The sequence below is a fragment of the Dankookia rubra genome (assembly GCF_004355005.1).
In the GTDB taxonomy this organism is placed as follows: domain Bacteria; phylum Pseudomonadota; class Alphaproteobacteria; order Acetobacterales; family Acetobacteraceae; genus Paracraurococcus; species Paracraurococcus ruber_A.
The window spans coordinates 55361-167725 of record NZ_SMSJ01000003.1 but is presented as its reverse complement, the minus strand read 5'-3'; the positions used below and the strand labels follow the sequence as shown (position 1 = coordinate 167725).

Below are 112365 nucleotides of genomic sequence, written 5' to 3'. Positions count from 1 at the left end.
CTCGAATACGCCATCGGCTATGCCGCGCGCGGCGCGCATGTGGTGCCGCGGGTCTCGGCGACGCTCGAGACGGTGCGGCCGTTGTTCGAATCCGCCTGGCCGAGCAGCGCCGCGCTCTGGCTGCGCGACGGCGGGCCGAAGCCGGGCCGGCTCTACACCAACCCGGAACTCGCCGAAACCTATGCCCGGGTGGTGCGCGAGGCCGAGGCGGCCGGCTCCGACCGCGTCACGCAGATCGATGCGGCGCGGGATGCCTGGTACGGCGGCTTCGTCGCCGAGGCGATCGACCGCTTCGGCCGCAGCTTCGAGGCGCTTGACACCTCCGGCCGCCGGCATGCCGCGCTGCTGACGGCCGACGACATGGCCGGCTGGCGGGCCGGCATCGAGACGCCGCTGACGCACGACTACCGCGGCCACACCGTGCTGAAATGCGGCCCCTGGAGCCAGGGGCCGGCGATGCTGCAGACCCTGGCGCTGCTGGAAGGCTTCGACATCGCCGCCATGGACCCGGTGGGCGCCGAGTTCGTCCATACGGTCGTGGAGGCGATGAAGCTCTCCTACGCCGACCGCGAGGCCTATTACGGCGACCCCGACTTCACCGACGTGCCGATGACGGCGCTGCTGTCCGACGCCTATGCCGCCGAGCGCCGCCGGCTGATCGGTGCGCAGGCCAACAACGACTGGCGCCCGGGCTCGCCCGAGGGCCGCACGCCGCGCACCGACTACCCGGCGGCGCTGCGCCGCGCGCGCGACATGGCGGCGGCGGCCGGCACCGGGGAGCCGACAGTCTCCCGCCTCGGCGCCTCGGGCGGCGACACCTGCCATATCGACGTGATCGACAAGTGGGGCAATTTCGTCAGCGCGACGCCCTCTGCCGGCTGGCTGCAATCCTCGCCGGCGATCCCCGGGCTCGGCTTCTGCCTCGGGTCGCGCTGCCAGATGTTCTGGCTGGACGAGACGCTGCCGAACGGCCTACAGCCCGGCAAGCGGCCGCGTACCACGCTTTCGCCCAGCATGGTGCTGCGCGACGGCAAGCCCTGGATGAGCTTCGGCACCCCGGGCGGCGAGCAGCAGGACCAGTGGCAGCCGATCATGCTGATGCGGATGGTGGACCACCGCTTCAACATCCAGCAGGCGATCGACCTGCCGAGCTTCCATTCGGAGCACTGGATCAGCAGCTTCTGGCCCCGCGGCGCCCGCCCCGGCAAGGTGGTGGTCGAGGGCCGCTTCGCACCGGAGGTGCTCTCGGACCTCACTGCTCGCGGCCATGCGGCGGAGATGGGCGGCGAGTGGTCGGAAGGCCGGCTGACCGGGGCGCGGCTGGAGCCGGACGGGCAGATCTTCGCCGGGGCCAATCCCCGCGGCATGCAGGGCTACGCGGTGGGGCGGTAGGGTTGGGGAGGGAAACAGGTGTTCCCTCCCCAAACCCCTCCCTTCCCTTTTGTGGGTCGGGCGTCGCCGCGCGGCGGTGCAAGACTCCCAGAAATAGATGAGGGGTCCGGGCAGAATACCTTCTCCCCGGCCTTCCTTCAGACGGGCAGCGCTGCCGCGCCGGGCCGCCGCGCCGCCAGCAACCTCCGCATCTCCTCCAGCCGCCCGGCGCCGAGATAGGCCTTGAGCAGGGTCGCCTCCACCAGGTCGACCTGCGCCCGGCTGCCGCCGATCCGCTCGCGCTCCGGCAGCACCGGCAGGAGGGCCTCGATCGCCGCGTCGAAATCCTGCCGCACCATGGCGGCGAAGCCGCGGCCGAGCGCGGTGATCGCCGGGCCGGCGGGGTAGCGCCCGGCGGCGGTCATCGCCGCCATGGCCTCGGCCCGGGCCGCCAGCCCCTCACCGTCGCCGAGCACCGCCTGGGTCAGCGCCACGTGCCAGTCGGCCAGCGGCATCCCCGGCCGCGGCGCGACCGCCGCGGCAAAGGCATGCAGCGCCCGCCAGCGGTCGGGGTCGCGCGGCTGGCCGGCGAGTTCGGCGCGCCACAGGAAGGACGCGCCGTCGGTCAGCTTGAGCCGGGCCGGCGCGTGGTATTCCTCGGCGGCGAAGGCTTCCGCGTAGAGGCGGAAGCCTTCCTCGGCATTGCCGCCCTGCAATTCGCTCAGCGCGAGGTGCCAGTGCAGGTGGCCATGCAGCCGTCCGGCCCTGGGATAGCCTGGCAGCCAGCCGCGCAGGAAGGCGACGGCGCCGGCATGGTCGCCCGTTTGGTAGTGCAGGTGGCCGATGCTGTGGGCGATGTAGCCGTTGCGTGGATTGCCGGCCTGGGAGCGTTCGAGGATCGGCCGCGCCCGGGCCACCTGCCCCACCTCGGACAGCGCCATGCCGTGATGCGCGCCGAACCACCAGTCGTCGCCATAATGCGGCGCCAGGCCGTCGAGCAGGTCGGCCAGGTCCTGCTCCCGCCCGGCCAGGCCGGAGAGGCCGATCAGCCCGGTCTGGTTGGCGGTGGTGCTCAGCACCAGAGCGTCGCAGGGCCATTCCGCCAGATGCGTCCGCACCGCGGCGAGCGCCGCCTGCGGCTGGCCTTCCAGCATCTGCCGGAAGACCCGGGCCTGGGAGGCGGCGCGCGGCGGCAGGGCGGCGGAAGCGGCGGCATCGAGCGCGGCCCGGGTGCCGGCGGCGTCCTCGGCCATCTGGAAGGCCCGGGCGCGGGCCATCCGGGCCAGGCCGAAGCCCGGATCGGCGGCGATGGCATCCTCGAACAGCGCCTCGGCGCCGGGATACATGCTGAGCAGCCGTTCGCAGCCGGCGACATAGGCGTCCCGCGCCGCGGCGGAGCCGGTGTCGAGGGCCAGGCCGTAGCGGTCGGTCAGCATGCGCGGCTTTCCCGTCCGGGGGCGAAAGGCCAGCGGGGCCGCGGCCGGGCCGACAAGGGCCGGAGACCAGCAATAGGATTATTTTCTGGAAATTCTGTCCGCCACCGGATAGGCTCGGCGGCAGAACCGCGGCAGCGAGGCGCCATGCCCGATTTCCCCCGTATCACCCCGGCCCGTCCTGCGAAGCCCCCCAGCGCCGGCCGCGGCGAGCGTTCGACGTTTGCCCGAAAGCCGCAGGTATCGGCCGCGGCCTGGGGCTTTGTCCGAAAACCATCATCCCGCGGCCTGGCCGGCTCATTTGTCCGAAAACCGCATCGACGGCGGCCCGACCGCGCTATGCCTTCGCGGCCTGCGCGCGAAGCTGGGCGATGGTGCTGCGGTTGGTCACCTGCTCAGGGTTGGTCCGTACCTCGATCACCGCCGGCTTGCCGCTGGCCACCGCCCGCCTGAAGGCCGGGACCAGCTGGTCGGTCGCCTCGACGATCTCGCCATGGCCGCCGAAGCTCTCGATGAACTTGGCGAAGTCGGGGTTGGTCAGCGCGGTCGCCGAGACCCGGGCGGGGTAGTGCTTCTCCTGGTGCATGCGGATGGTGCCGTACATGCCGTTGTTGAAGACCAGGACGATCGGGTTGACCTTATGGTGGAAGGCGGTGGCGATCTCCTGCCCCGTCATCAGGAAGCCGCCGTCGCCGACGAAGGAGACCACCGTGCGCTCGGGGAAAACGATCTTGGCGCCGATCGCCGCCGGCACCGAATAGCCCATGGCGCCGTTGGTCGGGCCGAGGAAGTCCTGGCCCTCGCGCACATGCATGAAGCGCTGCGGCCAGGTGGCGAAGTTGCCGGCATCGGTGGTGAAGATGGTGTCGGGCGGCAGGATCGCCTCGAGCTCCTGCAGCGCCACGGCGAGGTTCAGCGGGCCGTCATAGCTCGGCGGCTTGGCCTGTGCCTCGCGCGCCGCGCGCAGCTCGGCGCGCCAGCCGGACCAGGCGGGCTTCGCCACCGGCGGGGTGGCCTTCGCCAAGGCGGCGAAGGCATTGAGGTCGGCGGTGATGCCGAGCGCCGGGCGATAGACCCGGCCGATCTCGGCCTGGTCGGGGTAGATATGAATGATCGGCTTGGCGCCTGCCATGTCGAAGAGGGTGTAGCCCTGGCTCACCGTCTCGCCGATCCGGGTGCCGATGGCGATGAAGAGGTCGCTCTCCTGCGCCCGCTTCACCAGCGCCGCATCGGCGCCGACGCCGAGATCGCCGACGTAGTTGGGATGGCTGCCGTCGAACAGCCCCATCCGGCGGAAGGAGACCGCGACGGGCAGGTCGTTGGCGACGAGGAATTCCTTGATGTCCGCCCGGCCCTGCTGCGACCAGCCGGCGCCGCCGCCGAGCACCACCAGCGGCCGCTCGGCGCGGGCCAGCATGCCCATCATGCGGGTGAGCGCATCCGGCGCCGGATGCGGCGGCAGCACCTCGGCCGGCGGCAGGTCGGGGACGGTGGCCAGGTGCTTCTGCATCTCCTCGGAGATCGCCACCACCACCGGGCCGGGCCGGCCGCTGGTCGCCACGTCGAAGGCATGCGCCATCAGCTCGGGGATGCGCGCCGCGTCGTCGATCTGCGTCACCCACTTGGCGAGGGGGGCGAACATCTTGCGGTAGTCGACCTCCTGGAAGGACTCGCGGTCGGTTTCTTCGAAGGGGATCTGGCCGATGATGAGGACCAGCGGCGTGCTGTCCTGGAAGGCGACATGGACGCCGATCGCCGCGTGGCAGGCGCCGGGACCGCGGGTAACGAGGGCGACGCCCGGCTTGCCCGTCAGCTTGCCATAGGCCTCGGCCATGTGGACGGCGCCGGCCTCGAACCGGCAGGTCACCAGCTCGATCCGGTTGCGCTGGGCATAGAGGCCGTCGAGCAGGTCGAGGTAGCTCTCGCCCGGCACGCAGAAGGCATGGGTCACCCCCTGCGCCACCAGCGCATCGGCCAGGATATGCCCGCCGAGCCGTGCCTCGCGCCCTGCCGCCTGCGTCATTCGCGTCGTCCCCGTGTTGTCGTCATTGGTCGCGGCGGACCATACAAGCGGCCCGCCGGGCCGTCACCCCGCGCCGAGGGCGCCGCTTTCGGTCCCGGCGTAGAGCTGCCGGAGCTCCCGCTTCAGCAGCTTGCCCGCGGTGTTCTTCGGCAGGCTCTCGGCCAGGATGATGCGCTTCGGCACCTTGTAGGCGGCCAGGTGCTCGCGCGCATGGGCCAGCAGCGCGGCCTCGATCTCGGCCGGCGCCTCGCCGCGGAGGACGACGACGGCGGCCACCGCCTCGATCCATTTCGGGTCGGGCACCGCGATGACGGCGACCTCGGCGACGGCGGGATGGGTGAAGAGGGCCTCCTCCACCTCGCGGCTCGCCACCAGCACGCCGCCGGTGTTGATCAGGTCCTTGGTGCGGTCGACGATCGCCAGGTAGCCTTCCGCATCGATCGTGGCGACGTCGCCGCTGTGGAACCAGCCGCCCTCGAAGGCGCGCGCGGTCTCCTCCGGCATGTCCCAGTAACCGAGGAGGAGTTGCGGGGAGCGGTGCACCACCTCGCCGCGCTCGCCGGGCGCCACGTCGCGCATCTCGGCATCCACCACGCGGGTCTCGACATTCAGCACGGCGCGGCCGACCGAGCCGGGGCGGGCCTCGTGCTCCTCCGGCCGCAGCACGGTCGCCAGCGGGGCGATCTCGCTCTGGCCGTAGCAGTTGAAGGGCCGCGCGCCGGGCAGCCGGGCACGCAGCTCCTGCAGCACCGGGACCGGCATGATCGAGGCGCCGTAATAGATGTTGCGCAGGCTCGACAGGTCGCGGCGGGCGAAGTCGGGGTGCTGCAGCAGGGTGATCCAGAGCGTCGGCGGGGCGAAGAAGCTGGTGATCCGCTCCGCCTCGACCAGCTCCAGCACCAGGGCCGGGTTCGGCGCCTCCAGCAGGATGGTGAAGGCGCCGTTCAGCAGCTGCGGCATGGTGAAGCAGTGCATCTGCGCGGTGTGGTAGAGCGGCAGAGCGGCCAGTGCCCGGTCGTCGCGGCGCATCTCGAGTTCGACCGTCACGCTGGCATATTCGGCCAGGATGGCGCGGTGCGTCATCATCGCGCCCTTCGGCTGGCCGGTGGTGCCCGAGGTATATTGCAGCTGGACGAGGCCGGTGTCCTCGACGCCCGCGCCCACCTCCGGGTCGCCCGGCTGGCCCCAGCGCGGGTCCGTGGCGGCGGCCAGGATGTCGTGCCGCCCGTCCCCCGCATCGAGCGTACCGCGCAGCAGCGCGCCGCCGGCGGCATCCGCCACCTGGCGCAGCGCCGGCTGGACAAAGATGGCGGCGGCGCCGCATTGCCGCAGGATGTAGTCGAGCTCCGGCGTGGTCAGGGCGAAGTTGGCCGGGACATGCACCAGCCCGGCCCGGGCGCAGCCGAGCCAGAGCAGCAGGAAGCCGTCCGAGTTCTTGCCGAAGGCGACGACGCGGTCGCCAGGCGCCAGGCCGCTGTCGAGCAGCATGCGGGCCACCCGGTCGGCAGCCAGGTCCAGCGCGGCGAAGCTCCAGCGCCGGTCGCCGAAGCGGAGCGCCGGGCGGTCGCGGAACCGGGCGCCTGCCCGCCGGACCGCATCGCCGATGGTGTTGCGCCGTGCCCGCGCGCCGATCTCAGCCATGGATGCCTCCCCGTTTTCCGGCATCCTATCCGGCGGGGGGGGCGGCGGAAATCACCCCGCCGCGGGGACTTTCACGCAGCGGGCCATCCGCCCGGGCACCGGGCGGCGCGGCGCCGGGCCGATCTCGGTCGAGCAGGCCGGCTCGGCCTCGGCGCAGCGCGGCTGGAAGGGGCAGGTGGTGGGCGCCGTCTCCAGGCTCGGCGGCGCGCCGGGGATGGTGGTGAGCCGCTTGCCGCGCATGCCGGGATGCACCGTGGCGCCCAGCAGGCCGCGCGGATAGGGGTGCAGCGGGCCGCGCATCAGCGCCTCGACCGGGCCTTCCTCGACCACCTTGCCGGCATACATGACGGCGACGCGGTCGGCGATCTCGCCGGCCACGCCGAGGTCGTGGGTGACGAAGATGACGCCCATGCCCATCTGCTCCTGGAGCCGGCGCAGCAGCAGCAGGACCTGGATCTGCACGGTTGCATCCAACGCCGTGGTCGGCTCGTCGGCCAGCAGCAGCTTCGGCTTGCAGGCCAGCGCCACCGCGATCATCGCCCGCTGCCGGAGGCCGCCCGAGAGCTCGTGCGGATAGGCCGCGAGGCGCCGCTTGGCCGAGGGGATCTGGACGAGTTCCAGCAGCTCGAGCGCCCGGGCATCGGCGGCGGAGCGGGAGATCCCCTCGTGCCGCTGCACCGTCTCGGCGATCTGCCGGCCCACCGTGAAGACCGGATCGAGCGCGGTCATCGGCTCCTGGAAGATCATCGCCACGTCGCCGCCGCGGAAATCCTGCAGCTGGCCCTCGTTCATCGCCATGACATCGCGGCCGCCGACCTCGATGCGGCCTGTGACCTGGGCGAAGCGCGGCAGCAGTCGCATCAGGGCGCGCATCGTCACCGACTTGCCGGAGCCGGACTCGCCGAGGATGCAGAGCACCTCGCCGGCGGCGAGGTCGACATCGACGCCGTTGACCGCGTTGACGGTGCGGTCGCGGGTGACGAAGCGGACGCCGACGTCGCGCATCTTCACGAGCGGCACCACGGTAGACGCCACGGCCGAACGTTCCAGGACTTCGCTCATTGGCATGTCTCCGACAGGACGCTCATGCCGCCAGCCTCCCCGCCCTGCTGTGCCCGCTGCCGGGCGCCGCCATGTGGCAGGCGGCGAGATGTCCCTCGCCAAGGTCGGCGGCGATCGGCTTGCGGTCGGCGCAGACCGCCTCGGCATGCGGGCAGCGGGTACGGAAGCGGCAGCCGGAAGGCGGGTTGATCGGGTTCGGCGGATCGCCGGTCAGCGGCGGCTCCATCCGCCGCTTGCCGGGATCCATCGCCGGCCGGCTGGCCAGCAGGGCCTGGGTGTAGGGATGCGCCGGACGGTCGTAGATGGCGTCGACCGGCCCCATCTCGGCGACCTCGCCGAGATACATCACCAGCACCCGGTCGGAGATGTACTGCACGACGTTCAGGTCGTGGCTGATGAAGAGGTAGGTGAGGCCGAACTTCTCCTTCAGGTCGACCAGCAGGTTCAGCACCTGCGCCTCGACGCTTTTGTCGAGGGCCGAGACCGGCTCGTCCAGCAGCACCAGGCGCGGCTGCAGGGCAAGGGCCCGGGCGATGTTGACCCGCTGCCGCTGGCCGCCGGAGAGCTCGTGCGGGTAGCGGCGGGCGAAGGTCGCCGGGGCGAGGCCGACAGCAGCCAGCATCTCGCGCGCCCTGGCGCGGGCCTCGGCGTCGGAGACGCCATGCACCTTGGGGGCGAAGGCGATGCTGTCCTCGATCGGCAGCCGGGGATTGAGCGAGGCGTAGCTGTCCTGGAAGACCATCTGCACCTGGCGGCGGTAGTCCTTCAACGACATGCCGCCGGTCTGGGCATGCTCGCCGACGCCCTCGCCGTCAAAGACCAGGTGCCCGGCATCCGGCGCCATCAGCTGCATCAGCAGCCGGGCGGTGGTGGATTTGCCGCAGCCGCTCTCGCCGACGATTCCCAGCGTCTCGCCCTTGCGGACGGCGAAGGAGACGCCGTCCACCGCGCGGACGGTGGCCACAGTCGCGCCGAAGATGCCGCCCTTGATGGGAAAATGCTTCTGCAGGTCCTGGACGAGCAGCAGGGGCTGGGCCGGTCCGCCGCGATCCGCAGTGGTGCTTGGGGCAATGCTCATGGGGTACGATGCAGCAAAACGCGTGCCACTGGCGAAGCGGAGGCGGCCGGAGCCGCCGGGGGCGCCTGCCTGCTTGCTGGGCAGTGCCGCTTCCCCGCCGCCCGCCCGCACGCCATCTTCCGGCCCGGTGGATCGGTCGCCGCGACCCGGGCGACCTTTGTGATGCCTCCGGCGCCCGCCCGTCTCATTCATCAGCCTGCACGACGGCCACCGCCGGATCGCATCGCCGCAGGCATCGCGCTGCGCCTTGGCTATTGCGCAACTCGGGACCTACAGGATCGCATACATGCACGGCCATAGCTCGCCGATGCCACGCCAGCACAGATCGGACGCTGCGGCCGAAGCCAGAGCGGCGCGGCATGGCCTCGACGGCAGGCGCATCTCCGTCGTCGCCACCTTCGCCCCCGCTGCCGTCACAGCCCTGCCCCAGGCTTATGGCGAAAGCACGACGAAGCGACTGTGACGGCCGGGAGCGCCTGGCGTGGTAGTGCTCAGACCATTGACAAACTCACGCCAACCGGGTGTGCGATCGTCCACGCAGCCTCATTCTAGCACACCGACGACCCGAACAAGATCTTGGTCTCGGGAGAAGCATGCGGGTCTTTGCCTATCACCCGTTCGAGCGGCAAGGATATCTCACACTCGAAAAACTGGTCCCAGGACATGAGGACCGTTCCACCAAGCTGCCTTTCGATACTGGCACCGATCATGCGCGAGCCGAAGCCGCGCTGCACCGGCTTCTCTGTCACTGGCGGACCACCATGCTCGCGCCATCGAAGGTGAAGGTGATCGCCTGCGATGCGCCAGGTGACAGCGACCGCTCCGCCCATGACGGAGAAGGCCCCGTATTTGGCCGCGTTGGTCGCCAGTTCATGCATGACCATGGCAATCGGCTGGGCGGCGGTCGCGGTCACCGCGACGGCGGGGCCGATCAAGGACGCCGCGTGTTTGTAGGGCGCGAATTCAGCCTCAAGGAGTTCCTTCAGTTCAGTCGCGCGCCAGCCATGTTTGGCCAATACGGAATGAGCGCGCGCGAGAGCATCCACCCGGCCCTGTACGGCGTGCTTGAATGTCCGCGCATTATCGCCCGGCGTTAAGCGAACCAGCGACTGAACGACTGCAAGAGCATTCTTGGCCCGGTGATCGACTTCGCGCACCAAAAGCATCTGTCTATGCTCTCGATCGCGCAACGCTTCGTCGGCGCGGGTCATGGCTTTGCTCAGATCGGCGAACTCGGCCACTGTGGCTCCGGCCCTGATGGCCGAGGAAGGGTCAGGCGAGGCTTCCAGGGAGGCTTTTGTTTTGTCCGAGGCGAGGGCGCTCGCCTGCTGGGTCAGCATGTCCACGTCCACGAGAAGCCGCCTGCCGATCCGGCCTGCGCACACGAACGCCACGACGATCACAATCCCACCACCGAGGGCAATAACCAGCACGGGCAGTTGGACCGCTACGGACGATCCAAATGCCGGCTCGCCCACAACCGTTAGCCACCTATCTCCAACGCTGGACCGCTTGAACGCAATCGCTACTTGGCCGCGCGTGATGCTGGATGGTCCCTGCACGAAGCCGGAAGTTTCGCGTTCCGCCGCTCGCAGCAACCAATCGCTTGCATGCGCGGCTGAGCCATGGTGCTGCGGCGGGAAATCGGCAACGATCGTGCCGCTTGGGTCCGAAACCGCCGCGAAACGTGCGGCCTGCAGGCTTTGGTCTGCGAGTACACGGGAAAGCCTGCCAGGTGATACGGGTGTTCCCAGGATCGCAATCACTTGGCCGCTTCGTTGAACTGGCACCAGCACTGGAACAACGAGCGCTTGGCCCAGTGGCTCTTGGCTCAAGTGACCTACCACCGGTTGTCCCGTTTGAATAACACGATCTATGGCGTCTCGCATGTGTGCCGCCGGCAGCGGGCCAGCGAAGGGGCGGTCTGTATGGAGGATGTAGTGCCCGTTCCGGCCGATCAATGTCACCGGCGTGCCCAATATGGCGCTGGCTCTGATCATCCGTTGATAGAAGCCGGCCAAGCCAGCGAACTCGCCGTCTTCGTTTAAGTCAAGCAACGGGTTGGTAGCCAGGGTCTCCAGCGAGTTCAAATGCCCTTCGAGAACACGGTCTACCGCAGATGCAGCTGCCCGGGCCGCGCTGGTAAGCCGGTCTTCGAACGCTTGGTGATATGCTGATAAGGCCAAGCCAACGGCTACCGCGGAAACGGTCAGGGTGGGAAGAAGCGCGAACGCCATGAGGGCTGCTAAGTGGTAGCCGAGCCTGTGAGACCTTTCGGGCGATGACAGCGACGTTGCGCTGTGTGATTTGAGTACACCCACTTCACTCGCCCACCTAAGTCGGACTAGCCGAAAGGATGAACCGGCATTCAACCCGGGTCCAGGGATAACGGATCCATGCTATTGCGGTTGAGCATCCAATCACCGATCGAAGGTTTGTTAGGAACCGGCTGGGCGTGGGCAGAGGGCTAACAATGCAAAAGGCAAACGGATCCAGCTTTGCGACGCCTTGACCTCTCCCCTGGGTGGCGGAAATTTTGCAAGTGGCCGTCAAGAAAGGAAATTTATGCGAGCGATCTTCGTGATGATCAAGTGCGAGATGGGTCAGGCCTATCGCGTGGCACGCGAGATGGCGGACAGCATTGAGGCGCTGTCGGAGATGCACTCCACCTCGGGCCAGTACGACCTGATGGGCAAGTTCTACCTCGAGCCGGAACAGGATATCGGCCTGTTCGTGGTGGAGATGCTGCAAACCGTGCCCGGGGTGAAGGACACCTACACGATCCAGACCTTCAACGCCTTCTCCGGCGCGAAGGGCTAGCGCCTCGGTTTCGCCACGGACGCCGCGCTTCCGCCGCGGCGGCACCACAGGCGCGCCTCGCGGCGCCGGCATGCTGGGAGTCACAGGAGGTTCCCCGCCATGTCTTCCCGCCTGCTCACCGCCGCTGGCCTGTCCGCCGCACTGCTGCTGGGCGGCTGCCAGAACCCCAATGGCACGACCGACTGGGGCAGCACGCTGCTGCTCGGCGCCGGCATCGGCACCGCCGCGGCGCTGATCGCCGGCGCGGCCTCGGACCACCCGAAGCCGCACCGATACGCCGGCGGTTACGGTGGTGGCCGGCCCGGTTATGCCCTGCCTTATGGCAGCGGCTACAGCGGCGCCGGATACGGCAGCGCCGGTTACGGCCGCGGCTATGGCCGCGGCTGGTAGCCTCAGCCGAAGCCGAGGAAGCCGTCCATACTGCTGATCGGCGGCGCCGCCCGCAGCGCCGCCAGGTCCGGCACCGGCCGCGCCAGCGCGGGATCGCCCGCGAATGCCTCCTCCAGCGCCGCGGCCACGGCCAGGACGAAGGCGTCGCCGCCGCGCGGGCCGACGATCTGCAGGCCGAAGGGCATGCCCCTGGCGTCACGCCCGACCGGCAGGCAGACCGCCGGATGGCCGGCAAGCGTCACGTAATACGCCAGCGCCAGCCAGTGGACGTAGCTCCTCGTTGGCTGGCCATCGATCTCGGTGGGGTAGAGCTCGCGCCAGGGGCGCGGGCTGACGGTGATGGCCGGCGTGATCAGCACGTCGTGCCGCACGAAGAAGTCCTGGAAGCGGCGGTACAGCCGGGTTTGCGCGGTCGCCGCCCGGGCATAGTCCTCGAGGCTGTAGCGCAGCCCCTCCTCGACATTGCCCTGAACATTCGGGCCGACATCCTGCGGACGGGTCCGCACCTTCTCCAGATGCGTGCCGAGGAAGGCTGCGGCGCGCAGTACCTGGAAAGCGTCGTCCGCCCCGCCGCAATCGGGATGCGCCTCGGCACTGTCGCGGAACAGCGGCGCGGCTGCGGCGGCCACGCTGCGAAAAGCGTCGCGCACCACGCGCTCGACCGGCGCCTCGCCGAAATCCTCGGAAACCGCAAGCCGCAGTGAGGCGAGGTCTAGCCGCCGCAGCGGGTGGAACAGCGCCGCCTCCCCGCGCACCGGGCGGGCGTGCAACGAGTAGGCCAGGGGGTCACGGGCGTCATCGGACGCCATGGCCGAGAGCAGCAGCGCGGTGTCCGGCACGGTGCGTGCCATTGGGCCGAGCACGCCGAGGTTGGACCAGCCATGCAGCCGCTTCTCGGACGGCACCAGCCCGGCGCTCGGGCGGAAGCCGACGATGCCGCAGAAGGCCGCGGGGTTGCGCAGCGAGCCGCCCATGTCGGAGCCGGAGCAGAGCGGCGCCATGCCGGTCGCCAGCGCCACGGCCGATCCGCCGGAGGACCCTGCGGCCGAGCGCGCCGGATCGAAGGGATTGCCGGTCGCGCCATAGACCGCGTTGCGGGTATTGGCGCCGGCGCCGAATTCCGGCGTGTTGGTCTTGCCGATGACGATGCCGCCGGCGGCGCGGATGCTCGCCACCATGCCGCAATCCTGCGCGGGCACCTGGTCTTGGAAGATCGGGCTGCCATAGGTGGTGCGCAGCCCGGCGGTATCCTCCAGGTCCTTGATGCCGACCGGCAGGCCATGCAGCGGCGGCAGGTCGTCGCCGCGCATCACCGCCGCCTCGGCCGCCTGCGCCGCCTTGCGTGCCGCCGCCTCGTCCATCGCTACCATGGCATTGACCGCCGGGTTCACCGCGGCGACGCGGGAGAGGCAACTGTCCAGCAGTTCGACCGGCGACAGCGCCTTGCGGCCGATCAGCCGGCGTGCCTCCAGGGCGGTCAGGTCGCAAGGTTCGGTCACGCGGCAAGTTCCTTGTCGTAGAGGGCGAGCATGGGGGCGTCGAAGCAGGCGAAAGCGACCTCCGCCGGGCCGTGTTCGGCGAGCGACTGCCTTACCGTGGCGACGGCGATCGGTGCGGCCAGCGCCGGCGGGAAGCGGTAGACACCCGTGGAGATGGCGGGAAAGGCGATGGAGCGGCCGCCGACCTGGCGCAGCAGCGCCATGGCATGGCGATAGCAGCCGGCGAGCAGGTCAGGCTCGCCCGCCCCGCCGCCTTGCCAGACCGGGCCGACGGCGTGGATGACGTGGCGCGCCCGCAGACGGAAGCCGGGGGTGATCCGCGCCTCCCCGGTCGGGCAGCCGCCGAGCGCCAGGCTGGCGGCCAGCAACGCCGGCCCGGCCGCGCGGTGGATCGCACCATCGACCCCGCCGCCGCCGCGGAGCGCGGCATTGGCGGCAGTGACGATGGCGTCGACGTCGAGGATGGTGATGTCGGCCAGCAGCGCCCGCATCAGAAGCCGAGGGCGAGGCCGTCCTTGCGTGGGTCGCTGCCGCCGACGAAATGGCCGGCCCTGCGGTCGATGAAGATCGCTTGGCCGCCGCCATGCGGCTTGTCGACCAGCTTCACCTCGTGCCCGAGGCGGGAGAGCCGGTCGATGACCGGGCCGGGAATGCCGCGCTCCAGTTCCACCGGCCCGCCGCCCGGCCCGGGGAAGAGGCGCGGGCAGTCGATCGCCTCCTGCACGTCGAGGCCGAATTCGAAGTGGTTGGACAGGAACAGCGTCTGCCCCATCGGCTGGAAATGCCCGCCCATGACGCCGTAGGGCATGATCGCCTCGCCGTCCTTCATCACCATCCCCGGGATGATGGTGTGCAGCGGCCGCTTGTTCGGCGCGATGCAGTTCACATGGCCGTCCTGCAGCCGGAAGCCGAAGCCGCGGTTGTGCAGCATGACGCCCGACTTCTCCGCCAGGATGCCGGAGCCGAAGGACTGGAACAGGCTGTTGATGAAGGAGCAGGCGTTGCCGTCAGCGTCCACCACGCAGAGGTAGACGGTGTCCTTGTGCCGGGCCAGGTCGCTCTCGCCGGCCGGCGGCATGGCCGGCATCACCCGGTCGTCGCGGATCAGGCCGCGCAGCGCCGCGAGATAGGCCGGGTCGGTCAGCTTCGCCACCGGGACATCCACCTGGGACGGGTCGGCGAGGAAGGCGTCGCGGTCGCGGTAGACCAGCCGGGCCGCCTCGATGTGGCGGTGGTAGCGCTCGGCGCTCATCGGCCCCTGCTCCGGCGTCTCGAAACCCTCGAGGATGCCGAGCAGCTGGAGGACATGCAGGCCGCTGCCGTTCGGCGGGCATTGGTAGACCTGCATGCCGCGCCAGGATGCCTTGATAGGCTCGACGAACTCGGCCATGCGCAGGGCATTGGCGAAGTCTTCTTCCGTGTGCAGGCCGCCGAGGGCGCGCAGCGTCGCCACCATATCGGCGGCGATCTCGCCCTCGTAGAAGGCACGCGCCCCCTTGGCCGCGATGGCCCGCAGCGTCCGGCCCAGCTCCGGCTGGACGAAGCGGTGGCCGATGCCGGGCGCCATGCCGTCCACCAGGAAGCGGCGGGCGGAGGCGGCGTTGCCGCGCAGCTTGTCGGCGGCGTCGTGCCAGTCGAGCGCGACCCTCGCATGCACCGGCCAGCCCTCCTCGGCGCAGCGGATCGCGGGGGCAAGCAGCTCGCCCAGCGGCTTACGGCCATGGGCGCTGTTCAGCAGCTCCCAGGCCGAGATCGCGCCGGGGATGGTGACGACATGCGGGTCGGTATTGACCAGCTTGCTGACCTGGCGGCTCCGCAGCGCCTCCGGCGTCGAGGCCGAGGGGGCCCGGCCGCTGCCGTTGATCGCCACCACGCGGCCGGTGCCGGCCGGGGCATAGAGGCAGAAGCAATCGCCGCCGATCCCGGTGCTCTGCGGCTCCACCACCGCCAGCACTGCGGCGGCGGCGATGGCGCCGTCCAGCGCATTGCCGCCCTGCCGCAGGACTTCCAGGGCCGTGAAGGTGGCGATCGGCATGGAGGTGGCTGCCATGCCGGCGGTGCCGTAGACGGCGCTGCGGCCGGGGGCGTGGAAGTCGCGCTTCATCGGGTGGTCCGTTCTTGCTTATGGCGGTATCCGGAGATGCCGGCGGCCTTCCGGGGGAAGCTTGCGTCTCGCATGACCTCCGCCCGGCGGCAACCCGGCCCTTCCCTGGCAACCCCCCGAAGGGCTATGCCAGGGGAATGGCGGACGTGATCAGCTACGGCGACTTCGAAAAAGTCGACATCCGGGTCGGCACCATCGTCGATGCCCAGCCCTTCCCCGAGGCGCGCAAGCCGGCGGTCAAGCTCTGGGTCGATTTCGGCGCCCCGCTCGGGGTCAGGCAGTCCTCGGCGCAGATCACGGTCCATTATCCCTGCGACCGGCTGATCGGCCGGCAGGTCATGGCGGTGGTGAACTTCCCGCCGCGGCAGATCGGCCCCTTCACCTCGGAGGTGCTGGTGCTCGGCGTGCCGGACGAGAACGGGGCAGTGGTGCTGGTCAAGCCCGACCTGAAGGTGCCTGACGGGGGAAAGCTGTTCTGAGCATGTCCAATCGCTACTACACCGTCAGCTGGGACCAGCTGCACCGCGACAGCAAGGCGCTGGCCTGGCGGCTGAACGACCGAGGTCCCTGGCGAGGCATCGTCGCGATCACCCGCGGCGGGCTGATCCCGGCGGCGATCGTGGCGCGCGAGCTGGAAGCCCGGCTGATCGAGACCGTCTCGGTCGTCACCTACAACGAGGAAGAGCGCGGCCTGCCGCAGGTCGTCAAGCCGCCGGCCGCGGCCGGCGACGGCGAGGGCTGGCTGCTGGTCGATGACCTGGTGGATACCGGGACCACCGCCAAGGTGGTCCGCGCGCTGCTGCCGAAGGCGCATTTCGCCACGGTCTATGCCAAGCCGAAGGGCCGGCCGCTGGTCGACACCTTCATCACCGAGGTCAGCCAGGACACCTGGATCCTCTTTCCCTGGGATACCGAGGCGCAGTTCATCGCCCCGATCGCCCGGAGCGCGGCGGCGAGGTGAGCCGGGGGCGGAGCTGGCGCTAGGTGGTGCCGGCCACCACCACCGTCTCCTCCCGGATCGCCAGCACCTTGTCGACGCGGCGGCCGTCCATGTCGACGATCTCGAAGCGCCAGCCGGCCCAGACGATCCGGTCACCCTCGCGCGGCACCCGCCGCAGCAGCGCCAGCATCAGCCCCGCCACCGTGTGGTAGCTGCCCTGGTAGGGCAGCTGCGGCAGGTCGAGCTGCGCCCGCAACTCGTCGCTCGGCATCATCCCGTCCAGCAGAAGGCTGCCATCGGCGCGCTGGATCGTCTCGCCCGGCTGCTCCGGCGCATCCGCCGGGCCGAGCTCGCCGACGATGGCCTCCAGCAGGTCCGAGGTGGTGACCACCCCCTCGAAGCTCCCGTATTCGTCGAGCACCACGGCGATGCCAACGGGGTCGTGCCGCATCCGCTCCAACGCGTCGATCGCCGGCAGGCTGTCCGGCAGCACCAGCGGCTGGCGTTGGGCATTGGGAATCGAGAGCGGCGCGCCCTCCAGCATCTGGTCCAGCAGGTCCTTCGTCGCCACCACGCCGACCACGTTGTCGATCCGCCGGTCGGCGACGACGAAGCGCGTCACGGTATGCGCCCGGAGCGTCGCCGCCAGATCCTGCGGGGAGGCATTGCGGTCGATCCAGGCGACGTCATTGCGCGGCGTCATCAGCGCGCGCACCGGCTTGTCGGCCAGCCGCAGCACGCGCTCGATCATGTGGCGCTCCTCGTGCTCCAGCGCGCCGGCCTGGGCGCCCTCGGCGACCACGGCCTTCACCTCCTCCTCCGTCACCGACTGGTCCTGCGGCATATGCGCCCCGAACATGCGCAGCACGAGCGAGGAGGAGCGCGAGAGCACCCAGACGACGGGCGCGGTATAGCGCGCCAGCCAGGCCATCGGCCGGGCGACGGCAACAGCGAAGCGTTCCGGGTCGCGCAGCGCCAGCTGCTTCGGCACCAACTCGCCGAGGATCAGGTTGGCATAGGCGATCGCCACCACCACCAGGACGAAGCCGGCCTCGTTGGCGAAGGGGGCGAGGCCGGGGATGCGCGCCAGCGCCTCGCCCAGCGGCCCGGCCAGCTGGGCGCCGCCAAAGACGCCGGCCAGGATGCCGACCAGGCTGATCCCGACCTGCACCGTCGGCAGGAAGCGCTGCGGGTCCTCGGCCAACGAGAGGGCCGCAGCGGCGCCGGGGCTGCCGCGCCGCTCCATCGCCATCAGCCGGCCGCGGCGGGCGGAGACGATCGCCAGCTCGCTCATGGCGAAGACGCCGTTCAGCACCACCAGCAGCAGGATCACCCCGATCTCGAACCAGATACCCATGCCCATCCCCGCTCCAGCGCGGGTTCTACGCCGGCAGGCGGTGCGGCGGTAGCGGCGGCGGGGTTGCACGCCGGCACGATCCGACGATCTCATCGGGCATGGACCAACCCCTGCCCCGCCCCACGCTCTGGCTCGGCCTCGCCGGGCTGCTGCCCTTCCTCGGCTCCGCCCTGCTCGCCTGGACGGCGCCTGCGGAATGGCGCGGCGTCGCGCTTTATGCACTGGCCGCCTATGGCGCGGTGATCCTCAGCTTCCTCGGCGCGGTGCACTGGGGGCTGGCGCTCCGCGCACCGGCGACGGAGGCAGCGGCGACGGCGCCGCGGCTCGGGCTCGGCGTGCTGCCCTCCCTGGTCGGCTGGGTGGCGCTGCTGCTGCCGCCGCTGCCGGGGCTGTCGTTGCTGGCGCTCGGCATCCTCGGCACCGCGGCGGTGGAGACGGCGGCGGCCGGGCGCGGACTGGTGCCGCCGGCCTACCTGCAGCTGCGCTGGATCCTGAGTCTCGGCGCCGCGCTCAGCCTGGCGGCCGGCGCCGCGGCGCCGCCGGTCTGACGGCGGCCATCGCCTGACAGCCATGTGCATTGGTCCTTCCGGCTGGGACGTTTACAAAAAATTAGACAATGCCTGGAGCGCCGCAGCATGACCGAGACAACCGCCAGCCTTCTCGCCTTTCCCGCGCGCGAGGATGACCGGCTGCGCCTGGCGCTCCGCAACCTCGTCGCCGCGCTGGAGGCCCAACGCATCGCGGTCGCCGCGCTGCGCGGCGAATTGTCGGACCTGGCCAGCAGCATGCAGGGGCTGGACACCAGCCTCGCGACATATCGGGCGGAGCTGGACACCACCGCCGCAACCCTGCACACGGCTGGCGACGAGGCGCGGCGGCTGGAGCGGACGGCCGAGGATTGGCTTTCCGCCACGCGGGTCTGATCGGCCAGGTCTGATCACGGGGGCCCTGGCCCCGCGCCGCCCCTGGCCGCAGGATGCGGGCGCCGAGGGAGGCTAGCCATGACCCATCCGCTCATTCCCGAATTGCGCCGGGCCCGCGTTGTGCCGGTGGTCCGCACCTCCACCGCCGCCCTCGCCGCCACCGCCTGCGACTGGCTGCGGGAGGCGGGGATGACCATCCTCGAGATCACCCTGACCATCCCGGATGCCCTGCCGCTGATCCGCGAGATGGCGGCGCAGCCCGGCCTGCTGGTCGGCGCCGGCACGGTGCCGGATGCACGGATGGCGGAGGCCTGCCTGGAAGCCGGGGCGAAGTTCCTGGTGACGCCCTGGACCGACCCCGCGGTGATAGCGGTGGCGAAGCAGGCCGGCGCCTGCGCCATGCCGGGCGCCATGACGCCGACCGAGATCCGCGCCGCGCTCGCCGCCGGGGCCGACGTGGTGAAGATCTTTCCGGCAAGCTCGGCCGGCGGTCCGGCGCACATCAAAGCCGTCCGCGCGGTCTTCCCGGAAGCGGTCTTCTGCCCGACCGGCGGCGTCGATGCCGCCAATGCGCCCGCCTATCTCGCCGCCGGCGCCGCCTTCGTAGGCATCGGCGGCAAGCTGGTCGACGAGGCGCGGATCGCCGCCGGCGACAAGGCGGCGATCCAGCGCGCGGCGCGCGACGCGCTCGGCCTGATGCAGGCGTGACGCCGATGCCGGACCTGCTCTGCATGGGCGAGCCGATGCTCGAGCTGAATCGCCAGGCGCCCGGGCCCGACGGCCGCGCGCTATACCTGGAAGGCCATGGCGGCGACACCAGCAATGCCGCCATCTGCGCCGCGCGGCAGGGCGCGAGCGTCGGCTACGTCACCGCCATCGGCCAGGACCGGCCGGGCGACAGCTTCATGCAGCTATGGGCGCAGGAGGGGGTGGATACCGCCACGGTCGTCCGCAATGCGGAGGCCCCGACGGCGCTCTACGTCGTCACCCATGACGCAGGCGGCCATGCCTTCACCTTCTACCGCAGCAACAGCGCCGCCAGCCGCTACGCCCCGCGCGACGTGCCCGAGGACGCGATCCGCGCCGCCCGCATCCTGCATGTCTCCGGCATCAGCCAGGCGATCTCGACCAGCGCCTGCGACGCGGTCTTCCATGCCATCGCGGTGGCCAAGGCGGCGGGGGTGAAGGTCTCCTACGACACCAACCTCCGCCTGGCGCTCTGGCCGCAGGCGCGGGCCGCGGCGGTGATCCATGCGGCGATCGCCGCCGCGGACATCGCACTGCCCTCGCTCGATGATGCGCGGGTGCTGACCGGGCTGCAGGCGCCGGAGGCGATCGCCGACTTCTACCTCCGCCTCGGCTGCCCGATCGTGCTGCTGAAGCAGGGCAAGGACGGCGTGCTGGTCGCCACCCCCGAAGGCGGCCGGACGCTGATCCCACCCTGCCGGGTGAAGGCCGTGGATGCGACCGGCGCCGGGGACGCCTTCGCCGGGGCGCTGCTGGCGCGGCTGCTGGCGGGCGATGCGCCGGTCGAGGCGGCGACCTATGCGAATGCATGCGCCGCCTTGTCGACCACCGGCTATGGTGCGGTGGCGCCCCTGCCCCGGCCGGACGCGGTGCGGGCCCTCCTGCGGGGGACGGTCGGATAGCCGCCGCGTTTACTCCGGCGGTCCGGAAGCGGTATCGGTCGAGTATGCGCCATGGCTCCCTGCTTCCGCTGCTCTTGCTCCTTGCCTGCGCCGGGGATCCGCAGCCGGCCGAGCCGGTCCCCGACCTGGCGGAACTGACCAGCAAGGCGCCCGAGATCGGCGGCCTGGTGCGGGCGGCGCAACTCTGCGGCCTGGTGGTGTCGCAGCCGGCGCAGGAACGCGCGGCCCGGATCGAGGAAGCGGCGCTGGAGGTGCGACGCCGTGACGGCGGCACCCAGGCTCGCGATGCCTTCCTGCGCAGCCTGGCACCGCCGCATTTCGACCCGAAGCAGCGCGGCCGCGACCGCGCCGCCTGGTGCACGGAACAGGGTCCGGCCGTGCGGCGGATGGACGGCATGCTGAACAGCCCGGAGGGCACCGCCCTGGTGCAGCGGGCCGAGGCCGCGCGGGCCAGCCTGCACTGAGGCTGGTCGCCCCAAGCCAGGCGCCGCGGGAAGGTGCTCCGCCGATCCACTAAAGCGGTCTGCGTTCGCCTTGGCTCACGGCAACCGCTCTAGCCGCTTGTTTTTGCGAGCCAATCTACCCGATCAGGTGAGTCCACCAGATCGGGATCGGCCCTAGCGATTGGCCCCCGGGCGCAGCCGCAGCCCGGGCCGCAGGTTGGTGAAGGGCAACACCGCCGGGTCCGCCACGACCGGCCCGGGTGCCGCGACCACGGTGACCGCCTTCGCGATCGGCTGGAAATGCGCCCGGAAATGCACGCTCGACTTCAGCGCCAGGATATTCTGCGCCGCCGGATCGACGCCGATATGGGTGAACAGCGACTGGTCCAGCGCCTGCATCTTCCGCGTGACCACGATCACGCGGACGCCGGAGGAGACGCGGATCAGCGCGGTCGGGCCGAGATCGACCGGATTGCCTTTCGACATCGGCCCGGTGCCGGTGAAGCGGCCGTCGGTCAGCGCCTCGACCACCGCGGTGACGGCCAGCGGCGCGCCGTCGCTCCGGCCGCCGAGCGAGAGCGAAAGCGTCGCCCCCACCCCCGCCGCATGGCAGGCGGCCGCACTCTCGGCATCGTTGATCAGGCCAAGCACGGCACCCTGCGCATCCTGCCGGATCAGCTCGGCCAGCAGGCCGGTGGTGTCGCCATGGCCGCCGCCGCCCGGATTGTCCTGGGTATCCGCCATGACGACCGGCTTCGATGCGCCGCGCGCCAGGACGATCGCCTGCGCCACGCCTTCCGCCGCCGGGGCGACGCCGCCGGCGAAGTCGGGCTCATGCGCGTCGAGATAGGCCTTCAGACCGCCGACCGCGGCATCGGCCGCCTCCTGCGTCTCGGCATAGCCGGCGATGGCGACGCCGCAGCCGGGAAAGTCGGCATAGGGGAAGCCGAAGCAGAAGGCGAGCTCGGCGCAGCCATGCAGGGCCTCAAGCCGGGCGCGTTCCTCCAGCACCAGCGACATCGGCGGCACCAGGGTGCATTGCATGGTCAGCGGGATCAGGAAGTCGATCTCGGCGAAGGCGCGCGCCCAAGGGGGCATGCCCTGGCGGCCGCGGCGGATGCGTTCCAGCAGCAGCCGGGTCGCCTGCGCGCCAGCCGGCTTCATGTCGACATGCGGGTAGGTGCGGTAGGGCACCAGCGCATCCGACAACGCGACCATCTGCCGCGTCTTGTTGGCATGCGGGTCGAGACTGACGGTCAGCGGCAGGTCCGGCCCGACCACGGCGCGGACCCGACGCAGCAGCTCGCCCTCGGCGTCGTCGAAGCCGACCGCGACCATCGCGCCGTGCAGCTCTAGGTAGATGCCGTCGAGCGGCCCCGCCTCGAGCGCATCCGACAGCGCCGCGACCAGCAGCGCGGCGATGCGCTCGAAAGCCTCGGCCGTCACCGGACCGGCCGGGTTGGCAAAGCACCAGGTCAGCGGGACGATGGTGGCACCCGTCGCCTCCAGCACCTCGATCGCGCCGGCGCAGGGGACGGAGGTCGGGCGCATGGTCTCGACCAGGGTCGCCGGGCGCTGAAGGCCGGGAAAGCCGCCGGGGTGGAGGAATTCGCGCCAGCCGGTCGGCAGCGGGGCGAAGGAATGGCTCTCGTGCTGGAAGCCGCCGATGGCGATGCGCATGGGATCAGGCCTTCGCGTTTGCCGTGGCGATCGCCGCATCGGCCAGCACCTGCAGCCCGGCTTCCGCCCATTCCAGGGTGATGCTTTCGGCCTCGTTGTGGCTCAGTCCGCCATGGCAGGGTGTGAAGATCATCACCGTCGGCACCTTCCGCGCCATGTAGACCGCGTCATGGCCGATCGCCGTCGGCATCTCCCGCCAGCGCAGCCCGCGCGCCGTGGCCGAGGCTCGCGCGCGTTCCACCAGCGTCGAGTCGAAAGGCGTGTGCGGCGAGTACCAGAAGGGCGTCACCGTCGCCGTCACCCGGCGCGCCGCGGCGATCTCCGCCGCCCGCGCCGCCAGTGCATCGCCCATGCGCGCCAGCGCATCGGGGTCGCTGTGGCGGAAGTCGACGCTGAAGAAGACCCGGCTGGGCGCGACGTTGCGGCTCGATGGGTAGACCTCGACCACGCCGACCGTGCCGCGGCCGGGCTCGCCGGAGGGCGCCAGGGTCGCCAGGGCGATCTCCTCGACCGCGGCGATCAGCGGCGCCGCGGCCATCATCGCATCGCGCCGGCCCGCCATGGGCGACCCGCCATGCGCATCCTCACCCTCCACCACCACCTCGAACCAGTGCTGCGCCAGCGCATGGGTAACCACGCCGACATTGAGCCCGGCATCCTCGAGCAGCTTGCCCTGCTCGATATGCAGCTCAAGATAGGCGGCGCAGGTCTGCAGCTCGGCCGGGTCGGCCTCTCCTTGCCAGCCGATGCGCTGCAGCTCCTCGCCGAAGACCGCGCCGGCCTGGTCGCGCTTGGCCAGCACCTCCGCCTCGGTGAAGATGCCCATGGCGGCGCCGCTGCCCATCATGGGCGGGGAGAAGCGCGCGCCTTCCTCATTGGTCCAGTTGATCAGCAGCAGCGGCGCCTCGGTCTCGGCGCCGGCCTCGTGCAGCGCGCGCATGACCTCGAGCCCCGCCAGCACGCCGAGCACGCCGTCGAACTTGCCGCCCGTGGGCTGGGTATCCAGGTGGCTGCCGATGGCGACCGGGGCGCGGCCGGGGTCCCTGCCCTCCCGCCGGAAGACCATGTTGCCGAGCCGGTCGACGCTCAGGGTCAGGCCGCAGGCCTCGCCCCAGCGCCGGAGCAACGCACGGCCCTCGGCGTCGACGTCGGTCAGGGTCTGGCGGTTGCTGCCGCCCTTCGGCGTGCCGCCGACCTTCGCCATCTCCATCAGGCTGTCCCAGAGCCGGGTGCCCGACAGCGGCAGGTTGCTCGCGCTCATCGCCTCAGACCTTCTCCACCCCGCACCACTCGGCCATGGTCAGGGCGATGGTGCGGGTGATGCCATGCATGCTGTCCAGGCCGACATTCTCGTCGATGCCGTGGATGTCGACCGCGTCCGGGCCGAAGCAGGCGACCGGCGTGCCCTGGTACAGCGCGAAGAACCGGCCATCGGTCAGCCCGGTCGCGGGGTAGTCGCGCAGGCTCCCGCCGGTGACGTCGGTATAGCTGCGGCGGGCGAGTTGCACGATCGCGGCTTCGGTGTCGAAGACGCAAGGGTCGGCCATGAAGCCCTTGAACTCCAGCTTGACCTGCGCACCGCGCAGCCGCTCGTGCTGCTTCGCCTGCTCGACGATGCGCTCGACATCCGCCCGCGTCTGCGCTGCGGTATAGCCCATCATGACGCCGATCCGCAGGCCGATGCGGCAGCGGGTGGCGACCGACGAATTCCACTCGCCGCCCTCGATGGTGCCGAGGTTGACGTTGACCGGGTGGTTCACCCCGCGGAAGGCCGGGTGGATGCGCGACCCGTCGTTCATCTCGCGCTCGTAGGCCTTGAGGGCTTCGCCGATGATCTGCGCCGCCTCGATCGCGTTCAGCCCGGCCTGCATGTCGCGCACATGCGCCGGCCGGCCAGACACGGTCACCCAGGCCCAGACCACGCCGACCTCGGCGGTGTAGAGCGCATCGAGGCCAGGGCCGGGTTCCGGGATGATCACCGCATCGGACTTCGGCATCGCCAGCATGCAGGCCAGCGCGCCGTTGCCGCTGCATTCCTCCTCGATCACCGACTGCATCTGCACCTCGGCCGCCGGCTGCAGCCCGGCGAGCTGAATCGCCTTGAAGGCGGTGAGGTAGCTGACGATCCCGGCCTTCATGTCGCCGGCGCCCCGGCCATACATGCGGCCATCGCGGATGGCGGGCTCGTAGGGCGGGGTCTCCCACATGTCCGCAGCGCCTTCCGGCACCACGTCGACATGGCCCTGCAGCACCAGGCTTCGGCCGGTGGACGCCCGCGGCCGATGCACCGCGACGACGTTGTCGCGGCCGGCATAGCTGATCAGCGGCGGCGAGAAGCCGGGATGCCCGGCCAACTGCTCCGGCAGGGTCGGCACGCGGCGGGGTTCCAGCCCCAGCCCGGCATAGAGCCGGGCCATTTCCTCCAACGCCGAATGCTCCTGGCCCAGCACCGAGGGGCAGCGCACCAGCCCTGCCAGCGTGGTCACCGACCAGTCCCGCAGCGCATCGACCGCTTCGAGGATGGCGCGACGGGCACCGGGATCGAGGCTTTGGGTCATGCGGGCTCCGTGTTGCGGCGCGGCAGTGCAGCCCAGCGGCCGTGGCATGTCCAGCCATGCGGCGCATGGACAAGGGGCTCGGCGCTGCTAGCCTGAGCGCCATGCGCGCCTTCCATCACCCCGACCAGGCCCGGCATACGCCGCGCTTCTTCCTGACCCGCGGCGAGGTCCGCCCGAATTTCGAGGTACCGGAACGCGCCGCCTCGCTGCTGGCGGGGCTGCAGGCGCTGGGCATCGTGCCGGATGTCGCGGCGCCGGCCGGGCGGGCCGCGCTGACCCGGGTCCACACGCCCGACTATGTCGAATACCTCGCCACCGCCGCAGCCGCCTGGGCCGATCTGCCCAGTGGCGGGCCGGAGGTCGTGGCCAACATCCATCCCGCGCCCGAGATGCTGGCGCATGGCGCCCGGGCCGGCAACCACATCATCGGCCAGGCCGGCTGGTACAGCGCCGACGCCGCCTGCCCGATCGGCCCCGGGACCTGGGAGGCGACGCTCTCCGCCGCCGGCGTCGCCCTGGCCGCCGCGGCCGAGGCGGCGGCCGGCCGCAGCGCCTACGCGCTCTGCCGCCCGCCCGGCCACCACGCCTATGCCGCCCGGGCCGGCGGCCATTGTTACGTCAACAACGCCGCCCTGGCGGTCGAGGCGCTGCGGGCCGCCGGGGCACCGCGGGTCGCCACCCTCGACATCGACAGCCATCACGGCAACGGCACCCAGGGCATCTTCTGGGAGCGGGAGGACGTGCTGACCGTCTCCGTCCATGGCGACCCGACGCGCTACTATCCCTGGTATGTCGGCCATGCCGAGGAACGCGGCGCCGGCGCCGGCGCCGGCTGCAACCTCAACCTGCCGCTTGCCATCGGCAGCGGCGATGCGCCCTGGCTGGAGGCCGTGGCCCGTGGTGTCCAGGTGGCGCGCGACTTCGGGGCGGAGGCGTTGGTCGTCTCGCTCGGCTTCGATGCCTCCGAGCACGAGCCGCTGAACGCGCTGAGCGTGACGGCGGACGGCTTCGCCCGGGCCGGCGCTCTGATCGCCGGCCTCGGCCTGCCGAGCGCGCTGATCCAGGAAGGCGGCTACAACATCGACCTGCTCGGCAGCCTGTTGCAGCGGTTTCTGACCGGCTGGAGCGAGGCATGAGCGACATCCACGCGGCCACCCTCTGTCTCGACACCCATGTCGACATCCGCTGGCCGGATCCGCCGGACCCGCTGACGGAAGGTCCGATGCGGGTCGACTTCCCGAAGATGACGCGCGGCGGGCTGAACGCGGCGATCTTCATCGCCTATGTCGGCCAGGGCAAGCGCGACGCGGCGGGGCATGCGGCCGCCGCCGAACGCGCCGAGGCCATGCTGCGGCATATCCGCGCCCGTGCCGACGGCGCGGCGCACCACTTCTGCGCCACGGCCGACGAGTTGGAAGCCTGCTTCGCCGCCGGCGCCCTGGCGGTGATGTCGGCGGTCGAGAACGGCTATTCTATGGGCCATGACCTGGGCGCGCCGGCGCGCTGGAAGGCACTCGGCGCCTGCTACCTGACCCTGACGCATGACGGGCACAACGACCTGTCGGACAGCGCCCGGCCGCGACCGCAGCTGGGTGACGCGCCGGCGGAACATGGCGGGCTCTCGCCGCTCGGCCGCGCTGCGATCGGCGCGCTGAACCGGGCGGGGATGCTGGTCGATGTCAGCCATGTCTCGAAGCAGGGCATGCTGCAGGCGGCCGAGGTGTCGCGCACCCCGGTCGTCGCCACGCATACCGCCTGCCGCGCGCTCTGCGACCATCCGCGCGGCATCGACGACGAGCAGCTTGATGCGCTGCGGCGGGTCGGCGGCCTGGCGCAGATCACCGCGGTGCCGGCCTTCCTGCGGAAGGTGCCGGACGGCCAGCGCAACCCGGCAAGCGTCGAGGACATGGCCGACCATGTCGACCATGCGGTGAACCGCATCGGCGTCGAGCATGTCGGCGTCTCCTCCGACTTCGACGGCGGCGGCGCGGTGGAAGGCTGGCAGAATGCGGCCGAGACGCCGGGGCTGAGCGCGGCCCTGCTGCGGCGCGGCTACGGTCCGCGGGAGCTGAGGCTGCTCTGGTCGGGCAACTTCATCCGGCTGCTGCGCCAGGCGGAGGCCGCGGCCGGTTAGGTTACCTCAGTTCATTTTGTTATTGCATTGTGTTGTTGCGCGGCCATGGCCCGACCGCCATGGTCAGTCGCATGACGATCGCCCGAGTCGCCAGCTTCGCCTTCGCCGGCATCGATGCCCAGCCGGTCGAGGTGCAGGTGCAGATCGCCGCCGGCCTGCCGGCTTTCCTGGTTGTCGGCCTTCCCGACAAGGCGGTCGGCGAGAGCCGGGAACGGGTGCGCGCGGCACTGGCCGGCCTCGGCCTGTCCCTTCCGCCGAAGCGCGTGCTGGTGAACCTGGCGCCGGCCGACATCACCAAGGAAGGCAGCCATTTCGACCTGCCCATCGCGCTTGCGGTGCTGGCCGCGATGGATGTCCTGCCGCGCGAGGAGCTGGCCGGCTATGCCGCGCTTGGAGAACTCGCCCTGGACGGCGGGATCAACCCGGTAGCCGGGGTGCTGCCCGCGGCGCTCGCGGCGTCCGAGCGCGACCTTGGCCTGATCTGCCCGGCGGCCCAGGGGAGCGAGGCCGCCTGGGCCGGGCGAATCGAGGTGCTGGCCGCGCCCGACCTGCTCGCGCTGATGAACCACTTCCGCGGGACCCAGGTGCTGACGCCGCCGGAGCCGCCGGCGGCGGACAGCACGCCCTGGCAGGGACCGTGCTTGTCCGAGGTGAAGGGGCAGGAAAGCGCCAAGCGCGCGCTCGAGGTCGCGGCTGCTGGCGGGCACAACCTGCTGATGATCGGCCCACCGGGCGCCGGCAAGTCGATGCTCGCGGCCCGGCTGCCTGGTCTGCTGCCCGACCTGACTTCGAAGGAGGCTTTGGAGGTCAGCTTGGTGCATTCCATCGCCGGCCTGCTGCGCGGCGGCCGGTTGGTCACCCGCCCGCCCTTCCGCGAGCCGCACCACTCCGCCAGCCAGGCGGCGCTGACGGGGGGCGGCAACCGCGCCAAGCCGGGCGAGATCAGTTTGGCCCATAACGGCGTGCTGTTTCTCGACGAATGGCCGGAATTCCCCCGTCCGGCGCTGGAGGCGCTGCGCCAGCCAATGGAGACCGGCCGCGCCAGCATCAGCCGCGCCAACCACCACGTCACCTACCCCGCGCGCTTCCAGTGCATCGCCGCGATGAACCCCTGCCGCTGTGGCTACCTCGGTGACGCCCCGCGCGAATGCGGCCGGGCGCCCCGCTGCGGCGAGGACTACCAGATGCGCCTCTCCGGCCCGCTGCTCGACCGCATGGACCTGGCGATCGAGGTCATGCCGGTGCCCCCGGCCGAGCTGGCCCGCGCTCCGGTCGGCGAGACGACAATGGCGGTCGCCACCCGCATCCGCGCGGCGCGCGAGCGGCAGCGCGCGCGCTACGGCCCGGATGGCCCCCGCTGCAATGCCGTCGCCGAGGGCGCTGTGCTGGACCGCACGCTGCTGGCCGATGCCCCGGCACGCCTGCTGGCGGAACAGGCGGCGGACCGGCTGCGGCTTTCGGCGCGCGGCTATACCCGGACCCTGCGCGTCGCGCGTACCATCGCCGACCTGGCCGGCAGCGAGGCCGTGCAGCGAGCCCATGTGGCCGAGGCGCTGGCCTTCCGCCACCGCGGCGGCGCCCGCATCCAGGCGGCCTAGCCGCGCCTCCCCGCCCGCCGCTACAAAGGTCGGACATTCGAGGGGAGCGCGATGATCCGATTGGTCCTGCTGCTCCTGCTCCTCGCCGTGCCTGCGCGCGCGCAACGCCAGATGATCGCCGTGGCCCATCCGCTGGCGGCCGAGGCTGGCTCGGCCATGCTGCGCGCCGGTGGCAATGCCATCGATGCCGCCATCGCCGCCCAGGCGATGCTGGCGGTGGTGGAACCGCAGGCCTCCGGCCTCGCCGGCGGTGCCCTGCTGCTGCACTGGGACGCCGCAGCCCGGCGCCTCGCCGCCTGGGACGGGCGGGAGACGGCGCCGGCCGCCGCGCCGCCCGGGCTTTTCCTGCGCGACGGGCAGCCAATGCCCTTCCTCGACGCGGCGGTCGGCGGCCGTGCCGTCGGCGTGCCCGGTGCGATGCGGATGCTGGAAGCCGCGCACAAGGACCAGGGCCGGCTGCCCTGGGCACAGCTTTTCGCCCCGGCCATCGCCGTCGCCGACGCCGGCTTCCCCATCTCCGCCCGGCTTTCGGCGCAGATCGCCGCCGATGCCGACAGGCTGGGACGCGACCCGCAGGCCCGCGCGCTGCTGCTGCCCGGTGGCAGGCCGCTCGCCGCCGGCGCGCCGCTGCGCAACCCGGCCCTGGCCGCGACGCTGCGCGCCGTCGCCGAACAGGGCGCCGATGCGCTACACCTCGGCCCGATCGCCGCCGATATTGCCACCGCCGTGCGGGCGCATGCCAATCCCGGCTTCATGACCACGGACGACCTGGCCGGCTATGCGCCACGGCTGCGGGAGGCGGTCTGCGCGCCCTACCGGACCTGGACCCTGTGCGGATTTCCGCCGCCTTCCTCCGGCGGCGTGGCGGTGCTGCAGATCATGGCGCTGCTCGGCCACCAGGACATGGCCTCGCTCGACCCGCGTGGCACGCCGTCCGAGGCACGCGTGCTCGATGCCGCGCATCTGCTGGGCGAGGCCGGGCGCATCGCCTTCGCCGACCGCAACCGCTATCTTGCCGATGGCGATCAGGTGGCGGTGCCGCTGCGCGGCCTGCTCGACCCGGCCTACCTGACGCTCAGGGCGCAGCTGATCGACCGCGACCGCGCCCTGGCTGGACCCCGCGCCGGCAACCCGCCCTGGTCCGCCGGCGCCCCGCTGGCCGCGCAACCGCCGCAGCCGGAGAACGGCACCAGCCATCTGTCGATCGTCGATGCCGCCGGCAATGTCGTGGCGATGACCACCACCATCGAGGACGTCTTCGGCGCCCGGCTAATGGTGCGCGGGATGCTGCTGAACAACGAGCTGACCGACTTCTCCTTCCTACCGGAGATCGACGGCAGGCCGGTGGCAAACCGGGTGGCGCCAGGCAAGCGGCCGCGCTCCTCGATGTCGCCCACCATCGTCTTCGGCGCAGATGGCCTGCCGGCAGCGGTGGTCGGCTCGGCTGGCGGTTTCCGCATCATCGGCCATGTGGCGCAGACGCTGGTGGCGATGCTGGATTGGGGGATGGACCCGCAACCCGCGGTCGCGCTGCCCAGGATCGGCGCGGCGAACGAGCGGATCGAGCTCGAGGCCGGCACCTCTGCCGCGGGTTTGGCCCCGGCGCTGCAGGCGCGCGGCTTCCCGGTGGAGGTCCGCACCATGACCAGCGGGCTGCACGCCATCCGGATGCTGCGCGAGGCCGGCGGACTGCGCCTGAAGGGCGGTGCGGATCCCCGGCGGGATGGCGTGGCGCTGGGCGAATAGCGCGGATCGCGGGGGGGGGCGCGCACGATCACGCGTCGATTCGCCGCGGCACAACGGCCCCTGCGGCTCGGCATGCGGTTCTGAAACCGGCGCCGCTGCCGGTCACATCCGCGCATGGGTTGGATTTTACGGTCGCCAATCTGCGCGACCGATGTTGAAGCCTGTCAGCCGTACCTGCAGGAGCCCGCCATGCGCCGCCTCGCCATCCTTGCCGCCGCCTTGACCCTGCCTTGCGCCGCCTTCGCCCAAGAAACCAAGGAGATCGGTCATGTGAATACCGCGCTGACCAACCTCGGCCTGACCCGCAGCCATCAGATCGTCATCGAGCGGTTCGACGATCCGAAGATTGAAGGCGTGTCCTGCTACATCGCCCAGGCCCGCACCGGCGGGGTCAGCGGCATGGTCGGGCTGGCCGAGGACCCGGCGCGCTTCGCGCTGTCCTGCACCCAGACCGGGGCGGTGAAGGTGAGCGACGCCGCCCGCCGCAGCGCAAAGGGCGAGCGGGTCTACGAGAGCGCCACCAGCTTGTTCTTCAAGGAGACGCGGGTGCACCGCTTCCTCGACGAAGAACGCAACGTGGTGGTCTACATGGCCTGGTCGACCAAGCTGGTGGACGGCTCGCCCTACAATGCGATGGCGGTCGTGCCGATGCGCTGATCGGCGCCGGCCGGCGCCGGGGGCGGGTCGCGCCGCTCCTCCACCGCATGACAGGCGACCACGGTATCGCCTTGCGTCATGGGGGCTAGCAGCGCCGGCATCGCCGCCTTGCACCGGGCATCGGCCAGCGGGCAGCGCGGGTGGAAGGGGCAGCCGGAAGGAGGGCTGATCGGGCTCGGCACCTCCCCGCCGACGGGGATCCGCTGCCGCCCGGTCATCTCAAGGTCCGGGATTGCCTCCATCAGCGCCCGTGTATACGGGTGCCTCGGCGCGGTGAAGAGCGTCTCCGCCGGGGCGAGCTCGACGAGCCGGCCGAGATACATCACGCCGATCCGGTCGCTGATCTGCCGCACCACCGCCAAGTTGTGGCTGATGAACAGGTAAGTCAGCCCCAGCCGCTGCTGCAGGTCCTTCATCAGGTTAAGGATCTGCGCCTGGACCGAGACGTCGAGCGCGCTTGTCGGCTCGTCACAGACCAGGAAGTCGGGGTTGGAGGAAAGCGCGCGGGCGATCGAGATACGCTGGCGCTGGCCGCCGCTGAATTCGTGCGGGAACTTCTCGCCATCCAGCGGCGAGAGGCCGACCTGGGTCAGCAAATGACCGACGCGCTCGCGCAGCGCCGCGGCTCCTTCCGCCATGCCGAAGGCGCGGATAGGCTCGGCGACGATGTCCTGCACGCGCCAGCGAGGGTTGAGAGAAGCATAGGGATCTTGGAAGATCATCTGCATCCGCCGCCGGGTCTCGGCATCGGCGCGGGCTTTCTCCAGTTCGATCCCCTCGAACAGTACGCGACCGCGGGTCGGGCGATAGAGGCCGACGACCAGGCGGGCGACGGTCGACTTGCCGCAGCCGCTCTCGCCGACGAGGGAGAGCGTGGTGCCCTTCGGGATCTCGAAGGAGACGCCGTCGACGGCCTTCAGGGTGCGGCGGCCCTCCCGCGACAGCAGCCGCTGCAGCAGCGGGCGGGAGACGTCGAAGTAGCGCGCCAAGTCCTCGGCGACGAGCACGGGCGTCTCAGACATGGCGCATCACCTCCGGTGCCTGCTTTTCGGAGGCGGGGTCGTAGAGCCAGCAGGCTGCCCGCGTGCTGCCGGTCTCGAGCAGTTCGGGCCGCTCGATCCTGCAGCGGGCGAAGACATGCGCGCAGCGCGGGTTGAAGGCACAGCCCTGCGGGATGGCGGAGAGCCTGGGCATGGAACCCTCGATGCCGGCGAGGTGGTCGACCTTCCGGTCGAGCGGCGGAATGGAGGCCATGAGGCCGGCGGAATAGGGGTGCTTGGCCGACTTCACCACGCTGCGGACCGGGCCGATCTCGGCGATGCGGCCGGCATACATGACGGCAACGCGATCGGCGGTCTCGGCGATGACGCCCATGTCGTGCGTGACCAGCATCATCGCCGTTCGCTTCTCCCGCGCCAGGGTCTTCAGCAGGGCTATGATCTGCGCCTGGATGGAGACGTCGAGCGCGGTGGTCGGCTCGTCTGCCACGATCAGCTTGGGCTCGGCGCAGAGGGCGAGCGAGATGACCACGCGCTGGCGCATACCGCCCGAGAACTCGTGCGGGTAGCTGTCGACACGCTGCGCCGCGGCCGGGATGCCGACCATCTCCAGCCAGCCGATGGCGCGCTGCCGGGCTTCCTTGTCGGAAAGCGGCAAATGGGTTTGCATCGTCTCGATCAGCTGGCGCCCCACCGTGTACAGCGGGTTGAGCGTGGTCAGCGGGTCCTGAAAGATGGCGCCGATCTCGCGGCCGCGGATGCGGCGCATCTGCTCATAGGGCAGGTTGTCGATGCGCTTGCCGCTTAGCAAAATCTGCCCGCCGGCGATGCGGCCGGGGGGTTCCAGCAGGCCGATGATCGCGGCGCCGGTCATCGACTTGCCGGCGCCGGATTCACCGACCACGCCCAGCACCTCGCCCGGGGCAATGTCGAAGGAGACGCCGTCGAGCGCCGTCAGCGTGCCGCGGCGCGTCGGGAATTCCACCCGCAGGTCGCGGACTTCGAGGATCGGGGGCATCAGCGGAGCCTCGGGTTCAGCGCGTCGCGCAGCCAGTCGCCCAGCAGGTTCACCGACAGCACCATGCAGATCAGCGCAATGCCCGGGAAGATGGTGATCCACCACTCGCCGCTGAACAAGAAGTCGTTGCCGATCCGGATGAGGGTGCCGAGCGAAGGCTGGGTCGGCGGCACGCCGACGCCAAGGAAGGAGAGCGTCGCCTCCGCCAGGATGGCGAAGCCGAGATTGAGCGTGGCGATGACCAGCACCGGCCCGATCACGTTTGGCAGCACATGGGTCAGCATGATCCTGACCTGGGAGATGCCGATGATCCGCGCCGCCAGGACGTATTCCTTGTTGCGCTCGACCAGGGTCGATCCCCGGACGGTGCGGGCGAATTGCGGCCAGGCGCTGATGCCGATGGCGAAGATCACGACGAAGAGCGCGATCTGGTCATGCACCTCCCGCGGCACCGCGGCGCGGACTACGCCGTCCACCAGCAGGGCAATGAGGATGGAGGGGAAGGTCAGCTGGATATCCGCGATGCGCATCAGCAGGCTGTCCGCCGTGCCGCCGAGGTAGCCGGCCAGCAGGCCGACCGCGACGCCCACCAGGGTCGAGAAGACTACCGCGCAGACGCCCACGAGCAGCGAGATGCGCGCGCCGTACATGATGGCCGAGAGCACGTCGCGGCCCTGGTCGTCGGTGCCGAGCCCAAAGAGGGGGTCGCCGTCCTCCGCCCAGGCCGGCGGCTTGAAGGCATCTCCGAGGTTCAGCGTGGCGAGGTCGAAGGGATTGTGCGGCGCGATCCAGGGCGCCAGCAGCGCACCGAGGATGCAGACCAGCGCCACGAGGGCCGAGGCCACCGTGACCGGCGAGCGCTTGAAGGACCACCAGAGGTCGCTGTCGAAGGCGCGGGCAAGGGCCGAGGCCATCTCAGTGCCCCCCGGCCGCGCCGCGCCCGACCCGCAGCCGCGGGTCGACAAGGAAATAAAGCAGGTCGACCACCAGGTTGATCCCGACGAAGACCAGCGCGATCAGCATGAGGTAGGCCGCCATGACCGGGATATCGGCGGCGCCGACCGACTGGATGAAGAGCAGCCCCATGCCGGGCCACTGGAACACCGTCTCCGTCACGATGGCAAAGGCGATGATGCCGCCGAGTTGCAGCCCGGCGATGGTGATGACCGGCACCAGCGTGTTCTTCAGCGCATGGCCGAAATTGATCGCGCGGTTGCCAAGGCCCCGCGCCCGGGCGAACTTGATGTAGTCGGTTCGCAGCACCTCCAGCATCTCCGACCGCACGAGCCGCATGATGAGGGTGAGCTGGAACAGGCCGAGGGTGATGGCCGGCAGGATCAGCGCCTTGAGGCCCGACCAGGTCAGGAATCCGGTGCTCCACCAGCCGAACTGCACCACCTCGCCGCGGCCGAAGCTCGGCAGCCAGCCGAGCCAGACGGAGAAGATCAGGATCAGCAGGATGCCGATCAGGAAGGGCGGCAGCGAGACGCCGACCAGGCTGAAGGTCAGGAAGGCGCGGCTGAGCCAGGAATTGCGGTAAAGGCCAGTATAGACGCCCATCGCCACGCCGACGACCAGCGCGATGCTGGCGGCGCAGATGGCAAGCTCCAGCGTGGCCGGCGCGCGTTCGCCGATCAGCTGCGCCACCGGGCGGGAGAGCCGGTAGGAGAGGCCGAACTCGCCCTGCGCCGCATTGCCGATGAAGGTAGAGAACTGCATGAGGAAGGACTGGTCGAGGCCGAGGTCCTTGATCAGCTGGGTGCGCTGCGCTTCGGTAAAGTCCTGGCCAAGCATGATCGAGACCGGGTCGCCGACATAGGCGAACATGGCGAAGCTGATCAGCGCCACGACCAGCATGACCGGGATGGCCTGCAGGATGCGCGACAGGATGAAGGCGAACATTCAGGCCCGTACCCGGACCGCGGCCGCCGCACCAACCCTGGATAACCGGGGCATGTCTCGCTCCTTCATCAATTCACCACAGCCCAGCGGAAATAGGGCTGGTTGTTGGCCATGTGCGGGATCTGGACGTTGGACCGCATTGCCCAGGGGATCATTTGGTGGTGCAGCGGAATATGCGGCACGTCCTCGCGGTAGAGCTTCAGCGCCTCCGTGATCGCCGCCTGCCGCGCTTCCCCGGTATCGGTCTTCATGCGTTGCACCAGCGCGTCCATCCGCGGGTTGGAATAGCGCCCGTAATTCCAGATGCCGTCGCCCTGGTCGCCGTTGCGGAATGCCAGCAGCGACTGGAAGGAATAGAGCGCATCGAGCGTCGGCACGCCCCAGCCCAGCAGGTAGACCGAGGTGTCATCCTTCTGGATCTGCGCGAAGAAGGGCGCCAGCGGCTGCGATTTCACCGCGGTCCTTACCCCGACGCGCGACCACATCGCGGCGATGTTCTGGCAGATCTGCTCGTCGTTGATGTAGCGGTTGTTCGGGCAGTCGAGCGTTACGCTGAAGCCCTGGGGATAGCCCGCCTGCTCCAGCAGCGCCTTGGCGCGGGCAGCATCGAAGGGCAGCCGCACGTCCTCCGCCTTGACATAGCCGTTGACCTGCTCGGGGAAGAGCGTGCCGGTCACCACGGACTGACCGCGCATTGTGGTGCGGTGGATAGCCTGGACGTCGATCGCTTGATAGAGCGCCTGGCGAACGCGCAGGTCCTTGAAGGGGTTCTTGCCCTTCACGTCGCCGTAGAGCAGCTCGTCCCGGTTCACGTCCATCGCCAGAAAGATGGACCGTACCTCCGGCCCCTCGATCACCTTCACCCCTGGCGCGGCGCGCAGCCGGTTCAGGTCCTGCAGCGGCGGGTCCATGACGAAATCCACCTCGCCCGAGAGCAGCGCGGCGATCCGCGTGGCGTCGGAGGCGATGGGACGGTAGACGATCTCGGTGACGTTGCCGGCATTGCCTTCGACGCCCCAGCCCCACCAGGCCTCGTTCCTCGCCAGCACGGTGCGGACGTCGGGCTCGCGCGAGGCGAGCCGGTAGGCGCCGGTGCCGTTGGTGTTGCGGGTGGTGTGCATCTCCTCCCGCGCCCGGGTGTTCTGCGGCCGGGTGGCGTTGTGCTTTTCCGACCAACTCTTCGACACGATGAAGATGCTGGCCAGCTTGTTCGACAGGATCGGGTCGGGACGCTTCAGGATGATGTCGACCGTGCGCTCGTCCACCGCAACGGCGTGGTCCACTGTGTCCACGTAGATGCCGAAGTTGCTGGTCGGCTGCAGTGCCCGCTGGACGGAGAAGGCGACGTCCTCGGCTGTCAGTGCCTCGCCTTCGTGGAACTTGACCCCTTGGCGCAGGGTGAAGCGCCAGCGGGTCGGCTCCTCCTGGCGCCATTCGGTTGCCAGGCCCGGAGCAAGCGAGAGGTCCTGGTTGCGCTTCAGCAGCGGGTCGTAGACCTGCTGCAGCACCATCGTCACCGTGCCGACGTTCTGGCTGTGCGGATCCATGGTGTTCGGGTCGCCGCTCGCGGCCCAGCGAACGCTCTTCGCCTGCACGGCGCCCGCCCCCAATGCCAGTAACGCCAATGCCGCGGCGGTCCGGAGGACCGCCCTTGCCTTCACCCGCATCGCCCTGCCTCCGTCCCGGCCCGGTAATCCCGAGTCTCGCGCTCGACCTATAATCGCGGGCGCGGGCCGCCGGAAGGGTCTCAGCCCGGACCTTTCGCCGGGGTAGCCGCCTCGTCCGCCCAATCCTTGAGCAATGTGAACCCTACGGCGAGCAGCACCGGGCCGAGGAAAAGCCCGAGAAAGCCGAAGGCGAAGACCCCGCCCAGCGCCCCGAGCAGGGTCAGCAGCAGCGGCAGGTCGGCGCCGCGGGCTATCAGCCATGGGCGGATGACGTTGTCGGCGCTGCTGATGCCGAAGGCGCCATAGAGGCCGAGGAAGATTGCCCAGCCGGTCTGCCCCTGGGCGAACAGCCAGAGCGTCGCGGGGATCCAGACCAGCGGCGCTCCGACCGGCATGATCGAGATGCAGCCGGCGATCACTGCCAGGAGCGCCGGCCGCGGCACCCCGGTCAGCCAGAGGCCGAACCAGGTCATCAGCCCCTGCACCACGGCGGTGCCGAGCAGCCCATAGACCACGCCGCGGGTGACGCCGCCGATCAGCTCGACGATATGCTGGGTCCGGGCACCGGCCAGCCGGGCCAATGCCGCCTCGGCCCGCTGCGCGATTGCCGGGCCGTCGCGGTAGAGAAAGAAAGCCAGGAGGATGGCGAGCAGCACCTCCGCCAGGCCCGACAGCACCGCCAGCAGCACCCCGAGTGCGCCCTGCGCAAGGGTGGCGGCATAAGGGCTGATCAGGTCGGCCAGGCCGGAAAAGCCGAAATCCACCCCGGCCAGGTGGTCCTGCAGGCTCGGGCCGATCAGCGGCAGCCGGCCCAGCCAGTCGCCGAGGCCCGGCATCCCCTGGGTCAGAAAGGTCTCGACCGATGCGCGCAGCCCGTCGATCTCCTCCCGCTTCGTGGGCGTGGCGAAGACCAGTGGAACGCCGATCAGCAGGAATTCCGCCAGCACCATCAGCAGCGCGGCGAAGCCGGGCGAGAGCCGCAGCCGCTCCCGCAGCATCCGGAAGGCGGGCCAGGTCGAATAAACCAGGATGGCGGCCCAGAGCAGCGCCGAAAGAAACGGCCGCAAAACCAGGAGGCAGCCGAAGCCCAGGGCCAGCGCCGCGAGCATCCCGAGAATCCGGACCGGGTTGCCAGTGTCAGGCTGCATCATCCGCCTCCGATTCGAGCGCCACGCTGTACCATCGGACGATACCCGGCGCATCCGCGGCAGTAGCCAGCCCGTCGCCGCGCCGTTAGCTTCCGCAGCCTAATCGGGGGGAGTCACCGCGCCATGCCGCGCTTCGCCGCCAACCTGTCCATGATGTTCAACGAGGCTCCCTTCCTGGACCGCTTCGCCCGTGCCCGGGCGGCCGGCTTCCAGGCAGTGGAGTTCCTCTTCCCGTACGACTTCCCGGCCGCCGAAATCGCCACCCGGCTGAAGGACAACGAGCTGCAGCAGGTGCTGTTCAACGCCCCGCCCGGAGACTGGGCGAAGGGCGAGCGTGGCCAGGCCGCCCTGCCCGGCCGCAGCGCCGAGTTCCGCGATGGCGTGAAGAAGGCGCTGGACTATGCCGCGGCCCTCTCCTGCCCGCGGCTGCACCTGATGGCGGGGCTGACGCCTGCTGGCGTGCCGCGCGACACCCTGCTGGCCACCTATGCCGCGAACCTGGCCTGGGCCGCCGAGGAATGCGGCAAGGCGGGCGTCAAGCCGGTGATCGAGCCGATCAACCACCGCGACATCCCGGGCTTTTTCCTCAACACCATGGCCGAGGGCGCGGCGATCATCGAGGCGATAGGACCGGAGCGGATCGGGCTGCAGTTCGACCTTTACCACTGCCAGATCACCGAGGGCGACATTGTCAAACGGGTGGAGAAGCACCTGCCCATCATCGCCCACATGCAGGTCGCGGATAATCCGGGCCGCAACGAGCCCGGCACCGGCGAGGTCAATTGGCCCTTCGTCTTCCGGAAGATCGACGAGTTCGGCTTCCGCGGCTGGATCGGCTGCGAATACCGGCCCGCGGGCGAGACAGAGGCGGGTCTCAGCTGGTTCGCGCCGTATCGGTGATGCGCCGCGCGGCGCGTGGCTGGTTGCGCACCTGGCTTCGCTCCGCCCATCCGAAGCGCTTCGCGGCGCGGCCGCCCGCGGCAGGGCTGCGTGCCTTCCGGCACTCCGACCGGCGGACGGCCATCCTCCACATCCAACAGATCGAAGGAATGCAGGCATGAAGATCGGCTTCATCGGCCTCGGCATCATGGGCAAGCCCATGGCCGGCCACCTGAAGGCAGCAGGCCACGACATCATCGTACCGGAGCGGAAGAGTCTCGATGCCGAGGCGCGCGCTGCCTTCGCCGTCGTCGCCGACCCCGCCGCGGTCGCCGCGGCGGCCGAGGTCATCATTCTGATGGTCCCCGACACCCCCGATGTCGAGGCCGTGCTGTTCGGCGCCGGCGGCGTCGCCGCCGGGCTGTCGAAGGGCAAGCTGGTGATCGACATGTCTTCGATCAGCCCCACCGCGACCAAGGAGTTCGCCGCCAAGGTCAATTCCCTGGGCTGCGACTACATCGACGCCCCTGTCTCGGGCGGCGAGGTCGGCGCCAAGGCGGCGAGCCTGACCATCATGGTCGGCGCCGAGCCGGCCGCCTTCGAGCGCGCCCGGCCGCTCCTCGAGGCGATGGGCAAGAACATAACCCTGGTCGGCCCAAACGGCGCTGGGCAGACCACCAAAGTTGCCAACCAGATCATCGTCGCGTTGACGATCGAGGCCGTGGGTGAAGCTCTCGTTTTTGCGAGTAAGGCGGGTGCCGATCCCGTCAAGGTGCGCCAAGCGCTGATGGGCGGCCTGGCCACCTCACGCATCCTGGAATTGCATGGCGAGCGTATGGTCAAGCGGACCTTCAATCCGGGCTTCCGCATTGCGCTGCACCAGAAGGACCTGAACTTGGCCCTTCAGTCGGCGAAGGAGCTTGGAGTCGCGCTGCCGAACACGGCCTCTACACAGCAGCTCTTTTCCGCTTCGGTTGCCGCGGGGAATGGCGGCCTGGATCACTCCGGCTTGGTGAAGGCCCTGGAAGCCATGGCGGCGCACCCGGTTGCGCCGGACGCCTAAGGCTGACGCAACACGCGAGCGGCGGGGTACAGTGCCCCGCCCGCCGTGAAACCTGCCTACGAGGCTTGCCTTGAGCGCGAAAAGCGCGCAAGTTTTTTGGACGAGTACCGGCAGCGGGGGCATTTCCAGAATACGCCGCGTGCCGGACAGCCATGGCGGGCCGGAGATCGGGATGCGTTTCGCAGACATCGGGCAGCAACTGCGTGCCTACCGGCTCGAATCCGGCTTGCGGGCCGAGGAGATTGCCGCGCGGCTCGGCGTCTCGCGCGCCGCGCTTTATCGTTACGAAAAAGGCGAGGTCATCAAGCTGGATACCATCCGGCGGCTGGCCGAGTTGCTGAAGATTTCGCCGCTCTCCTTGCTCGGGATCGGCATCGACTACTTCTCCCGCCCCCTCGCCTTCCAGGAGCGCCTGCGCCAGCTCGAGGAGGAGGCCGACCAGATCCTGGTCTTCGGCGGCAGCGTCTGCTTCCAGGTTGCCTCGGATGCCTATGAGGCGGCGCTGAACGAGGCCTGGGCCGAGGCCGCGGAGGCGGGCGGCGATCCGATCCAGGGCCGCGGCCAGGCCGAACAGGCGCTCTCCATCCTGTCGATGCGCCGGAAGCTGTATCAGCAGCGTCGTCCCAGCATCATCGCCATCCTGTCCGAGGCCGCCCTGCGCCGCTCGCTCGAGGATGGGATCGCCGGCAGCCTGGCGACCTCCGAGCGGGGCCGCGCTCGCGGCCGGGCCGCCGCGGCCGCAGAAATCGAGAACCTGGCCAATCTGATGGAAGCCGTGCCGATCGGCCTGCAGATCGGCTTGAAGGAAGGCCCCGAGCCGACCGGCGGCTTCATCGTGCTGCGGGGGCGGGAGCGGGCGCACGTGGTCACCAGCCCCTTCCCCCCGGATACCAGCCCGGCGGTGGGCGCCGGCGTCGCCATGATCACCGCGGCGGACGAGGCCGTCAGCCTGCACCAGCGGGTGGCCGAATCCGCTTGGCGCGACGCCTTGAAGGGCGGCGTGGCGGCGAGCCGGCTGCGAGCGCTGCTGCACGATGCCAGCCCGACCGAGGCCGCGGCCTGAAAGCTGCAGCGATTCGCGTTCTGGCCTGGCCGCGGCAAGGCTGCGGCGCGCGGCGGCCCAACTGTTGAACGCCTGGGAACGCGCGCGCGCCTGCGACCTGCCCGGCATCGGGTTGCGTGACTGACCCGGATGCCAATCCGACGCAACCTAGTCGTGAGACCTGATGCATGCGTCCGGGCGGTCTTCGCGTCGCGCGATCCGCATCAGCCATTCAGAAGCCGGTCGACGTCGGCTTGGGCCAGGTCAGGCCCGGCCTGGGCAGGCTCGGCAACCGTGGTCGCGAGCGCCCTTACCTCCACCACCGCCTGTGCGGAGGCGGTGCCGGCCGGAATGATGCCTTGCAGCATCGTCTCCACCTGCTGCAGGTGCTGGATGGCCCGGCGGATCCGTTGGCCTGTCACGTCCTGGAAGCTGCAGGCCTCGAAGATCGAACTGACCCGGGCAGAGAGCGCCCGCAGCGCGGCCTTATCCTGTGCGCCGCCCTCGATCCAGTCCTGGATCGCCTCGGCCGCCTCCATGATCGTAGTGGCGGCGGCCTCGGTCGCCTGCACCACTGCCTCCAGCTCGATCCCGCTGTTGCGGGTGCTGGCGGCGGGAATGGCGACCAGCCCGGCGACCTGCTCATGAATTCGCGCGAGCTGGCCGGACAGGTTGGTTTCCGAATAGTCCACCAGCTGGACCGTGGCATGCACCTCGGCGCTCAGCTCGGCGATTCGGCGGTCGATGAAGCGCCGCAGGTCGTCGAACTGCGCGGCGATCTCGGCGGCGGGGGGCGCGGTCTGCATGGCTTTTCCTAGCCGGGCTCTCCTTTCGGCCTGGTGAATGCGCGCGGCTGATTGAGTGGCCGGGCCGGCTGCTCTAGGACCACGCCTCCACGGAGCCGAGGCGGCATGGCGGTCAGCATCGATCTCGGGTTGCGCGACAACGGCCAGCCGGCGCTGCTGGACCTTGAAGAACTGCTGGCGACCCGCCTTCTGGTGCAGGGCAATTCCGGCTGCGGCAAGTCGCACCTGCTGCGCCGCCTGCTGGAACGCAGCGCGCCCTTCGTGCAACAGGCGGTCATCGACCCTGAGGGCGACTTCACCTCGCTGGCCGATCGCTTCGGCCATTTGGTGATCGACGCCGCCGAGCAGACCGAGCAGGGTCTGGTCCTGGCCGGGGAACGGGTGCGGCAGCACCGTGTCTCGGTCGTGCTGAACCTGGAAGGCGTCGATGTCGAGGGGCAGATGCGCCGCGCCGCGGCCTTCCTCGACGGCATCTTCGCTGTCGAGCGCCAGTTCTGGACGCCCATGTTGGTGGTGGTGGACGAGGCCCAGCTCTTTGCCCCCGGCGGCGGGGTCGAGGTGGCGGAGGAGGCGCGGCGCGGCTCGCTCGCCGCCATGACCGACCTGATGTGCCGCGGCCGCAAGCGCGGCCTGGCCGGCATCATCGCCACGCAGCGCTTGGCCAAGCTGGCCAAGAACGTCGCGGCCGAGGCGTCCAACTTCCTCATGGGCCGTACCTTCCTCGACATCGACATGGCCCGCGCCGCCGACCTGCTGGGCATGGAGAAGCGCCAGGCGGAGATGTTCCGCGACCTTGAGCGCGGGCGCTTCATGGCGCTCGGCCCGGCCCTCGCGCGTCGCCCGCTCGCGGTTCGGGTCGGCGCGGTCGAGACCGAGAGCCGCGGCGCCGGCCCGGGGCTCATGCCGCTGCCCGAAACCCCGCGGGAGGAGGCGCATGCGCTCATCCTGAAAGCGGCTCCTGCCGAGGCGCCACGGCCGCGCCGGTTACCGGCCGCGCCGCCGCCCGACCTGCTGGCGCAGCTCGCCGCCGCCCGTCCGGCCGCCCCCGCCGCCCTGCCGCCCCCCTCGGCCGAGGAGGAAGCCGGCCGCCGCCGCGCGCAGCTCGGCGTGCTGCGCACCATCATGGCGGATCCGCAGGCGGCCTTCCGCCCGGTGCTGGCGCTGCACCAGGACTACCAGCTGCGCTGCCGGATCGAGATGCTGCCGGGCCGCCCGCTGGACCTGCCGGCCTTCCGCCGGCTGCTGACCCTGGTGCTGGCCGGCGTGACCGAATCGCTGGAGGCGCGGCCGGAATGGCCCCTCGCGCTCGAACACGCCGCGGCGCTGCCGGAGGACCGCCAGGGCGCCTACCTGCTGCTGGCCCGCGCGGCGATCGAGGGCGCCCCCTGCCCCTCCGACTTGGCGATCGCCCGGGTGCTCGGCAGCGTCTCGCGCGGGCGCGGGCGCTCGGCGTTGGAGTTTATCGAGAAGCAGGGGGCGATCGCCTGCCGGCCGGACGCGGCGTCGCGGCGGATCGTCACGATCATCGGCCCGGGCTGGGAGACGGCGCCCGGCGACCCAGAAGCCGCAGCAGCGTAAGCAGGATCGAGGAGAAGGTGTTCTCCCCGAGCCCACCATCCATTTTTCCGGCTCGACGCAGGGACTCAGTAGGGCGTGCGATCCGGCTTCGCCAGCCAGGCGGCGAAGGGCTGCTTGCCCTCTTCGGCCAGCAGCGGCCGGGTCGGCACCATGCGCGCCTCAAGCGGGGCGGTCACCTCGCGGTACAGCAACTCGTCGTCGAAGCCGGCCGCCGCGGCGTCCCAGCGGGTGCCGGCGAACCAGGCACCGTCCAGCCGCGCCCAATGGATCGAGGCAAGGCACATCGGGCAAGGCTCGCAGCTTGAATAGAGCGTCAGCCCGCGCAGGTCGAAGCGGCCGAGCGAGGCGCAGGCACGGCGGATCGCCGTGACCTCGGCATGCGCTGTCGGATCGAGGTCGACGGTGACCCGGTTGCTGCCTTCCGCCACCACCTCCTCCCCGCGCGCGATGACCGCACCGAAGGGCCCGCCGCCGGCGGCGACCGAGTCGCAGGCCAGCGCGATGGCACGCCGCATATGGCGCAGGGCAACGGGGTCGGCTCCGGTCATGCGACAACCTTGTTCTGGGGATGTGCGGCGCCGGCGGCCTCGCAACGAAGCCCACCGGCGCCGCGGCGCTTCCGCTACGCCTCCTCGCGGATCTCGCGGAACAGCTCCTTGGCGACCAGCAGCGCCTCCCGCACCGAGGGCAGGCCGACATAGCCTCCCATATGCAGCAGCGCCTCGCTCAGCTCGTCCTCGGTCCAGCCCATGTTGCGCGCCATCCGCAAGTGGATCTTCAACTCGGGCCAGGCATGCGTCGCGGTGTCCGAGACGACGCAGATCAGCGCCCGCGTCTTCAGGTCGAGGCCGGGCCGGGTCCAGAGCATCCCGAAAACGGCCTCGGTGGCGTAGTCACCGAATTTTTCCATCATCGGGTCGTCATAGACGGTCTTCGCCATCTGCTCGACGGCACGGTCGCCGATCAGCTTCTGACGAACCGCGCGACCCTTGGCGTAGTTCGGTCCCTTGTCCATGGCGTCTGTCTCCTCCCTGTGTGGATGGGCCGGGAAAGGCTAAGCCAGCCGGATCAGACACGCACCCGTTCGGGAGCCACCATCTGGAGGGCGCCCGGCCAGATCACCTCCGCCGGCGTCACCTCGCGGCCCAGCTTGCCCATGCCGCGGAGCTGGTCGATCGCCAGCTGGATGTTGCCGACCGACTCCGGCGTCAGGTTCATCCGGAAGCCGACCTTGGTCATCAGCTCGGCGACAAAGGCGCGATCCTGGCGCAGGAAACGCGCCACCTGTTGTGCGGCCTGGTCCTTGTGGCCCTCGATGAACTCGGTCGCTTGGACCAGCGCGCGCATCAGCCGCGCGGTCGCCTCCTGGTTAGCCCGCGCCCAGGCCTTGTTCATGTAGACGAAGTTGCGGACGATCTGGATCGGCTCGTTGTTCACCAGGACCTTCGTGCCCGGGATCGCCTTCATCGCCCGGGTGGGCCATGGCTCCCAGACCGCGAAGGCGTCAATGTTGCCGCGCTCCAGCGCAGCGACCATCTCCGGCGCCTCGACATTGACGATGGTATAATCGGCCGGGTTGAGCTTCAGCTTGTCGACGACCGAGAGCCAGAAGGTCTCGCTGCCGGTGCCGCGGGCGACGCCGACCATCTTGCCCTTCAGCCCATCCATGCTGTCGATGTTCCGACCCAGCACGCTGATCCAGCGCAGCAGCGCCGTGCCCTCCGCCACCGCCACCACGTTCGGGTCGCGGACATGGGCGGAGACGCCGGCCTGTTCGGCGCCATAGGCGGCGTTCACCTGGTCGCCGATCAGGAAGGCCACCATGGCGCTGCCGGAGGGCCCTGTATTGACCGTCACGTCGAGTCCGTTCCTCTCGAAGAAACCACCTTCCTTGCCGACATAGAAGGGCGAGAATGAAGGATCGACTCCGGTGGCGATAGTCAGCTTGATGCTGCCCTGGGCACGGACAGGCAGGGTGGCGAGCAGGGCGGGCGTGGCGAGCAGGCTGCGGCGAAGCATGGTCCTGGTATCCCCTACATGGTCGGGTTGTAGCGCCCGGCGAAGGCTTGGATCGCGAGCCGGAAGGCACGGTCCACCGAAAAGCCGAGCAGGCCGAGGGTGACGAGCGCCACGAAGATGTCCTCCACCTGCATGAACAGGCGGGCGTCCCAGAGCATCTTGCCGAGCCCGTCATTGGAGGCGACCAGCTCGGCCGCGACGATGGTGACGAAGGCATTGGCCATCGCCAGTCGCATCCCCGTCAGCATTAAGGGCAGCGTGGCCGGCAGGACGACCAGCGCGAAAACCTGCAGGCGCGACGCGCCGAGGCATTGCGCCGCGCGGATCTTGTCCCGCGCCACCGCCCCCACCCCCGCCGCGGTGGCGATGATGACGACGAAAACGGTGGTATAGGCGATCAGGAAGACCTTGCTCTCCTCCCCGATGCCGAACCAGATTACCGAAACGGTGATCATGGCGACCGCCGGGATGAAGCGGAAGAACTCGGTCCAGGGCTCGAGGACGGCGCGGACCGGGCCGAAGCTGCCGATCGCCAGGCCTACGGGGATGCCGACCGCGCTGCCAATGAGGAAGCCCTGGCCGATGCGGCGCAGGCTGGCCAGCACGGCTTCCTGCAGCAGCCCATCCTCCACCAGTACCACGGCACGTTCGAGGACCGGCCCCGGTGGCGGGAACAGTGCCGAGCGCGCCAGCCAGGTGGCGGCGACATGCCACACCAGGAACAGCAGCGCGAAGCCGCCGAGATAGCCCAGCACGGTGAAGGCGCGGTCGCGGATCCTGCCCCCGCTCATGCAAGGATCTCCGCATGGATCAGTGCATGCACCTGCCGGAAGGCAGCCATGAAGCCGTCCGAGGTGCGGTCGCGGGGAAAAGGCAGGTCCACCGGCACCACGGCCTTGAGCGTCCCGCCCGGCCCGCGCGTCATCACCGCGACGCGCGTCGAGAGCGCCACGGCTTCCTCGATGTCATGGGTGATGAAGAGCACGGTCTTCTGCGTGTCCGCCCAGATTCGCGTCAGTTCCGCCTGCAGCGCCGCCCGGGTCATCGCATCCAGCGCGCCGAATGGCTCATCCATCAGCAGGATACGCGGATCGGCGGCGAGCGCCCGGGCGATCTGGATGCGCTGCTTCATTCCGCCCGAAAGCTCGGCCGGGTGCTTGGCCCCCTGCCCGCCCAGGCCCACCATCCCGAGGAAATGCGCCGCCCGCTCCCGGCGCTGCCGCCGCCCCAGGCCGCGCAGGCGCAACCCGAAGGCGATGTTGTCCAGCGCGGATAACCAGTCATACAGGCTGTCATGTCCCTGGAAGACTACCCCACGCTCCGCCCCCGGGCCGCGCACCGGGGCGCCGTCCAGCAGGATGCGCCCGGCGCTCGGCGCCTCGAACCCTGCCACCATGTTGAGCACGGTGGTCTTGCCGCAGCCGGAGGTGCCGAGCAGGCAGACGAACTCGCCCTCCGCTAGGTCGAGCGAAAAGCCCCTCACCGCCTCCCAGGCGCCGGTGCGTCCGCGGAAGGTCTTGCCAACCTTGTCCAGTACGACCAGCGACACCCATACGATCCCCCGATTTGCCGACCCGGGTATGCAATGGCCCTGCCACGCCGACAATCCTCGCCCGCGGCGGCTTCACGCGCCGCGCCGGTAGGGCTACGAATAGCACCCTACGCATCGACGGGAGAGGGAACGCCACAATGGGCATGCTGGACGGTAAGGTCGCGGTCGTCACCGGTTCGGGCGGCGGCATCGGGCGCGAGATCGCGCTGCACATGGCGCAGGCCGGCGCCAAGGTCATCATCAACGACATCGGCGCCTCGTTGACCGGTGAGGGCCAGTCGGCCACCCCGGCGCAGCAGACCAAGGCGATCATCGAGCAGCGCGGCGGCCAGGCCGAGATCAACACCGACAGCGTCTCCTCTTGGGAGAGCGCCGGCAAGATCGTCCAGTCGGCGATGGACCATTTCGGCCGCATCGACATCGTCGTGAACAACGCCGGCATCCTGCGCGACCAGATCTTCCACCGCATGACGGCGGAGGAATGGGATGCGGTCATCGGCGTCCACCTGAACGGATCCTTCTACGTCTCCCGACATGCGGCGACGCATTTCCGCAAGCAGGAGAGCGGGTCCTATGTCCACATCACCTCGACCTCCGGCCTGATCGGCAATTTCGGGCAGGCCAACTATTCCGCGGCGAAGCTCGGCATTGCCGCGCTGTCGAAGTCGATCGCGCTCGACATGAAACGCTACAACGTCCGCTCCAACTGCCTCGCCCCCTTCGCCTGGTCGCGCATGACGTCGTCCATCCCGGCGGAGACGCCGGAGCAGAAGGCGCGAGTCGAGAAGATCATGCGCATGGGTCCTGAGAAGAACGCACCGCTTGCGGTGTTCCTCGCCTCGGACGCGGCCAAGGAGGTTAACGGCCAGATCTTCGGCCCGCGGATGAACGAGCTTTTCCTGTTCAGCCAGAACCGGCCGATCCGCGGCATCCACAGCAGCGAGGGCTGGACGCCGGAAAGCCTGGCGGAGCACGCGCTGCCCGCGCTGAAGGGCTTCTTCGTGCCGCTGGAGCGGTCGGGCGAGGTCTTCTCCTGGGATCCGCTGTAAGTCGCAAGAACCGGGGGAGAGAGGGCACCTCTCTCTCCCGGACCCCCTGTCACGCTTTCTGTGAGTCCGCTGTCCATGCACCCGCTTCATCGCGCGCTCTTCCAGCCGCGACGCATCGCGCTCATCGGCGCATCCGCCGATCGCACGCGGCTGACGGCGCGGGCGCAGCTTTATCTCCGCAAGCACGGCTATGCCGGTGAGATCCTGCCGGTGCATGCCCGTGAAAACGAGGTGCTGGGCGTGCGGGCCTACCCGACCGTCACCGACATCCCGGGCGAGGTCGACTTCGCCTATATCCTGCTCAACACGCCGCATGTCGAAGGCGTGATCGAGGCGGTCGCCGCCAAGGGGATCGGCGCCGCCGGCGTGCTGGCTGACGGCTTCGCCGAGGCCGGGCCGAACGGCGCGGCACTGCAGGCCCGGCTTGTCGCCACGGCGCAGCGTGCGGGCCTCCGCATCCTCGGCCCGAACTCCATGGGCATGGTCAACCTCAACGACCGCATCGCCTGCACGGTGAATGCGGCGCTGGAGGCAGAGACGCTGCCGGCCGGCCGCATCGCGCTCGTCAGCCAGTCCGGCTCCATGATGGGCGCCATCATGTCGCGCGGCGCGGCACGCGGCATCGGCTTCTCCCACATCATCGGCACCGGGAACGAGGCCGACCTCTCGGCCGGCGAGATCGGCGGGCTGCTGGTCGACGACCCGCAGGTCGATGCCATCCTGCTGTTCCTCGAGGCCATCCGCCAGCCGCAGCACTATGCCGACCTCGCCCGCCGCGCGCATGCCGCGGGCAAGCCGGTCATCGCCTACAAGCTCGGCCGCTCCCCATATGGCGCCGAGCTCGCCACCAGCCATACCGGCGCGCTGGCCGGCTCCGACGCCGCGGCAGAGGCCTTCTTCAAGGCGCTTGGCATCCTGCGCGTCACCAGCCTCGAATCGATGATCGAGCTGCCGGCGCTGGTCATCGGCCGCAAGCCGCCCGGACGCAGCCAGCGCGCCGTCAGCGTCACGACCACGACCGGCGGCGGCGGCGCCATGGCGGTCGATTGCCTCGGCGTCGCCGGGATCGAGGCCCGCGCGCCGGATGCCGCCGCCGCGGCGAAGCTGGATGCCGCCGGCATCCACCACCATGGGCGGCTGCTGGACCTGACCCTGGCTGGCGCGAAGCCTGAGCGCGTGGCTGCCGCCATCGACGCGCTGCAGGCCGCCGAGGACACCGACCTCGTGCTCTCGGTCATCGGCTCCTCCGCCCAGTTCAAGCCGCAGGACGCGGTCGCCGGCATCCTCCGCGCACGCGACGCCGGCGGTGCCAAGCCGATCGCCGCCTTCCTGGTACCGCAGGCCGATGCTTCCCTGCGCCTGTTGGCGGAAGCCGGCATCCCCGCCTTCCGCACGCCGGAAGTCGCCGCCGACTGCATCCGCGCCTGGTCGGAATGGCGCGCGCCGCGCCCTGGTACGGCGTTCCCGGTCATCGACCAAGCCTTTCCGGCTGCCCCGGACGAGGCCGATGCGCGGCGGCTGTTCGCCGCCCTGGGCCTGGCCAGCGCCTTCGCCGTGCTGCGCACGCCGCAGGATGCGGCGAAGGACGTCGCCTTCCCGGTGGCACTGAAGATCCTCTCGCCCGACCTGGCCCACAAGACCGAGGTGGGCGGCGTCAAGCTCGGCATCGCCGATGCCGGAGCGTTGCGCCAGGAAGCCGCCGCCATGCAGGGCCGCGTCGCCCGGATGGCGCCCGCGGCGAAGCTGACCGGCTTCCTGGTGCAGCCGATGGCGAAAGGCCTGGGGGAAGCAATCATCGGCTTTCGCCGCGACCCGGAGGTCGGCCCGGTGGTCCTGCTCGGGACCGGCGGCATCACCGCCGAGCTGTTCCGCGACGTCACGCTGCGCCTGGCGCCGGTGGACGAGGCGGAAGCCAGGACGATGATCGCGGAGGTGAAGGGCATGCGCCTGCTTGGCGGCTGGCGCGGGCTGCCGCGCGGCGATCTGCAGGCGCTGGCGCGTGCCGTCGTCGCAGTCTCGCGTCTTGCCGCGCGCAGTGATATCTCCGAAGCGGAGATCAACCCGCTGATCATCCACGCCGAGTCCGAAGGCGTGACGGTTGCGGATGCCTGGGTGGTACGCGCGCACAACGGTTGACGCCGCGCGTGTTGTCCCGGTGTTCTTGCGGGACCACAGGAAACCATTCCATGTCCGCCAGCATTATCCCGACCATGCCCTACCGCGACGCCGCGGCGGCGATCGACTGGCTGTGCCGCGCCTTCGGCTTCAGCCGGCACGCGGTCTATCCGGACGGGGCTGGCGGCGTCGCCCACGCGCAGCTGATCTTCGGCAATGGCATGATCATGCTGGGCACCGCCGCCGAGGAGGGCAGCGGGTCCATCCAGTACCCGCCGGCGGGGCATGTGACGCAGAGCGCCTATGTGGTGGTGAAGGATGCGGACGCACACCATGCCCGCGCCCGCCGGGAGGGCGCCGAGATCGTTGCGCCCCTGAAGGACGAGGCGCATGGCGGACGTGGCTATTCCTGCCGCGACCTCGAAGGACACCTCTGGCACTTCGGCACCTACGACCCCTGGGCGAAGGCCTAGTTCCGGGGCATGCTGCCCGGGACATGTCAGAGAACGATCCAGCAGCGCTGATCCGCGGCCGCTACGGCGTGAAGCCGGACGCACCGCTGCCCTTCACCCCGACCGCCGAGGTGCCAACCGGCCTCGCCGCCATTCTCGACCGCCGCGTGACGCGACGCTACGCGCCCGACCCGGTGCCCGAAGCGCTGCTGCAGACCGTGCTGGCTGGCGCCCAATCGGCGCCCAGCAAGTCCGACCTGCAGCAGTATTCCATCATTGTCCTGCAGGACGCGGCCAAGATCGCCCGCATCGCCGACTGGATCGGCGGCATGGACTGGATCAAGCAGGCGCCGGTCTTCCTGCTCTTTTGCGGCGACATCCGGCGCGCGCGGCGGGTCTGCGAGCTGCATGGCCGTACCCATGCGAATGACAACGTCGATACCTTCGTCAACGCCACGGCAGATGCGGCGCTCGCCCTCGGCTTCACGGTGATGGCGGCGGAAGCGGCAGGGCTCGGCACCTGCCCGATCTCCTATGTGCGGAACCATGTGGAGAAGATTGCGCCGCTCTGCGGCCTGCCGCCCGGCGTCTATCCGGTGGCCGGGCTGACGCTGGGCTTCCCGGCAGGCGCGCGCAACTGGCTCTCGCCCCGCCTGCCGCAGCGACTGGTGGTACACCGCGAAACCTACGACGACAACGGGCTGGAAGCGGCGCTGCCCGGCTATGACGCCGCTCGCCCGCCGGCCAAGCCGCGCTACCCGGAAATCCACGGGGCAAAGCCCGAAGGCTGCGGCTGGTCGGAGAATGCCGCGCGGCAGACTTCGGTGCCCGAACGGTTCGGGCTGCGGACCTGGCTGAAGCTGCGGGGCCTGGCGCTTGACTGATGCGGCGCATCCGCGCGAGGCGCCGGGCGAGGACAATCCCGGCGGCACGGCGGAGATCAGGCGCGCCGCGACCCGCAGCGTCACCCCGCGCCATGCCGCGAGCCTCATCCTCTGGCGCCAGGGCCCGCAGGGACCGGAAGTGCTGATGGGCCTGCGCCATGCCAGCCATCGCTTCATGCCGAACGTGCTGGTATTCCCGGGCGGCCGGGTCGATCGCGCCGACCACCGCGCCAAGGCCTTGTCCGAGTTGCCGGACTTCACCCGCGCCTGCCTGGAACGCCAGGCGCCGCCGTCGCTCGCCCGTGCCATCGGCATTGCCGCGGCGCGCGAGCTCGAGGAGGAGACCGGGTTGGTGCTCGGCAGGCAGGACGGCAAGCGGCTGCTGCCCGACCTGGCGGCGGTCGAATATCTTTGCCGCGCGGTGACGCCGCCCAACCGCTTCCGCCGCTTCAACGCCCGCTTCCTGATCGCTCCGGCCGAAGCGGCGCATGGCACCCTGCGTGGCTCGGGCGAACTGGAGGAACTGCGCTACTTCGGCTTCGAGGACGCCTTCCGGCACAAGATCGCCAGCATCACCGCCAAGGTGCTGGCGGAGTTCCGCAGCTGGCTGACGATGACGCCGGAGCAACGGCAAGTGCGGGAGCTGGTCTGCTTCCGCGGGATGGACAACCGGACGGTGGAGCGCTGAGTCGGCGGCTCAGGCCACCAGCCAAGTCCCGCCGACGCTCGACCGCACCACGCCCTCGCGCTCCAGCTTCAACAGATGTGCCAGCAGGCTGCGCCCCGCCGCCGGGACGAGCTTCGGGTCGAGCGGGCCGTAGACTGGCGCAACCAGGTCTTCAACCGGCGCCATGACCGCCGCGGTCAGCGCCTCTAGCACCTTCGCCTCGCGCTCCAGCCGGTGCGTCCGCAGCGCCTGCATGAAAGGCTTGGGGTCACGGATTGCCGGACCATGGCCCGGCAGCAGCGTGGCGTCGTCACGGGCGATCAGGCGGTCGAGGCTGGCCATGTAGTCCGTCATGTCGCCATCCGGCGGGCTGACGACGCTGGTGGACCAGCCCATGACATGGTCGGCGCTGAACAGCACGCCGTTGCCCTCCATGGCGAAGCACAGGTGGTTCGCGCAATGCCCCGGCGTATGCAGCGCGGTCAGGCGCCAGCCCTCGCCCTCGACCACGCCACCCTCGGGCACCATCACCTCCGGGCGGAAGCCGTGGTCGCCACCTTCCCCGCCCTGGTCGGGCGGAGTGACGTGCGGGCCGAAGCCATGGGTGCGGGACCCGGTTGCAGCGACCAGCGCCGTCGCGCCGGGAGAATGGTCGCGGTGGGTATGGGTAACGATCACATGCGTCACCGTCTCGCCCTGCGTCGCAGCCAGGATCGCCGACAGATGCGCAGCGTTCTCCGGCCCCGGGTCCATCACCGCGACGCGGCCGCGGCCGATGATGTAGGTGTTGGTCCCGCGGAAGGTGAAGGCGGAGGGGTTGTTGCAGACCAGCCGCCGCACGCCGGGCGCGGTCTCCTCCACCGCGCCGTGCGGCAGTGGATCGTCGCGCAGGAAGGCTATGGCCATTGCTCACTCCCCTTTGGGCTGGCCACGCCGGACCAACTCCCGGTGCAGGATGTACAGCCCCGCCGCCACGATCAAGCCGGACCCCGCCAGCATCGCTACCCCCGGCAGGTCGCCGAAGGCCAGCCAGCCCAGCCCGATCGACCAGAGCAGCGCCGAATAGGAATAGGGCGCGATCGCCGAGACCTGCGCACTGGCCCAGGCCTCGGTCAGCAGCCATTGCGCGCAACCGCCGACCAGGCCGACCAGGATCAGCAGGCCGAGGTCGCCCCAGCCGGGCGTGACCCAGACGAAGGGTAGCAGCAGAGCCGCATAAGCGCCCATCAGCAGCGATTGCCAGAGCGTGATGGTGGAGGAACTTTCGGTCGAGGAAAGCTGCCGCACCAACATCGTGGTCACCGCCGAGAACATGCCCTGCGCCACGCCCGCCGCGGTACCGAGCAGCAGCGCCGGCGGCATCGTGCCGAAGCCGACGCCCTGGCCCGCGGCGATCAACAGCACGCCGCAGAAGCCGAGCACCACCGCGGACCAGCGATGGATGCCGACCTTCTCGCCGAGGAAGGGGATGGCGAGGATCGTCACGAAGAGCGGCTGGGTGTAGCCTAGCGCCGTCTGCTCCGCGAGCGGCAGCACCGATAGCGCGTAGAAGCCGAGCGTCTGCGCCGCGATACCTGTGCTGGCGCGCAACGCATGGCCGCCGAAGCGGCGCGTCCGCAGGCTCGCCCCGCCCGAGCGGGCGCAGATCGCCAGAATCACCGGCAGGGCGAAGGCGCTGCGGAAGAACATCAGCTCGATGACCGGGATGTGGTCGGCCAGATGCTTCACGATGACGCCCATAGCGGTGAACAGCGCATGCGCCGCCAGCATGCAGAGCGCCCCGCGGCGCAGGTCGTGCCGCAGCGCCATCAGGCCGCGCTTCTGCCGAGCGGCGCCACTGCCGCTACCGGCGCTACCGCGAGCGCCGCACGTTCCTGCGCACGTCGCACCCGCTCCCGGTGCACGTTGTAAAGCCCGGCCGAGATCACCACCGCGGCGCCACCCAAGGTCGTCCAGGCCGGCACCTCGCCCCAGATCAGAAAGCCGAGCCCGATGCCCCAGAGCAGCGGGGTATATTCGAAGGGCGCAATGGCGGAGACCGGCGCCAGCGCGTAGCCGCGACCGAACAGGATCTGCGCCATGGCATTCAGCCCGGCGAAGCAGGCCAGCACTGTCACCACCCACAACTCTGGCAGGAGAGGCGGCGGGCCACCGGTCGGCCACATCGCCGGCCAGGCCAGCATTGCCGCGCCGACCGGCGCCTGCGCCGCCAGCACCCAGAAGGCCATGCTGTCCGGCGTGTCGGTGCGGGTCAGGATGCGGGTCCAGATCCGGGTCAGCGCCATGATGGCGGTCGCCACCAGCAGCATTCCCGATTCCCAGCGCCAGAGCTCGCCGCCCGGTTGCAGCATGAACAGCACGCCGGCGCAGCCGACAGCTGTGCTGCACCAGCGCCGCCAGCCGACCTTCTCTCCCAGCAGCGGAATGGCCAGCAGGGTCATCAGCAGCGGCGACGCCGCGGCGACCGCATAGCTGTCGGCGAGCGTCACACCGAGCGACCAAGCCAGGTACCAGGCAGCCGAGACGCTGGCCTGCAGCAGACTGCGGATCGCCAGCAGCCGCCGGTTCACCGCCCGCAGAGCCCTGCCGCGCGACAGCAGCAGCACCGCCCCGCCGCCGAGCAGCCCGCGCCAGATCATGGCGGCGGCCGGCCCGATCTCGGGCAGCACCCATTTCACCGTAGCATCCGCAAGCGCGATCACCGCGTAGCCCAGCGCGACGATGGTGAGGCCGCGGACCGCATCCTCTCCGCTCGGCACCGCAGCAGAGGGACCGGCGAGGGTCATGGGCCTGTCGCGCATCGGCGCCGTCCGGCTTGGTGTTGACGCATCAATCCTCGCGACGCAGCAGCCGGTAGCCCTCGGTCTGCGCCGCGGGGCGGTAGCGGCGAAGCGTCTCGGCAAAGAGCGGATGCCGGCCGAAATACTCCAGCACGTCGAAGGGCCGGCCGCAGACCGGGATGCCCGGCAAGGTGGACACCAGGATGGCGGCCGGTGGCGCCCGGCTGAAATCCTCTGCCACCGTGCGGTAGACGAAGAACTCCGCGCGCGACATCTCCCAGGTCTCGCGGTAGCGGGAGCCGCCGGCGGGACAGTCGCGGTAGACGCCTTGCAGCAGCCAGAGATTCATCGTCCGCAGGGTGGATTGTGCCCGGGTGTAATTCAAAGCCGGGAAGACCGGGAAGATGTCGGGCGAGAGCACCAGCAGCCGCTCGCCATAGGCTTCCCGCTTCAGCAGCGCGGTGACCTCGCCGCCGCGGGACCAGGACCAGGTGACCTCGCGCCAGGGCGCCTCCGCCCCGGCGAAGCCGTGGATGCCGAGGCCGAAGGCGGCAATCGCGGCAAGGACCGGCGCCGCGCGGACCGCGCGCGGCCCGGGCAGCGCGCGGTCCAGCCAACGGGCTGCCAGCACCACCGCCAGCAGCCCGGCCAGCAGCCGCACCGGCAAAGCGTGGTAGGACCAGCCCTTGTGCTGCACCACGGCCGAGACGCCGGCACCCAGCGCCGCGACCGCGATCACCTTCGGCAGCGTCCCCCAGCCTGGCCGTGCCGAGACCAGGGCCAGCGGCACGAGTAGCATCAGCGCCGTGCCGAGCCGCTCGGTCAGAATCACCTGCCACCAGGCGAAGCCGCCGAGGTCGAGGTAGTAGTCCCAGACCAGCGGCATGACCTGGCCGAGATAATCCGGGAAGATGAGCGGCAGGCTGGCGAGATAGGCCAGCCAGAAGCCTGCCATGGCCCAGGGCACCGGGTCCCGCAACGCCCGCCCCGGGCCGCGATGCAGCAGCACCAATGCCTCGACCAGACCGGGGACGGCGAGGAAATGCGGCTTCAGTCCAAAGCCGATGGCAGCCAGCAGCGCTGCACCCAGGGTCAGGCCGAGACCGGTTCCCACCCCGTCAATCCGCCGCGCCGCCAGGAACAGGTAGGGCAGCGCCGCAACCGCCATCAGGTGCTCGCGCTGGCCGAAATCGTAGCCGGCCGCAAGGGCCAGCAGCGGCAGCGCGACCCCGAGGCAGGCGGCCTCGACCGGCGCCGCGCCCGGGCGGGCAAGTCGAAGGGCCATCGAGGCCGACAGCGCACAGAAGCCGAGCAGGCAGACCAGTAGCCCCTGCACCGCGTCCAGCGGCGTCCATGCGCCGATCGCGGCGGGCAAAAGATTGAGCACGAAGATCAGCGGCGGGTTGACGTCGATGAGGTCGGCATAGAGCCGCTCCCCGGCCAGCATGCGCTCGGCGAAATTGAGCACCGCTGCCACGTCGTGGTTCAGGGGCGGCGACAACGCAACCAGCAGGAAGGCCGCCGCCGGCACGAGCGCCACCAATCGCGCCCTGGACGGGGCAAGACCGCGGCAGCGCGGCAGCGCGGCGGCCGGGGTGCCATGGCCGGGGGAGCCGCCAAGGCGGCCTTCGAAATCGGGTCGGGTCATTGCGCTCGGCCTAGCCTTGGACCCGGCGATGCAAGACTGCAATCCGATTGCTGCAACATTGCGGCCCGTGGCAGGGTACCGGCACGGTGAATTCCTCCCGCAAGGGTGTAGAGCCCGGCTTCAACTCGCGCTCTTGTTGCGGTGCCGCGCCTTGTTATTGCAGGCGCGAGCGTGTCAGAACCGCGGCGTGGAACTCGCTGAATACGACCTCATGGATGCGGTCGAGGATGGCATGTGGTGGTACCGCGCCCTGCATGCCCAGGTCCTCGATGCGCTCGACAGTGTTCGCCCGGGTGACGGGCGGCTGCTCGATGCCGGCTGCGGCACCGGGGGCTTCCTCGCGCGGCTGCGGCAGGAAAGGCCGGACCAGCCGGCCGCGGGGCTGGAATACAATCCCGCCGCGGCGGCGCGGGCGGCAGCCAAGTCGGGCGTGCCGGTGGTGGCCGGAACGATCAATGCGATGCCTTTCGCAGATGTCAGCTTCTCGGTAGTCGTCAGCCTCGACGTGCTGAGCCATGGCGCGGTCGATCCGGAACCGGCGTTGGCCGAGATGCTGCGGGTGCTGCGTCCCGGCGGGGTACTGATCGTCAACCTGCCGGCCTTCGAATGGCTGCGCTCCACCCACGACATCCGCGTGCAGAATGCCAGGCGCTTCACCCGGACGACCGCCGCGGCGATGCTGGCCGGGGCGGGCCTGACACAGGTAAGGCCGCATTACTGGAACAGCCTGCTGCTGCCGATGATGGTGCTGCATCGCAAGGTTCTGGCCCGCTCGCCCGAACGTCGCTCGGATGTGGCCCAGTTTCCGCCGTGGCTCGACAACAGCCTGCATGCCGTGACGCGGCTGGAGCGCAGCCTCCTCGCTAGCGGCTTCCCTTTCCCCGCTGGTGGTTCGGTGCTCGCCACCGCACTCCGCCCCTGAGATGAGGACCTTCATGTCGCCGATGATCCCGGATCTCGCTGCGCATCCCGTCGGGCTCAGCATCGTCGTGCCGGTCTACCGCGGCGCCACGACGATCGGCCGGCTGGTCGATGCCCTGTCCTTGCTCAAGCCTGTCGGCGGTCTGGAGATCGTGCTGGTGAACGACGGCAGCCCGGACAATTCCGGCGATGTCTGCCGGACGATCGCCGCCACCGCCAGCCTTCCGGTCACCTACCTCGAGCACGCGCGGAACTTCGGCGAGCACAACGCGGTCATGACCGGCCTGCGGCACGCCCGCGGCGCCTATGTCATCACCATGGATGACGACCTGCAGAATCCGCCGGAGGAGGTGGTAAAGCTCTACAACCACGCCCGGCTCGGCGGCTGGGACGTGGTCTACACCCGCTACGCGGAAAAGAAGCACGAGGGCTGGCGCAACCTCGGCAGCCGCTTCGCCAACAAGGTCGCCGACGCGCTGCTCGACAAGCCCAAGGGGCTGTATCTCTCCTCCTTCCGCTGCATGAGCGCCATGGTGGTGCGCGAGGTCGCCCGCTACCGCGGCCCCTATCCCTATATCGACGGGTTGATCATGCAGGTTACCCAGCGGATCGACAGCATCGAAGTGATGCACCTCGCCCGGGCCGAGGGCCGCTCGAACTACACGATCAAGCGGCTGATCTCGCTCTGGAGCAACCTCGCGACCAACTTCTCGGTCCTGCCGCTCCGCCTTGCCACCTTCGCCGGTGTTGCCATGGGCATCCTGGGCCTTCTGGCCGCGCTCATGGTGGTCTTCGAGGCGATGATCACCGGCACACCCTCCGGCTGGGCGTCTTCGATGACCACGACGCTCCTGGTGGCCGGCGTGCAGTTCCTCATCCTCGGCGTGCTCGGCGAATATGTCGGCCGCGCCTTCCTCTCGGCTAACGGCAAGCCGCAGGGCGTGGTGCGCGAGATGATCGCGCCGAACCCCGACCGCACCCCGGCCCGCTCGCCGGAGGACGCGCTGCAGTGACGATCTATTGGCTGTCACTGGTGGCGGCGATCCTCACCTCGCTGGGCGGTCAGGTGCTGCTGAAGGCCGGCGCCATCGGCGAAGGCGGCTTCCTCACCCAGGTCTTCCGGCCGGCCACCATTATCGGGCTGATCGCCTACGGCGGCGCGGCCTTCCTCTACATCATCGCGCTGCGCCGAATCCCGATGAGCGTGGCCCTGCCCTGCACTGCCGCGAGCTATGTCGCGGTGGCAGTCATCGGCCACTTCATGTTCGGCGAGCATCTCTCGACCCAAAAGGTCGCGGCGATCGGGTTGATCTGCGGCGGCGTGCTCATCCTGGCCACCGCCTGACCTGGTCGCGGCAGCTAGAGCGAGAGCCGCGTCTCCATCACGTCCTCCTCCTCCGGCGACCGCTTCGCGCTGAAGCCGAGCCGCCTGACGAAGGCCAGCATCGGCGCGTTATCGGCCAGCACATGGCCCATGATTTCCCGCACCCCGTTGGCGCGGCCCCATTCGAACAGCCGCTCCATCATGTGCCGCCCCAGCCCCTGCCCCTTCATGCTGCGGGAGACGACGACGGCGAACTCGGCGTGGGTCGGCTCCGCCGGATCGCGGATCAGGCGGGAAACGGCCAGCGTTTCGTCCCGCCCATCGGCCCGGCGGCGGGAGGCGACGAAGGCGATCTCCCGGTCGTAGTCGATCTGCGTCAGCCGCGCGGTCAGCGTTGGCGACAGCTCCTTCAGCGGGGAGAAGAACCGCCAGCGGACGTCCTCCGGCGCCAGGGTGTGGAAGAACTCGCCATGCGTCTCGGCATCCTCGGGCCGGACCGGGCGGATCGTCAGCACCTCACCCGCTCTCGTCCGCCAGGGACGGGTCAACTCCGCCGGATAGGGCGGGATGGCCAGGACGCCGCATTCCCCTTCCGGCCGCATCACCAGATGCGCGTCGGCGGCCAGCACGCCGGTGCTGTCGGCAAACAGTGGGTTCAGCGTCAGCGCCTCGATCTCGGGGAAGTCGACCGCGATCTGCGACAGGCGCACCAGCACATCGGCGACCGCCCCCTGGTTCACCGGCGGATGGTCGCGGAAGCCGCCCATCACGCGGGCGGTGCGGGAGCGGGAGATCAGCTGGTTGGCCAGGGCCAGATTCAGCGGCGGCAGGTCATGCGCCTCGTCCTCCGCCAGGTCGGCCGCGGTGCCGCCCTGGCCGAAGCCGATCCAGGGGCCGAACATGGCATCGTCGCCCAGCCGCAGACGCAGCTCCAGCGCCCGCGCCGCCTGCCGCTGCACCAGGAAGCCCTCGATCCGCGCCTCCGGCAGCTTTGCCCTGACCCGGGCGAGCATCGCCTTGGCCTCTGCCTTCACGGCGCCAGCGGTGGACAGGCCGACGACAACGCCGCCGACCTCGCTCTTGTGCCGCAGGTCTGGGCTGAGGATTTTCAGCACCGCGGGGAAGCCCAGCATGGCGGCCGCATCAGCGGCCTCCTGCGGCCCCGCGGCGCGGCGGCCCGGCACGGTCGGCACGCCATAGGCGGCCAGCACGCCGAGCGCCTCCTCCTCGGTCAGCGTGCGCCGGTACTCCGCCCGCGCGCCCTCGAGAATACGGCGGACGCTGGTGCGGTCCGGCGCCAGGTCGAGCACCTCGCGCGACGGCAGCTCGGCCGCAGCGGCGCGGTTGCGACGGTCGCGCGCCAGATGCAGGGCACCCCGCACCGCGGCTTCCGGCGTTGCGAAGACCGCGAGCCCCGACTTCGCCATTGCCTGGCGCTGCCGCCCAGCGGTGGCTTGGCCGCACCAACTGACCAGCACCGGGGCGGCACGCTGGCCGCCGGTGCGGGCGGCTGCGATCATCGCCTCGGCGGCGACGTCCCCGGCTTCCTCCGCCGCCGGAGCATGCAGCGCCACCACGGAATCGACTTCCGGCAGGGCGGCCAGCATCGCCGTGGCCTCGGCCAGTCGGGGTCCCGACGCGGGGCCGAGCGAGAGCGGGCTGCCCGCGTGCCAACCCTCGGGCAGCAGCATGGCGAAGGCGGCCAAGGACTCGGGCGAGAACTGCGCCAGCCTGCCGCCACCGCTGAGCACCGCATCGGCGGCCAGGTGCCCCATGCCGATGCCGTTGGTGACGATCGCCACCCGATCGCCGCGCAGCGCATCCGGCCCGCCGCCAAGCCGCGGCCTGACCCGCGCCAAGGTCTCGGCGGCCGAGAGGAAGTCCTCGAGCCCCGAGACGCGCAGCACCCCGGCGCGCCGCAGGGCCGCTTCCATGACGCAATCTCCGATTCCCGAGGCGTCGGCGCTGCGGCCGCCGGCGCGGATCGCCACCACCGGCCGGGTGCGCGCCACAGCGCGGGCGGCGGAGACGAAGGCGCGGCGGTTGCGGATGCGCCGGAGGTCGAGCAGCACCGCGTTGGTGCCCACGTCCCGCGCCAGCCAGTCGAGCGCCATGGCGAAGCCGATGGTGGCATTGCCGCCGATGCCGATGACATGGCTGAAGCCGACCGCCTCGGCCGCCGCCCAGTCGAGCACGACCCGGGCGAGCGCGGCGGATTGCGTCACCAGGGCGAGCTTGCCGGGCGCCGGCGCGATATGCGCGAGCGAGGCATTCAGCCCGATCGCTGGGACGCAAAGCCCGAAGCTGCCCTGGCCGAGCGCCTTCACGCCGGTCCGGGCGGAGATGGCGGCGAGGTCGGGCGCGGCGCCCGGGACCACGGCAGCGAGGCAGCCGCGCTCCGCCAGCGCCGCCATGGCCACTTCCAGCCGGTCGGGGGGGAGGCAGAGCACGGCGAGGTCGGGCGCGTCGGGCAGTTCCTCGACGCTCGCAGCCGCGGCCATGCCGTCGACCGCCATGCCGATCACCCGCAGCTTCCCCTGGAAGCCGCCGCCGGTCAGGTTGCGGGCGATGGTCGCGGTTTCCGGTTGGCCGGGATCGGCCAGCAGCACGACGCTGCGGGGGCGGAACATGGCGGCGGCGCGGAAGCTCGCGGAGCCGCGGACGGAGATCATGGCGGGCATGGTGCAGTGCAACATTGCCCCTGCGACAGGCGTTGCGCAAGCGGCGCAGCGTGACATTTCAGGCCTTGCAGCGCCAGCCGGGGCCGCCTCCACTGCTGCATGAGGCAGGAGACGAGCATGGCGGACCCGCGACTGGACCCGGAGATGGCGGCCTTCAACGCGATGATGGAGGCGCGCGCCGCCGCCCTGCCGCCGATTCGCCTGCAACACCCCTTCGACGAGCCCCGGGCGCTGACCGAGGCGTTGAACCTGCCGCTGGCCGAGGGCGGGCCGGCGATGGCTGAAAGCGCCGACCGCTGGATTCCGGCGCGTGGCCGCCGGGTGCAGTGCCGGGTGCATCGACCGGACCTGCCGGGCCCCCTGCCGATCCTGCTCTATTTGCATGGGGGCGGCTGGGTCTGGAACAGCATCGACACGCATGACCGGCTGATGCGCGAATATGCCGCCGCGGCGGGCTGCATCGTGGTCGGGCCGGATTATGCGTTGAGCCCGGAGGCCGTCTTCCCGCAGGCGCTCGAGGAATGCGAGGCCGTGCTGCGCTGGGTCGCCGCCGGTGGCCTCGCCTCGGACGCGGATCCGGGCCGCATCGTGATCGGCGGCGACTCCGCGGGCGCCAACCTGGCGGCGGGTCTTGCCCTTTGGTTGCGCGATGGTCCCGCTCCGCTGCCGCTGCGCGGCCTGCTGCTGAACTACGGCGTCTTCGATTCGCGGCTCGACACGCCGAGCTATGCGGAATTCGCCACCGGCTACGGCCTGACGCGGGAGCGGATGGAGTTCTACTGGCGGGCCTATGCGCCGCGCGCGATGGACCGGGCCAGCCCCTTCACCGCCCCGCTGCGGGCCAACCTGGCAGGGCTACCGCCCTGCCTGCTGCACATTGCCGAGCTGGACGTGCTGGCCTCCGAGAACCATGCCATGGCGGCGAAGCTGAACGATGCCGGGGTGGCAGTGGAAAGCCGGCTGATTGCGGGGACGGTGCATGGCTTCCTCCGCGCCCTCAACCATCTCGGCCAAGCGCGGACCGCAGTGGCGGCAGCGGGGGAGTGGCTGCAGGCCCGCTTCGCCTGAGAAGCCCAAGCGGCATCTCCGGGCATTCGGACAATATCCAACCTGTGCTGCGTTCCAGCGCGCGCGATACCCGAATAAAACGGTGAGCCTGAGGCCAAATCCTCCCTGCGTCTTTCTTTGGGAATCTGGCGAATTCACGGCAGCGACGGCAATCCTACGGCATTCACCAAGGGACGGCCGGCTCAAGCCAGGCCGCCATGGCATGCGGGAGAACACGCAACATGGTCGAACAACGAGCGTCGGAGCGCCGGCAGGAACGCGCCCAGCTGAAGCGTGGGCTCGACCCCGCCGATCGGCATGATGAAGTGCCCAGCCGCAAGGGCGGCTATGACCGGATGGCGGCGGCACCGTGGTCGGTCGAGGCTGCCACCATGACTGCAGGCAGCGCCGCGGCCGAGGAGATCGGCGCCAGCGTCGCCCGGCTGATGCAGGAAACCACCCGCGGGCTGCACGCCGCGATGATGCTGCCCGTCGCGCCGGGCGCCGGCTTGGCCGAAATGCAGGACGCCTTTGCAACGCTGGTCATGGGCGTGGTGCAGAACAACATCCGCCTCACGCAGGAGATGCTGCGGATCTACGGCCCGCAGGAAAATGCCCCCTTGGTGCAGAGATCCATGCGGCACTGGATGGATACCGTCGTGGAAAGCCAAGCGGCGGTGCTGCGGATGCTGCGGCCGTCCAGCGAAGCGCCGCCGGGCAGCGCCGAGCCGCGGCGCGGCACGCATGCCTGACGGCGTTCCGCGACCGCTTCAGCCGGGCCGCGCCATGAACCGGGCGCCCGCGCCGTAGCTTGCCAGCGCCGCGGCATCGCCGACCGCCGCATCACGGAAGCCCTGGCGCGCCCAGTACCCAGCGGTACCGGGGATGGCGACCAGCGTCGCCCGGGGCAGCGGCGAGGCCGCCAACAGCGCACGCAGCACCGTCGCAGCATGGCCGCCGCCGCGCGCCGCGGGATCGAGCGCGATGTCGTGGATGTGCCAGACGCCTGGTCGTGGCGGCAGGGCGCCGAGCACTGCGCCGAGCGGCGGCGGCGCCGTCCCGGTCCAGGGATGGGTGATGGCATAGCCGAGCAGCCTCGTATCCGCTGCCAGCACCCGGCAGCCGGCGGGAGCCAGGGCCAGCCGCTCGGCGAACACCACCGGGGACTCCGGGTAGTCCGGATGCAGCCGGTCGGCCAGGACCTGCACCGCCGACAGGTCGGCCTCGGTCATCGGGCGCCAGGCCGGGGTCATCTCGCTCTCTCCGCTGCAGGGTGCGGATAGCGCGGAACGGCGACGCATGCGAGCCTGCGCCGCATGAGCATCCGGCCCGGTCCGCGCAACCTGATCACCGATGTCGAGGGCATCCTCGTCGGCAATGCCGAGGACCACCGCATCCGCACCGGCGTCACTGTGATCTACCCGGAGGCGCGCTGCCCTGCCGCCGCCGATGTGCGCGGCGGCGCGCCAGGCACTTGGAACATCCAGGCGATGGACGCCACCAGCCTGCGGAATGAGGTCGATGCGATCGTCCTGTCGGGCGGGTCGATGTACGGACTGGATGCCGGCGGCGGCGTGGTGGCGGCGCTCGGCGCCCGCGGCCGGGGAATCGGCTTCGGCGGCGCGGTCATCCCGGTGGTGCCCGGCGCCATCCTGTTCGACCTCGCCAACGGCGGTGAGAAGGACTGGGGCGAGGCGCCGCCCTATGCCGCGCTGGGCCGCGCCGCGTTGGGCGCCGTCGCGCCGCACTTCGCGCTCGGCAATGCCGGGGCCGGACTCGGCGCACGCTCGAATGCGCTGAAGGGCGGGCTCGGCAGTGCCAGCACGCTGACCGGCGACGGGCTGCAGGTCGGCGCGCTGGTCGCGGTCAACAGCTTCGGCAGCGCGGTGATGCCAGGGACCGACCGGTTCTGGGCCGGGCCGCTCGAGATGGGCGAGGAGTTCGGTGGCCTCGGCCCGCCGACGACGCGCTGGCGCGGCGAGCCGGAGATGCCGCTGCCGCCCGGCTTCGCGGTGAACCCGATGGCCAATACCACGATTGCCGTGGTGGCCTGCAACGTCGCGCTCAGAAAGGGCGAGCTGCAGCGGCTCGCGATCATGGCGCAGGACGGCCTGGCCCGGGCCATCCGGCCGATCCACACGCCTTTCGACGGCGACACCGTCTTCGCCATGAGCACGGGCAGGCTGCCGCTGACCGATCCGGCGATGCTGGCGCGGCTCGGCCATCTGGCGGCGGACACTCTGGCCCGGGCGGTGGCGCGCGGCGTCTACCATGCTGCCAGCCTCGGCGACCGGCAGGGCTGGCGGGAACGCTTCGGTCGATGACCGCCGGCTGGGGCGCTCAGCCCCCGGCCAGGGACCGCTTCGCCACCTCGGCCAGGAAGCCGCTCGCCGCTGGCAGGATCGCATCGTTGAAATCGTAGTTAGGGTTGTGCAGTTCGCAGGCGCCCTCGCCTGGCCCGTTGCCGATCCAGACGAAGGCGCCGGGCACCTCCGCCAGGAACCAGGAGAAATCCTCCCCGGTCATCGCCGCCGCCAAGTCGCGCCGCACCGCCGTCACCGCGCCCGCCGCCGCCGCGGCCATGTCACGCTCGGCCGGGTGGTTGGTGGTCACCGGCACGCCGACCTTGAAGTCGACCTCCGCCTGCAGCCCGAAGGCGGCGGCGATGCCCTTGGCGACGCGCCGCATCCCCGCCTCGATCGCCGCGCCGGTCTCGTCCGAAAGCCAGCGCGCCGTGCCGCGCAGCACCGCGCGGTTGGCGATCTGGTTCTGCGCCGAGCCGGCTTCGGCCACGGTCACGCTGACCACGCCGGCCTGCATGGGATCGACGTTGCGGGCCACGATCGACTGCAGCGCGACGATGCAGTGCCCCGCGCCCAGCATCGGGTCGCGCGTCAGGTGCGGCAGCGCGGCATGGCCGGCATGGCCCTCGAAGGCGATCTCGAAACGGGCGCCCGCGGCCATCACCGCGCGCTCGTGTACCGCCACGGTCCCGGCCTCCAGCCCCGGCCAATTGTGCCAGCCGAAGATGCGTTCCATTGGAAAGCGGGAAAACAGGCCGTCGGCGATCATCGCCCGGGCGCCGCCGCCGCCCTCTTCCGCCGGCTGGAAGACCAGTTGTACCGTGCCGGCCCAACCCTTGTCCGCGGTCAGCAGCGCCGCGGCACCGAGGAGCGCAGTGGTGTGGCCGTCATGGCCGCAAGCATGCATCACCCCGGGGATTGTGGAGCGATGCGGCAGGTCTGGGTTCAGTTCCTGGATCGGCAGCGCGTCCATGTCACCGCGCAGCCCGACCGAGCGATTGCCGCCGCGGCGGATGGTGCCGACCACGCCATGGCCGCCGACGCCTTCGGTGACCTCCACCCCCAACTCCCGCAACCGGGCGGCGACAAAGGCGGCCGTCTCCCCCTCATGCAAAGTGAGGCCCGGATGGGCATGCAGATGCCGCCGCCAGGCGGTCAGGTTTTTGGCAAGGGCTTGATCCATGGCAGAGTCCTAGCCTGGGCCCATCTGCAGTTCCATCCCCGCGGGGAACCACCTCCCAGGAAAATACTTCCGCACCCGTGCCAGCCCGCCTCCGCCGCCTCCTGCTGCCCTTCCTGCTGCTCGCCGGCCTTGCCCTGGCACAGGAACCGCCGCCGGACCCCGACACCCTCCCCTACAAGGTGGAGATCGCGCCGACCGGTGACGGAAGGCTGGATGCAGCGCTGGCGGCGGTGTCGCAGCTCGTCGCCTTACAGGATTCGGCGCCGACCAGCGCTGGCGGCGTGCTCGGCCGCGCCGATGGCGATCGCGAAAGGCTGCAGCGCGCCCTGCAATCGGAGGGCTTTTGGGCCGGCACCACGCGGATCGAGATGGCCGGCGCCGCGGTGGGCGATCCGGGCATGCTGGAACGCCTGGAAGCTTCCAGGGCGCGGCCGTTGCCGGTGCGGATCGTGGTGGACAAGCGCCAGCCTTACCACATCGCGCGGATCGGCCTACGCGCCCAGGCGCCGGTGGAACAGCCCGCGGTGGACCAGGCAGCCGCGACGCCCTTCGGCCTGGCGGTCGGCGACCCGGCCCGGGCGGAGCCCGTGCTGTCCGCCGAACGCACCCTGCTCGACCGGCTGCTGAATGCCGGCCACCCGCTGGCCAGCATGGTCCGGCGCGAGACCACGGTCGACCACGACCGCAAGACCATGGACGTCGCCTGGACCTTCGCGCCTGGCCCGGTCGCCAGCTTCGCCACGCCGGACGTTGACGGCATGGTGCAGGTGGACCGCAGCTTCCTGCGCGCCCAGGCCTCGCGTCTCGAGGGCCAGCGCTACAGCCCTGAGGCGCTGGAGAAGGAACGCCAGGCGCTGATGGCGCTCGGTGCCTTCGGCTCGGTCCGCGCCCGGGCGGCGGAGCGGCTGGACGAGGCCGGGCGGTTGCCGGTGACCTTCACGGTGGCCGAGCGTGCCCGCCGGGCCCTCGGTGTGAACCTGGCTTACGAGACCAACTACGGCCCCAGCATCCGGGTCTATTGGGAGCACCGGAACCTCTTCGGCCGGGCCGAGCGGCTGCGGCTGGAAGCCGAGGTGGCGCGGCTCGGCACCAATGGCGGACTCGGTCAGTCCACCTACCGGATCGGCGGCACCTACCGCGATCCCTCGGTCTTCGGCCTTTATCTCGGCCCGGACTGGAGCTTCATCGGCAGCCTGTTCGGGTTGCGGGAGAGGCTGGAGGCCTATGACCGGGACGCCATCACCTTCTCGGCGCTCATGGAGCGGCGCTTTTCCGAACGGCTGAGCGCCAATCTCGGACCGGTGCTGGATTTCGGCAGCATCGGGCCGCCCGGGGGCACGCTGACGCCCTACCAGATCCTCGGCTTCCAGCTCGGCGGGCGATATGATGGCACGGACAGCCTGCTCGATCCGGCACGCGGCTATCGAGTGAGCGGCACCCTCACGCCGTCATGGTCCTTCCGCGATTCGGCGGCCTTCGCACCGCTGCGGGTCACCGGCAGTACCTATTGGGACGTGCTGGGCGACCGCCGCAGCATCCTTGCGGTGCGCGGCACCTTCGGGTCCCTGCTGGGGGCCGAGCAGGCCGATGTCCCGCGGCACCAGCGCTTCTATGCCGGCGGCGGCGGCTCGGTCCGCGGCTACGACTACCAATCGATCGGCCCGCGCGACCAGTTCAACCGCCCGAGCGGCGGCGCCAGCCTGATGGAGGCCAGCCTGGAACTGCGGCAGCGGGTCTGGGGAGATTTCGGCGCGGTGGCCTTCGTCGATGCCGGCTCGGTCGGAACCGGCTCGACGCCGGATACCTCGAACCTGCGGGTCGGGGCGGGTGCGGGTCTGCGCTACTACACCCCGATCGGCCCGGTGCGGGTGGATGTCGCGCTGCCGCTGGTGAAGCAGCGGGACAACTCGGCCTTCGGCCTTTATGTCGGCATTGGCCAATCTTTCTGATGGTTACGGGATTCTGATGCGGCGCGGTCTCAAATGGATGCTGGGCATCCTGCTCGCGCTGATCGCCCTGCCGCTGCTGGCGCTGGGCGCGGCGCTGGCCTGGATCAATACGGAAGGCGGGCGGGCAACGGTCGCGCGGCTCGCCGCCGCCCAGGTGCCGGGGCTGGCGATCGAGGGGCTGAGCGGCCCGATCCCTGGCCGCATCGGCGCGGCGCGGATCACCCTGGCCGACGAGGACGGCATCTGGCTGACGGTCGAGGAGGCCCGGATCGGCCTCGACCTGATGGCCCTGGCCGGCGGCACCCTGCGGATCGAGCGCCTGGAAGCGGCGCGCATCGCGCTGCCCAGGCTGCCGGCCGGCAACGACACGCCGGCCCCGCCCGAGCCACCCTCGGGGAAGGTCCTGCCGCAACTGCCGTCGCTGCCGATCGCGGTCGCGCTCGACCATCTCGGCATCGGCCGATTGGAACTCGGCGCACCCATCCTGCAGCAAGACGCGGCCTTTTCGGTGGAAGGCAATGCGGCACTGGCCGCCGGCGCCCTGCGGGCGGCACTCGATCTGAAGCGGCTGGATGCGGCGGGCGGTGCGGATCTCGCGCTTTCGCTGGCCCCCGCGGAGGACCGGCTCACCGCGAAGTTGACGCTGCGGGAAGCGCCGGGCGGCATTATTCCCGAGTTGTCAGGCCTCAAAGAGCAACCCTTCACCTTGTCCCTCAGCCTCGATGGACCGGCGGGGGGTGCCGCGCTCAATCTCGATGCCGCACTCGGCCCCGACGTGAAGGTCGCCACACAAGGCATTGTTCGTGCAGCACCTGACGGTGCGCTTGGCGCGACTTTGAAGGGGGAGGCCCGAGCGCCTGCCTTTCTGCCGCCCGAGGCTGCGCCCCTCGCCACGCCGGCCACCTTCGCACTCGATGCAGATCTCGGCGCCGACAAGCGGCTGGCGCTGCGCGACCTCACGCTGACGGTGCCGGCCGGGCGGCTCACCGCTGCCGGCACCATCGATCTCGGGACCGAGGCACTCGACCTCAAGGCGTCGCTCGCCCTGGCCGAGTCCGGCCGCTTCGGCGCGCTGCTGCCAGCGGGAATCGCCTGGCAGGCGGTGGATGCGCAGGCGGCGGTCGGCGGCACCATGGGAAAGCCAGCGCTCGAGCTCACCATGGTGCCGCAGGCGCTGAATACGCCGGTCGCCCAGGCCGATGCGGTGCTCGGCCCGGCGCCTCGTCTCACCCTGAAGGCGGCGCTACCCGGGCCGAGCCTCGACGCGGTGCTCGATGCTGCCGAGGGCAGGCTGACCGCGGTTGGCTCGCTGGCCGAGCCGATCGCGCTTGATGCCCGGCTGTCCCTGCCGCGCCTCGCCGTGCTCGGGGCTGGATCGGAGGGCGCGCTGGAAGCCCGCGTGCACGCGAGCGGCAAGCTGGCCGACCCTGATCTCCTGGTCACCGCCTCATCCGGTCGCATAGAAGCGGCCGGGCACGTGCTGGAATCCTTGGCAATCGATGCCCGCATCGCCACCCCGGCCTCCGCCCCGCGCGGGACCGCGACGCTGGACGGCAGGCTGGACGGCATGCCGCTCGCCCTTGCCTTCCGCGGTCAGCCGGAGGGCAGCGCCGTGCGGGTGGAGCAGGGCGAGGCCCGGCTCGGTCCGGCGCGGCTCGCCGTCACCGGCCTGCTGGAGCCCGCCGGCCCAACCTTCGATGGTACCGCGAAGCTTGAGGCGGCCGACCTCGCCCCGCTCGGCAAGCTGGGCGGCGTCACTGGCCTGTCCGGGCGCTTGGCGCTGGACGCGACGCTGACCCCGAAAGATGGCCAGCAAGGGTTCGAGGCGAAGCTTGACGCCCCGAAGCTCGGCTTCAACGGCACCGAGGGCAGCCTGCAGGCGGCCGCTGCCGGCACCCCCGCCGCGATCGACTGGACCATCCAAGGCCGTGCCACCGAGGGCAGCCTCGGCGGCCGCGGCAGGGTGGCGCAGGAGAACGGCGGTTGGCGCCTCGACCTCGCGGCGCTGGAGGCGCAGGCGACGGGTGAGGCGGTCCGGCTGGCCGCGCCGACGCGGGTCACCTTGGGCGGCGATGGCGGGATCGACCTCGCCCCGACAGCGCTCGCCATCGCCCGTGGCGGAAGAGTGGAAGCGCGCGGCAAATGGGGGCCGGAGCGGGCCGACATCACCGCCACCATCGCCGCCCTGCCGTTGGCCCTGGCCGAACGTTTCGCCCCGGACGTCAAGCCGCAGGGCACGCTCTCGGCCGATATCGGCGCGACTGGCCCTGTGGCCAAGCCCGAGATCAAGGTCACCTTGAACGGCACCAGCCTCGGCGCCGGGGCGGCTTGGGCACAGGGCCTGCCCGCGCTGACCCTGCGCGCCGAGGGCAGCCTGGTCGGCGAGGCGGCGCAGCTCCGCGCCGACCTGGACGCCGGGCCGGCCGGGCGGATCGACGTGACGGCGCGATTGCCGAACGGCTTCGGGCCGCAGGGGCCGCTGACCGCCACGGTCGATGGCGGGCTGAACCTGGCGCCGCTCGCCAGCCCCTTCCTTGCCGCGGGCGCCGACCGGGTCAACGGGCGTCTGGCGCTGGCGCTGCGGGTGGACGGCACGGTCGGCACGCCGCGGCTCGGCGGCCGCGCGACCCTTTCGGGCGCCGAATACCGCAACACCGTCTACGGCATCCGGGTCTTCGACCTGAACGGCACCATCTCCGGCGACGGCACCCGGCTGGTGATCGACCGCATCGCCGGGCGCACCGCCGGCAACGGCACCATCGTGCTGCAGGGCAGCCTGGATGCCGGCGCGCCGGGCTTTCCGGCCGATTTGACGCTGACCTCGCGCAATGCCCGCCCGGTAGTCTCCGATCTCGTCACCGCCACGCTCAACACGGATATCCGGGTCCAGGGGCCGGTCACCGGCGGCGGCACCGTGTCCGGCACCGTCCGCATCCAGCAGGCGGAGATCCGCATCCCGACCACCCTGCCGGCCAGCGTCCCGACCCTGGCGAATGTCCGCCAGACCGGCCGCCTGCCGCCTGGCGTCATCCCCGCCGCGCCGGCGCGCCCACCGGCGCCGCCGGCACCGCCCCTGAACCTCGCGGTCACCATCAGCGCGCCGCAAAGCATCTATGTGCGGGGCCGCGGCGTCGACGTGGAGCTGGGCGGTGAGGTGAAAATCGGCGGCACGGTCGCGGCGCCAGTGCCCAATGGCACCCTCAACCTTCGCCGCGGCACGCTGAACCTGATCGGCCGGCAGCTCACCTTCCAGAAGGGCAACATCGGCTTCGAGCCCGGCTCGCTGATGCCGACACTGGACCTCAATGCGCAGGCGACTTCGGGCAGCACCACAATCACGGTCTCGGTGCAGGGCTCCCCGAACGCGCCCAAGGTCACCTTCAGCTCCACCCCCGAATTGCCGCAGGACGAGGTGCTGGCGCGGCTACTGTTCGACCGCTCGACCAGCAACCTCTCGCCGTTCGAGATCGCGCAGATCGCCGGGGCGGTGGCACAGATGACCGGCATCGGCGGCGGCGCGGCCAACCCGCTTGACAAGGTGCGCGGGCTGCTCGGGCTGGACCGGCTGGGGGTGAGCGCTGGCGGCCAGCAATCCGGCACCGGCAGCAGCCAGGCGGGCGGCCAGACCGGACCGACGGTGGAGGCCGGGCGCTATGTCGCACCGGGCGTCTTTCTTGGCGTCCGCCAGGGGACGCAGGGCGGCCAGACCGGCGTCGGCGTGCAGGTGGAGATCACCCCGCGCCTGAAGCTCGAAGGCCAGACCGCCACCGGCCCGGCCGGCGACCGGCTCGGGCTCTCCTACGAGTTCGAGTATTGAGGCCGACCAAGCATAGCCTTCCGCGATGCCCGGGCCCGACATCATCGACGCGCTCGACGCTTGGCTGGGCCGTCAATGCGGGGTCATCCCGGCGGCGCTCGCGCGCAAGCGGGCCCTCATGGCGGCCGACCCCTCCGCCTTCCTGCGCGGCACCGCCTTCCGCTTCGCCGCGCAATTCGCGGCACTCCTGCCGAAGCTGGCGACGACCTTCCCCGTGGCGGTCCGCGGCGACCCACATCTGGCGGATTTCCGTACTTGGCGGGATGCCGAAGACCCGCCGGCCTCCCGCTGGTTTGGGGCGTCAACGACCCGGATGAGGCGGCCACCCTGCCCTTCGCCGCCGACCTCGTCTGACTGGCGACAAGCGCCCTGGTGGCCCGCGCCGACCACCCCCCCCAAAATCTCGCGACATCGCCGCATGGTGCGGCGGCAGGGTGGTGCGAGAGGCCAAATCGCGGGGCGCCTCCGCCTGCCTGCGGGCCGGCATTCCCGAAGCTGCCTCGCTCTATCTGGCGGCCTTCGCCAAAGGACCCGTCCGCACACCGGCCCCTGGTTCCGGCTGCAGCCGGGGCTGGTCATCCGCTCGCTGGCGCCCGACAGCCGCAAGCTGGACGCGCCGGGCGGCGACGCGAGCGCCCTGCTGACGCTGCTGGACGCGTTGGGCGGCGAAATCGGCCATCTGCATGCCTCGACGGCAGCCGGCGGCGGCGCCGTGCTCGGGACCTGCGAAACCTCGTAGCCGGACTGGCTGCACGGCGTCGCCGCAGCGATGGCGGCACCGGTGCAAGCAGACCAAAGCAGTGTTGGCCAAGCCTCCGCACAAGGGATCGTGAAAGCCACTACCTTATGAACCGGGCGTTTCCTGTTGGGCTGATTATAACGTGGCTTATATTCAGCCGCGTGAGAGACGAGCCATGCCCGACCTGCACGAACCGAACCTTCTTATCCTGCTGAACGACGTGGCTCGTCTGATCCGCACTCAGGCCGATCGCCGCGCCCGCGCCCATGGGATGACGCGGGCACAATGGATGATCCTGGTCCGACTGCGCCGCTGCGGCGGGATGACCCAGCGGGAATTGGCCGAAATCCTGGAGGTCGAGCCGATCACCGTCGGTCGTTTGGTCGACCGGCTGGCCGCCCGAAACCTGGTCGAGCGCCGCGCCGATCCCGCCGACCGTCGGGTCTGGCGGCTGCACCTGACCCCAGCCGCCGACCCGGTCCTGGCCGAGATCGACCAGGTTCGCATCGCCTTCGATGCCGAAGCCACCGCCGGCTTGGCGCCAGAGCGCCGCCAGGCGGTGGTCGAGGCGCTGCTGCTGATGAAATCCAACCTGCTGGCCGCCGGCGAAGCCGGTGCCGCCGCCTGAGAGAGCGACAGACCACCATGCCCGAGGGTTCGATCCGCACCGAGCGCCCTGCCAGTGCCGAGACGACGACGCCGCCCGATGCCCCGCCGCGGCACCGCCGCTGGCTGCGTCCCGTCCTGATGCTCGGCGGCGTGTTGGCTGTGGTCGCCGGCGCCGGCGCCTTCTGGCTGCATGGCGGCCGCTATGCCGGCACCGACGATGCCTATGTGCAGGCCGACAAGCTTCTGCTTGCGACCGACGTTTCCGGCATCGTCCGCAGCATCGCGGTGCATGAGGGCGATGTGGTGAAGGTCGGCCAGGTGCTGGTGGTGCTGGACCCCGCTCCGTTCCAGTACGCGGTGCAGCAGGCCGAGGCGCAGCTGCTGCAGACCGCGCTGAACCTGCATGCCATGCAGGCCGACTACCGACGCATCCAGCGCGACATCGCGGCGCAGGAAGCGGCGGTGCAGCTGGCCCAGGCGACCTACGACCGGGCGGCGCAAATCGTGAACAGCGGCGCCGTGACCCGTGCCACCTTCGACCAGGCCCGCTTCGGCCTGCAGCAGGCGCAGCAGCAGCTGGAATCGCTGCGTGTGCAGGCGCAGGTCCAGTTGGCGAAGCTGGGCGGCGAGGCGGATGCGCCTGTCGAGCAGCACCCTGACTGGCGCGCCGCCCAGGCCCGCTTGGAGGAGGCGAAGCGGCAGCTAGACCACGCCACGATGCGGGCGCCCTTCGCCGGCATCGTCACCCAGGTCTCCTCCCTGCAGCCAGGCCAGTATCTCGGCGCCGCGACCCCGGCCTTCGCGTTGGTTTCCGACCAGCGGATCTGGGTGGATGCGCTGCCGAAGGAGACCGACCTGACCCATGTGAAGCCCGGCGACAAGGCAACGGTGACCGTCGACACCTATCCCGGCGTCACCTTCGAAGCTTCCGTCGAGAGCATCAGTCCGGCCTCCGGCTCCACCTTCAGCGTGCTGCCGGCGCAGAATGCCTCGGGCAATTGGGTGAAGGTGGTGCAGCGGATCCCGGTGCGCATCCGCGTCGAGCAGCCGGACGATGGCCCGAAGCTGCGCGCGGGGATGAGCGCCGAGGTCTCGATCGACACCGGGCATGAGCGGCATCTGTCGGACCTGATCGGCGGCTGAGATGGCCAATCCCGCGGAGGCCGTCCCGCACCGCGGCCTGATCACCGTCTGCGCCATGGTGGCAACGCTGATGCAGGCGCTGGACGGCACCATCGCCAATGTCGCCCTGCCCTACATGCAGGGCGGGCTGGCGGCGACGGCTGACCAGATCACCTGGGTGTTGACCAGCTACATCACCGCCGCCGCCATCCTGACGGCACCGGTCGGCTTCCTCGTCGCCCGCTTCGGCCGGCGGGCGGTCTTTCTCGGCTCGGTGGGCGGCTTCACGCTGGCATCCGTGCTGTGTGGCGCGGCGCAGTCACTCGAGCAGATGGTGGTGTTCCGCCTGCTGCAGGGTGCCTTCGGCGCCGCGCTGGTGCCGCTCAGCCAGTCCACCATGCTCGACATTTACCCGCCGGAGCAGCGTGGCCAGGCCATGGCGATCTGGGGCATGGGCGTGATGGTGGGACCGATTCTCGGACCGACGCTTGGCGGCTACCTGACCGAGAGCTGGAACTGGCGCTGGGTATTCTATGTCAACCTGCCCTTCGGCGTGCTCGCCTTCCTCGGCCTCATGTTCTTCCTGCCGAAAGGCGGCGCGGCGCCGGGCCGGCGCTTCGACTGGCTGGGCTTCGGCGTGCTGGCGCTCGGCGTCGGCGCGCTGCAGGTCATGCTCGACCGCGGCGAGTTGAAGAATTGGTTCGGCTCGACCGAGATCCTGATCGAGGCGACGCTGGCGGCGCTCGGCCTTTATCTCTTCCTCGTGCACATGGCGTTGGCGGAGCGGCCCTTCATCCCGCCACGCATCTTCCGCGACCGGAATTTCGCAGCCGGGCTTGGCATCATGTTCGCGGTTGGCGCCATTCTCTTCGCCACCTCGGCGCTGCTGGCGCCTTATTTGCAGACGTTGGCCGACTACCCGGTCTTCACCGCCGGCCTGGCGATGGCGCCGCGTGGCCTCGGCACCATGGCCGCGATGTTCCTCGCGGGGCGGATGTCCAGCCGCTTCGACCCCCGCAAGGTCATGGCCTTCGGCATCCTGGTGCTGGCCTGGACGCTCTGGGACATGGTGCACTGGACGCCCGACATCCCGATGCACTGGCTGATGCTGGTGACGGTGCTGCAGGGCTTCGGGCTCGGCTTCGTCTTCATCCCGCTGAACCTCGTCGCCTTCGCCACGCTCGACCCGGCATTGCGCACGGATGGCACCGCGCTGATCAGCCTGCTGCGCAACCTCGGCTCGGCGATCGGCATCTCGGTCATGGCGGCGCTGCTGACGCGCAACACGCAGATCATGCACGCTTCGCTGGCCGAGCACGTCACGCCGCTGAACCGGCTGTTCGAGTTGCCCTGGGTCCAGCGCTTCTGGGACCCGTCCACCACCCAGGGCGCGGCGATGCTGAATGCCGAGGTGACCCGGCAGTCGAGCATCGTGGCCTATGGCAACGACTTCTACCTGTTGATGATGCTGGCCTTGGCGATGCTGGTGCTGCTGCCGCTGATGCGGCGCCCGCCGCGGGCAGCGGCCGCCGATCCGGTGCATGCGGCGATGGATTGAGCGCCGCGGCCGAAGTCCGGCCTATTCCGCCGCGGCGGCGTCCAACACCTTCTCCCAGGCCGGATTGACCAGCGGACTGCGCGCGCCGAGCCTGGCGCGCGCCGCGGCGTATTCGCGGCGGAAGCGCTCGACCAGCACGCCGGCGGGCTGAACCTGCTTCACCGCGCCGATGCCCTGGCCGGAGCCCCAGATGTCTTTCCAGCGCTTCTTGCGGTCGGAACTGAAGTCCATCGCGGTCGGGTCGGAGACCGGAAGGTTGTCCGGGTCCAGCCCGGCCTTTTTCAGGGATGGCTTCAGGTAGTTGCCGTGCACGCCGGTGATCAGGTTCGTGTAGACGATGTCCTCGGCCCCGCTGTCGACGATCATCTGCTGCTGGTCGGGCTGCGCCCGGGCTTCCTGCGTGGCGATGAAGGCGCTGCCGATGTAGGCGAAGTCGGCGCCGAGCGATTCCGCCGCCAGAATGCTGCGGCCATGCCCGATGGCGCCGGACAGCGCGATCGGCCCGTCGAACCATTCCCGCGTCTCCTGCAGGAAGCCGAAGGGCGACAGCGCGCCGGCATGGCCGCCCGCCCCGGCCGAGACCAGCACCAGGCCGTCCGCGCCCTTGTCGATGGCGCTGTGGGCGAAGCGCTGGTTGATCACGTCGTGCAGGATATAGCCGCCGTAGGAATGGACGGCTTGGTTCACCTCCGGCCGTGCGCCGAGACTGCTGATGATCAGCGGCACCTTCTGCTTCACGCAGATGGCCAGGTCGTGTTCCAACCGGTCATTCGACTTGTGCACGATGAGGTTGATGGCGAAGGGCGCTGCCGGCCGGTCCGGATGCCGCGCGTCGTGCGCCGCCAGGCGTTCCTTGATCTCGACGACCCATTCCTCGAACTGCTCGGCGGGCCGGGCATTCAACGAGGGCATCGAGCCAATGACGCCCGCGGTGCATTGCGCCACCACCAGGTCGGGCACGGAGATGATGAAGAGCGGCGAGCCGATGACGGGCAGCGAGAGCCGGCCCTTCACCATATCCAGCAGCGACATAGGGCGGCGTCCTTCTAACGCTTGGGCTTCAGCACATTGGCCATGATGGCCTGGGTCTCCGGCGCGCGCAGGCGCTCGGCCAGGATCTCGCGCTCTTCCTCCATCCGCGCGATCAGCGGCGGCATGTCGGGGCGCAGCAGTTGCTTGGTCAGCCGCATCGCCTCCTGCGGCTTGGCGGCCAGCGCCTGCGCGGTGGCCGTCGCGTTCGGCAGCAGCTCGGCACGGTCGAGGATCCGGTTGACGAAGCCCATCCGCTCCGCCGCCGCGGCGTCGAAGAACTCGCCGAGCAGCATGAGCTCGGCCGCCTTGTGCTTGCCGACCAGCCAGGGGACAAGCCGTGAGGCGCCGAGCTCCGGCACAAGGCCGAGATCGACGAATGGCAGCCGGAAGCGCGCTTCCGGCGCGGCATAGACGATGTCGGCATGCAGCAGCATGGTGCAGCCGATGCCGATCGCCAGGCCATGCACCGCGGCGACCACCGGCTTCTCGAAATTCGCCAGCCCGAAGTAGAAGCGATGGCTGGGGCCGGGCGCGTCGGGATTCTCGGCCGGCCGGGGCTTCTGGAAATCGCCGATGTCGTTGCCAGCGCAGAAGACCTCCGCCGTGCCGGTCAGCAGCAGGCAGCGGATGGCCGGATCGGCGGCGCTGCGCTCGATCGCCTCCGCCAGGCCGAGATACATGTCGCGGGTCAGCGCGTTCTTTTTCTCGGGCCGATGCATGGCGACGGTGCAGACGCCATCGGCCACCGAGACGCGGATATGCTCGGACATGGTTATCCTCCTCTGGCCCCCATTAGCGGGGCGCGGCGGGGCCGGCGTCAAGCGCGGCCCATTCCCGGCCGCCCCGGGCCGTGGCAGCCTGCCGGCAAGAATACGGGAGGCAAACATGCGGCGCATCATGCTCGGGCGGCGGCCCATTCTGGCGCTCGGCGCATCCGGGCTGACCGCGCCGGCGCTGGCCCAGGCGCGGCCGATCACCCTGGTGGTCCCCTTCCCGCCCGGCGGCTCGACCGACCTCATGGGCCGGCTCCTGGCGGAGCGCATGCAGGCGGCACTGGGCCAGCCGGTTCTGGTCGAGAACCGGCCCGGCGCGGCGACGGTGGTTGGCGCGGAATCGGTGGCGCGGGCGGCGCCGGACGGCTTCACCGCCATCGTCAATTCCGGCACGACGCTGACCCTGAACCCGCTGCTGATGCGCCGGCTCTCCTACAAGCTGGAGGATTTCGCGCCGGTCTCGCTGCTTTCGATCCTGCCCTTCGCCTTCCTGCTGCAGAACCGCCTGCCGGCGACCGTCCCCGAATTCGTGGCGCTAGCGAAATCGAAGCCCGGCCAGCTGAACTACGGTACCAACGGGCCGTCGAGCTTCAACAACATCGCTGCGGTCCTGGTCGCCGACCGGCTCGGCATCCGCATGCAGGATGTGACTTACAGGGGCGATGCGCAGCAGCTGAACGACTTCATGGCCGGCACGCTGGACCTGCTGGTGGTGGGCGGGGCGAGCGCCATCCAGCCGCACCGCAACGGCCAGGGCCGCCTGCTCGCCTGGACCGGCGACCGGCGGATGCCGGTCACGCCCGACATCCCAACCTTCACCGAATTCGCCCCCGACACCGTGGCCCAGACCTATTTCGGCTTGGCGGTGCCGGCAAAGACGCCGCGGGCGGCGATCGACCGGCTGTCTCAGGCGGCAGCGGCGGCACTGCAGGAGCAGGGCTTCCGCGACCGGCTGCTGGGTGAGGGGCAGTTCGCGCTCGGCACCGGGCCGGAGGAATATGAAGCCTTCCTCAAGGCCGAGGCAGCGCGCTGGGCGCCGGTGCTGCAGAAGATGAACCTGCAGATCGACTGAGCGGTCCGGTCGCGCCGGATCACGCCATCGGCGGCGCCTCACCCCTCACCTGCGTGCGGTGCATCACCCGTCGCGCCGCCGCGTCGAAGGGGTCGCGGCGATGCATGGTGCAGCGGTTGTCCCAGAGCACCAGGTCGCCGACCCGCCAGGCGTTCTTCCAGCAGAGCGCCGGCTTCGTCGCGTAGGACCACAGCTCGTCGAGCAGCGCCTCGCTCTCGCCCAGGCCGAGGCCATCGATATAGGCCATCCGCCGCCGCCCCAGATACAGCATGGAACGCCCGGTCGCGGGGTGCCGGCAGACCAGCGGGTGCAGGTGCCCCGGCGCGGTGCGCGGGTCGTCGGTCGGCGTCACTCCGGCGCGGACGAAGCCGCCGCTGTTGTAGGTGCCGTCATGCTTCACCATCAGCCCCTGCGCCCGCGCCCGCAGCGCCGGCGGCAGGCTCTCATAGGCCGCATACATGCTAGCGAAATGAGTATCGCCGCCCGCGGGCGGGATCTCCAGCGCATAGAGCATCGAGGCCTTGGGTGGCCGCGGCAGGTAGGACATGTCGGTGTGCCAGACCGCCTCCCCGTTCCCGAGGCTGCCGATCGGCTTGCCGGCATCGTCGACCACGTTGGAGACGATGTAGAGTTCAGGCCGCCCGGCGACGATGCTCTGCCCATGCTCCTGCACCGGCGCGTGGTCGAGCGCGCCGAAGCGGCGGCTGAAGGCGATGAGTTCGTCCGGCGTCAAGCTTTGCCCGCGGAACAGCAGCACCGCATGGACGTGCCAGGCATCGAGGATCGCGGCGAACTCAGCTTCCCCCAGCGCACGGAGGTCGACGCCGCGGACCTCGGCGCCGAGCGCGGCGCCTGTCGGCATCACCTCCAGCCCGCTCGCGGGTCCGGTCTGAGCGAAGATCGCTGCACCCGACATGGGATTGTCCCTTTCTTGGCCGTGTATTTCGATCGTACCACCGCGCTTGCGGCGGGGGAAAGCGGGGCTTTGACCGGGCCGCGCGCCTCCCGCACCCTCGTTGGGGAGGACATCCGGGCATGGCGACACGCAGGGCATGGATGGTGCTGGGGGCCGCGGCGCTGACGGCAGGGGCCGCACGCGCACAGGACGGGCCGGTAACGCTGCTAGTGCCCTATACGCCCGGCACCGGGCCGGACCTGCTGGCGCGGCTGCTCTCGCCGCCGCTGCAGCAGGCGCTCGGCCAGGCGATGGTGGTCGAGAACCGCGCCGGCGCCTCCGGCAACATCGGCACGCAGGCGGTGGCACGGGCGGCGCCGGATGGGCGGACCCTGGTGCTGCAGGCCAATACTTTCGTGATGAATCCCAGCCTGTTCCGCCAGGTGCCCTACGACCCGGTGGGCAGCTTCACCCCCATCGTCCGCATCAGTCGCGGCGACCTGGTGCTGGCGGTGAACCCCGAGGTCGCGGCAGACGACGCGCAGGGCTTCGCCGCGCTCGCCCGGCGGCAGGTGCTGGACTATGCCAGCCCTGGCATCGGCACGCCGCAGCACCTCGGCATGGCGCTGTTCGGGCTGGAGGCGCAGGCTAGGCTGAATCACGTGCCCTATCGCGGCAGCGCCCCGGCGATCCAAGACCTGATCGGCCGCCGCGTCGCCGCCATGGTGCTGCCGCTGCATACCGCCCTGCCGCTGGCCGAGGCGAAGCAGGTCCGCCTGCTGGCAATCGGCAGCCCCGCCCGCGCCGCTGCCGCGCCCGGGGTGCCGACCATGGCGGAAGCAGGCTTTCCCGGCGTCGAAGTAGATCTCTGGTATGGGCTGCTCGGCCCCGCCGGCCTGCCGGCGCCATGGGTCGCACGGCTGAACGCGGCCGTGAACGCCTGGGTGGCGCTGGCCACGACCCAGGACCAGCTTCGCGCCCAGGGCATGCAGCCGGTCGGCGGGTCACCGGCGGAATTCGCCGCCACCATCGCCGTCGATCTGGCACGCTGGGCCGAAGTGATCCGCGCCGCCGGCATCCACGCGGACTAGCCTCGCTTCCCTTCGACACCAGGGCCGCTTAGAAAAATGATGGTTGAAGGAAAACGTCACATCATGTCGGGCCGAACCCTTGTCGACGCTCCCGCCGCCCGCGCCGAGGCGATGCGCGGCCGCATCGAGGAGGTCGCGGAGCAGCTGTTCCGCAGCATGGGTTACCAGAAGACCGCGGTGGCCGACATCGCCCGCGAGCTCGGCATGTCGCCGGCCAATGTCTACCGCTTCTACCCCTCCAAGAGCGCGATCAACGAGGCGATCGCGCAGCGTACCCTCGGCGCCATGCTGGCGGAGATCGACTCGATCGCCAACGGGCCCGGCGCCGCAACAACCCGGCTGCGCCGCGTGCTCAGCCAACTGTTTGAACAGAAGATCGAAGTCTTTTTCCAGGAACGGCGGCTGCACGACATGGTCTCCGCCGCCATGGATGAGCATTGGAACGTGATCGAGCGCCACCTGGCCGAGGTTCAGGCCGCCATCGCGCGGATTTTGGCGGATGGGATGGCGGCCGGAGAGTTCGATTCTTGCGATCCCGTTAAGGAAGCGCAAACGATTTTGCATACGATGGTGCCCTGGAACCACCCGGCGCTTGTCGCGAGTTGCATTGCGCGCAAGGGCCAGACAGTGGAGGAGCTTCGCGCCCAGGTTGCCGACATGACCGAGTTCGTGCTGCGCGCCCTGAGGCCGTGAGGGGTGCATCCTGACGATTATTGCCTTTCGTCAGATCGCACTCATACTGAGCTCCGGCCACCCCCGGAGACCGCCATGCGTCGCGTCATCCTGCTCGCCCTCCTAGCCTTTGGCGGCTGCAAGGCCGAAAGCGCTTCGGTTCCTGACGGCCGCACCGACATGCCACGGCCGGTCCAGGTGGCCGAGATCCACCTGGCGCCGGCAAGCGAGGCGCGCGCCTTCACCGGCGTCGTGCGGGCACGCCGGGAGGCTGACATCGCTTTCCGCACCGGTGGACGGATCACCGCCCGGCTGGTCGAGCTCGGGCAGGCAGTGGCCGCCGGCCAGCCCCTCGCCGGGCTGGACGAGGCCGACTTGACGCTCGGCGTGCGCGCCGCAGAAGCCGAGCTTTCCGCCGCCGAGGCCCAATCCCGCCAGGCCGCGGCAGATGCGGCGCGCTCGAAAGCCCTGCTTGCCGCCGGCCATGTCGCTGCGGCCTATGACGACCAGCGCGTCGCCGCCGCCCGCAGCGCGGCCGAGAAGGTTGCCGCGGCCCGGGCCAACCTCGACCTCCTGCGCCGGCGTCTCGACTATGCGCAGCTGCGGGCGCCGACCGCAGGCGTGGTCACCGCGCTGCTGGCCGAGACCGGCCAGGTGGTGGCCGAAGGCCAGCCCGTGCTGCGCATCGCAAACCCCGAGGAGCGGGAGCTGGTGGTGCAGATTCCCGAGGCCGCCGTTGCCGGCTTGGCGGAAGCCGCGGCGGAGGCCCGCTTCTGGGCCCGCCCGGGCGAGCGGCATGCCGCCCGCCTGCGTGAGCTGGCGCCGCAGGCCGAGACGGCGCTTCGGACCTATACCGCCCGCTTCTCCCTGCCCGGGGCACCCGACTGGGTGGCTCTCGGCATGACCGGGACGGTGCGGACCGTGGCGGCGGCGGCAACCGTCGCTACCCTGCCGCTCTCGGCGCTGCACGACCGGGGCCAGGGGCCGATGGTCTGGAAGGTGGAGCGCGACCGCATCGCCGCGGTGCCGGTCGAGGTAGTCTCGCTCGGCGCGGTCACCGCCGTGCTGCGCGGCGCGCTGGTCGAGGGCGATCAGGTGGTGGCGCTCGGCCCGCAGGTTCTGGACCCGACCAGCCGGGTCCGGGTCGCCGGCCTCCGCGCCTCTTCCACGCTGCGCTGAGGACCGCCGGCATGCGCTTCAACCTGTCGGACTGGGGCGTCCGCAACGGCGCCTTGACGCTCTTCCTCATCCTGCTGCTGGCAACTGCGGGGGGCTTCTCCTACCTCCGCCTCGGCCGGGCGGAGGATCCCGGCTTTACCCTGAAGCTCATGGTCGTTTCCGCCCAATGGCCGGGCGCGACGGCGGAGGAGATGCAGGCCCAGGTCGCCGACCGGATCGAGAGCAAGCTGCAGGACCTGCCGCATCTCGACTACGTGCAGACCTTCACCCGGCCGGGCTTCGCCATCACCACCGTCGTGCTGCAGGACACCACGCCGCCGAAGGAGGTCCAGGGTCTCTGGTATCAGGTGCGCAAGAAGGTCGGCGACATCCAGCGCAGCCTGCCCGCCGGCGTGCAGGGCCCCTTCTTCGACGACGAGTATTCTGACGTCTATGCCGTGGTCATCGCCCTGACCGGCGCCGACAATGCCGAGCTTGTGCGGCAGGCCGAGCGCCTGCGGCTGCGCTTCCTGGCGCTGCCCGGCGCTGGCAAGGTGGCCCTCTTCGGCGAGGAGGCGCAGCGGGTCTTCGTCGACGTCTCGCATGCCCGGCTGGCGACGCTGGCCGTGCCGCCCACCGCCATCATCGATGCGCTGACGCGGCACAATGCCATCGCCCCGGCGGGCGTGGCGGAAACCGGCTCCTCCCGCATCTATCTCCGCACCGATGCCGGCTATGACGGGCTGGCCGCCATCCGTGCCGTGCCGGTCGAGAGCGGCGGGCGAACGCTGCGGCTCGGCGCCCTCGCCGAGGTCAGCCGCGGCCTGGCCGACCCGCCCCCCGCCTCCATCCGGCACGAGGGCAGGCCCGCTGTGCTGATCGGCATCGCCAAGCGTCCCGGCGTCGATGTGCTGGCCCTCGGCCGCGACGTGCAGGCCGAGCTCGCCCGGCTGCGGGCCGAGCTGCCCGCCGGGCTTGAGCTCGCCGAGATCGCCGACCAGCCTGGCGTGGTGCAGGAGAGCGTCAGCGAGTTCCTGCTGAAATTCGCTGTCGCCCTGGCCGTGGTGATGGTGGTTTCCTTCCTCTCGCTCGGCCTCCGCGCCGGCGTCATCGTGGCGCTGTCGGTGCCCTTGACGCTCGCCATCGTCTTCCTGGTCATGCTGGCCTGGGGGATGGAGCTCGAACGCATCACCCTCGGTGCGCTGATCCTCTCGCTCGGCCTGCTGGTGGACGATGCCATCATCGCCATCGAGGCCATGGCGGTGAAGCTCGACCAGGGTTGGGACCGGCTCCGCGCGGCGACCTTCGCCTGGTCCTCCACCGCCTTCCCGATGCTGTTCGGCACGCTGGTCACCGTCGCCGGCTTCCTGCCCGTCGGCTTCGCCGCCTCCACCGCCGGCGAATATGCCGGCGGCATCTTCTGGGTGGTCGGCGTGGCGCTGGTCGCCTCCTGGCTCGTCGCCGTGCTGTTCATCCCCTATCTCGGCGTGAGGCTGCTGCCGGCGCCCAGGCCGGGCGTGGCGTACCACGGCAGCTACGACAGCCGGCCCTATCGCGCGCTGCGACGCCTGGTCGGCTGGTGCGTTGACCATCGCTTCGTGGTGCTGCTGGCGACGGCCGGCGTGCTCGCCATCGGCTTCGCCGGGATGGGCGCGACGCGGAAGCAGTTCTTCCCGACCTCCGCCCGGCTTGAGCTGCTGGTCGACCTCAACCTCCGCCAGGGCGCCGGGCTGCCCGCCACCCGCGCCGCCGCGGAACGCGTGGAGGCCGCGCTGAAGGGCGACCCGGATGCCCGCACCTACACCACCTATCTCGGCGCCGGCGCACCGCGCTTCTTTCTGGCGCTGAACCCGGACCTGCCGAACGAATCCTTCGGCAAAATCGTGATCCAGACCACCGACCTCGCGGCGCGCGAACGCCTGCACGGCAAGCTCCGAAGGCTCGCCCAGGACGGCACGGTACCGGAGGCGCGCATCCGTGTCTCCCGCCTCGAGTTCGGCCCGCCGGTCGGCTTCCCCGTGCAGTTCCGCGTCCACGGCCCGAACGTGGCTTCGCTGCGCCGCACCGCCGAGGAGGTCGCGGCCGCCCTCCGCGCCACGCCCGGCACCCGCGACGTCCAGTTCTCCTGGGGTGAGCGCGCACCGGGTCTCCGCATCGCACTCGACCAGGAACGCCTGGCGCAGCTCGGCCTTTCGCCGAGCGTGGTCGCGCAGTCGCTGCAGGGGCTGCTCTCCGGCACCACGGCGACGCAGTTGCGCGAGGGCAACCGCCTGGTCGACGTGGTGGTCCGCACCCCGGCGGCCGAGCGGCTCTCGCTCGATGGGCTCGGCGACCTCACCATCTCGACGCCGGCCGGTGCCGTCGCCCTCTCGCAGCTCGCGCGGCTGGAGCCGGTGATGGAGGAGCCGATCCTCTGGCGCCGCAACCGCGAGATGATGCTGACCGTCCGCGCCGACATCCTGGACGGGCTGCAGGGCCCGGACGTCACCGCCGCCGCCGAGCCCCGCATCGACGCGCTGCGCGCCCGCCTGCCGACCGACGTGCGGATCGTGACCGGCGGCGCGACCGAGGCAAGTGCCAAGGCCAATGCCGCGCTGGTCGGCCTGTTCCCGATCATGATCGGCGCCATGCTGCTGTTGCTGATGTGGCAACTGCGTCATTTCGGCCGGACCGCGCTGGTGATCGCCACCGCGCCGCTCGGCATCCCCGGCGCCGCGGCGGCACTGCTGGTCATGGACATGCCCTTCGGCTTCGTCGCCCTGCTCGGCGTCATTGCGCTGGCCGGCATGATCATGCGCAATACCGTCATCCTGGTGGATCAGGTGCGGCAGGACCTCGAAGCCGGCGCCCGGCTGCGCGACGCCATCGTCGAGAGCACGGTGCGGCGCGCGCGGCCGGTGGTGCTGACTGCGCTGGCCGCGGTGCTCGCCTTCGTGCCGCTGACCCTCTCGGTGTTCTGGGGACCGATGGCGGTCGCCATGATCGGCGGGCTGACGCTGGGCACCTTCGCCACGCTGCTGGTGGTGCCGGCACTCTATGCGCTGGCGCTGCGGCGGCGAGGCAAGGCCGGAGAGACGGTATTCTCCCCGACCTCCTCATCTATCTTTGCGGGCCTGCCAAGCCTGCCAGAGCGTTCCACGCACTGAGCACCGCACCTTCCTGCCAGCCGGTGAGCCAGGACAGGTATTCGCCGGCGAAATGGTAGGGGCCCTCCGGTTCGCGCAGCAGCGGGTACTCGCGCGTCCGCTGCGCCGCAGTCCATTCCGCCCAGGCACCGCGCGCCCGCGGCATCCGGGCCCAAGCGACCGAGACGGGGGCGGAGACCTCCCGGGCATAGCCGGAGTGCAGGGCGTCGCCGTCCGCCGCCATGGCCACGGCGCGCGCCTCCGGCGGCAGCGCCGCGAAACGCGCCGCGACGTCGTCGTCCCAGATATAGGCGCCGACCAGCACGCCCTTCGCCGCATGGAAGCCGTGGCTGGGATACCAAAGCTGCGTGGCATCCCGCCCGGTCCAGGAGATGCCGCCATAGATCGCCGCATCCTCCTCCCAGAACCGCCGCTCGGCCAGGAAGGCGAGCTTCGCCGCCTGCGAGTAGTGCAGCCCCGCCAAGGCCTCCCGCCGCTCGGCGGAGAAATCCGTATCCAGCCTCGCCAGCACCGGCGCCGGCAGAGCCAGCAGCACCCGCGGCGCCGCCTCCTCCCGCACCGCGCCGTCCGTGGCACGCCAGGTCACCCGCGCGCCGTCCTCGGTACGCCGCAGCGACTGTACCTCGGCCCCTGTGACCACCGTGTCGCTCAGAGCCAGCGCCAGGGCCGCGGCGATGCGGTCCATCCCGCCCACCGGCTGCAACATCGTCGCTTGGTAGTCGATCCCCTCCGCGAAGCTCGCCGCGAGCCAGACCTCACCGCTCATCAGCACGCGCGGGTCGAGCGGGACGTTCGGTCTGGGCGGCGCCAGCCCAGTGTCCGGGCCTACCGCCCAGCCGGCGCGCGAATTGCCGCGGTAACGCGACTCGGCATCTAGCCCGCCCCAGAACCGCAGTGCCTGCCGCAGCCGCGCGAGGTCCGCCTCCGTCACCGGCAGGCCGAGCCCGCCCGCGCCCAGCCCCTTCACCGCCAGTTCCGCAACGACGCCGCGCAGATCCGCCTGCACCCGCCGCAGCGCGACAGGCCCGCCAGGCGCATCGACCAGCGCCGCGCGGTTCTCATTCACCAACACCTCCAGCGGCACGCCGAGCGCGCGGCAATAGCCGAGAATGCCGCGATGGTGGTGCGGAATGCGCGCCGGGCCGGGATTGAAATAAAGATGCGGCGAGGCATTCCAGCCGATGCGCTGCGCCGGCCCGCCGATCTCCTCCACTGCGTCGCCGCCGCGCAGGGTCATGCAACGCCCACCGGCCTGCGAAGCCGCTTCCAGCAGCCGCACCGACCAGCCGGCCCGCTGCATCTCCAGCGCCGCGACCAGGCCGGCGATGCCGCCGCCGACCACCAGCACGCGGCGGCCGTCGCGCGGGAGGTCGGGCGCGGCGGCCCGGGTCGGCGTCGCCTCCAAACCGCCCAGCGCTGCGAGCGTGGCGATCGCCGCCCGCGCCCCGCCGGCGGCGGCGACACCGTCCAGCAGCGCGCGCCTGGTGATCATCCGCCGATGCGCGCGGCGACCGCCTTGGCCACCGCCGCGGTTCCGTCCCTGCCGCCGATATCGGCGGTCCGCAGCCCGGCGCCAAAGGCCGCGTCCACCGCGTTCTCGAGCTCCGAGGCCGCATCGGCAAAGCCCTGCCCTGCGCCGCGCGCCGCCAGCCAATCCAGCATCATCGCCGCCGAGAGCAGGGTCGCGGTCGGGTTGGCGATTCCCTGGCCGGCGATGTCGGGCGCCGTGCCATGTGCCGGCTGGAACACCGCATGGTCGTCGCCGATATCCGCGCTCGGGGAGAAGCCCATGCCACCCACCAGCCCCGCCCCGAGGTCCGACAGGATGTCGCCGAACATGTTTTCCGTCGGCAGCACGTCGAAGTCCCAGGGCTTGCGGATCAGGTCGAGCGCCATGGCATCGACGTAGTGGTGCGCGTTGTCGACCTCGGGGAAATCCTTGGCCACCTCGTCGAAGACACCGCGCATGAAGGCGAAGGCGCGGAAGACGTTTGCCTTGTCCACCAGCGTGACCCGCCCCTTGCGGCGGCGCGTCTGCGCGCGCCGCCGCGCCAGCAGGAAGGCGAAGCGCGACAGCTTCTCGGTAGTCTTCCGGGTGATCCGCAGCGTCTCCTCGGCGTGGTCCTCGGTCACCAGCCCCTTGCCGCGGGAGTGGAACAACCCCTCGGTGCTCTCGCGGATCAGCACCAAATCGATGTCACGCGCGCGCGGATGCGCCAGCGCCACCGGCACGCCGGGGATGGCCCGTACCGGCCGCACCCCGGCATAGAGGTTGAGCCGGAACCGCAGGTCGAGCTGCGGCGCGATCTCCGTCCCGTCCACCTGACGGATGCCGGGCCAGCCCATGGCGCCGAGCAAGATGGCATCGGCCGCCTCGGCCGCCTTGAAGCTGCTCTCGGGAAAACCCTCGCCGGTGGCCTGGTAGTGGAAGGCGCCGGCCGGCAGCACCTCGGTCGTGATGCCGATGCCATGCCGCTTCGCCAGCGGCTCCAGCACCGCAAGCGTCGCCTCGGTGACCTCGGTCCCGATGCCGTCGCCCGGCAAGACCGCGATCCGGACCGAATTCGACTGCGCCATGACCCGCTTCCCCTGGTCTCTTGAGTGACCCTATCCTGCGGCAAAGACGGAGGGAGCGACAGGCATGGTATGGACCAGGCGCGGCACGCTGGCGGCCGCCGCGGGCATGGCGGCCACCGGCGTGAAGGCCCAGACCGCTTGGCCGGAGAAGCCGGTGCGCATCATCGTCCCCTTCCCGCCCGGCCAGGCCGCCGACATCTTCACCCGCCTCTATGCCGACGAGCTGTCCCGCCGCTGGCCGCAGCGCGTGGTGGTGGAGAACCGCGGCGGCGGCGCCGGCGCCCCGGCGCTCGAGGCCGGCGCCCGCGCCGCGCCGGACGGCTATACGCTGACCGCCGGCACCTCGGGCACGCTCGGGGTGAACCCATCTGTGCTGCCGCGTCTGCCCTACGATGCCGAGAAGGACTTCACCTTTATCGGCAACGTCGTCGTGCTGCCGCTGCTGATCGTCGCGCATCCAAACTTCCCGCACCGCACGGCGGCCGAGATCGTCGCCGCCGCCAAGGCGACGCCGGGCGGAATCGACCTGGCCACTGCCGGCCCGGCGACCAGCCAGCACATGTCGGCCGAGCTCTTTGCCCATCGGACCGGCACGAAGTTCAACATGGTGCACTATCGCGGCAGCGGGCCCGCCATGGCCGACCTGCTGGCCGGCAACGTGCCGCTGATGTTCGACAGCGTCGCCTCCGCGCTGGGCAATATCCAGGCCGGCAAAGTGGTCCCCGTGGCGGTCACCACGCCCGACCGCGCCCCACAGCTGCCGAACGTCCCGACCATTGCCGAGACGGTGGCTCCCGGCTACGGCGCCTATGGCTGGACCGGCCTCTGCGGCCCGGCCGGTCTGCCCGATGCGATCACCGCCAAGGTGAATGCCGACCTCAACGCCATCCTGCGCGAGCCGGCGATGCAGGCGCGCTTCATCGAGTTGGGCGGCACCGCCGCACCCGGCACGCCCGATGAATTCGGCGCCTTCGTGCGGCGCGAGATCACCCAGTGGCGCGATGTGGCCCGCATCGCCAATGTTCGGCTGGAGGGTTAAGGCGATGCATCGCCGCAGCCTGCTCGGCGCACTCGCCTTGCCCTGGGTCGCCAGCGCCCAGACCGCCGGTTTTCCGTCCCGCTCGGTCCGCATCGTGGTTCCCTACGGGCCAGGCGGGTCGAGCGACATTGTCGCCCGCCTGCTGGCGCAGCATGCCTCGGAACTCTCGGGCCAGGGTTTCCTGGTGGAGAACCGCGGCGGCGGCGCCAGCGTGCCAGGCACTCAGGCGGTCCTCTCCGCCCCGCCGGACGGCTATACCGTCGGCACCAACGACAATGCGCTGGTGGTGAACCCCTCCCTGCTCAAGGAGAAGCCGCCCTACGACGTCGAGCGCGATGTCACCGCGCTCGGCCTGGCAGTCACCTCCCCGGGCCTGCTGCTGGCACACCCGAGCGGCACGGCGCGAGACATGGCCGAGCTGGTGGCCGAGGCGACGACGCGGCCGGGACTGGCGGTCTCGCATGGCGGCATCGGCACGCCCTCCCATCTCGCGGTGGTGCAGATGCTGCTGGCGACGGGGCGGGATTTCACCCCGGTTGGCTATCGCGGCGGCGGCCCGCAGCTGACCGGGCTGGTCGCCGGCGACGTGCCCTATGGCATCGCCGCGCTGTCCTCCTCGCTTGGCCATGTGCAGTCGGGGCGGCTGCGCGCGATCGCGGTCACCGGCGGGGCGCGCACGCCGCTGCTGCCGGAGGTGCCGAGCATGGCGGAAGCCGGCTTCCCGGCCGTCGACGTGGTCGGCATCTGGGGCTTCATCGCGCCCGCCAGCCTGCCGCCCGAGATCGCCGCACGGCTGCATGACCTGCTGATTGCCCCGGCGCGGGAGGCTCAGCTGCAGGCCAAGCTGGTGGCGCAGGGCTACGCGGTGGTCGCCAGCAGCCCGGCGGACTATGCGGCGCAGTTGCGGCGGGAGGTCGCGCAGTGGCGGGCGATCGTCGCCAGGGCGGTGATCGTGCCGGAATAACGCGTACATCGCCGGCAATGCCGAGTCACGCGTCCAGGCGGGTCGACTCCTTCGGCGCCCTGCGTCAGCCCGGCGGCAGCACCCGGCAGGCCTCCGCCGCCACCCGCGCCAGCCGCAGCATGCGCCGCGCCGCCACCGCGCCGGCCGCGGCCTCGCCGGCGAATTGTTCGAGCAGCCGGTTCGACAGCAGCGCACGTGCCGCAGCATCCACCGCGACATCGGTCGCCGCCACCATGGCCGCGTCCTGCAGGGTCCGCCGCAGCAGCGCCAGCGTCCCCGCCAACCCGGGCCGCAACCCATGCAGCGCCGCCACCTGCCGCACCAGCCGCACCCCGCGCCAGGCGAAGACCAGCGCGTCCAGCCCCGGCGAGGGGCTGATCGCCGTCACCGCAAAGCTCTGCACCGCGGCATTGCGCCCGAGCGTCGCGGCGCGCGCCTCCAGTTGCGCCAGCGCCGGCTGCAGCAGCGCGCCGAGTTCCGCGATGCTGGCGGCGCCGCGGATCGCCGGCTGCAGCGGCGCGGCTTCCTGCACGGAAGCCGCCCAGCGCAGCGTCTCCGCCTTCGCCGCCGCCAGGTCGCCGCGGGCGAAGGCGGCGCGGGCGCGATCGACGGCGCGGATCGAGGCGAGGCCCCGCACCTCCCGCCAGAGCCCGGAGCCGAGTAGCGCCACGCCGCCGGCGACGACGCCGAGCGTCGCCCAGCCCTGCACCGCGCCGCGGCCGAACTGGTCCACGACGAAATTGGCGGCATCCAGCGCCGCCAGCCCGCCGCCCAGCAGCGTCAGCCCACCGATGGCACGACCTATGCCGGACCAGCGTACCGAAGGACGCGGCGCCGCGACCGGCACCACCGCCTGTTCCCATTGGAAGTCGAGCCGCGGTGCCGGCCCGGCCTTTTCGTCGAGGATCACCCGCGGCCCGCCCGGCGGTGCTGCCTGCCGCTCGGCCTGCGGCATGGGGCGCGGCGGGACAGCGGCCGGCTCGTCTTCCGGGATCACCCGCGGCCCGCGCGGCGCCTGGTTCCCGCGCGGCCGATCAAACCCTTCGCGGCCATCGCCGCCACGGTCGTCGGACGCTGTCACAGCACGTCTCCGATCAGCGCCGCCAGCAGCGCATCGAGGCCGAGATGCGGCACCCCGGCGCCGCCTTCCCGATCCAAACGCGGCGGCTGGAATTCCGGCATCTCGAAGAAGCCGTGATCCCAGAAGCCGGGCTCCGGCGGTCGCAGGGGGATTTCACCGGGATAGACCTTGGCGCTGCGGCCGCTCGACAGCAGCACGCCGCGCACCGCGGCGACCGGGCGGCCATCGAGCGTCGCCACGTCGTCCTCGGTGCAGCGGACGGCAGCGAGGGCATGCACGCTGGTGGTGACGCCAGCACCGGTCGCCCGGCGCTGCGGCGCCGCGACCAGGTGCCCGAGCAAGGAAGAGAGCGCATCCCGCTGCCGTGCCGGCACGTGGTCGGCCTTGGTGGCGACGAAGGCGACGCGATCGACGCCGACGCCGGTCAGCCAGTCGAGCCAGCCGCCGCCGTAGCGCAGCGCCTCGGCGATGGCGGCCAGTGCCTCGGCCGTGTCGTCGAAGGCAGCTTGGCCGGCATGCAGCGCGCCGAGCACGTCGACCAGCACCGCCTGCCGCTCGAACCGGCGGAAATAGGGCTCGAAGAACTCGCGACGCTGCGCCTCGACATAGGCGCGGTGGCGCTCGGCCATGAGGCCGGCAAGGCCGCCGCGCGCGCCGGGCGGCAGCGGGAAGAACCACAGCAGCGGCGTCTCCCCGCGCGGCCCGGGGTTCAGCACGCGGCCTGGCTGCAGGAACCGGAAGCCGAGCCGGTCGCGGCAGCCGCGCAGGGCGTCGCGGTAGAGCGCGAATCCGCGCTGCACCAGGCTGTCTTCCGCCGCGACGCCGGGCGGCAGGCTGTCGACGAAGCCGAGAAAGGCGCCCATCGCGGCGGCATGGCCCGGCCGCCGCAGCCGCGCCAGGGTCGCCGCGGACCAGCCAGGAAAATCCTGGTTCAGCATGGGCAGGTCGAGCAGCCATTCGCCGGGATAGTCCAGCAGCTCGAGCGTTACGCTTCGCGTTCCCAGCAGCCCGGCCAGCATGGATTGCCGGTCGAGCTCAAGGGTGAGCTCCAGGGTAGAGAGATCCTCGGTCCGCGCCGGCCAAGCGGGCGGATCAGCGGCAAGCGCGGCGAGGTGCGCCGCGACGTCGAAGCGCGGCAGGCCCTCGATGCCGGCCGGCACCGGGCGCACCGCGCGCAGCCGGCCGCCGGCGGCCCGTTCCAACGCCGGCAAGGTCCGCTGCCCGCGTCCCGCCGCCAGCAGGTTGGCGAGCAGCGAGGTGAGGAAGACCGTCTTTCCCGCCCGCGTCAGGCCGGTAACCGCCAGCCGGATGCGGTCCTGGCCGATCAGGGACCGGCCCAGCCGTTCCGCCCCATAGGCCGCATCGCGCAACAGGCCGAAGGGATCGGCAAGGCCGGACACGCGCAGCAGCCTTGGTGTCAGCGCTGGATCAGCTCGATCTTGTAGCCGTCCGGGTCTTCCACGAAGGCGATGATCGTGGTGCCGAACTTCACAGGGCCAGCCTCCCGCGTCACTCGGCCACCGCCGGCGCGAACCTTCTCGCAGGCCGCGGCGACGTCCGCCAGGCCGACCGCGAGATGGCCGAAGGCATTGCCCTGCTCGTATGTCTCGACACCATAATTGTAGGTGAGCTCGATCTCGCCCTGGCCCTCGGCATTGCCCTCCCCGTAGCCCAGGAAGGCCAGCGTGTACTTGCCGTCCGGCACGTCGCGGCGGCGCAGCTCCTTCATGCCCAGCAGCTCGGTATAGAACTTCACGCTGCGGTCGAGATTGCCGACGCGGATCATGGTGTGCAGGAACTTGCTCATGTGACGTTCTCCTCGAAGGCGTTCGGGTCGAAGGCGAGGATGAAGAGCCCCGCCCGGTCGGCAGCCGCGACGGTCGCTGCCCGATCAACGACGATCGTCCCGCCCGCCTCGATGGCGATGCCGGCGAGCCCGGCGGCAGCGGCATGTTCGACGGTCACGGGGCCGATCGTCGGCAGGTCGATGCGGCGATCCTGCCCGGGCTTGACCAGCTTCACCAGCACGCCGCCCGCGCCTTCCCGCCGCAAGCCGCCACAACGGTCGAGCAGCGCGTCGGTGCCCTCGATGGCCTCGACGCCCAGCACGAGCCCTTGCTGCACCACGGCGCCCTGGCCGACATCGACGGCGCCGAGCGCCCGGACTACGGCGGTGCCGCGCCGGATATCGGCGCGGGCCCGGGCATTGGGGGCCGCAGCGGTCAGCAGGCCGGCCAGCGGCAGGGCGTCGTGGACGATCGCCTGGGCCGGCAGGACGGTGAAGCCATCCTCCTCCACCACTTTGACCATGGCCTTCAGCAGCCCGTCATCGCCCTGGAAGGCGGCCGAGCCGATGCGCGCCAGCAGCTTCAGCATGCCGCCGCCCGGCGCCAGGGAGGTAAGCGAGGGCCGATGCGCCCGGCCGCACATCACTAGGTGCCGCACGCCCTGGGCACGGAACTTGGCATAGGCATCGTCGACCGCGCCGACCTTGACCATGGCATGCGGCACATGGCCGAAATCCGCCGGGTCGGCCCAGCCCTCGATCAGCAGGGCGAAGACGTCGTGGCCCGCGGCGCGGGCGGCGGTGACCACGCGCAGTGGCATCTGACCGCCGCCGGCGACGAGGCCGAGCTTGCTGCCGGGGGGAAGACCGCCGCCGGGCAGGCTCACGCGCCTTCCCCGTTCTCCTCGTCGACGCCGCCGAGCTCGGGTGCGGCCATTCGGCCGGGGCGCACGAGTTGGCGGCGACGCGTCATGTCGCGGACGAAGCCGATGACCTCCTGGACCAGCGCCTCGTCGGGCCAGCGGGTCGCCGCCTGATCGACCTTTGCGGCGAATTCGCCGGGGTCCCTAAACAGCAGGTTGTTGGCAAGCCGCAAGGTCCGCAACTGGTCGCGCGAGGCGCCGCGCCGCAACAGGCCGATTTTGTTGAAGCCGACCAGCCGCGCCGGCAGGCCGAAGACATAGCCGAAGGGCGGGATGTCGTTGGTCACGCCGGCGAGGCCGGAGACCATCGCCAGTCGGCCGATCCGCACGGTCTGGTGCACCGCGGCGCCGCCGCCGATAAAGGCGCCGTCGCCGACCTGCACATGGCCGCCAAGCATGACATTGTTGGCCAGGATGACGCCGTCGCCGAGGATGCAGTCGTGCGCCACATGCGCCTGCGCCATCAGCATGCAGCCCGCGCCGACACGGGTGACGCCGCCGCCGCCGACGCTGGCGCGATGGATGGTCACGCCCTCCCGGATGAGGCATTTCGGCCCGACCTCGCAGCGCGTCGGCTCGTTCTTGTATTTCAGATCCTGCGGCGGCGTGCCAATTGCGGCAAAGGACAGGACCTTGGTGCCGGCGCTGATCCGCGTCGCGCCGTCGACGACGACATGCGAGACGAGTTCGACATCCGCCTCCAGCACGACTTCCGGCCCGAGGCTGCAGAAGGGGCCGATACGGCAGCCGGGGCCGATGACGGCGCCTTCTGCGACGGCGGCATTCGGCGCGATGGACGCCGTCGGGTCGATGCCGGTCAGGGCAAGGGGGGGCAAGGCGTTCAACGGTCGAGGATCATCGCGGCATAGGTGGCTTCCGCCACCACCTTCCCGTCCACCTTGGCCTCGGCATGGAATTTCCAGATATTGGCGCGCTGCTTTTCCTTGACGACATGAACGCGCATCTGGTCGCCGGGGACCACCGGCTTGCGGAACTTCGCGTTCTCGACGGTCATGAAATAGACCAGCTTGCCACGCGCATCCGGCCCCAGCGTCTCCACCACCAGCACGGCGGCGGTCTGCGCCATGCATTCGATGATCAGGACACCCGGCATCACCGGGTGTTCCGGGAAATGTCCCTGGAAGAAATTCTCGTTGATGGTGACGTTCTTGATGCCGATGGCGGAGATGTTCTTGTGCACCTCCACCACGCGGTCGACCATCAGGAAGGGATAGCGGTGCGGGATCGCGCGCATGATCTGCGCGATGTCGTAGGATTCCACCGTCGCCGCAGTGGTGGTATCCGCCGCCTGCGCCTCGCTCGCGTCCATCGTACTCGCCTGCCTTCTGTCTAGCCGTCGCGCTCGGTGCCGAGCTTTCGCCAGCGCGCCATCGCACGCCAGAATTCCCGCACGGGCATGGAGGGGCTGCCGATCACGTCGAGTTTCGGCGGCACATCGTGCATCACACCGGCCTGAGCGCCGACCCGAACCTGCGTGCCGAGGGTTATATGGCCCGCCACCCCTGCCTGCGCCGCCAGGGTGACGTAGTCACCGAGCGTCGTGGAGCCTGCAATGCCAGCCTGCCCGACAACAACGCAGCCGCGTCCCGTCTGAACGTTGTGCCCGATCTGGACCAGGTTGTCGAGGCGGGTCCCCGGACCCAGGATCGTGTCGCCCTGGCTGCCGCGGTCGACGCAGGAATTCGCCCCCACCTCGACAAAATCGCCCAGCAGTACGCGTCCGAGTTGGGGCATCGTCTCGAACCGGCCGTCAGGCGTCGGCGCGAATCCAAATCCTTCCTGGCCAATACGGGCGCCGGGATGCAGCACGACCCCGCGGCCGAGAATGGCGTGGCTGACGCTGCTGTTGGCATGCAGGCGGCAGCCCTCGCCGATCTCGACGCCGGGCCCGACCGTGACATGCGGATGCAGGATGCAGCCGGCCCCGATCCGTGCCCCCGCCCCGATCACCACGCAGGGGCCGATCTCCGTTCCCTCCCCGACCAGCGCATCGGGCGCCACTACCGCGCTGGGATGGATTCCCGGACGCGGTTGAACCGGCGGGTGCAGCAGCGCCGCGACGCGAGCGAAGCCGAGATAGGGCTGGGCGGTCACCAAGGCCACGGCCCCGCTCGGCACCTGCCCCGCGAAAGCCTTGGCCAGGACGACCGCCCCTGCTCTGGTCTCCGCCAGCAAGGGCGCGTAGCGGCGGTTGTCGAGGAAGCTTACGTCGTCGGGCCCCGCGGATTGCAGCGAGGCAACGCCGGTGAAGCGCCGCTCCCCGTCGCCCTCGAACTGGGCGCCTGCGACGGCGGCGATGTCCGCCAGCCGCTGCGGGCCGCTGCTGCTGAAGAAGCGGGGATCCGCCATGGCGACGCCGGCCCGGTCAGCGCCGCTGCTGCGGCTGGCCTTGCGCGGCCGGCGGCGCGGCCGGGCGCGCCGCCGGCGCATTCGCCGCGGCAGGCGTTTCGGTGCCGTTCGCCTCGGGCGGCATGTTGACGCTCTTCAGCACCTTATTGAACTGCGTCGCGACTTCCTCGGTCAGGTCGAAGGGCGGGTCGTTGAAGATGACCAGCGGCCGCGGCAGGACCAAGTTCACGCTGCGGCTCGCCGCCACCTGGCGGATCACGGTCCCCAGCGTCTGCTCGATCTCGACCAGCGATTGCTGCGCCGCCTGCTCAATCGTGCGGCTGCGCTCGCGGAAGATACGCTGGCTGTCGGTGATGCGGTCCTGCAGGCTGCGCTCGCGCTCCCGCAGCTGGTCGGCCGGTAGGGAGGCGCGCTGGTTGGCCAGCTGCTGCTGCTGTTCGCGCCAGTTGTTCTGCTCGCGCTGCAGGTCGTCGTTCAGCCGCTGGCGGCGGCGCTCGATCTCGTCCCGCACTTGGCTGAAGGCGGTCGAGACGCGCTGGATCTCCGGCACGTCGACGATGCCGATGACCGCGGCCGGGGGCTGCTGGCCGGGCGGCAGCGGCGCCGGCGCCTGGGTGGCAGGGCGCTGCTGCGGGCGCTGCTGGGCCTGCGCCGGCTGGCCGGCCGGGCGCTGCGCCGGCTGGCCGGTCGGGCGCTGCTGACCCTGGCCCGGCACGAACCACTCCTGCTGCTGCTGCTGCGCGAAGGCAGGCGCGGCCAACAACAGGACCGCCGAGGCGGCACCGGCCAGGTATCGGGGGGCCGAGCGGGCCGGGGCGAAGGAGAAGCGCATGGACCGGGGGATTCCCATAATCGTCAGAAGCGGGTGCCGAAGCCGAAGCGGAAGATCTGCGTCTCGTCGTAGGACTTCTTCACCACGGCCTGGGCAAGGTCGATGTTGATGAGGCCGAAGGGGCTGCGCCAGGACACGCCGACGCCGGCGCCGACCCGCGGCGAGGCATCGTCGCCGACCCGCACGCCCTGCAGGCTCGGCGAGCTCTTGTCGATCTGAGACAGCGAGCCGACATCGACGAAGGCACGGCCGACCAGGCCGAGTTCCGCCGGCAGGGGCAGCGGGTAGCGCATCTCGGTGCTCTGCGTCCAGATGAAGCGGCCGCCGAGGCTGTCGCGGGTATCGAGGTCGCGCGGGCCGGCGCCGGCGATGCGGAAGCCGCGGAGGTTCTCACCGCCGAGGAAGAAGCGGTCGATGATGCGTTCGTTCTTGCCGAACAGCGGCTCGAGATAGCCAACGCCTCCGGAAATCGAGAGCACGTAATCCGGGTCACCTAGATACTGCTCGAACGGGATGTAGTAGGTGCCGTCGAGCCGGGCGCGGATATAAGCCACATCGCCGCCGATGCCGGCGAAATCCGTGCCAAGCCGGGCCACGCCGCCGCGCCTGGGATCGATGATCGAGTCGCGGAAGTCGTAGGTCAGCGTCTGGCCGATCTGCGAGAGCAGCGTCTCGCCTTTCTGCTCCTGGATGTAGCGGGAGGCATTGGCGGCGATGTCGTAGACCTCTCGGTCGGTCAGGGTATAGGCCCAGGTCTGCCGCAGCCGGTCGTTGAAGGCGTAGCCGACGCGCAGCGCGAAGCCCTGCCGCCGCTCGCGGTAGGCCGAGATGCTGAGCAGGTTACGCTGAACGAAGAAGATATCGAGGCCCGCGGCCAGGTTGCGGTCGAGGAAGTAGGGATCGGTGATCGAGAAGTCGAGCTGGCTGCGGCGCTGCGCCAGCGTGCCGTTGATGCGGGCATCGATGCCGGTGCCGAGCAGGTTGCGTTCGCGCAGGCCCACATCGGCCAGCGCGCCGGCATCGGTCGAATAGCCGCCGCCGATCGAGACCTCGCCCGTTGCCCGTTCGACCACTTGGGTATTGAGCACGGCGCGGTCGGGCGCCGAGCCAGGCTGCGAGCTGATCTGCACGTCGGAAAAATAGCCGAGGTCACGGATGCGCTGCCGGCTGCGGCGGATCTGCGCGGCGTTGAAGGCATCGCCCTCCGCCAGCCGGAACTCGCGGCGGACGACGCGGTCCTGCGTGCGGGTATTGCCGTTGATCTCGATGCGCTCGACATAAACGCGCGGCGCCTCGTTGATCTCGAAGCTCAGGTCGACCCTACGGTCCTCCTTGTTGCGCTGGATCCGCGGCTGCACGTCGACGAAGGGGAAGCCGCGCAGGTTGACCGCATCCTGCAGCGACTGCGCGATGCGCTCGACACTGTCGCCGTCATACCAGTCGCCGGTGTCGATATCGACCAGGCGTCGGACGCTGGCCGCGTCCAGATTGCGCAGGTTGGAGACGACATCGACCTTGCCGACACGGTAACGCGGGCCCTCGTCGATCGTATAGGTGACGAAGAAGCCGCTGCGGTCGGGCGCCAGCTCGGCCGTGGCGTTGTTGATCTGTACGTCGGCATAGCCGTTTCGGAGGTAGAAGCGGCGCAGCAGCTCGCGGTCGAAGGACAGGCGCTCGGGGTCGAACTGGTCGGAGGAGGAGAAGATGCGGTACCAGGCCTGCTCCTTCGTCGCGACGATCTCGCGCAGCTTGCTGTCGCTGTATTCCTGGTTGCCGACGAAGTTGATGCGCGCCACCAGCGCCGCATCGCCCTCCTGGATCTCGTAGACCACGTCGACGCGGTTCTGGTCCTGCTGGATCAGCTTCGGCTCGACGCTCGCGGCGAAGCGGCCGCGCCGGGCATAGAGTTCCTGGATCCGCTGCCGGTCGGCCTGCACGGCCTGCGGCGTGAAGACCGCACGGCTGCGCATCTGCACCTCATTGCGCAGCACGTCGTCGGAGATCTTGCGGTTGCCCTCGAAGGCCACCCGATTGACAATCGGGTTCTCCTGGACGTCGACGATCACCCGGTTGCCCTCGCGGCGCACCTGGACGTCCTTGAACAGACCAGTGGCGAAGAGTGACTTCAAGCTGCGGTCGAGCCGGTCGGCATCGAAGGAGTCGCCGGGCTGCAGCAGCATGTAGGACCGCACGGTGTCGGCCTCGATGCGCTGGTTGCCCCGCACCTCGATGGCCTGGACGGTACCCTCGGCGCCGGGCCGCTGGGGTGCCGCCCGGGCCGGGGCACGGGTCTGCGCTTCCGCCACCGCGGGCAGCAGGGCCGGCGTCAGGCAGGCGGTGGCGAGCAGGAGGACGCGAAGGGAAAGGGACAAGTTAGGACCCGTGCAGCTGGGGATCGCAGGCGGGGCGGAGAATAGCCGCAGCACCCCGATGCCGCCACCCCGCCCGCTGCGCCCCCGGTCCGTATTGCAGCCGGCGTGGCCCGGCAGCGTCAGGCGGCCAGGCCCGGCGCGCGGGTCAGCCCAGCAGGCGGGCCACGAACTTACCGATCCCGCCCTCGACGATGTCGTTCCTCGAGGCAAAGAGGAACAGAGCAATCAGCAGCGCGAATCCGGCGCGGAAGCCGTACTCCTGCACCTTGGGCGGCAGGGGCCGGCCGCGAATCGCCTCGGCCGCGTAGAACATCAGGTGGCCGCCATCCAGTACCGGGATCGGAAACAGGTTGAGCAGGCCGAGGCTGACGGACAGCAAGGCCATCAGGTTGACCAGGGCACCGAGGCCGAGCGAGGCGGCCTCGCCACTGATCTCGGCAATCCGAATCGGTCCGCCGAGTTCCTTGGTGCTGCGCTGGCCGGTGATCATCTCGCCGATCCCGGCGAGCGTCTGCCAGGTCACGTCGGCAGTCTGCACAGTGCCCGCAACGACGGCGGAGAGCGGGTCGAGCCTGTCGAACCGCGCCGCGCCGCCCTGGATGCCGAGCACGCCGACCTTGCCTTGCGCATTCTCACGTAACTCGGGCACGACGGTCAGCGTCTGCTCCGCCCCGTCGCGCAGCACCCGCACGGCGATCGGCTGTCCGGCGCGCGGCTGGACATAGCGCTGCACCTGCTCGAACCGGTTTACCTTCTGGCCATCGAGCGCGGTGATCTCGTCGCCCGCCCGGATCCCGGCCTGGGCCGCGGCCGAGGCCTCGACGACCGCGCCGACGCCGGTGCCGCCGACCGGCTGGCCGATGGTCATGAACAGCCCGGCGAACAGCAGGATGGCGAGCAGGAAATTGGCGATCGGGCCGGCCGCCACGACGATGGCGCGGCTGCCGACCGACTTGCCGTGAAAGGTCCGCCCCTCCTGCCAGGAGGCCCGCACCTCGGGCGGGGCGTCTTCCGGCGTCTCCTGCCCGTGCATCTTCACGTAGCCGCCGAGCGGGATCCAGCCGAGCCGCCATTCCGTGCCGTGCCGGTCGGTACCCTTGAGGAGTGGCCGGCCGAACCCGATCGAGAAGGCTTCGACATGCACGCCGCGCCAGCGCGCGGCTAGGTAGTGGCCGAGCTCATGAATAAAGACCAGCACGCCGAGCACGACCGCGAAGGCGATCAGGGTGCGCGGCAGGCTCGGCAGCATGTTCCAGAGATTACCCAGCAGCTCCAAGGCCCTGTCCTCCAGCCGGCCGGTGGCCGGCGCGGGTTCAGCATCGATAAACGGCGGCGTCGTGCTTCAGGCGGCGGCCCGGCGGGCGGCGATCCGCCCGGCCTCGGCCCGTGCTGCATCGTCGAGGGCAAGCACCGCGTCCAGCCCCGCCGCGGCAGGCGCGCCGAGGGCCGACAGCGTCTCCTCCACCACCGCCGCGATATCGAGGAAGCCGAGACGGCGGTCGAGGAACAGCGCCACCGCCACTTCGTTCGCGGCATTCAGGATAGTGGGGGCGCCGGCGCCGGCCTGCAACGCCTCCCGCGCCAGGCGGAGCGCGGGAAAGCGGACGGGGTCGGGGGCGAAGAACTCGAGCCGGCCGAGGGTCGCCAGGTCGAGCCGCGGCACCCTCACCGGCATGCGCGTGGGCCAGGCCAGGCAATGCGAGATCGGCGTCCGCATGTCGGGCGTGCCGAGCTGAGCGAGGACCGACCCATCGGCATACTGGACCATGCCGTGGACGGTGGATTGCGGGTGCACCAGCACCTCGATCCGCGCTTCCGGCACCGGGAAGAGCCGGGCGGCCTCGATCAGCTCGAGCCCCTTGTTCATCATGGTGGCGCTGTCGACCGAGATCTTGGCGCCCATCGACCAAATCGGGTGCTTCACCGCCATTTCCGGCGTCGCCTTCCGCATCACGGCCAGCTCGGCGGTGCGGAAGGGCCCGCCCGAGGCGGTCAGCACGATCTTCTCGATCAGCGCCGGATCCTTGGTGTCGAGCGCCTGGAAGATGGCATTGTGCTCGCTGTCCACCGGCAGCAGCGCGGCGCCGGTGCGGGCGGCAGCGGCCAGCACGATCTCCCCGGCGCAGACCAGGGTTTCCTTGTTCGCCAGGGCCAGGGTGCCGCCGCGCTTCAGCACCGCGAGCGCAGAATGCAGACCGGCGCTGCCGACGATCGCCGCCATGGTCCAGTCAGCCGGGCGGGTAGCGGCCTCGACGACCGCCTCCGGCCCTGCTGCGGCCTCGATGCCGGAGCCGGCCAGGGCTTCCCGCAGGGCACCGAGCGCGCTGGCATCGGCGACGACGGCGAGGCGGGCGCGGAACTTGCGCGCCTGGGCGGCCAGCGCCGCCACGTCCCGGCCGGCGACCAGCGCCTCCAACGCGAATTCCCCTGGCGCCGCGGCCTCGACCAGCGCGAGGGTGCTGCGGCCGATCGAGCCGGTGCTGCCGAGGATGGTAAGGCGCTTCATGGGGCCATCCGCTGTTGGTCTTGCCGGGTGGTTACGGACCCGGGTGTCAGCCGTGCCTGACAGCCAAGCCTAGAGCGAAAAGCCGCCCTCATGCAGGGTTTCACGGCGGGTGCCTGGGCTGGCGTGGCGTCAATGCCACAGTGGGGTGCCCGCGCCCAGCAGCGCCCCGAACAGTGCCGCCGCCGGTGCCGCCGCCAGCACCGCATCCAGCCGGTCGAGCAGCCCGCCATGGCCGGGGATCAGGGCGGAGCTGTCCTTGACGTTGAAGCGCCGCTTCAGCCAGCTCTCGAACAGGTCGCCGAGCTGCGCCAGCACCGCCAGGACGGCGGCAACCAGCAGCACCCGGCCAATGCCCAGCCCCGCCGGCGCGATCGCCGCGGCAGCCAGCAACCCGATCAGCATGGCGGAGGCGAGCCCGCCCGCGGCGCCTGCCCAGGTCTTGTTGGGCGAGATGGCCGGCGCCAGCTTCGGCCCGCCGAAGCGTCGTCCCGCCACGTAGGCGCCGATGTCGCTGGCCCAGACCACCAGGAAGAGGAACAGGACATTGCCCCGTCCCGCCGCGGTGTCACCCCGCAGGTGGATCAGCGCGATGCCGGCCAAGCCGATATAAACCACGCCGAACGCCAACCAGGCACCGGAGCGCGCACGCGGCTCGCCGGCCGGCCGGCCAAAGGCCCAGAGCGCCGCGAAGCCGGCCGCCAGCAGCGCCATGGCCCAGCCCCAGGCGGCCTCGACCGCCAGGGTCCCGGCAGCGAGCACCAGGATCGGCACGGCCAGTCCAGGCAGCCGGTGGGTGGAAAAGCCGCAGAGCCGGACCCATTCCCAGGCAAGCAGCGCGACGGCCGCGGCCATCAGCGCCGCCCAGGCCTCGGCCCCCAACCAGATGCAGAGGATAGCGGCGGGCACCAGCAGCGCCGCCGAGAGCACCCGCTTCCGCAGATCCGGCCAGCGAGATGACCGGGTGGCCGCGGCATCGGATGGCTCAGCCTGTGCGGGCACCGTAGCGCCGCTCCCGCCGGCCGAATTCGCGGATGGCCTCCCCGAGGGATTCGGCGTCGTAGTCGGGCCAGAGCACGTCCTGGAAGACGAACTCGGCATAGGCGGCCTGCCAGAGCAGGAAGTTCGACAGGCGCTGCTCGCCCGAGGTGCGGATGATCAGGTCGGGATCCGGCATCTCGGCGGTGAAGAGCCGGCGGCCGAAGCTCGCCTCGTCCAGCTCGGCCAGGTCGAACGTCCCGTCGCGCACCGCCTCCGCCACCGAACGGGCGGCGGCGAGGATCTCCGCCCGGCCACCATAGGAAAGCGCCACGGTCAGGTTCAGCTTGGTACCATGCGCGGTCTGCGCCTCGGCCCGCTCGATCTCCTTCATCGTCTCGGCGCCGAAGCGGGCACGGTCGCCGATGACGCGGAGCCGGATGCCCTCCTTCGCCAGGGTCGCCACCTCGGCCCGGAGATAGAGACGCAGCAGGCCGGTCAACGCCCGCACCTCCTCGACCGGCCGCAGCCAGTTCTCGGAGGAGAAGGCAAAGAGGGTCAGCCAGCCGACGCCCTCCTGGACGCAGGCCTCGATGGTGCGGCGGACCGCCTCGGCCCCGGCCTTGTGGCCGAGCGGCACGGGGAGGCCGCGCGCCTCGGCCCAGCGGCGGTTGCCGTCCATGATGATGGCGATATGCGCGGGCAGCCCGGCTTGGCCAGGGCGGCTCGTGGCGCCGGCCGTCGCCGTATCGAGCGGCGCGAGGCTCAGCTTGGGGGCACCGGACACCTGACTCAGACCTGCCTGATGTCCTTTTCCTTGTCGGCCAAGATCTGGTCGACGGTCTTGATGTACTGAACGGTCAGCTTCTCGACCTCGGCGGACCAGCCCTTGGCCTCGTCCTGGCCGATCGGCGCCTTCTTGTCCTTCTCCTGGGCCTTGACCTGCTCCATCCCGTCGCGGCGGACGCTGCGGATGGCCACCTTGGCGCCTTCGGCATACTTCCCCGCGGTCTTCACGAGGTCGTTGCGGCGTTCCTGGGTCAGCGGCGGCAGCGGGACGCGGATCACCTGGCCCTCGGTCTGCGGGTTGAGGCCGAGCCCCGAGTCACGGATGGCGATCTCAACCGCCTTGACCAGTGACTTGTCCCAGACCTGGACCGACAGCAGCCCGGGGCCGGAAACCTGGACATTGGCCATTTGGTTCAACGGCTGGTTGTTGCCATAGGCCTCGACGCGGACGGGCTCGAGCAGCGCCGGGCTGGCACGGCCGGTGCGAAGGCCGGAGAATTCCTTTTTCAGGAGCTCGATCGCGCCGTCCATGCGGCGCGTGAGATCCTGCTTCAACGTCTTGAGGTCGGCCGGCATGGCCCCTGATCCCCCGCTCCGTTATTGGCGCAGCCCTGCCGCGGCCGGGCTTGCCGAAACGGCACGCCCGGATCGCCGACGGACCCACCGGCTCGGTTCTGCGCCGCGATTGCGGCAAGACTCCGACCCGGCACCTGGTTTAACTGGCTGTCCCGCCGCGGCAAGTCGCCGCCGCGGATAACAGCCTCAGTGTTCCACGACGGTGGTGAACCGTCCCTCACCCCGCATGACGGCGGTGAAGGCCCCTGGCTCGTGGATATTGAAGACGATGATCGGCAGCTTGTTCTCGCGGCAAAGCGAGATCGCCGCTGCATCCATCACCGCGAGGTCGCGCGCCAGCATGTCGAGATAGGTCAGCGTGACATAGCGCTCGGCCTGCGGGTTCTTGCGCGGGTCGGCGGCGTAGACGCCATCGACCTGGGTTCCCTTGAACAGAGCGTCGCATTGCATCTCGGCGGCCCGCAGTGCCGCGGCGGTATCGGTGGTGAAGAAGGGATTGCCCGTGCCGGCGGCGAAGATCACCACCCGTCCCTTCTCCATGTGCCGCATGGCACGGCGGCGGATATAGGGCTCGCAGACCGACTGCATGGCGATGGCACTCTGCACCCGCGTCGGCACCCCGGCCTTCTCCAGCGCGGACTGCATGCCCAACGCGTTCATCACGGTGGCCAGCATGCCCATGTAGTCGGCCTGGGCCCGGTCCATCCCGGCGGCGGCGCCGGCAATGCCGCGAAAGATGTTGCCCCCGCCGATCACCATGCAGACCTCGACGCCAAGCGCTATGGCGCCCTGCACGTCCTCGGCGATGCGGCGGCAGGTATGGGTGTCGAGGCCATACTCCCCATCGCCCATCAGTGCCTCGCCGGACACCTTGAGCATGACACGCTTGTAGCTGGGCGGATGGCTCATTGGGGGACCGTCACGGCAAGCGGGTGAAGATAGGCAGCCACCTACACCCGGGCAAGCACCGGAATCAACAAGGAGGCGAGAGGCGCCGGCCGGTTTCGCGGCAGGGCACCATGCCCTTCCCGGGTGCGGCACCCGGGAAGGGCATGCGTCTCAGGCCGGGCCGGTGCCGGCCGCGGCCGCAACCTCGGCGGCGAAGTCGGGGCCGACCGGCTTGTCGATCCCCTCGCCGAGCTGGAAGCGGGCGAAGCCGGTCAGGTTGCCGCCGGCCTTCTTGACCACCGCCTTCACCCGGCTCTCGCCGTCATGCACCCAGACCTGCTCCAGCAGCACCACTTCCTCGTAGTACTTGCGGATCCGGCCCTCGACCATCTTCTCAATGATCGCCTCGGGCTTGCCCGACGCGCGGGCCTGCTCGGAGAGCACGGCCTTCTCGCGCTCAAGCGCCGAGGGGTCGACTACCGAGATGTCGAGCGCCTCGGGCCGGGTGGCCGCGACATGCATGCCGATCTGCCGGCCGAGCTGCTCCAGCGCCGCGATCTCCGAGGAGCCTTCGAGCGCCGCCAGCACGCCGATCTTGCCAAGACCCGGCTTGATGGCGTTGTGGGTATAGGTTGCCACCACGCCCTCATTGACCTCCAGCCGCTTGGCACGGCGGATGGTCATGTTCTCGCCGATCGTGGCGATCAGCCGGGTCAGCTCCTCGGCCACCGAATGGCGGGTCCCGGGGAATGGCGCAGCCTTGATCCTTTCGATATCGTCGCCGACCGAGAGGATGAGCCCGGCGACCTCGGAGACGAAGTTCTGGAACTGCTCGTTGCGGGCGACGAAGTCGGTCTCCGCATTCACCTCGACCATCGAGGCGCAGTTCGGCGCACTGGCAACGCCGACCAGGCCTTCCGCGGCGACGCGGCCGGACTTCTTGGCAGCGGCCGAAAGGCCCTTCTTCCGCAGCCAGTCGATCGCCGCTTCCATGTCGCCGCCGGATTCCACCAGCGCCTTCTTGCAATCCATCATGCCGGCACCGGTCTTATCGCGGAGATCGCGGACCAGCAGGGCGGTGACTTCGGCCATGGGTATCTCCCGTGTCCTAAATTCGTTCGACGCGATCAGGCCTGGGTCGACTGGCTGCCGTCCTCAGGGGCGGCCTGGACCAGCGCCTCGAGGCTGCCGGCATCGAGGCCGGCCGTCGGGCTGGACTGGGCATCCTCGAGCACCGGCTCGCCGGCCAGCTCGGCCGGGGTCAGGTCGGGGGCGAGCAGGTCGTCCTCGCCCGGCAGTTCCTCGGTCGCGCCGAGATCGACGCCGCTGGCCTGCAGCTCGGCCGAGATGCCGTCGAAGACTGCGCCGGCGACCATGTCGCAGTAGAGATTGATGGCGCGGATGGCGTCATCGTTGCCCGGGATCGGGAAGGCGACGCCCTGGGGATCGGCATTCGAGTCGACCACGGCAACCACCGGGATGCCGAGCTTGTTGGCTTCCTCGATCGCCAGCTTCTCCTTCACCACGTCAATGACGAAGATGATGTCGGGCAGGCCGCCCATTTCCTTGATACCGCCGAGGGCGCGGTCGAGCTTCTCCTTCTCGCGCGTCAGCATCAGGATCTCTTTCTTGGTGAGACCGGTGATGTTGCCGCCGAGCTGCTCCTCCATCTGCTTCAGGCGCTTGATGGAGCCGGTGATCGTCTTCCAGTTGGTCAGCATGCCGCCGAGCCAGCGGTGGTTGACGTAGTACTGGCCGCACTTGGTCGCGGCCTCGGCCACGTACTCGGCGGCAGCCTTCTTGGTGCCGACGAAAAGCACGCGACCGCCGGCGGCGACGACGTCGCGAACGGCGCGCAGCGCGCGATCCATCATCGGCACGGTCTGCTGCAGGTCGAGGATATGGACCTGGTTGCGCACGCCGAAAATGTACGGCGCCATGCGCGGGTTCCAGCGCCGCGTGTGGTGGCCGAAATGCACGCCGGCCTCGAGCAGCACGCGCAGGGAAACCTGTGGCATCGCCATGGGGCGAAATCCTTCCAATCGTCCGGTTGAGCCTCCGTGGCGCATCCCGGGATGTCTCCCCGGACCGGACCCTGCCACGAAGGAAGGGCGCGCCACGTGCGAATTTGCCGCGCGCCGGGAGGGTCCCGACGGCGACGGCGGGCATATGGCATGCACCGCCGACGAGGGCAAGGCGCGCGACGGCCTGCCCTTCCCTTTGCACGTCCCTCATATCGACCGTCCGGTATTTCGTCCCTCAGGTCGACCGTCCGGTATTTGCAGCAGGCGACCACGGAGCATCCTGGCGCGGCGAGCCGCGCGGCCATCCCGGGACACTAGAGCAAGGCCAGCAGCACCAGCGTCACGTTAACCCGGAACCAGGCGGTCGAGGGCCTGCCGTCCGGCCTCGCCTGGGACGGCCCGGCGCCGATCCCTTCCGTTTCCTTCGCCCCGCCGACTCCTTCGCCCCGTCGGACGTGGCGACGTCGTCACTGCTGGTCGGTGGCGCCGAGGGCCGCTTCGAGCTCCTGATGACCGGGTTCGGCGCAGGCCTGCGGGCAGGCATGGACCTGCTGGCGGTCGACGGGCTGCACCCGGACGAGGCCAGCTTCGCGGTCGGGGCGCAGCCGCGGTTCGTCCGCGCCATGACGAGCCACATCCTAGCCTGGGGCGGCGATGGCGGCGCCGCGGGCAGAATCATCCAGATCGCGCTGCTTCGCGACGGAACCGGCGTCACCGCCGAGGATTTTATGATCATCGCCTGATATGACCGCCTCGGTCAGTCCGGGCGAAGTCCTCATGGATGGTTCGGCAGCGCGCGTCTGTCATGGCGCCCCGGCCGTCAGGAGGATTCAAGAACAAGACTTGCCAGTCCCCCGGGGTTTCGACGCAACGCGGCCAGTTCCGGATCGGCGTGTCCGATCACTACGTCGAGTTGAGCATCACTGCATTCCGAGGGACTGATACCGATGAAAGTTACGACCGGCACCCGCATCGTCCTTCGCGCGGATGTTGCCGCCCCTTGGTGGACGCCCCCCGTCATCCTGGCCCTTGCCATCTCCGCAGCGCTGGTCTTTGCCCCCTACCCGCCGCTGCAGGATTTCGCAGAATGGGCCTACCAGGGCGCGCTGCTGGCGCGGATGATCCTCGGCCTCGGCACGCCTGAGGTTTCGCTCGTCACCCATCCGGTGCCGAACAGCTTGGCTCAGGCGCTGCTCGGCCTGCTCTCGCTGGTGCTGCCGGCCACCCTGGCGGCGCGGGTCTTTCTGCTGGGGTTGCTCGGCGCCGGGCTGTCGGTGGCCCTGGCACTGGCCCGGCAGCGCCAGCCGGCCGCGGGCGGGGCCTTCGCGGTTGTGCTGCTGGTCTCGGTCTTCGGCAACACCCCATTCTGGAACGGTTACGTCAACTATCAGTTGGCGCTTCTGCTACTCGCAGCCTGGTTCGTGCTGCCCCCGGCGCGCCGGGCGGAGGCTTGGCCAATCGTCGGTTTCGGGCTGCTGATTTTCTTCTCCCATGCCGCGGTCTTTGCCGCCTTCTGCGTCCTGGTCGGGGTGCGCGGGCTGCTGCGGCGCCGGATCCGCGCGGCGGTCCTGGGCCTGACACCGGCGCTGCTGCTCACCGCCTGGTATGTCCTGGCTTCGCCGCCGGAACCGGCCGAAGCGGATGCCGCGCTCGGCGGGCCCGGCGCCTTCCTGGCCTACAAGGCCTATACGGTTGCCAAGCTTGGCCCCTACCACAATTTCGTCTTTGCCACCGGCGGCGACGAGATCCTGCGGCCGGCGCTGTACTGGGCCGGGACGCTGGTGAACCTGGTCTATGCCGCGGGACTTCTCGGGATGCTCGGCTTTGGCCTTTGGCGCGGCAGGCGCGACCGGGTCCTTTCCGCCTCCGTGCTCATCGCCTCGTTGGTGCTGCTCCTCGGCTTCGTTGCCCTGCCGCGTGTGGCGCAGCACGTCATCAACCCGGGCGAGCGGCTGTTGATCCCCGGCGTGCTGATGCTGCTGCTGGCGGTGCCGCTATCGGCCCGCGTGCTGCGGCCGCTGGCCGTGCTGGGCGGACTGGCCCTGGCGGCCAACCTGCTGGTACTGGCGACTCCCAGCGAGCTCTGGGCGAAGCCTGTGCATTTCCGCGACATGGCGGCGATGGGCGGCGCGAGGGCGATGTTCCGCCACCGGCCGACCTCCTTTGCCTGCAAGTGGGAGGAATTGCGGCACAGCGAGAAGACCGGCGAGGCGCCGCGGCTGCCGATCTCCTTCCGCACCAGCCTGCTGCAGACCACGGCGCCGCCCTTCGATTGCCCGGTGCCGGGCGGCGATCAGGATCGGCCGCGGGAGGGCGCGGACGCGCGGGCGCCAGGGTCGGCCGTGAAGTCCGGCGGCTGACGCGGGCCGGCGGTCAGACCGGCTCCACCTCGACGACGCCGGGCAATACCTTCATCGCCTGCATCATGCGGGGCGAAACGTTGAAGCCGCCCGGCAGCGCCAGTTCCACCTCTTGCCCCTGGCCGGTGCGGGCCACCACCACCACGCGGCCGCGGCCGCGGCCTTCGCGGTTCAGCAGGTCGCGGATCGGGTTGACCGCGGCATCGCCCTCGAGCCAGAGCCGGAGCCCCTGCCCGACCTGCTGCGCCGCCTTCTCCAGCCCTTCCATGTCCTGCGCGGTCAGCCGCAGCATCTCGCCGTCCAGCCGCGCCTCGGCGGTGACCAGCACGGCTGTGCCCTCCGCCATCAGGTCGCGGGACCGCGACAGGACTTCGGAGAAGAGCGTCACCTCGTAGCTGCCGGCGGCGTCCGAGAGCGTGATCCAGGCCATTCGGCTGCCGGTCCGGGTCGGCCGTTCCTTGCTGCTGACCACCGTGCCGGCCAGCTTCAGCCGCGCTGCGCCGGCCCTGGCCCGCTCCTCGATCTTCGTCGAGGGCGTGACGCCCAGCCGCTGCAGCACCGACCGGTAGGTGTCGAGCGGATGCGCCGAGAGGTGGAAGCCGACCGCCTCCGCCTCGTAGGACAGCTTCTCCAGCTGCGGCCAATCCGGCATCTCCGGCAGGCGCAGCGGCTCGGGCCGTGAATCCGCGCCGCCGAAGAGCGCGATCTGCGCGCTGGCGCGCTCCTCGGCCGCCGCTTGGGCGCGGCGGAGGATGACCTCGGCGCCGGCGACGAGCTTCGCCCGGTTCTTCTCCAGGCTGTCGAAGGCGCCGGCCTTGGCCAAGTTCTCGATCTGCATCTTGTTCAGCAGCTTCGGGTCGACCCGGTGGGCGAACTCGGCGACCGAGGCGAAGGGCCCCTTGGCATCCCGCGCCCGCACCAGGTCCTGCATGGCGGCGGCGCCGACGCGCTTCACCGCCGCCAGCGCGAAGCGGATCGCCGGCTTGCCGTCCTCGGTGGTTTCCACCAGGAATTCGGCGCCGGACTTGTTCACGTCGGGCGACAGGACGGGGATGCCGAGCCGGCTCGCCTCCTGCATATGGCCCGACAGCTTGTCGGTCTTGTCGAGGTCGAGGGTCATGGACGCCGCGATGAAGGCGACGGGATGGTTCGCCTTCAGCCAAGCGGTCTGGTAGCTGACCAGGGCATAGGCCGCGGCGTGCGACTTGTTGAAGCCGTACTCCGCGAACTTCGCCATCATGTCAAAGATTTCGGTGGCCTTGGCGGGCTCGATGCCGTTCTTCACCGCGCCTTCGGTGAAGATGGCGCGCTGCTGCTCCATCTCCTTGGCGATCTTCTTGCCCATGGCGCGCCGCAGCAGGTCGGCGCCGCCGAGCGAATAGCCGGCGAGCTCCTGGCTGATCTGCATCACCTGCTCCTGGTAGACCATGATCCCGTAGGTCTCGGCCAGGATGGGATGGATCTTCGGGTGCGGGCTCTCCCAGGGCTCGCCATGCTTGCGCTGGCAGTAGGCGGGGATATTGGCCATCGGCCCGGGACGGTAGAGCGAGACCGCGGCGATCAGGTCCTCGAAGCGGTCGACGCGCATCTGCCGCAGGCAGTCGCGCATGCCAGCGCCTTCGAACTGGAACACCCCGGCGGCATCGCCGCGGCGGAGCATCTCGTAGGTCCTGGCGTCGTCGAGCGGCAGGGTGGCCAGGTCGATCTCGACCCCCTGCCCCTTGAGGATCGCCAGCGCCTTCTCGATCACCGTCAGGGTCTTCAGGCCGAGGAAGTCGAACTTCACCAAGCTGGCCTGCTCGACATACTTCATCGAGTACTGGGTGATCAGCATGTCGGCCCGCGGGTCGCGGTAGAGCGGGACGATCTCGATCAGCGGCTTGCGGCCGATCACCACGCCCGCGGCATGGGTCGATGCGTTGCGGTAGAGGCCCTCGAGCTGGTTGGCGATCTCCAGCAGCCGGTGGATCTGCTCGTCACTGTCGCGCAGCTGCTGCAGCCGCGGCTCGCCCTCGATCGCCTGGGCCAGGGTCACCGGCTTGGCGGGATTGAAGGGGATCAGCTGGGCGACGCGGTCCACCTGGCCATAGGGCAGGCCGAGCACGCGGCCGACGTCGCGCACCGCGGCCTTGGCCTGCAGCTTGCCGAAGGTGATGATCTGCGCGACCCGGTCGGCCCCGTATTCGCGGCGGACGTAGTTGATCACCTCGTCGCGGCGGTCCTGGCAGAAATCGATGTCGAAGTCCGGCATCGACACGCGCTCTGGGTTCAGGAAACGCTCGAACAGCAGGCCGAAGCGCAGCGGGTCGAGGTCGGTGATCGCCAGTGCCCAAGCGGCGACCGAGCCCGCGCCCGAGCCGCGGCCGGGGCCGACGGGTATGGTCTGTGCCTTGGCCCATTGGATGAAGTCGGCGACGATCAGGAAGTAGCCGGAGAAGCCCATCTGCTCGATGACGCCGAGCTCGTAATCGAGCCGGGTGCGGTATTCGGCGCGCGCCGCTTCCGCCATCCCAAGCGTGTCGAGCCGCTGTTCGAGCCCGCGCTTCGCCATGTCGCGCACCGTCTCGGCCTCGGTCATCCCCGGCATGACCTTGGGGCAGACCGGCAGCTCGGGCTTCTTCCCCTCGGCCATCACCGCGCAGCGGCGGGCGATGGCCAGGGTATTGTCGCAGGCGTCCGGCAGGTCGGCGAAGAGCTCCCGCATCGCTGCGGCCGGCTTGAACCAGTGCTCGGCGGTGACGCGGCGGCGGTCCTCCTCGGCCAGGGTCCGGCCCTCGGCGATGCAGAGCAGCGCGTCATGCGCCTCGTGCATCGCCGGCGTGGCGAAGTAGACGTCGT

Annotated in this window: 101 protein-coding genes (2 of these 101 only partly in view); 46 read left to right on the top strand and 55 right to left on the bottom strand. The window is 70.5% G+C overall.

The window, feature by feature from the left end; genetic code table 11:
• Positions 1 to 1392: the 3' portion of a gamma-glutamyltransferase family protein gene (locus E2C06_RS03905; protein WP_133287258.1), read on the top strand. It extends 393 nt beyond the left edge of the window; the window shows 1392 of its 1785 coding nt (coding positions 394-1785); the start codon falls outside the window, past its left edge; it ends in the stop codon at positions 1390 to 1392.
• 137 nt (positions 1393 to 1529) lie between these two features.
• Here the strand turns inward: E2C06_RS03905 and E2C06_RS03900 are convergent, their stop codons facing one another.
• The 5 genes from E2C06_RS03900 to E2C06_RS03880 form a co-directional block, all read right to left on the bottom strand.
• A complete protein-coding gene (locus E2C06_RS03900; protein WP_133287257.1) occupies positions 1530 to 2807 on the bottom strand; it encodes a tetratricopeptide repeat protein in 1278 nt (425 codons plus the stop codon).
• Positions 2808 to 3141: 334 nt separating this feature from the next.
• The gene (locus E2C06_RS03895) at positions 3142 to 4827 is read right to left on the bottom strand and encodes a thiamine pyrophosphate-dependent enzyme (protein ID WP_133287256.1); all 1686 of its coding nucleotides are present in this window, start codon (positions 4825 to 4827) and stop codon (positions 3142 to 3144) included.
• 63 nt (positions 4828 to 4890) lie between these two features.
• A complete protein-coding gene (locus E2C06_RS03890; protein ID WP_133287255.1) occupies positions 4891 to 6468 on the bottom strand; it encodes a fatty acyl-CoA synthetase in 1578 nt (525 codons plus the stop codon).
• Positions 6469 to 6519: 51 nt separating this feature from the next.
• A complete protein-coding gene (locus E2C06_RS03885) occupies positions 6520 to 7530 on the bottom strand; it encodes an ABC transporter ATP-binding protein (protein ID WP_206664422.1) in 1011 nt (336 codons plus the stop codon).
• 22 nt (positions 7531 to 7552) lie between these two features.
• Positions 7553 to 8608, bottom strand: a complete 1056-nt coding sequence (locus tag E2C06_RS03880) for an ABC transporter ATP-binding protein (protein WP_133287254.1) — start codon at positions 8606 to 8608, stop codon at positions 7553 to 7555.
• Positions 8609 to 8894: 286 nt separating this feature from the next.
• Between E2C06_RS03880 and E2C06_RS37350 the strand changes: the two genes are divergently transcribed.
• On the top strand, positions 8895 to 9071 hold the full coding sequence (locus E2C06_RS37350) for a hypothetical protein (protein WP_165982193.1): 177 nt from the start codon (positions 8895 to 8897) through the stop codon (positions 9069 to 9071).
• An 85-nt stretch (positions 9072 to 9156) separates the two neighbouring features.
• Here the strand turns inward: E2C06_RS37350 and E2C06_RS03875 are convergent, their stop codons facing one another.
• Entirely contained in the window at positions 9157 to 10845 is a 1689-nt protein-coding gene (locus E2C06_RS03875) for an HWE histidine kinase domain-containing protein (RefSeq protein ID WP_133287253.1), read from the bottom strand.
• A 328-nt stretch (positions 10846 to 11173) separates the two neighbouring features.
• On the opposite strand from E2C06_RS03875, the gene E2C06_RS03870 reads away from it, so the two are divergent.
• Together E2C06_RS03870 and E2C06_RS03865 are read left to right on the top strand one after the other, a co-directional pair.
• A complete protein-coding gene (locus E2C06_RS03870; RefSeq protein ID WP_133287252.1) occupies positions 11174 to 11428 on the top strand; it encodes an Lrp/AsnC ligand binding domain-containing protein in 255 nt (84 codons plus the stop codon).
• Positions 11429 to 11527: 99 nt separating this feature from the next.
• The gene (locus E2C06_RS03865; protein ID WP_133287251.1) at positions 11528 to 11818 is read left to right on the top strand and encodes a hypothetical protein; all 291 of its coding nucleotides are present in this window, start codon (positions 11528 to 11530) and stop codon (positions 11816 to 11818) included.
• Positions 11819 to 11820: 2 nt separating this feature from the next.
• On the opposite strand, the gene E2C06_RS03860 is transcribed toward E2C06_RS03865, so the two are convergent.
• The 3 genes from E2C06_RS03860 to ggt (E2C06_RS03850) are packed head-to-tail and all read right to left on the bottom strand — an operon-like array spanning position 11821 to position 15421.
• Positions 11821 to 13317: an amidase gene (locus E2C06_RS03860; RefSeq protein WP_133287250.1), complete on the bottom strand. Its 1497-nt coding sequence runs from the start codon at positions 13315 to 13317 to the stop codon at positions 11821 to 11823.
• Entirely contained in the window at positions 13314 to 13808 is a 495-nt protein-coding gene (locus tag E2C06_RS03855; protein WP_133287249.1) for an O-acetyl-ADP-ribose deacetylase, read from the bottom strand. Before E2C06_RS03855 ends, E2C06_RS03860 begins: the two co-directional genes overlap by 4 nt.
• A complete protein-coding gene (ggt, locus tag E2C06_RS03850; protein ID WP_241671105.1) occupies positions 13808 to 15421 on the bottom strand; it encodes a gamma-glutamyltransferase in 1614 nt (537 codons plus the stop codon). Before ggt (E2C06_RS03850) ends, E2C06_RS03855 begins: the two co-directional genes overlap by 1 nt.
• Before the next feature lie 137 nt (positions 15422 to 15558).
• On the opposite strand from ggt (E2C06_RS03850), the gene E2C06_RS03845 reads away from it, so the two are divergent.
• Together E2C06_RS03845 and gpt are read left to right on the top strand one after the other, a co-directional pair.
• Entirely contained in the window at positions 15559 to 15900 is a 342-nt protein-coding gene (locus E2C06_RS03845; RefSeq protein ID WP_133287248.1) for a tRNA-binding protein, read from the top strand.
• 2 nt (positions 15901 to 15902) lie between these two features.
• Entirely contained in the window at positions 15903 to 16382 is a 480-nt protein-coding gene (gpt, locus tag E2C06_RS03840; RefSeq protein ID WP_193560416.1) for a xanthine phosphoribosyltransferase, read from the top strand.
• A gap of 19 nt (positions 16383 to 16401) precedes the next feature.
• Here gpt and E2C06_RS03835 read toward each other — a convergent pair whose 3' ends face one another.
• Entirely contained in the window at positions 16402 to 17718 is a 1317-nt protein-coding gene (locus E2C06_RS03835; RefSeq protein WP_193560415.1) for a hemolysin family protein, read from the bottom strand.
• 98 nt (positions 17719 to 17816) lie between these two features.
• On the opposite strand from E2C06_RS03835, the gene E2C06_RS03830 reads away from it, so the two are divergent.
• The 5 genes from E2C06_RS03830 (at position 17817) to E2C06_RS03810 (ending at position 20754) form a co-directional block, all read left to right on the top strand.
• Positions 17817 to 18266 (top strand): DUF3429 domain-containing protein, encoded by a 450-nt coding sequence (locus tag E2C06_RS03830; protein ID WP_133287246.1) that lies wholly within the window; start codon positions 17817 to 17819, stop codon positions 18264 to 18266.
• Between the two features lie 87 nt (positions 18267 to 18353).
• On the top strand, positions 18354 to 18641 hold the full coding sequence (locus E2C06_RS03825) for a hypothetical protein (RefSeq protein WP_133287245.1): 288 nt from the start codon (positions 18354 to 18356) through the stop codon (positions 18639 to 18641).
• Positions 18642 to 18719: 78 nt separating this feature from the next.
• Complete coding sequence (locus E2C06_RS03820) at positions 18720 to 19349, top strand: bifunctional 4-hydroxy-2-oxoglutarate aldolase/2-dehydro-3-deoxy-phosphogluconate aldolase (protein WP_133287244.1); 630 nt, start codon at positions 18720 to 18722, stop codon at positions 19347 to 19349.
• A gap of 5 nt (positions 19350 to 19354) precedes the next feature.
• Positions 19355 to 20290 carry a sugar kinase gene (locus E2C06_RS03815; RefSeq protein WP_133287364.1) on the top strand — a complete coding sequence of 312 codons (936 nt, stop codon included), beginning with the start codon at positions 19355 to 19357 and terminating at the stop codon, positions 20288 to 20290.
• A gap of 44 nt (positions 20291 to 20334) precedes the next feature.
• Positions 20335 to 20754, top strand: coding sequence for a hypothetical protein (locus E2C06_RS03810; RefSeq protein ID WP_133287243.1), 420 nt, complete (start codon positions 20335 to 20337; stop codon positions 20752 to 20754).
• Positions 20755 to 20907: 153 nt separating this feature from the next.
• On the opposite strand, the gene E2C06_RS03805 is transcribed toward E2C06_RS03810, so the two are convergent.
• From E2C06_RS03805 to E2C06_RS03795, 3 genes are read right to left on the bottom strand one after another with little or no spacing between them, the layout of a single operon-like run.
• Positions 20908 to 22413 (bottom strand): M81 family metallopeptidase, encoded by a 1506-nt coding sequence (locus tag E2C06_RS03805; RefSeq protein WP_133287242.1) that lies wholly within the window; start codon positions 22411 to 22413, stop codon positions 20908 to 20910.
• Positions 22414 to 22417: 4 nt separating this feature from the next.
• The gene (locus E2C06_RS03800) at positions 22418 to 23674 is read right to left on the bottom strand and encodes a M20 family metallo-hydrolase (protein WP_133287241.1); all 1257 of its coding nucleotides are present in this window, start codon (positions 23672 to 23674) and stop codon (positions 22418 to 22420) included.
• Positions 23675 to 23678: 4 nt separating this feature from the next.
• Positions 23679 to 24971: an ArgE/DapE family deacylase gene (locus tag E2C06_RS03795; protein ID WP_133287240.1), complete on the bottom strand. Its 1293-nt coding sequence runs from the start codon at positions 24969 to 24971 to the stop codon at positions 23679 to 23681.
• Positions 24972 to 25027: 56 nt separating this feature from the next.
• On the opposite strand from E2C06_RS03795, the gene E2C06_RS03790 reads away from it, so the two are divergent.
• The 5 genes from E2C06_RS03790 (at position 25028) to E2C06_RS03770 (ending at position 31106) form a co-directional block, all read left to right on the top strand.
• Positions 25028 to 26107, top strand: coding sequence for a histone deacetylase family protein (locus E2C06_RS03790; RefSeq protein ID WP_338324198.1), 1080 nt, complete (start codon positions 25028 to 25030; stop codon positions 26105 to 26107).
• Positions 26104 to 27105 carry a dipeptidase gene (locus tag E2C06_RS03785; protein ID WP_133287239.1) on the top strand — a complete coding sequence of 334 codons (1002 nt, stop codon included), beginning with the start codon at positions 26104 to 26106 and terminating at the stop codon, positions 27103 to 27105. Before E2C06_RS03790 ends, E2C06_RS03785 begins: the two co-directional genes overlap by 4 nt.
• A gap of 71 nt (positions 27106 to 27176) precedes the next feature.
• Positions 27177 to 28703: a YifB family Mg chelatase-like AAA ATPase gene (locus tag E2C06_RS03780; protein ID WP_133287238.1), complete on the top strand. Its 1527-nt coding sequence runs from the start codon at positions 27177 to 27179 to the stop codon at positions 28701 to 28703.
• A 51-nt stretch (positions 28704 to 28754) separates the two neighbouring features.
• The gene (ggt, locus tag E2C06_RS03775) at positions 28755 to 30449 is read left to right on the top strand and encodes a gamma-glutamyltransferase (RefSeq protein WP_133287237.1); all 1695 of its coding nucleotides are present in this window, start codon (positions 28755 to 28757) and stop codon (positions 30447 to 30449) included.
• 189 nt (positions 30450 to 30638) lie between these two features.
• The gene (locus tag E2C06_RS03770) at positions 30639 to 31106 is read left to right on the top strand and encodes a CreA family protein (RefSeq protein WP_133287236.1); all 468 of its coding nucleotides are present in this window, start codon (positions 30639 to 30641) and stop codon (positions 31104 to 31106) included.
• On the opposite strand, the gene E2C06_RS03765 is transcribed toward E2C06_RS03770, so the two are convergent.
• From E2C06_RS03765 to E2C06_RS03740, 6 genes are all read right to left on the bottom strand, one after another.
• Positions 31073 to 32128, bottom strand: coding sequence for an ABC transporter ATP-binding protein (locus E2C06_RS03765; RefSeq protein WP_133287235.1), 1056 nt, complete (start codon positions 32126 to 32128; stop codon positions 31073 to 31075). The two genes, E2C06_RS03770 and E2C06_RS03765, sit on opposite strands and share 34 nt — an antisense overlap.
• Positions 32121 to 33122, bottom strand: a complete 1002-nt coding sequence (locus E2C06_RS03760) for an ABC transporter ATP-binding protein (RefSeq protein WP_133287234.1) — start codon at positions 33120 to 33122, stop codon at positions 32121 to 32123. Before E2C06_RS03760 ends, E2C06_RS03765 begins: the two co-directional genes overlap by 8 nt.
• Positions 33122 to 34036, bottom strand: coding sequence for an ABC transporter permease (locus E2C06_RS03755; protein WP_133287233.1), 915 nt, complete (start codon positions 34034 to 34036; stop codon positions 33122 to 33124). Before E2C06_RS03755 ends, E2C06_RS03760 begins: the two co-directional genes overlap by 1 nt.
• A gap of 1 nt (position 34037) precedes the next feature.
• Complete coding sequence (locus tag E2C06_RS03750; RefSeq protein ID WP_133287232.1) at positions 34038 to 35024, bottom strand: ABC transporter permease; 987 nt, start codon at positions 35022 to 35024, stop codon at positions 34038 to 34040.
• Between the two features lie 68 nt (positions 35025 to 35092).
• On the bottom strand, positions 35093 to 36691 hold the full coding sequence (locus E2C06_RS03745) for an ABC transporter substrate-binding protein (protein WP_133287231.1): 1599 nt from the start codon (positions 36689 to 36691) through the stop codon (positions 35093 to 35095).
• Positions 36692 to 36771: 80 nt separating this feature from the next.
• Positions 36772 to 37839, bottom strand: coding sequence for an AI-2E family transporter (locus tag E2C06_RS03740; protein WP_241671104.1), 1068 nt, complete (start codon positions 37837 to 37839; stop codon positions 36772 to 36774).
• A gap of 123 nt (positions 37840 to 37962) precedes the next feature.
• Here E2C06_RS03740 and otnI point away from each other — a divergent pair, with 123 nt between their 5' ends.
• From otnI to E2C06_RS03725, 3 genes are all read left to right on the top strand, one after another.
• Positions 37963 to 38739, top strand: coding sequence for a 2-oxo-tetronate isomerase (gene otnI, locus E2C06_RS03735; RefSeq protein ID WP_133287229.1), 777 nt, complete (start codon positions 37963 to 37965; stop codon positions 38737 to 38739).
• A complete protein-coding gene (locus tag E2C06_RS03730) occupies positions 38621 to 39781 on the top strand; it encodes a 2-hydroxy-3-oxopropionate reductase (RefSeq protein WP_277751786.1) in 1161 nt (386 codons plus the stop codon). Before otnI ends, E2C06_RS03730 begins: the two co-directional genes overlap by 119 nt.
• 70 nt (positions 39782 to 39851) lie before the next feature.
• Positions 39852 to 40844, top strand: a complete 993-nt coding sequence (locus E2C06_RS03725) for a helix-turn-helix domain-containing protein (RefSeq protein ID WP_370451408.1) — start codon at positions 39852 to 39854, stop codon at positions 40842 to 40844.
• A gap of 203 nt (positions 40845 to 41047) precedes the next feature.
• Here the strand turns inward: E2C06_RS03725 and E2C06_RS03720 are convergent, their stop codons facing one another.
• Positions 41048 to 41629, bottom strand: a complete 582-nt coding sequence (locus E2C06_RS03720; RefSeq protein WP_193560414.1) for a hypothetical protein — start codon at positions 41627 to 41629, stop codon at positions 41048 to 41050.
• 105 nt (positions 41630 to 41734) lie between these two features.
• Between E2C06_RS03720 and E2C06_RS03715 the strand changes: the two genes are divergently transcribed.
• Positions 41735 to 43207, top strand: a complete 1473-nt coding sequence (locus E2C06_RS03715; RefSeq protein WP_133287227.1) for an ATP-binding protein — start codon at positions 41735 to 41737, stop codon at positions 43205 to 43207.
• Positions 43208 to 43272: 65 nt separating this feature from the next.
• Here the strand turns inward: E2C06_RS03715 and E2C06_RS03710 are convergent, their stop codons facing one another.
• The 5 genes from E2C06_RS03710 to E2C06_RS03690 form a co-directional block, all read right to left on the bottom strand.
• Positions 43273 to 43755 (bottom strand): nucleoside deaminase, encoded by a 483-nt coding sequence (locus E2C06_RS03710; RefSeq protein WP_133287226.1) that lies wholly within the window; start codon positions 43753 to 43755, stop codon positions 43273 to 43275.
• Positions 43756 to 43829: 74 nt separating this feature from the next.
• Positions 43830 to 44222: a carboxymuconolactone decarboxylase family protein gene (locus E2C06_RS03705; RefSeq protein WP_133287225.1), complete on the bottom strand. Its 393-nt coding sequence runs from the start codon at positions 44220 to 44222 to the stop codon at positions 43830 to 43832.
• 53 nt (positions 44223 to 44275) lie between these two features.
• Entirely contained in the window at positions 44276 to 45226 is a 951-nt protein-coding gene (locus tag E2C06_RS03700; protein ID WP_133287224.1) for an ABC transporter substrate-binding protein, read from the bottom strand.
• A 14-nt stretch (positions 45227 to 45240) separates the two neighbouring features.
• Positions 45241 to 46017: an ABC transporter permease gene (locus tag E2C06_RS03695; protein WP_133287223.1), complete on the bottom strand. Its 777-nt coding sequence runs from the start codon at positions 46015 to 46017 to the stop codon at positions 45241 to 45243.
• The gene (locus E2C06_RS03690; RefSeq protein ID WP_206664421.1) at positions 46014 to 46775 is read right to left on the bottom strand and encodes an ABC transporter ATP-binding protein; all 762 of its coding nucleotides are present in this window, start codon (positions 46773 to 46775) and stop codon (positions 46014 to 46016) included. Before E2C06_RS03690 ends, E2C06_RS03695 begins: the two co-directional genes overlap by 4 nt.
• A gap of 140 nt (positions 46776 to 46915) precedes the next feature.
• Between E2C06_RS03690 and E2C06_RS03685 the strand changes: the two genes are divergently transcribed.
• From E2C06_RS03685 to E2C06_RS03665, 5 genes are all read left to right on the top strand, one after another.
• A complete protein-coding gene (locus tag E2C06_RS03685) occupies positions 46916 to 47827 on the top strand; it encodes an SDR family NAD(P)-dependent oxidoreductase (protein ID WP_133287222.1) in 912 nt (303 codons plus the stop codon).
• Positions 47828 to 47902: 75 nt separating this feature from the next.
• A complete protein-coding gene (locus tag E2C06_RS03680) occupies positions 47903 to 49963 on the top strand; it encodes an acetate--CoA ligase family protein (protein ID WP_133287221.1) in 2061 nt (686 codons plus the stop codon).
• Between the two features lie 50 nt (positions 49964 to 50013).
• A complete protein-coding gene (locus E2C06_RS03675; RefSeq protein WP_133287220.1) occupies positions 50014 to 50415 on the top strand; it encodes a VOC family protein in 402 nt (133 codons plus the stop codon).
• Positions 50416 to 50438: 23 nt separating this feature from the next.
• Positions 50439 to 51278 (top strand): nitroreductase family protein, encoded by an 840-nt coding sequence (locus tag E2C06_RS03670; protein ID WP_133287219.1) that lies wholly within the window; start codon positions 50439 to 50441, stop codon positions 51276 to 51278.
• Positions 51271 to 51966, top strand: coding sequence for an NUDIX hydrolase (locus E2C06_RS03665; protein WP_241671103.1), 696 nt, complete (start codon positions 51271 to 51273; stop codon positions 51964 to 51966). The genes E2C06_RS03670 and E2C06_RS03665 overlap by 8 nt, the downstream gene beginning before the upstream one ends.
• Positions 51967 to 51975: 9 nt before the next feature.
• Here E2C06_RS03665 and E2C06_RS03660 read toward each other — a convergent pair whose 3' ends face one another.
• From E2C06_RS03660 to E2C06_RS03645, 4 genes are read right to left on the bottom strand one after another with little or no spacing between them, the layout of a single operon-like run.
• Positions 51976 to 52851 carry an MBL fold metallo-hydrolase gene (locus E2C06_RS03660; RefSeq protein ID WP_133287218.1) on the bottom strand — a complete coding sequence of 292 codons (876 nt, stop codon included), beginning with the start codon at positions 52849 to 52851 and terminating at the stop codon, positions 51976 to 51978.
• A 3-nt stretch (positions 52852 to 52854) separates the two neighbouring features.
• Positions 52855 to 53754 (bottom strand): DMT family transporter, encoded by a 900-nt coding sequence (locus E2C06_RS03655; RefSeq protein ID WP_133287217.1) that lies wholly within the window; start codon positions 53752 to 53754, stop codon positions 52855 to 52857.
• Positions 53754 to 54746 carry a DMT family transporter gene (locus E2C06_RS03650; RefSeq protein ID WP_241671102.1) on the bottom strand — a complete coding sequence of 331 codons (993 nt, stop codon included), beginning with the start codon at positions 54744 to 54746 and terminating at the stop codon, positions 53754 to 53756. The genes E2C06_RS03655 and E2C06_RS03650 overlap by 1 nt, the downstream gene beginning before the upstream one ends.
• A 28-nt stretch (positions 54747 to 54774) precedes the next feature.
• On the bottom strand, positions 54775 to 56373 hold the full coding sequence (locus tag E2C06_RS03645; RefSeq protein ID WP_241671101.1) for a hypothetical protein: 1599 nt from the start codon (positions 56371 to 56373) through the stop codon (positions 54775 to 54777).
• A gap of 187 nt (positions 56374 to 56560) precedes the next feature.
• On the opposite strand from E2C06_RS03645, the gene E2C06_RS03640 reads away from it, so the two are divergent.
• From E2C06_RS03640 to E2C06_RS03630, 3 genes are read left to right on the top strand one after another with little or no spacing between them, the layout of a single operon-like run.
• Complete coding sequence (locus tag E2C06_RS03640; RefSeq protein ID WP_133287216.1) at positions 56561 to 57295, top strand: class I SAM-dependent methyltransferase; 735 nt, start codon at positions 56561 to 56563, stop codon at positions 57293 to 57295.
• Between the two features lie 13 nt (positions 57296 to 57308).
• Positions 57309 to 58307, top strand: a complete 999-nt coding sequence (locus E2C06_RS03635; RefSeq protein ID WP_206664420.1) for a glycosyltransferase family 2 protein — start codon at positions 57309 to 57311, stop codon at positions 58305 to 58307.
• A complete protein-coding gene (locus E2C06_RS03630; RefSeq protein WP_133287214.1) occupies positions 58304 to 58639 on the top strand; it encodes a DMT family transporter in 336 nt (111 codons plus the stop codon). The genes E2C06_RS03635 and E2C06_RS03630 overlap by 4 nt, the downstream gene beginning before the upstream one ends.
• A 14-nt stretch (positions 58640 to 58653) precedes the next feature.
• Here E2C06_RS03630 and E2C06_RS03625 read toward each other — a convergent pair whose 3' ends face one another.
• Positions 58654 to 61299, bottom strand: coding sequence for a bifunctional acetate--CoA ligase family protein/GNAT family N-acetyltransferase (locus E2C06_RS03625; RefSeq protein WP_241671100.1), 2646 nt, complete (start codon positions 61297 to 61299; stop codon positions 58654 to 58656).
• 117 nt (positions 61300 to 61416) lie between these two features.
• On the opposite strand from E2C06_RS03625, the gene E2C06_RS03620 reads away from it, so the two are divergent.
• Both E2C06_RS03620 and E2C06_RS03615 read left to right on the top strand, forming a co-directional pair.
• Entirely contained in the window at positions 61417 to 62367 is a 951-nt protein-coding gene (locus E2C06_RS03620; RefSeq protein WP_133287212.1) for an alpha/beta hydrolase, read from the top strand.
• 221 nt (positions 62368 to 62588) lie between these two features.
• Complete coding sequence (locus E2C06_RS03615; protein WP_133287211.1) at positions 62589 to 63098, top strand: hypothetical protein; 510 nt, start codon at positions 62589 to 62591, stop codon at positions 63096 to 63098.
• 18 nt (positions 63099 to 63116) lie between these two features.
• Here the strand turns inward: E2C06_RS03615 and E2C06_RS03610 are convergent, their stop codons facing one another.
• On the bottom strand, positions 63117 to 63599 hold the full coding sequence (locus tag E2C06_RS03610) for a GNAT family N-acetyltransferase (protein WP_133287210.1): 483 nt from the start codon (positions 63597 to 63599) through the stop codon (positions 63117 to 63119).
• 63 nt (positions 63600 to 63662) lie between these two features.
• Between E2C06_RS03610 and E2C06_RS03605 the strand changes: the two genes are divergently transcribed.
• On the top strand, positions 63663 to 64670 hold the full coding sequence (locus E2C06_RS03605) for a P1 family peptidase (RefSeq protein ID WP_133287209.1): 1008 nt from the start codon (positions 63663 to 63665) through the stop codon (positions 64668 to 64670).
• A gap of 16 nt (positions 64671 to 64686) precedes the next feature.
• Here the strand turns inward: E2C06_RS03605 and E2C06_RS03600 are convergent, their stop codons facing one another.
• Positions 64687 to 65832, bottom strand: coding sequence for an amidohydrolase (locus tag E2C06_RS03600; RefSeq protein WP_133287208.1), 1146 nt, complete (start codon positions 65830 to 65832; stop codon positions 64687 to 64689).
• 77 nt (positions 65833 to 65909) lie between these two features.
• On the opposite strand from E2C06_RS03600, the gene E2C06_RS03595 reads away from it, so the two are divergent.
• From E2C06_RS03595 to E2C06_RS03570, 6 genes are all read left to right on the top strand, one after another.
• Positions 65910 to 67781 (top strand): autotransporter assembly complex protein TamA, encoded by a 1872-nt coding sequence (locus tag E2C06_RS03595; RefSeq protein ID WP_133287207.1) that lies wholly within the window; start codon positions 65910 to 65912, stop codon positions 67779 to 67781.
• Between the two features lie 16 nt (positions 67782 to 67797).
• Positions 67798 to 71598, top strand: coding sequence for a translocation/assembly module TamB domain-containing protein (locus tag E2C06_RS03590; protein ID WP_133287206.1), 3801 nt, complete (start codon positions 67798 to 67800; stop codon positions 71596 to 71598).
• A 25-nt stretch (positions 71599 to 71623) separates the two neighbouring features.
• Positions 71624 to 72337 carry a DUF2252 family protein gene (locus tag E2C06_RS03585; protein WP_133287205.1) on the top strand — a complete coding sequence of 238 codons (714 nt, stop codon included), beginning with the start codon at positions 71624 to 71626 and terminating at the stop codon, positions 72335 to 72337.
• A gap of 175 nt (positions 72338 to 72512) precedes the next feature.
• Positions 72513 to 72965: a MarR family winged helix-turn-helix transcriptional regulator gene (locus E2C06_RS03580; RefSeq protein ID WP_133287204.1), complete on the top strand. Its 453-nt coding sequence runs from the start codon at positions 72513 to 72515 to the stop codon at positions 72963 to 72965.
• A gap of 17 nt (positions 72966 to 72982) precedes the next feature.
• Entirely contained in the window at positions 72983 to 74089 is a 1107-nt protein-coding gene (locus E2C06_RS03575; RefSeq protein WP_133287203.1) for an HlyD family secretion protein, read from the top strand.
• A gap of 1 nt (position 74090) precedes the next feature.
• Positions 74091 to 75626, top strand: a complete 1536-nt coding sequence (locus E2C06_RS03570; RefSeq protein WP_133287202.1) for a DHA2 family efflux MFS transporter permease subunit — start codon at positions 74091 to 74093, stop codon at positions 75624 to 75626.
• Between the two features lie 21 nt (positions 75627 to 75647).
• Here E2C06_RS03570 and E2C06_RS03565 read toward each other — a convergent pair whose 3' ends face one another.
• Both E2C06_RS03565 and E2C06_RS03560 read right to left on the bottom strand, forming a co-directional pair.
• Entirely contained in the window at positions 75648 to 76658 is a 1011-nt protein-coding gene (locus tag E2C06_RS03565; protein WP_133287201.1) for an NAD(P)H-dependent flavin oxidoreductase, read from the bottom strand.
• Between the two features lie 14 nt (positions 76659 to 76672).
• Entirely contained in the window at positions 76673 to 77428 is a 756-nt protein-coding gene (locus tag E2C06_RS03560) for an enoyl-CoA hydratase-related protein (RefSeq protein WP_133287200.1), read from the bottom strand.
• Between the two features lie 115 nt (positions 77429 to 77543).
• Between E2C06_RS03560 and E2C06_RS03555 the strand changes: the two genes are divergently transcribed.
• On the top strand, positions 77544 to 78503 hold the full coding sequence (locus tag E2C06_RS03555) for a Bug family tripartite tricarboxylate transporter substrate binding protein (RefSeq protein WP_165982192.1): 960 nt from the start codon (positions 77544 to 77546) through the stop codon (positions 78501 to 78503).
• A 19-nt stretch (positions 78504 to 78522) separates the two neighbouring features.
• Here E2C06_RS03555 and E2C06_RS03550 read toward each other — a convergent pair whose 3' ends face one another.
• A complete protein-coding gene (locus tag E2C06_RS03550) occupies positions 78523 to 79419 on the bottom strand; it encodes a TauD/TfdA dioxygenase family protein (RefSeq protein WP_133287198.1) in 897 nt (298 codons plus the stop codon).
• Positions 79420 to 79538: 119 nt separating this feature from the next.
• Here E2C06_RS03550 and E2C06_RS03545 point away from each other — a divergent pair, with 119 nt between their 5' ends.
• From E2C06_RS03545 to E2C06_RS03530, 4 genes are all read left to right on the top strand, one after another.
• Entirely contained in the window at positions 79539 to 80489 is a 951-nt protein-coding gene (locus tag E2C06_RS03545) for a tripartite tricarboxylate transporter substrate binding protein (RefSeq protein WP_133287197.1), read from the top strand.
• A gap of 63 nt (positions 80490 to 80552) precedes the next feature.
• A complete protein-coding gene (locus tag E2C06_RS03540) occupies positions 80553 to 81182 on the top strand; it encodes a TetR/AcrR family transcriptional regulator (RefSeq protein ID WP_165982191.1) in 630 nt (209 codons plus the stop codon).
• Between the two features lie 75 nt (positions 81183 to 81257).
• The gene (locus tag E2C06_RS03535) at positions 81258 to 82340 is read left to right on the top strand and encodes an efflux RND transporter periplasmic adaptor subunit (protein WP_133287195.1); all 1083 of its coding nucleotides are present in this window, start codon (positions 81258 to 81260) and stop codon (positions 82338 to 82340) included.
• An 11-nt stretch (positions 82341 to 82351) separates the two neighbouring features.
• Positions 82352 to 85465 (top strand): efflux RND transporter permease subunit, encoded by a 3114-nt coding sequence (locus tag E2C06_RS03530; protein WP_206664419.1) that lies wholly within the window; start codon positions 82352 to 82354, stop codon positions 85463 to 85465.
• Here the strand turns inward: E2C06_RS03530 and E2C06_RS03525 are convergent.
• Complete coding sequence (locus E2C06_RS03525; protein ID WP_133287194.1) at positions 85419 to 86957, bottom strand: flavin monoamine oxidase family protein; 1539 nt, start codon at positions 86955 to 86957, stop codon at positions 85419 to 85421. The genes E2C06_RS03530 and E2C06_RS03525 overlap by 47 nt on opposite strands.
• Positions 86954 to 88042, bottom strand: a complete 1089-nt coding sequence (locus tag E2C06_RS03520; protein WP_133287193.1) for an isocitrate/isopropylmalate dehydrogenase family protein — start codon at positions 88040 to 88042, stop codon at positions 86954 to 86956. The genes E2C06_RS03525 and E2C06_RS03520 overlap by 4 nt, the downstream gene beginning before the upstream one ends.
• 64 nt (positions 88043 to 88106) lie before the next feature.
• Here E2C06_RS03520 and E2C06_RS03515 point away from each other — a divergent pair, with 64 nt between their 5' ends.
• Together E2C06_RS03515 and E2C06_RS03510 are read left to right on the top strand one after the other, a co-directional pair.
• The gene (locus E2C06_RS03515) at positions 88107 to 89081 is read left to right on the top strand and encodes a Bug family tripartite tricarboxylate transporter substrate binding protein (RefSeq protein WP_133287192.1); all 975 of its coding nucleotides are present in this window, start codon (positions 88107 to 88109) and stop codon (positions 89079 to 89081) included.
• 4 nt (positions 89082 to 89085) lie between these two features.
• Positions 89086 to 90045: a Bug family tripartite tricarboxylate transporter substrate binding protein gene (locus E2C06_RS03510; protein WP_165982190.1), complete on the top strand. Its 960-nt coding sequence runs from the start codon at positions 89086 to 89088 to the stop codon at positions 90043 to 90045.
• A gap of 64 nt (positions 90046 to 90109) precedes the next feature.
• Here E2C06_RS03510 and E2C06_RS03505 read toward each other — a convergent pair whose 3' ends face one another.
• The 17 genes from E2C06_RS03505 to rpsB all read right to left on the bottom strand — a co-directional run bounded on the left by E2C06_RS03505 (position 90110) and on the right by rpsB (position 107167).
• The gene (locus E2C06_RS03505) at positions 90110 to 91126 is read right to left on the bottom strand and encodes a DUF697 domain-containing protein (RefSeq protein ID WP_133287190.1); all 1017 of its coding nucleotides are present in this window, start codon (positions 91124 to 91126) and stop codon (positions 90110 to 90112) included.
• On the bottom strand, positions 91123 to 92526 hold the full coding sequence (locus E2C06_RS03500; protein WP_241671099.1) for a YcjX family protein: 1404 nt from the start codon (positions 92524 to 92526) through the stop codon (positions 91123 to 91125). Before E2C06_RS03500 ends, E2C06_RS03505 begins: the two co-directional genes overlap by 4 nt.
• 17 nt (positions 92527 to 92543) lie before the next feature.
• Positions 92544 to 92933 (bottom strand): lactoylglutathione lyase, encoded by a 390-nt coding sequence (gene gloA / locus E2C06_RS03495; RefSeq protein ID WP_133287189.1) that lies wholly within the window; start codon positions 92931 to 92933, stop codon positions 92544 to 92546.
• Positions 92930 to 93799, bottom strand: a complete 870-nt coding sequence (locus E2C06_RS03490; protein ID WP_241671098.1) for an LpxI family protein — start codon at positions 93797 to 93799, stop codon at positions 92930 to 92932. The genes gloA and E2C06_RS03490 overlap by 4 nt, the downstream gene beginning before the upstream one ends.
• On the bottom strand, positions 93796 to 94680 hold the full coding sequence (lpxA, locus tag E2C06_RS03485; protein WP_241671097.1) for an acyl-ACP--UDP-N-acetylglucosamine O-acyltransferase: 885 nt from the start codon (positions 94678 to 94680) through the stop codon (positions 93796 to 93798). Before lpxA ends, E2C06_RS03490 begins: the two co-directional genes overlap by 4 nt.
• Positions 94677 to 95165: a 3-hydroxyacyl-ACP dehydratase FabZ gene (gene fabZ, locus E2C06_RS03480; RefSeq protein ID WP_133287188.1), complete on the bottom strand. Its 489-nt coding sequence runs from the start codon at positions 95163 to 95165 to the stop codon at positions 94677 to 94679. Before fabZ ends, lpxA begins: the two co-directional genes overlap by 4 nt.
• Positions 95166 to 95185: 20 nt before the next feature.
• Positions 95186 to 96205 carry a UDP-3-O-(3-hydroxymyristoyl)glucosamine N-acyltransferase gene (lpxD, locus tag E2C06_RS03475; protein WP_133287187.1) on the bottom strand — a complete coding sequence of 340 codons (1020 nt, stop codon included), beginning with the start codon at positions 96203 to 96205 and terminating at the stop codon, positions 95186 to 95188.
• A gap of 16 nt (positions 96206 to 96221) precedes the next feature.
• A complete protein-coding gene (locus E2C06_RS03470) occupies positions 96222 to 97037 on the bottom strand; it encodes an OmpH family outer membrane protein (RefSeq protein ID WP_133287186.1) in 816 nt (271 codons plus the stop codon).
• Between the two features lie 23 nt (positions 97038 to 97060).
• A complete protein-coding gene (gene bamA / locus E2C06_RS03465; protein ID WP_133287185.1) occupies positions 97061 to 99409 on the bottom strand; it encodes an outer membrane protein assembly factor BamA in 2349 nt (782 codons plus the stop codon).
• A 145-nt stretch (positions 99410 to 99554) separates the two neighbouring features.
• Complete coding sequence (gene rseP / locus E2C06_RS03460; protein ID WP_133287354.1) at positions 99555 to 100655, bottom strand: RIP metalloprotease RseP; 1101 nt, start codon at positions 100653 to 100655, stop codon at positions 99555 to 99557.
• 96 nt (positions 100656 to 100751) lie between these two features.
• A complete protein-coding gene (dxr, locus tag E2C06_RS03455) occupies positions 100752 to 101915 on the bottom strand; it encodes a 1-deoxy-D-xylulose-5-phosphate reductoisomerase (protein ID WP_133287184.1) in 1164 nt (387 codons plus the stop codon).
• A gap of 129 nt (positions 101916 to 102044) precedes the next feature.
• Positions 102045 to 102914 (bottom strand): phosphatidate cytidylyltransferase, encoded by an 870-nt coding sequence (locus E2C06_RS03450; RefSeq protein WP_241671096.1) that lies wholly within the window; start codon positions 102912 to 102914, stop codon positions 102045 to 102047.
• Positions 102898 to 103572 carry a polyprenyl diphosphate synthase gene (gene uppS / locus E2C06_RS03445; protein WP_241671112.1) on the bottom strand — a complete coding sequence of 225 codons (675 nt, stop codon included), beginning with the start codon at positions 103570 to 103572 and terminating at the stop codon, positions 102898 to 102900. Before uppS ends, E2C06_RS03450 begins: the two co-directional genes overlap by 17 nt.
• A gap of 110 nt (positions 103573 to 103682) precedes the next feature.
• Positions 103683 to 104255, bottom strand: coding sequence for a ribosome recycling factor (gene frr / locus E2C06_RS03440; RefSeq protein ID WP_133287182.1), 573 nt, complete (start codon positions 104253 to 104255; stop codon positions 103683 to 103685).
• Between the two features lie 186 nt (positions 104256 to 104441).
• A complete protein-coding gene (gene pyrH / locus E2C06_RS03435; protein WP_133287181.1) occupies positions 104442 to 105164 on the bottom strand; it encodes a UMP kinase in 723 nt (240 codons plus the stop codon).
• Between the two features lie 150 nt (positions 105165 to 105314).
• Positions 105315 to 106235 carry a translation elongation factor Ts gene (gene tsf / locus E2C06_RS03430; protein ID WP_133287180.1) on the bottom strand — a complete coding sequence of 307 codons (921 nt, stop codon included), beginning with the start codon at positions 106233 to 106235 and terminating at the stop codon, positions 105315 to 105317.
• A 35-nt stretch (positions 106236 to 106270) separates the two neighbouring features.
• Positions 106271 to 107167 carry a 30S ribosomal protein S2 gene (rpsB, locus tag E2C06_RS03425; RefSeq protein WP_133287179.1) on the bottom strand — a complete coding sequence of 299 codons (897 nt, stop codon included), beginning with the start codon at positions 107165 to 107167 and terminating at the stop codon, positions 106271 to 106273.
• 455 nt (positions 107168 to 107622) lie between these two features.
• Here rpsB and E2C06_RS03420 point away from each other — a divergent pair, with 455 nt between their 5' ends.
• Together E2C06_RS03420 and E2C06_RS03415 are read left to right on the top strand one after the other, a co-directional pair.
• On the top strand, positions 107623 to 107910 hold the full coding sequence (locus tag E2C06_RS03420) for a hypothetical protein (protein ID WP_133287178.1): 288 nt from the start codon (positions 107623 to 107625) through the stop codon (positions 107908 to 107910).
• A 204-nt stretch (positions 107911 to 108114) separates the two neighbouring features.
• Positions 108115 to 109527 (top strand): hypothetical protein, encoded by a 1413-nt coding sequence (locus E2C06_RS03415; RefSeq protein WP_133287177.1) that lies wholly within the window; start codon positions 108115 to 108117, stop codon positions 109525 to 109527.
• Positions 109528 to 109540: 13 nt separating this feature from the next.
• Here E2C06_RS03415 and dnaE read toward each other — a convergent pair whose 3' ends face one another.
• Positions 109541 to 112365, bottom strand: the 3' portion of a protein-coding gene (gene dnaE, locus E2C06_RS03410) for a DNA polymerase III subunit alpha (protein WP_133287176.1). Its footprint extends 625 nt past the window's final position; only the last 2825 of its 3450 coding nucleotides appear in the window; its start codon lies beyond the right edge, outside the window — the gene reads right to left on this strand; its stop codon occupies positions 109541 to 109543.

What these genes read in the sequence shown, in the direction of transcription:
- E2C06_RS03900 (WP_133287257.1), bottom strand. Translation starts at nt 2,807, where the DNA reads ATGCTGACCGACCGCTACGGCCTGGCCCTCGACACCGGCTCCGCCGCG.
- E2C06_RS03895 (WP_133287256.1), bottom strand. Translation starts at nt 4,827, where the DNA reads ATGACGCAGGCGGCAGGGCGCGAGGCACGGCTCGGCGGGCATATCCTG.
- E2C06_RS03890 (WP_133287255.1), bottom strand. Translation starts at nt 6,468, where the DNA reads ATGGCTGAGATCGGCGCGCGGGCACGGCGCAACACCATCGGCGATGCG.
- E2C06_RS03885 (WP_206664422.1), bottom strand. Translation starts at nt 7,530, where the DNA reads ATGAGCGAAGTCCTGGAACGTTCGGCCGTGGCGTCTACCGTGGTGCCG.
- E2C06_RS03880 (WP_133287254.1), bottom strand. Translation starts at nt 8,608, where the DNA reads ATGAGCATTGCCCCAAGCACCACTGCGGATCGCGGCGGACCGGCCCAG.
- E2C06_RS37350 (WP_165982193.1), top strand. Translation starts at nt 8,895, where the DNA reads ATGCACGGCCATAGCTCGCCGATGCCACGCCAGCACAGATCGGACGCT.
- E2C06_RS03875 (WP_133287253.1), bottom strand. Translation starts at nt 10,845, where the DNA reads ATGGCGTTCGCGCTTCTTCCCACCCTGACCGTTTCCGCGGTAGCCGTT.
- E2C06_RS03870 (WP_133287252.1), top strand. Translation starts at nt 11,174, where the DNA reads ATGCGAGCGATCTTCGTGATGATCAAGTGCGAGATGGGTCAGGCCTAT.
- E2C06_RS03865 (WP_133287251.1), top strand. Translation starts at nt 11,528, where the DNA reads ATGTCTTCCCGCCTGCTCACCGCCGCTGGCCTGTCCGCCGCACTGCTG.
- E2C06_RS03855 (WP_133287249.1), bottom strand. Translation starts at nt 13,808, where the DNA reads ATGCGGGCGCTGCTGGCCGACATCACCATCCTCGACGTCGACGCCATC.
- ggt (WP_241671105.1), bottom strand. Translation starts at nt 15,421, where the DNA reads ATGAAGCGCGACTTCCACGCCCCCGGCCGCAGCGCCGTCTACGGCACC.
- E2C06_RS03845 (WP_133287248.1), top strand. Translation starts at nt 15,559, where the DNA reads ATGGCGGACGTGATCAGCTACGGCGACTTCGAAAAAGTCGACATCCGG.
- gpt (WP_193560416.1), top strand. Translation starts at nt 15,903, where the DNA reads ATGTCCAATCGCTACTACACCGTCAGCTGGGACCAGCTGCACCGCGAC.
- E2C06_RS03835 (WP_193560415.1), bottom strand. Translation starts at nt 17,718, where the DNA reads ATGGGTATCTGGTTCGAGATCGGGGTGATCCTGCTGCTGGTGGTGCTG.
- E2C06_RS03830 (WP_133287246.1), top strand. Translation starts at nt 17,817, where the DNA reads ATGGACCAACCCCTGCCCCGCCCCACGCTCTGGCTCGGCCTCGCCGGG.
- E2C06_RS03825 (WP_133287245.1), top strand. Translation starts at nt 18,354, where the DNA reads ATGACCGAGACAACCGCCAGCCTTCTCGCCTTTCCCGCGCGCGAGGAT.
- E2C06_RS03820 (WP_133287244.1), top strand. Translation starts at nt 18,720, where the DNA reads ATGACCCATCCGCTCATTCCCGAATTGCGCCGGGCCCGCGTTGTGCCG.
- E2C06_RS03815 (WP_133287364.1), top strand. Translation starts at nt 19,355, where the DNA reads ATGCCGGACCTGCTCTGCATGGGCGAGCCGATGCTCGAGCTGAATCGC.
- E2C06_RS03810 (WP_133287243.1), top strand. Translation starts at nt 20,335, where the DNA reads ATGCGCCATGGCTCCCTGCTTCCGCTGCTCTTGCTCCTTGCCTGCGCC.
- E2C06_RS03805 (WP_133287242.1), bottom strand. Translation starts at nt 22,413, where the DNA reads ATGCGCATCGCCATCGGCGGCTTCCAGCACGAGAGCCATTCCTTCGCC.
- E2C06_RS03800 (WP_133287241.1), bottom strand. Translation starts at nt 23,674, where the DNA reads ATGAGCGCGAGCAACCTGCCGCTGTCGGGCACCCGGCTCTGGGACAGC.
- E2C06_RS03795 (WP_133287240.1), bottom strand. Translation starts at nt 24,971, where the DNA reads ATGACCCAAAGCCTCGATCCCGGTGCCCGTCGCGCCATCCTCGAAGCG.
- E2C06_RS03790 (WP_338324198.1), top strand. Translation starts at nt 25,028, where the DNA reads ATGCGGCGCATGGACAAGGGGCTCGGCGCTGCTAGCCTGAGCGCCATG.
- E2C06_RS03785 (WP_133287239.1), top strand. Translation starts at nt 26,104, where the DNA reads ATGAGCGACATCCACGCGGCCACCCTCTGTCTCGACACCCATGTCGAC.
- E2C06_RS03780 (WP_133287238.1), top strand. Translation starts at nt 27,177, where the DNA reads ATGACGATCGCCCGAGTCGCCAGCTTCGCCTTCGCCGGCATCGATGCC.
- ggt (WP_133287237.1), top strand. Translation starts at nt 28,755, where the DNA reads ATGATCCGATTGGTCCTGCTGCTCCTGCTCCTCGCCGTGCCTGCGCGC.
- E2C06_RS03770 (WP_133287236.1), top strand. Translation starts at nt 30,639, where the DNA reads ATGCGCCGCCTCGCCATCCTTGCCGCCGCCTTGACCCTGCCTTGCGCC.
- E2C06_RS03765 (WP_133287235.1), bottom strand. Translation starts at nt 32,128, where the DNA reads ATGTCTGAGACGCCCGTGCTCGTCGCCGAGGACTTGGCGCGCTACTTC.
- E2C06_RS03760 (WP_133287234.1), bottom strand. Translation starts at nt 33,122, where the DNA reads ATGCCCCCGATCCTCGAAGTCCGCGACCTGCGGGTGGAATTCCCGACG.
- E2C06_RS03755 (WP_133287233.1), bottom strand. Translation starts at nt 34,036, where the DNA reads ATGGCCTCGGCCCTTGCCCGCGCCTTCGACAGCGACCTCTGGTGGTCC.
- E2C06_RS03750 (WP_133287232.1), bottom strand. Translation starts at nt 35,024, where the DNA reads ATGTTCGCCTTCATCCTGTCGCGCATCCTGCAGGCCATCCCGGTCATG.
- E2C06_RS03745 (WP_133287231.1), bottom strand. Translation starts at nt 36,691, where the DNA reads ATGCGGGTGAAGGCAAGGGCGGTCCTCCGGACCGCCGCGGCATTGGCG.
- E2C06_RS03740 (WP_241671104.1), bottom strand. Translation starts at nt 37,839, where the DNA reads ATGCAGCCTGACACTGGCAACCCGGTCCGGATTCTCGGGATGCTCGCG.
- otnI (WP_133287229.1), top strand. Translation starts at nt 37,963, where the DNA reads ATGCCGCGCTTCGCCGCCAACCTGTCCATGATGTTCAACGAGGCTCCC.
- E2C06_RS03720 (WP_193560414.1), bottom strand. Translation starts at nt 41,629, where the DNA reads ATGCAGACCGCGCCCCCCGCCGCCGAGATCGCCGCGCAGTTCGACGAC.
- E2C06_RS03715 (WP_133287227.1), top strand. Translation starts at nt 41,735, where the DNA reads ATGGCGGTCAGCATCGATCTCGGGTTGCGCGACAACGGCCAGCCGGCG.
- E2C06_RS03710 (WP_133287226.1), bottom strand. Translation starts at nt 43,755, where the DNA reads ATGACCGGAGCCGACCCCGTTGCCCTGCGCCATATGCGGCGTGCCATC.
- E2C06_RS03705 (WP_133287225.1), bottom strand. Translation starts at nt 44,222, where the DNA reads ATGGACAAGGGACCGAACTACGCCAAGGGTCGCGCGGTTCGTCAGAAG.
- E2C06_RS03700 (WP_133287224.1), bottom strand. Translation starts at nt 45,226, where the DNA reads ATGCTTCGCCGCAGCCTGCTCGCCACGCCCGCCCTGCTCGCCACCCTG.
- E2C06_RS03695 (WP_133287223.1), bottom strand. Translation starts at nt 46,017, where the DNA reads ATGAGCGGGGGCAGGATCCGCGACCGCGCCTTCACCGTGCTGGGCTAT.
- E2C06_RS03685 (WP_133287222.1), top strand. Translation starts at nt 46,916, where the DNA reads ATGGGCATGCTGGACGGTAAGGTCGCGGTCGTCACCGGTTCGGGCGGC.
- E2C06_RS03680 (WP_133287221.1), top strand. Translation starts at nt 47,903, where the DNA reads ATGCACCCGCTTCATCGCGCGCTCTTCCAGCCGCGACGCATCGCGCTC.
- E2C06_RS03675 (WP_133287220.1), top strand. Translation starts at nt 50,014, where the DNA reads ATGTCCGCCAGCATTATCCCGACCATGCCCTACCGCGACGCCGCGGCG.
- E2C06_RS03670 (WP_133287219.1), top strand. Translation starts at nt 50,439, where the DNA reads ATGTCAGAGAACGATCCAGCAGCGCTGATCCGCGGCCGCTACGGCGTG.
- E2C06_RS03660 (WP_133287218.1), bottom strand. Translation starts at nt 52,851, where the DNA reads ATGGCCATAGCCTTCCTGCGCGACGATCCACTGCCGCACGGCGCGGTG.
- E2C06_RS03655 (WP_133287217.1), bottom strand. Translation starts at nt 53,754, where the DNA reads ATGGCGCTGCGGCACGACCTGCGCCGCGGGGCGCTCTGCATGCTGGCG.
- E2C06_RS03650 (WP_241671102.1), bottom strand. Translation starts at nt 54,746, where the DNA reads ATGCGCGACAGGCCCATGACCCTCGCCGGTCCCTCTGCTGCGGTGCCG.
- E2C06_RS03645 (WP_241671101.1), bottom strand. Translation starts at nt 56,373, where the DNA reads ATGACCCGACCCGATTTCGAAGGCCGCCTTGGCGGCTCCCCCGGCCAT.
- E2C06_RS03635 (WP_206664420.1), top strand. Translation starts at nt 57,309, where the DNA reads ATGTCGCCGATGATCCCGGATCTCGCTGCGCATCCCGTCGGGCTCAGC.
- E2C06_RS03625 (WP_241671100.1), bottom strand. Translation starts at nt 61,299, where the DNA reads ATGCCCGCCATGATCTCCGTCCGCGGCTCCGCGAGCTTCCGCGCCGCC.
- E2C06_RS03620 (WP_133287212.1), top strand. Translation starts at nt 61,417, where the DNA reads ATGGCGGACCCGCGACTGGACCCGGAGATGGCGGCCTTCAACGCGATG.
- E2C06_RS03615 (WP_133287211.1), top strand. Translation starts at nt 62,589, where the DNA reads ATGGTCGAACAACGAGCGTCGGAGCGCCGGCAGGAACGCGCCCAGCTG.
- E2C06_RS03610 (WP_133287210.1), bottom strand. Translation starts at nt 63,599, where the DNA reads ATGACCCCGGCCTGGCGCCCGATGACCGAGGCCGACCTGTCGGCGGTG.
- E2C06_RS03605 (WP_133287209.1), top strand. Translation starts at nt 63,663, where the DNA reads ATGAGCATCCGGCCCGGTCCGCGCAACCTGATCACCGATGTCGAGGGC.
- E2C06_RS03600 (WP_133287208.1), bottom strand. Translation starts at nt 65,832, where the DNA reads ATGGATCAAGCCCTTGCCAAAAACCTGACCGCCTGGCGGCGGCATCTG.
- E2C06_RS03590 (WP_133287206.1), top strand. Translation starts at nt 67,798, where the DNA reads ATGCGGCGCGGTCTCAAATGGATGCTGGGCATCCTGCTCGCGCTGATC.
- E2C06_RS03585 (WP_133287205.1), top strand. Translation starts at nt 71,624, where the DNA reads ATGCCCGGGCCCGACATCATCGACGCGCTCGACGCTTGGCTGGGCCGT.
- E2C06_RS03580 (WP_133287204.1), top strand. Translation starts at nt 72,513, where the DNA reads ATGCCCGACCTGCACGAACCGAACCTTCTTATCCTGCTGAACGACGTG.
- E2C06_RS03575 (WP_133287203.1), top strand. Translation starts at nt 72,983, where the DNA reads ATGCCCGAGGGTTCGATCCGCACCGAGCGCCCTGCCAGTGCCGAGACG.
- E2C06_RS03570 (WP_133287202.1), top strand. Translation starts at nt 74,091, where the DNA reads ATGGCCAATCCCGCGGAGGCCGTCCCGCACCGCGGCCTGATCACCGTC.
- E2C06_RS03565 (WP_133287201.1), bottom strand. Translation starts at nt 76,658, where the DNA reads ATGTCGCTGCTGGATATGGTGAAGGGCCGGCTCTCGCTGCCCGTCATC.
- E2C06_RS03560 (WP_133287200.1), bottom strand. Translation starts at nt 77,428, where the DNA reads ATGTCCGAGCATATCCGCGTCTCGGTGGCCGATGGCGTCTGCACCGTC.
- E2C06_RS03555 (WP_165982192.1), top strand. Translation starts at nt 77,544, where the DNA reads ATGCGGCGCATCATGCTCGGGCGGCGGCCCATTCTGGCGCTCGGCGCA.
- E2C06_RS03550 (WP_133287198.1), bottom strand. Translation starts at nt 79,419, where the DNA reads ATGTCGGGTGCAGCGATCTTCGCTCAGACCGGACCCGCGAGCGGGCTG.
- E2C06_RS03545 (WP_133287197.1), top strand. Translation starts at nt 79,539, where the DNA reads ATGGCGACACGCAGGGCATGGATGGTGCTGGGGGCCGCGGCGCTGACG.
- E2C06_RS03540 (WP_165982191.1), top strand. Translation starts at nt 80,553, where the DNA reads ATGTCGGGCCGAACCCTTGTCGACGCTCCCGCCGCCCGCGCCGAGGCG.
- E2C06_RS03535 (WP_133287195.1), top strand. Translation starts at nt 81,258, where the DNA reads ATGCGTCGCGTCATCCTGCTCGCCCTCCTAGCCTTTGGCGGCTGCAAG.
- E2C06_RS03530 (WP_206664419.1), top strand. Translation starts at nt 82,352, where the DNA reads ATGCGCTTCAACCTGTCGGACTGGGGCGTCCGCAACGGCGCCTTGACG.
- E2C06_RS03525 (WP_133287194.1), bottom strand. Translation starts at nt 86,957, where the DNA reads ATGATCACCAGGCGCGCGCTGCTGGACGGTGTCGCCGCCGCCGGCGGG.
- E2C06_RS03520 (WP_133287193.1), bottom strand. Translation starts at nt 88,042, where the DNA reads ATGGCGCAGTCGAATTCGGTCCGGATCGCGGTCTTGCCGGGCGACGGC.
- E2C06_RS03515 (WP_133287192.1), top strand. Translation starts at nt 88,107, where the DNA reads ATGGTATGGACCAGGCGCGGCACGCTGGCGGCCGCCGCGGGCATGGCG.
- E2C06_RS03510 (WP_165982190.1), top strand. Translation starts at nt 89,086, where the DNA reads ATGCATCGCCGCAGCCTGCTCGGCGCACTCGCCTTGCCCTGGGTCGCC.
- gloA (WP_133287189.1), bottom strand. Translation starts at nt 92,933, where the DNA reads ATGAGCAAGTTCCTGCACACCATGATCCGCGTCGGCAATCTCGACCGC.
- fabZ (WP_133287188.1), bottom strand. Translation starts at nt 95,165, where the DNA reads ATGGACGCGAGCGAGGCGCAGGCGGCGGATACCACCACTGCGGCGACG.
- lpxD (WP_133287187.1), bottom strand. Translation starts at nt 96,205, where the DNA reads ATGGCGGATCCCCGCTTCTTCAGCAGCAGCGGCCCGCAGCGGCTGGCG.
- E2C06_RS03470 (WP_133287186.1), bottom strand. Translation starts at nt 97,037, where the DNA reads ATGCGCTTCTCCTTCGCCCCGGCCCGCTCGGCCCCCCGATACCTGGCC.
- dxr (WP_133287184.1), bottom strand. Translation starts at nt 101,915, where the DNA reads ATGAAGCGCCTTACCATCCTCGGCAGCACCGGCTCGATCGGCCGCAGC.
- uppS (WP_241671112.1), bottom strand. Translation starts at nt 103,572, where the DNA reads ATGGACGGCAACCGCCGCTGGGCCGAGGCGCGCGGCCTCCCCGTGCCG.
- frr (WP_133287182.1), bottom strand. Translation starts at nt 104,255, where the DNA reads ATGCCGGCCGACCTCAAGACGTTGAAGCAGGATCTCACGCGCCGCATG.
- pyrH (WP_133287181.1), bottom strand. Translation starts at nt 105,164, where the DNA reads ATGAGCCATCCGCCCAGCTACAAGCGTGTCATGCTCAAGGTGTCCGGC.
- tsf (WP_133287180.1), bottom strand. Translation starts at nt 106,235, where the DNA reads ATGGCCGAAGTCACCGCCCTGCTGGTCCGCGATCTCCGCGATAAGACC.
- rpsB (WP_133287179.1), bottom strand. Translation starts at nt 107,167, where the DNA reads ATGGCGATGCCACAGGTTTCCCTGCGCGTGCTGCTCGAGGCCGGCGTG.
- E2C06_RS03415 (WP_133287177.1), top strand. Translation starts at nt 108,115, where the DNA reads ATGAAAGTTACGACCGGCACCCGCATCGTCCTTCGCGCGGATGTTGCC.